The sequence below is a fragment of the Pseudodesulfovibrio senegalensis genome (assembly GCF_008830225.1).
Taxonomy (GTDB): Bacteria; Desulfobacterota; Desulfovibrionia; order Desulfovibrionales; family Desulfovibrionaceae; genus Pseudodesulfovibrio; species Pseudodesulfovibrio senegalensis.
Window position 1 is genome coordinate 513,618 of record NZ_WAIE01000001.1, and the last position, 115,343, is coordinate 628,960.

Below are 115,343 nucleotides of genomic sequence, written 5' to 3' on the forward strand. Positions count from 1 at the left end.
AAATGGTTGATCAGGTGCAGGGTGTCGGCCATGGTCTGGGTGGGGTGGTCGATGTCGCACTGCAGGTTGACCAGTGTGGGCCGCTGCTCCAGCACGCCTTCGGCATGGCCCTGCTGCACGGATTCCGAGACCTCGTGCATGTAGGCGTTGCCCTTGCCGATGAACATGTCGTCGCGGATGCCGATTACGTCCGCCATGAATGAGACCATGTTGGCGGTTTCGCGCACGGTTTCGCCGTGGGCGATCTGGGATTTGCCTTCGTCGAGGTCCTGCACTTCCAGCCCCAGCAGGTTGCATGCGCTGGAAAAGCTGAACCGGGTGCGGGTGGAGTTGTCGCGGAAGATGGAGATTCCCAGCCCGCTGTCGAACACCTTGGTGGAGATGTTCTGCTCGCGCAGGCCGCGCAGAATGTCGGCCACGGCAAAAGTGGCCGCGATTTCGTCATCGCTTTTTTCCCAGGTCAGGAAAAAGTCGTTGGCGAACATGTTTTTGTAGTCCAGCCGGGCCAGGTCCTTGATCATTTCGCGGATACCGCATTTGTCCATTGTTTTTTCTCCTGAAAATTAGGGCACTATGTGCGTTCCGGCGCCATCGTTGATGGCCTTGCCGATGGTTTGGGGGTCGGTGATGATGACTTTTTCGCCGCCCGCGCGGATGAAGTCCAGCGCAGCCTGCACCTTGGGAGCCATGCTGCCGGGGGCAAAGTGTCCTTGGTCCAGATATGCCTGCATTTCGTCCACGCTCACGGTTCCGAGATTCTTCTGTTCCGGGGTGCCGAAGTTCAGGGCCACACTCGGAACGGCCGTGGATATGACCAGCAGCGGCGCGCCCAGCTTCGTGGCCAGCAGGCCTGTGGCAAGGTCCTTGTCGATGACCGCGTCCACGCCCAGCAGTCCCTGGTCCGTGTCGATGACCGGGATGCCGCCGCCCCCGGCCGTGACCACGTGGAAACCGTCTTTCAGCAGCGTCCGCACCGCCGGGGTTTCCACGATGTCCACGGGTTTGGGCGATGGTACCACGCGGCGGAATCCACGGCCAGAATCTTCCTTGAGAATCCAGTCCGGGTGCAGCTTCTTGAGCTCGTCCACTTCCGCGGCCTCGTAGAATTCGCCCACGGGCTTGCTCGGGTCGGCAAAGCCGGGGTCGGCCGGGTCCACCGTGACCTGCGTGACCACGGTGGCGGTTTGGCCGTCCAGTCCCCGGCGGCGCAGTTCGTTGGCCAGCGCCTGCTGGATCTGGTAGCCGATGGCGCCCTGCGTGTCCGCCACGCAGGATACCAGCGGGACCATGTGCAGGCCCGCATACTGGCGCGCCAGCTCGGACCGGAGCATGATGAATCCCACCTGCGGTCCGTTGCCGTGGGTGATGACCACCTGATACCCGGCCGCGATGAGTTCCGCTATGTGGCGGACCGTTTCGGTGACCGCTTCATACTGGTCCTCCACGGACTTGCGGCTGGGGTCGCGTATCAGGGAGTTGCCGCCCATGGCGACCACTGCGAGTTTGCGGGCCATTGACCAACGCCTCCGGGCTTAGTTGTTTTCCACGTACACGGTGGGCAGGGCGGCATATACGGCCGCACAGCGCACCAGATCGGCTTTCCACGTCTTTTCGTTGGGCGCGTGGGCCTGAGCCTCGGCCCCGGGTCCGAAGCCAACGGTGGGGATGTCGAACATGCCGGTGATGGAGACGCCGTTGGTGGAAAATGTCCATTTGTCGATGCGCGGGGCCTTGTCGAACAGGGAACGGTACGATTCGGCCATGGCCTGCACCGCGGGATGGTCTTCGGCCACTACCCAGGACGGGAAATAGCAGTCCGTGGGATAGACGAGGCCGGTGTAGGCCGGGGTGTCGTAGGTGTACATGGAGACTTCGGCCTTGGCCTCGCGGGCGGCGGGCAGGTCGCGGATCTGGCTCAGGGCCAGTTCCTTGTCTTCCCCGGCGGTCAGGCGACGGTCGATGGAAATGGAGCAGCCGTCGGCCACGGCACAGCGCGAGGGCGAGGTGTAGAAAATTTCGGAAACGGTCAGGGAACCCTTGCCGAGGAACTCGTCGTCCTTGAGGCGGGTATGCAGTTCTTCCAACTCGGCCAGTATTTTGCCCATGCGGAAAATGGCGTTGTCGCCGCGTTCCGGTGCCGAGCCGTGGGAGGAAACGCCCTTGACGTCCACGCGGATTTCCATGCGGCCGCGCTGGCCGCGATAGATGCCGCCGTCCGTGGGCTCGGTGGAAACCACGAATTCGGGCTTCAGGCCCAGTTCGCGCACGATGTACTGCCAGCACAGGCCGTCGCAGTCCTCTTCCTGTACAGAACCGACCATGACCACGGTGTAGTCCTTGTCCAGCCCGAGGTCCTTGATGATCTTGGCCGCGTAGACCATGGAGGCCATGCCGCCCTCCTGATCGGATGCGCCGCGTCCGCCGATGCATTCGTCGTTTTCGTAGCCTTCGTAGGGATCGAATTCCCAGTTGTCGCGCTGGCCGATGCCCACGGTGTCCACATGCGCGTCAAAGGCGATGAGCCGTTCGCCCGTGCCGAGGTAGCCGAGGATGTTGCCCATGGGGTCGATCTCGACCTTGTCGAAGCCGACCGTTTCCATTTCCTGCTTGATGCGCAGCACAACGTCCTTTTCCTGGCAGCTTTCGCTGGGAATGCGGATCATGTCGCGCAGAAACGCGGTCATGTCCGGTTCGTATTGTCTGGCAAGTTCGTTGATTTTTTCGAAATCCAGTGCACTCATGGCGAAAATCTCCTTGTTCTATTGGCGTGCGGGGAACCGCATTGTGTGGTCGCTTGTTGCGGCGGGCGATACCGCCGATGTATATTCGGACCCTAAATAGCAGATATAGCAAAGACAAGGCCAATATGCGAAATGGGGTGGATTTGGTGCTTTGGTATGGCTTAACAGACCGATTTTATAAGGACTTATTTGTTTGTTGCCAAAAGCGTAAGATTATCAAAATGATTATTCTATCATAGTGATAATGTGATTTGCGGTATGAGGGAGGGAACGGCCCTTGCGGACCGGGCTACCGCACGGGCGCAACCGTGCGTGTCTCTCTCATTTTGAGAGATGGGGTGTGGTGTGCAAGCGGCAGTGTGATGCGCGGGGGCTGGGCTATCTGTCGAGCAGGCTTGCGGCCAGCGCGTCGCCCTGTTGACCGCCGCCGCCCATGCGGGCCAGTTCCTCGCGTATCTGGTCCTGATCCAGCCTTGTGCAACGGGTGAAGGTCTCGTTGCCTTCCACTTCCTTGACGATGGAAAAATGCCGTTCGGCCCGGCCCGCAAGCTGGGGCCAGTGGGTGATGAGCAGCATCTGCTGGCGGTCGGCCAGCTCCCGGAGCTTGGCGGCCACGCTGTTCAGGGTCAGGCCGCCGATGCCCGCGTCCACTTCGTCGAAGATCAGGGTGGGCAGGTGCTCGCCGCCCTGTCCGCGCCGCAGGCTGACCAGTGCCAGCAAAAAGCGCGAAAGCTCGCCGCCCGAGGCGATCTTGTCCAGCGGCTGCGGGGGCTGGCCCGGGTTGGGAACCCACATGAGCCGGCCCTTGTAGTCCGTGACGCCCGGATGGATCTCCACGGGCCTGAATTCGTATTCCACGCGCACGTGTTCGGAAAAACCGAGGTCGGTCAACTCGGCCTCGATGTGCAGGCAGAGTTCTCGGGCCGCCTTCTTGCGGGCCTTGTTCAGGGCGTCCAGCGCTTCGGAAAGGGTGCGGCAGACTTCGGATTCCCGTTTTTGCAGGCGTTTGCGGTCCAGCGAACAGGCATCCAGAAAGGAAAGATCGTCGCAGATCTGCTGGAAATGGGCCGCAATGTCCCCGAGTCCGCGCCCGAGCTTGCGCTTGAGCTGGGATATCTTGAACAGGCGGCTTTCGATGTCGTCCAGCGTCATGTCGCTGTCGTCTTCCTCAATGTCTTCGGGGTCGCGCCGGAGCCGGGATTCCAGCTCGTGCAGGCGCAGGCGGAATTCCTCCACGGCTGCTCGGTCGTCCTCGAAATCCGGGTAGAGCCGGGCGATGATGTCCATTTCACGCGAGAGCAGGGAGAGCACATCGATGAGATTGGTGTCGCCGTGGATGCAGTCCAGCGCCTTGCGCAGGCATTCTCCGGCGCGTTCGCGGTCCTTGAGCATGCCCTTGCGCTCTTCCAGCGCGTCTTCTTCGCCCGGGACGGGGTTGACCTGCTCGATTTCCCGCTTCTGGAATTCGAGGAATTCGCGCTGTTTGGCAATGTCTTCGCATTTTCTGTCGAGAGCCTCGATCTGCTCCAGTACCGAGCGCAGTTCGGCCATGGCCGCGTCGCGCGCGTCCAGCAGGGAGGAATCCGGCAGGAAGGTATCGAGAATTTCGGACTGAAAGGCCGGGGAGAGCAGCTTTTGCTGGCCGTGCTGGCTGGTGTGGATGATGAGCTTGGGCCGCAGTTCCTTGACCGCGTCCTGCGAGCTGAGTTTGTCGTTGATGAATACGCGGCTGCGCCCGGTTTCCGCGGAGAGCTCGCGGCGGATGATGCAGTCGCCTTCCGGCAGCACGAACAGGGCTTCCACAACGGCCTTTTCCGCGCCGGGGCGCACCAGCTTGCGGTCCATGCGCTGGCCCATGATGAAGTCCACGGCGCGCATGATGAACGATTTCCCTGCCCCGGTCTCGCCGGTCAGGGTGTTCATGCCCGAAGAAAATTCGAGTTCCGCGTCCTCGATCAGGGCGAGGTTTCGTATCCGCAGCAGTTCCAGCATGGTGTGTCCTTGGTGGTCGGAAAAATCGGGCGCGCCCATGCGCGGCCTGAATCGTTATACACGAATGAAAGCCCGGGTAAAAGTCCCGTTTGTTCAGCCCGCAAGGCGTTTGACCTTGTGGCAGACGATGTCGTCGGGCACGCGGTCCGAGGCCTCGGTGCGGTGCACGGCAAAGCCCCGCTTGCGGTAGAATTCGCGGGCCTGCGTGTTGCGGCCATAGGTGCACAGGGTCAGGGTGTCGAACCCGCGTTGCGCGGCCATTTTTTCCGCATGGTCGAGCAGGGCCGAGGCCGCGCCTTTTTTTTGGTGGTCCGGATGGGTCCACAGTTCGGCCACGTAATTATCCGTGAGCTGCATGACCGCGCCGGGCTGGCCGTCCACCTCGGCGATGAAACATTCGTCCCATTTCTTGCGGGCCAGTTTGCCGATGACGTCGCTTTCCAGCACGCCCCGCACATAGGATTCGGGCATGAACGTGGCGTAGCTGGCCATGAACGACGCGTGCCAGACCGCTTCCAGAAGCCGGCTGTCCTGTTCCCTGGCCGGGCGGACCGTGATCACTGTTTCAGCCTCGGGTCCAGAATGTCGCGCAGGGATTCGCCCAGCAGGTTGTAGCCCAGCACGGTGAGCAGGATGGCCATGCCCGGAAAGACCGAGAGCCACCATGCCACGCCCAGCACTTCCTTGCCTTCTGTGAGCATGTTGCCCCAGCTGGCGTCCGGCGGCTGCACGCCCAGCCCCAGAAACGAGAGGGACGATTCCACGAGTATGGCCCCGGCCACGCCCAGCGTTGCCGAAACCAGCACCGGGGCAACGGCGTTGGGCAGGATGTGGTGGAAGATGATGCGCGTTGGTCCGGCCCCGGCCGCCAACGCGGCCTGCACGAAATCGCGCTCGCGCAGGCTGAGGGTTTCCGCGCGCACCAGCCGGGCCACGCCCATCCACGAGGTCAGCCCGATGACGATCATGATGTTGGTCAGGCTCGGCTCCAGAAAGGCGATCACTGCAAGGATCAGGAAAAACGAGGGGAAACAGAGCATCACGTCCACGCCGCGCATGATGATTTCATCCACCACCCGGCCGAAATAGCCGGACACCAGCCCGAGCACCAGCCCGATGGCCGAGGATATGCCCACGGCCACGAAGCCCACCCACAGCGAGACCCGGCCGCCGTAGAGCACGCGGGTGAAGACGTCGCGCCCCAGTGCGTCCGTGCCCATGAGATGCGCGGTGCTGGGCGGCTGGAGCAGCGCGTCCACGTCCAGCGCGGACGGGGAATAGGGCGTGAGCCACGGGGCGAAGATCGACGCCAGCGAGATGACTCCCACCAGCAGCACCCCGAGGATGAGCAGGGCGTTGCGCGAAATGAACGAGGGGCGTTTGAATTTCATGATGTTGTTCACGACTGCCTCCCGCCGGAAAGCCGGATGCGCGGGTCGGCAAGGCCGTAGCCCACGTCCGCCAGCAGGTTGCCCAGCAGGGTGAGGATGGCGCCGAGCACGAGGCTGCCCATGATCAGGGGGTAATCGCGGGCCATGACCGCGCCGTAAAAGAGCTGGCCGAGTCCGGGCAGGGCGAAGATGGATTCTATGATCACCGAGCCGCCGATGAGCGAGGGCACGGAAAGCCCCAGAAGGGTGATGACCGGCATGAGCGCGTTGCGCAGCGCGTGGCGGAACAGCACCACCCGGCTGGAAAGTCCCTTGGCCTTGGCTGTCATGATGTAGTCCTGCCGCAGCACTTCCAGCAGGCTGGAGCGCATGAACCGGGACATGCCCGCCCAGCTGCCCGCCGTGTAGATGAAGATGGGCAGGATCAGGTGTCTGGCGAGGTCCCATGTTTTTTCAAGGGGCGACATGGACGCGAAATTGAGCGAGGTCAGCCCGGAAATGGGCAGTATGGGCCACTGGATGCCGAGCCAGAGCATGAGCAGCAGGGCCAGCCAGAATCCGGGCATGGCAAAGCCGATGAACACGATCACCGTGGTGGTGCGGTCGAACCAGCCGCCCCGCCACCATGCGGCGGCCACCCCCAGCGGCACGGCCACCAGCAGGGTCAGCACCATGCTGGCCACGTTCATGCCGAAGGTCAGGGGCAGGCGTTCCTTGATCTTTTCCCACACCGGGCGGCGGTCGCCGGAAATGGAGTTGCCGAAGTCGAACTTGACGAGCCGCACCAGCCATTGGCCGTATTGCACGTACAGGGGCTGGTCCAGCCCGTAGAGCTTCTCGAACCGGGCGCGCGCGCCGGTGTCGGCCTGCGGATTCAGCGTGGTCACGAGGTCCGTGGGCGAGCCCGGGGCCAGATGAATGACCCAGAAGCTGATGACCGTGATGCCCAGAAAGACCACGGTCACCCACAAAAACTTGATTGCTATTCGTCGGGCTATTTCCACCATGTTCGAAGCAATACGCCAACTTGCGGTCCGAATCAATCACGCGCGCCAAATGGAAACGCCGCGTTTTTTGCTGTTGACATCTCTTGCCCCGTTGGATAAATACCTTCTTCCCAACGCCGTGGGGCTGTAGCTCAGTTGGGAGAGCGCTTGAATGGCATTCAAGAGGTCGTGGGTTCGATTCCCTCCAGCTCCACCACCATATTTCTTAAAAAAAAGGACCGTTTAGCTTAACAGGCTATGCGGTCCTTTTTCTTGGTGGTGAACCGGGTGGCCAACCGTTTTGTTGACTAACTGTTTGAGATCAAAGATAAAGTCAATGTGAGGGCTGCTTATGAAGGTGTATGAGGTGGGAGTGGGGGGTAGCTAGTGCAGATGGAAACTATTTGATGGTGTTCGCTACCTTTTTGAAAATATAGCCACGGACTTGGTCATGTCCTTTTTCCTTCATGTGTATTAAATATAAATTACCACTGAGTAACTGAACCGTGTGGCTGTTTAGCAGTCCTTCAATTTTTTGAAGTGAGATTTCGATATTGCTTTTGTAAAAAGAGATGTTCTTGTTCTTCCCATACGGATTTTGTGAATGCATCAAAGACCCACATCGTTTATATAATTTGACGAAATCATCTTTAGACAATGCCCTACCATCGTATTCCTGCCATTGACTTGCTATTCCAGGTTGGTCGCTTTTTGTCTCTTTTATTGGCTTGGGATAAAAGTCAGGGTTGATATTTTTTAGATCATTTAGAATGAATTTCGCATTGTAGTGATTCTGAAATTTTGCATGCTGCTTCGAGTATTCCTTTTTATTCGCCACCATTGATCCAAGTGCAATTAGCTCAAGTATTTTTCTGATTTGTAAATAGATAGATTCAATGTTTGTCATTGGGTATAATGTCGTGGTGGTTCCTTGGAGAAGAGACCTGATGACTTGGTCTCGGCGCTTTATTTCACTCATTAAATTACAATAGAGCTTTAAATCATTGCCTTCGCTCATAATCATCCCTTTTTGAGAGTTGCCTATTACTTAATCTACATTAATAATTTTTCTGGTTGGTTACAATGTTACGTGTTGGATTTTTTGGACGCTTGCCTTTGGTACCAATAAATATTATCGTGCTGAGTAAGGTATACGGAGGACAAAATGCAAAAAAATACCAGCGTTACGCTTGGCCCACATTTCGAAAACTTTATCAGCAACCAAGTCAAGGAAGGGCGTTTCAATTCCGCCAGCGAAGCTATTCGCGCAGGATTGCGTCTCCTTGAGGAGCGCGAGGCCAAAGTCAAAGCGCTTCAGCTCGCACTCATCGAAGGCGAGAAGAGCGGCATTGCCGATTACTCCCTCGAAAAGCTGTCTGCCGAGTTGGACGGCTAGATGCGATTTCAGCTTACCAACAAGGCGTATGCCGACCTCAAAAGTATAGCTCGTTACACCCAAACGACTTGGGGCGTTGAGCAGCGTAAGGAATATCTCTTGCGGCTTGACCAATCCCTCCATTTGATCGCGGAGAATGTCGGCATCGGTAGGAATTGCGACTACATCCGAGAAGGGTACTTCAGTCATCCTGTGGGCAAACATCTCGTCTTTTATCGCGTTGAGGACGAGACAGTGATAATTGTTAGGGTTCTGCATCAAAGCATGGATGTGGAGCGGCAATTCTAGTCCGAATTCTGGTCAACCATCCGGTCAACCAAACGCATTCAATACACCTCCAACACCACTGATTTTCTGTTGACTTCAAAATAATAAGTCAAAATATTTCAAGTGTTACGCGTCCGTCCTCGTGCATGGCATGCAAGAGGTCGCGGGTTCGACCCCCTCCAGCTCCACCACGAATTGTAAAGGCTTGGAAGGTTTTCCTTCCAAGCCATTCGATAAATGCCCGTTACGTCTATTCGGTGCAGATGGCTTGCATCGTAAGATCGCAGACACCGGCGTCCCCGTTGGCTACGCCCTTCTCTTCAATCTTTATCGAAGAGCCGCTGATCGTCACCGTTGTCTCGTTGAAGAATTCCAATTCATACGGGACCAGCATTCTGCTTCCTTTCCATTTGGCCTGGCCGTTGACAATGTCGGTTTTCTTGCAAGTCTGAGAATCACTGCCTTGCTGGTATTGGAGGCAGAATTTGTATCGATCACCAGCCTTGGTCACAACCACATTGCTGATGGGATAAATGGTACCTCCGTAAAAACCGCACCCCTCCTGTGGGTCCCCCGAACAGGAGTAACTGCCGACATAAGGATCCTCCTGGGCTTGGGCGACTGCAGCAAAAGAAGACAGTGCGATTACAACGAGCAATGCGTAAAATGGTTTCATTTGGTTGCTCCCTTGTCTCGGTTGGAGAAGTGGGTCCACTTTGTTGGACCACTGAGCGGCGTTTTTTGGGTGGACAGTTGTATTGGTCCCTCGGGCGGTTTCAGACATACAGGATGACCGTTTGCACAAGGCTTTTGGTCCTGCCCGGCGTCAGCCCTCCCGTGTGGTCCACTCGTCGCGGATGAAGGTGCGGAGCATGCGGGCGGTTTCGCTCAGGGTTTTCAGATGCGCAAAGGGGTCGCCCTGCATGTTCAGGTATTGCATGACCAGCCCGTCGGCCTTGGGGAAATGGTTCGGGGAGATGCCCGCAAAGATGAATCCGCCGTTGGCGCACGCTTCGGCCACTTCTGCCGCGCCCGGCTGTTCCAGATTCAGGAACAGGTAGATGGTGTCCAGCTTTTCGCGGCAGAGAAAACGGGTGCACTGGAGCGCCCAGTTGATCACGTTGGCCGGGGCGGAGCCGATGTCCTCGGTTTCGAGTATGCCCACGTTGAGGTCCGGGATGCGGTCGAAGTGGAGCAGCGGATCGCCGCCTGGGACCGGGGCCTTCTCCGCCTCGGTCAGGGGAATCCCTGCCCGCCGGTAGAGATCGGCCGTGATCTTTGCGTAGCGTTCTGGCGGGTGGATGCTGCGGGCGTGCGGCGGATGAAGACCCAGCCATTGAAGCATGAGGCTCATCTTGCCCTGCTGGGTGCCGCCGATGCTTTTGAGTTCCACGTTGGGCGGGCACAGGTTCAGGAACAGGCAGCAGTCGTGAAACCCGTTTTCCTCGGCCAGACGTTGGGAAGCCTTGTGTCCAGTGACGGACCGGGCAAAGACCGAAGCAAATCCTTCGTGCCGGGCCAGATCCACCGCCGCTTTCCACAAGGAGCCGCCCACGTTGTTTTTCCGGTATTTGGGCCGGACAAAAAGGACGCCGAGCTCGGTCCGGTTCTTGTGCTCGGGCGAACTCTTGAGTCCGCAGTGTCCCATGATGTCTCCGTCCGGGGTCACGGCCACCAGAGAGCGCAATCGCCCATCCTGATTCATTTCCACAATGTGTTCGGGATAATAGATGAATCCTTCGTAGGAGTGGCCGTAGGTGAGGTAGGCGCACCGGGAAACCTCCAGCTCTTCTCCGGTTCGCAGGGGGCGGATGTCGAAGTCCTTCACCGGGACCTGCGCTCCGGTCTCGCGCGCGTTTTCCATGGCGGACGAACCCAGAATGTCCTGCACCCGGGCCTCCGGCCGGTTTTTGATCAGTTCCGCCTGAATGCCTTCCCGGCCCATGTTGTGGAACGATATCCGGTTCAGGGCCCAGCGGGCCAGATGCAGGCCCAGCCCGTCGAGGGCGGGGTGGGCCGGGTCCTCCTGCGGATCGAATGCCGGGAGATTGCGGACGTCGAAAGGCATGCCCTTGGTGGTCAGCCGGATGAAGAATTCATGGGCGCGCGGGTTGAGGTGGAGGATCACGGGCGGGCAGTCCTGTCCCTCGTTTCCGGCCCGCAGAAAGAACTCCAGAACCTCCTCGGTGGCCAGCCGGATCTTGTTGCTTTCCGCCGCATCAAAACCCACGGCTCGCGCAAGGGCCTCGGTATGCTCGAGCGCCGCTTCGATCCACAGGGGGCTGTTGGGTATCCGCAACGTGGAGCCGTAGGGATGGTCCGCATTACGCATGGTCCACTCCGGCCCAGCGCGCCATGCCCGAGGGCAGTTCGTCCGTTGCCTCGGCCACGTCTTCGGGGGTTACGCCCAGATCGTTGGTCAGCCGTTCCAGCACCGGCGGCGGCGCCCAGTAGCCCAGCTCTTTGACCGAGGCCAAGGCTTCTTCTCTCGGGGTGAGCCCGAAGGAGACCGCCGCGCCCAGTTCCACCATGGACTGGGGCATGAACACCGTGCGCATGGCCCGGAACCGTTCCATCTGCAAATAGTCCTTCACCGGCTCCAGCACACAACTGGTATGCAGCAGGGAATCCTGATTCTCGGGCCGCCGCCATCCCATCTCCGTTTCGATGATGTGCTGGGCGTCCTTCCATGTGCCGTAGGCCTCGTTGGTTTCCAGCCGGGCGATCAGGGGCAGGTGCACGTTCTCGTCGCGGGAGGCTTGTTCCACCAATTCGGTCAGTTCCGCAAATTCGTTGGGCAGGACGTCGCGCACCGCCGCATGGTAGTTGGCCATTTCGTCGGGCCAGCGCACGGGAACCTTCTGGGGCCGGGGAATGGCCCGTGTGGCGAGAAAACGCAGGGTCTGCTCTCTGGGCGTGGGCGGCGTGCCGGACGGACCGGCCGGGGCCACCACGTGGTCCAGCACTGCGGCCTGAATGTCCTCCACTCCGAGAAAGACGTGGGGAATGCCCATGCGCGCGGCCATGGGATAGAACAGGGCAAAGGCCGGACTGGGACACAGGCAGGGCCAGCCGTGGGAGCGCCATTTCGCGGCCATGGCCCGGTGCACGGTGTTCAGGGAAATTGTCCATTGCACGAATTCCACCTCGGGCATGGCCGTGCGCGCCCGGTGGATGTTGGCATAGGCCGCCTCGCTGCAATAGGGCATGTCCCAGAATACGGCCAGAACCCGCAGGCCGAACTTGCGCGCCAGGAGCCAGAGCATGAACGAGGAATCCTTGCCGCCGGTGTAGAGGACCATGGCGTCGAACCGGGAGCCGTGGCTGTTTTCGCCAAGCTGCCTGAGTTCCTGTTCGGTCACGGTGGCAAAGGCGGAATGCCGCTTCGGGGCCGGGAGCTCGTAGCACCGGCACAGGGCGCACACTCCCTCTTCGTCGAATTCGAGGCCGGGCACCACGTAGTCGTTGGTCACGCACCGGGTGCAGGTCTGCATGGTTTCCGGGGTCGGGGCCTGCCGCACCTTGCCGGGCGGGACCAGAATGCCCTGTTCACTGAGCGCCAGGATTTCCGGGGAATCGTCGTTCAGGGCCGCGCCGGACTCCAGCCTGCCGGCCAGTTCTTCGGACACGGGCACAAGCACCTCGTGGTGGCGGGGCGGGTTGCGCACTCCGTAGTATAGCAGGTGGGGGCTGCCGTCCGTGCGGACGAGTTTCCAGCGGTATTGGAGCGTGAGCTCGGACGGTGCGGTCATGATTGCTTGGCCTCCATGAGATTGTAGGAGCCGCACTCGCGGGTGAGCAAATCCGCGTACACGGCCTCGGGAGCGCACACCAACTCTTCGGGGCTGCGCAGTCCGGTCAGGAGCAGGGCTATTTCCAGTGCCACCAGACCGCCGTTGAAGGTGGCGATCCCGGCGCAGTTGCTCAGGTAGGTGCGGCGGCCCTCCATCATGTCCGCCACCAGTGGGCCATAGAGTTTGGGGCCGAGCAGCCGGTCCAGAGGCAGCTTGTGCGCGGGCCACAGTGACTCGTCCGCGGGGGCGTCGTACAGTTCCTCCAGCGTGATCCCGTCGGGGTCCAGGATGAAGATCGCGGTGGCCAGCCCGGAGATGGGCGCGGTGAAGTTGTAGAGTCCTGCCCGGCGCACGCACTGCGCGAACAGGGCCTTGTAGTCGAAGCCCATGTAGTCGATGGCGTCGATGGCCACGTGGGCTCCGGCCATGATTTCGTCCAGCGTTTCGGCCGTGGGCGGCGCGTGGTCGAGCACGGTGAGCCGCATGGCGGGGTTGATTTTTCGCAGTTGCCGGGCCGTGGCTACGGCCTTGTTTTCGCCCAGAGTGGAAACCGTGGCGCCGAACTGGCGGTTCATGTCCGGTTCGTCGAAAATGCCGGGGTCGAAGATGGTCATCTCGCCCACGCCCAGCCCGGCCAGAACAGCGGCCTCGATGCCGCCCACGCCGCCCACGCCCGCCACGACGACCTTGGAGGCGGCCAGCTTTCGCCGGTGTTCATGAGTGAAGGCGGAAATGCCCGCATCGGGCGAAAATGGGGTCGGAGTCATACTCCCTCCGGGTTGTTGTGGACGGGGGTGGGCTCGTCCGTCAGGCAACGGCCATTGCGCACGTCCCGGGCATGGAACCGGGGACCGGCAACGGCCAGCAGCACCGCGCCCAGAAAAAGCAGGACGCCCGCGAACCGGAACATGTCGCGGTAGCCCGAGGCTGCCAGCACGGGCTGCATGATCAGCGGCGAAGCGAACAGGCCGAGGAACTTGCACCCGGCCAGAAAGCCCAGGGCGCGTCCCACGGAGCGGGGCGGGATGATGGTGGCCATGACCACGTTGACGTGGGGCATGGAGATGCCGATGCCGATGCCGACCAGAGCCATGCCCGTCAGGCTCAGCGTCGAGCCGTGGGAAAAGCTGATGGCAAAGAAACCCGCCATCAGGAATCCGCCCCCCATCAGAAAGAGGTTCCACAGCCCCGTGGTACGGGAAATGGTGGCGTAGAATCGCGCCGTGATGCCGGAAACGATGGGCATGATGGTCAGGGCCATGCCCAGGTGTCTGGCCGCATAGTCTCCCTCCTGCTTGAGGAAAAAGGGAATCTGTGTGGGGATGACGTTGAAGGCCGCCATGCCCAGCAGGGCGAACAGGGTGATCAGCAGGAAGCTGCCCACGAACGGCGAAGGCGGCCGTTCGCCGGTGGGCGCGGGCGATGCCTTTGGCGTGGGGGTGAGCAGTGCCAGAGGCAGGGCCACCAGTGCCAGCAGATACAGGGAAAAGCACCAGTGCCAGTGCAGCTCGGCCAGCCAGCCGCTGATGATTAGGGAGAAGATGACGCCCAGCGACGTGCAGGTGGACTGCAGGCCCATCATGCGCCGCCGTTCCATGCTGCCGAAACTTTCCGCAATGAGCGCGGTGTTGGCCGCCAGCAGCCCGCCCAGACTCAGTCCCAGTCCGGCCCGTCCCATCAGGAGCATCCAGAAGGGCTGCTCGATCATGCCGCTGCCGCCGAATACGCCCCAGCCTGCCAGTGCCAGAACAAGGGAGCGGCGGCGGCCCCAGTTGTCGCTGAGCCAGCCGAAGAGCGGCGCGCCGATGGCGGCGAACAGTCCGGAGATGCCCACCAGCCACTTGGTCCAGAATTCGATGCCCGGAATGGCGTGGTAAGTCGCCTTGATCTCGGGCAGGGCCGGGGCAAGGGCCGGGCCGCCCATGGCCGCGAACATGGCGGTGATCAGGAGCAGCGGGCGCAGCAGTGGGGAAAGCTTGTCTTTCATGGCGATTACATGTGTCGGGTTTTCCAGCCCAGCTCGAATGCCGAGTCCGGCGCGGATTTGATGCGGATGAACCGGTGGCCGGGCTTCTGGTCGCAGACCTGTCGAAATTCCGACTGCACCTTGGCGAACTCCCCGGCATAGATGTCGGCCAGTTGGTCCGGGTCGGCCTTGGTCAGAGCCTCGGATTGGGGCAGGGTTATCTCGATGACCGGGTTGCCCTGGTCATCCTCGTCCGCTCGGGCCAGATAGCGGCCATTGAAATAGGCGGACAGGGCCGGGGCTTCGAGCGCCGTTCTGATCTGGTCCAGAGTCATGTTCGCGCCGTAGAAGAAAATGGTCTGGTCGATGCGGCCGTAGAGCGCGGCGAACGGCGTGGGCGTTTCCGGCACGGGCAGCCCCGCGTCGCGGACTGCCTGTTCCGCGTCGAATCCGGTTTCGCGCAGTTCGGCCAGAAGGGTCTCGCGCGGAATGAACCGGATGTGGTCCCCGCTGCGGTAGCGGATGAGCGGGATGCCCTGTATGCGGCTGACCACCAGTTCACCGTCCACCGTCTCGAAGTGCGAATTGTTGGGCGCGCACTGGAAAAGCATGGGGATGGCCGGTTCGCCCAGGATTTTTTCGCACAGGTTGTTTTGGATCAGGATGCGGCGCACCGCAATGGTCAGCGGGTTTTCAAAACCCACGTTGGCGAAATCCGTGGACCCGTACAGGGACCAGACCGAATGCAGGTCCCTGTCCGTGTGGCCGAGGAGCTTCCACATGCGTTCGCGGTAGCGCTCGCTGATGCCTTCTCCGCCCACCATGCAGTGGATGTTCCGGCTCGGCAGGTCGATGCCGCGCTCTGCGGCTTCTTCCAGAACGTTCTTGGCGAAAGGCGGATAGCTCAGCAGCAGTGTCTGCCGGTACATGGGGCTGATCCGTTCCAGAACCTCGATGATGTTGTCGGCGTTGAGCCCCGGCGAGCATACGGCAAGGCCGGGATGGTCGCCGGCCAGAACCCGGAAGGCGTAGGATGTCTGGATTCCCGTGCCCCAGGGGCCGAGGGCCAGCCCGACCACCACCAGAGTGGGCTGGTTTTCCGGGGCCACATAGTGGTGGAAGAGTTTTGCCATGCCTTGGGGGAAATCCTTTTCGTCCTCGTGGCGGCGCGGCCAGAAAAACGGCTCGTGCGAGGTGCCGGAACTGCGCAGCCAGAGGTGGGCACAGCTTGTGTCGCCGTCCAGACACAGGTCTTCCAGCGGATGCTGAAGAATGTAGCTCGCCTTGTCCATGAGCGGAACCTTGGCGAAGTCCTGCGGGCTGTTCACCTCCGGGATGGTTCCCGTCTTTTCCATGAGAAATTTTCGGTAGGCGGGTACCCGTTTCACGGCTTCATTGTATATGGCGACTTCGTTCATGGCGGACTCCCCTGAAAATGGATTCAGACCGTTGCCTCGGCAAAGCGGTCGGTTTCGATCATGGTTTCGTGCATGGCGGTGTTGACCGTGACGCCCGTGATCCGTGTCTCGGCCAGACTGCGGAGCATGCGCTGCTTCGTCTGCTCCCGGGTTTCGTGGTGGGCCACGATCTTGGCGACCAGCGAATCGTACCAGACCGGGATTTCCAGACCCGGGAAAAGGCCGGTGTCCACGCGCACGCCGGGTCCGGACGGCAGGGCCAGTTCGCGCACTGTGCCGGGCGCAGGCATGGCGGTCACGGGGTCTTCCGCGTTGATGCGGCATTCCATGGCATGTCCCTGCGCCGTGATGGTCGATTGGGCCCATGGCAGACCGTCGCCCCGGGCCACGGCCAGTTGCGCGGCCACCAGATCCGTGCCCGTGATCATTTCTGTGACCCCGTGCTCGACCTGAAGGCGCGCGTTCATCTCCATGAAGTGGAAATCCTCGCCGCGGACCAGAAATTCCACGGTCCCGGCCCCCCGGTATTTCAACTCGCGGGCCAGATCCACGGCGGCACGGTGCAGTTTTTTTCGTGTGGCCTCGCCCACGAGCACGGCCGGGGCCTCCTCGATGAGCTTTTGGCGGCGGCGCTGCAGGGAGCAATCCCGCTCGAACAGGTGCACGGCATTGCCGCGTCCGTCGCCCATGATCTGCACTTCCACGTGGCGCATGTTCGTGAGCCGTTTTTCCACATACAGCCGTCCGTCCCCGAAAGCGGCGGCTGCCTCTGCCGAGGCCTCGGCGAACAGGCGGGCCATGGCCTTGTCCGACTCCACCGGCCGGATGCCGATGCCGCCGCCGCCCATGGCGGCCTTGAGCAGCACCGGGTACCCCACGGAACCGGCCATGGCCATGGCTTGTTCTGCGGATTCAACCGCGCCGGGGCTGCCGGGTATCACGGGCACGCCTGCTTCGGATGCGGTCTGCCGGGCTTTGATCTTGTCGCCCATGTGTTCCAGTGTTGCGGCCTTGGGGCCGATGAAAATCACGCCTGCCTCGTCGCAGGCGCGGGCCAGTTCCCCGGATTCGGACAGGAACCCGTAGCCGGGGTGGATGGCGTCGCAGTTGAAGGCGCGTGCCGCGCCCACCACGGACGGAATGTGAAGGTAGCTTTTGAGGGCTGGCGGCGGCCCGATGCATATGGTCTCGTCAGCCTGACGGGCGGCCAGCGAGTCTGCGTCCGCCTCGGAATGGGCGAGGACGGAGGTCACCCCCTGCTCACGGCAGGTGCGGATGACGCGCAGGGCTATTTCCCCCCGGTTGGCGATGAGTACGCGGCGCATGTCCTGTCCCTACCGTGCGTCCGGGCGAAGCAGGAAAAGCGGAGCGTTGAACTGTACGGGCTGCTGGTCGGTCACGAGCACCTCCACGATTTCGCCGCCCGTGTCCGCCGTGATTTCGGTGCGCATTTTCATGGCCTCCGCATACCCCAGCACGGTGCCGGGCTCGACGCGGTCGCCCACCTGTGGCAGGCCCGGACCATCGTCGTTGTCCGGGGCGAGGTAGATACCCACCGTGGGGCTGCGCACGGCGGAAAGGCCGTCCGGGATGTCCGTTTCGCCGCCGGGAGCGGGGTGGCCCGTTGCCGCCGGGGGGGCCATGGCCGGGCCGGAAACCACCCGTGCCGACCGCCGGACAACGCGGATGCGCGTGCCTTTTTCCTCAACCTCCAGTTCGTCCAGGTCTCTGGCCTCGGCCAGATTGATGATCTGTTCTATGGCTTTCGTGTCCATGGGCTTCTCCGGTTGTTATTTCCCGGCCGCGAATCCGGCCAGACAGGGCCGCAGGTCTTCCCAGGAAACCACGGCGTCGATGAGTTCTTCGTCAAGAAATCGTTGCGGGTCCAAGGCTCCGGCGAGCATCTCCCGTGCTGCGTTCCGGGCGGGCTCGGGCATGTCCCGGTCATCGCTGAACCGGGCGATGGCTTCCGGACCGAATACGGAAATGGATGCGCCGGGCAGGGCCCAGAATTTCGCGCCGAATCCGGCTCCGGCCATGGCGTAGAGTCCGGCGGAATACGCCTTGCGCACCACGGCGCAGACCTTGGGAGAGGGGCTGTTCGCAATGGCGGCATAGAGGTCCGCGGCCGCCTGAACGATGCCGTGGTGCTCCACCTGTTCGCCGATCATGAATCCCGGGGTGTCGGCCAGAAATGCCACGGGCATGGCGAACTGGCCGCAGAGCCGGATGAAGCGTGTCATCTTGCGGCACGTCTCGGGAAAGAGCACTCCGCCGCGCACCGTGGAGTCGGACGCCACCACGGCCAGCGGCCGTCCCTGCACGCGGCACAGTCCGGTGATGCATTCCCCGGCATGCTCCGCACCCATCTCAAGCCAGGAGCCGCCGTCGGCCACGCCCTTGATGACAGTGTGCATGGCAAGGGGCGCGTTGAACCCGCATTCGGTCAGCCCCGGACCCAGCGCCGCCAGATCGTTGGCGGGCTGCACGGGCTTGGCCTCGGGAAACGGTTGGCCCGCCCTGTCCGGCCAGTAGGCGAGCCATTGGCGCATCCAGGTCAGCGCCCCGGCCTCGGTCTTTGCCGTGGCATGGGCAATGCCCGTGGTGGCCGCGTGAATCGTGGCGCCGCCAAGGCGCTGGAAATCTGTTTGCTGTCCGGTCATGTGGGTGACCGCGTCCGGACGGCCGATGCACAGGGCCGCGTCCTCGGTCATGATCAGGGCGTCACCCAGAGCCGAGGGAAACGACAGGGCCGCGCCGATGGTATCGAAGATGGCCGTCACCCGGGGGACCACTCCTTCCAGACGGGCAAGCGAGGCATAGGTGCCGCCGATGCCCTGATCCCCGGCCAGCAGGCGCATGGCGTCCCGGGGAATGGGCGTCTTGCCCTTGAGCGTCTTCATGTGCGCGGGGATGTCCAGCAACTGGACCAGAGGCGCCGGATCGTCCGCAATATGTTGCAGAAAGGCCGCCTGCCGCTTGATGCCCTCGTAGGGCGAGGCCTTGACCGGGTTGTCCGTGTCCGTGGCCAGCACGTAAACCGGACGGCCGCCGATGCTGATGGTTCCCAGATGGTATCCGGCACCGTTCACGGGTCGCCATGGTTCGTAGGTGCCGGGGTCTGCCAGATGCAATATTCTGTTCAGGGACGGGGTGTTCATCGGCTGGTTTCCGTATTCGGAGCGGCGTGGCGCGTGAACCGCCGGTCCAGAGCGTTGAAGGTGACATATTCGGGCGCGGCGATCACGTCTGCCGGGGGGCGCATCCCGGTCAGGATCAGGGCGGCCTCGGCGGCTCCCATGCCAGCCTTGAGCGCAAGCCCGGCCGCCGTGCCGCCGCTGGCCGGGATTGGCTGTGGCAGGGCTGCGTACCATGATTCCGGGGTCTTTCCGCCGGGTGCAAAGACCACCATGAGGCTTCCCATGGGCAGGGGATGCGTGGCGATGAGAAATATTTCCATCGTTCGCGCCAGATCGGCCAGGGGAGTCTTGAGGTCCATCCGTTCCGGTTCCAGCGTATCAATGATGATTGCGGCGCCGCCCGCGAATTCCTGCAGTGACTCGGTGGATGCGCCGGCCATGTCGAGCGTGCGCACGCTGGTGTGGGGCGTGGTGTCGCGGATCACGTTCGCAAACGGCTCTTCGGAGCGGCCCAGCAGGTCCGGGCCGGAGCCCGGTTCAGCGTCCGAGTCGTCCGGCACGGTGAGCAGGCGGATTTCCCCCACGCCGAATCGGGCCAGCGTCTGGGCCTCGGTCTGGCACTGGTCGCGCGCTCCGGCCACGATCACCGTGGCGTCTTTGAGGCGGTGCTGTTGTTCGGGAGTGAAGAGACCGATGTTGCGCTGAAAGATTTCAAGGTATTCCACCGGAACCTCCACGTTGAGAAAGGGCGTGGCGAGCTTCGTGTCTCTCCAAAGCCACCGGGACACAAGGGACGTTTTTTTGGGAAAAGATTGTTACATGTCACTATGCAGGTATTTCCCCGGTAACACAAGGGGGTACGACTGCCGGACTGTTGTTCTGAATTGACCGGGGCGCCCCGCACGTTCGTTCCAGAACCAATGGGAATGCCTGTTCTTTTGCGGTTTTTCTGTTCGGCCCGGGTGATGACTTTTGCGGTGGATCGCAACACGGCGTCGGGTCCGCATGAGCCGACATCCATAGTGTGTGTCACGTTTATAAAATTAATAGCAAAAATAGATTCAATATCTTGACTTGGTGTTACCACTTGTTTATCGTGCCATCTCCACAACTTGAGTTGTGAATGCATCCTGCGGGAAGGGTTTTTCTGACCTTAGGGCGAGCGCATATTGACGTTTCGTTCTCCTGTGGTTGCACGTCGACGTCTTTCGCTCCCCCTTCATTTTCCTTCCTTCCTCGTGCGGGGTGCCGAGGAGGTATCATGACAGATTCCATAGCCGTTCAGAAGGCCCGTTCAACCTTCGGTTCGGATGTGAGCGCGCAGGAGATCGTTTCCTGTTCCGGTAACGCGTTCGTCACCCATGTCCGCCTTGAGGGCGGGCGTGTAAACAAGGTTTGGAGCACCGGCCGCATGGTGCGGAACATGAATGTTCTGCTCCGGGGCGAGCTGGACGGGCAGGGCCGCCCGCGCTTCGTCAACCAGCCGCACTGCCTGTGCAACGACGGGCATGCGCTGGCCGCCATCCGGGCCGTGGAGGATCTGGCCGGGGTGGTGCTGCCGCACAGCGCCGTGCTGGTGCGCAGGATTGTCCAATCCCTGCGATGTATTCAGGAGCACCTGCTCCATTTCTATCAATTCCATTTATCCGACTGGGCAAGTCTTGCTGCCGCACTGGCCGCCGATGCCGTGGAAACGGCTCGGCTGAGCACGATGCCGGACGAGGACGCGGATCATTTCCGCATGGTTCGGGAACGGCTCGCCTCGCTGGCAAAGGCCCATCCCGCACCAATGCCCGAGGCCGCGTATCGTGGCGCCGGCGAATTGCATCTGCTGCTGTACGGCCACGCCCTGCGGGCAATCCGCGCGGGCGCGTCGCTCCAAACGGCTCTGGGTTTGCTGGGCTGCGGCCCCAAGGGCTTCAGTGCCTACCGTCTGGGCGGATTGTCGTCCGACCTCGACCTGGACGTGCCGGTCATCGGGCGGTTGCGCGCAGCTCTCGCGGAATGCCGGGATTTCGTTTCTTCGGTCTTTCCCGGTGACGTGGCGCACATTGCCCGCGTGTACGGCCCATGGGCCGAAAAGGGCCGGGGACATGCCTTTCTGACATGGGACGGCGCCGGGCCGGGCAGCCTGATCGTTCCCGGAGCCGATGAGGCCTCATGGCGTGTTCTGCCTTCCGAGGGCGGAGCTGTCCGGGAGGAGTCCGAACCTGATTGGTGCAACGAAGACCGGAGCTGTTACCGTTTGTCCTCGGACTGGAACAGGCCGTCTTTTCGCTGGGAGCGGGATGATTTTTTCTGGCTGTCGGCTCCCCGGCACGGTCGGGATGCTTGCGAAGTCGGTCCGCTGGCACGGGTGCTGGGCGGCTGGCTTCACGGCCGGGACGAGGTGCGGCAGACCATGACCGCGGTCCTCGATGACGGCGGACTATCCCTGGAGGCCATGAATTCCACCATGGGGCGGGTTCTGTCCCGCGCCATTGAGTGCGCGGCCGGGATGCGGTCCGTGTTCGGCTGGCTGGAGGAGTTGGAGGGCGTCTGGCAAGCCGAAGACCGGCATGACGCGGATTTCGTTCTGCCCGCGTCCGGGACCGGTGTCGGCAGGGTGGAAGTGCCCCGGGGCAGCCTTGCGCATACGGTTTGCTGGGACCATGGCCGGATCGTGAACCACGAGTACCTGATTCCGTCGCTGTGGAATTTTTCCCCGCGCGATTCCCGGGGAGCGCCGGGACCGTTGGAAAGCGCACTTGCGGGCGCGTTCGTGGCCGACCCCGACAGCCCCGTGGAGATTCTGCGGACCCTGCATCAGTTGGACCCCTGCAATACCTGCCATGTGATGGTCGAGGACCGGGATACCGGTCGGACCTCCCTGATCACGGCCTGACCCTCTTGTGAACAAAGGAAGCTGAACATGAATCGACAAACCATACGTGAACGCCTTGGGGATCATGCCGGGCAGGAAGCCCTGTTCGCCGAGGCGGACCGGGTGCGCCGGGAGCGGGTGGGCGATACCGCCCAGTTGCGCGGCGTGGTCCATTTCTCCAACTATTGCCGGTGCAACGACCTGTATTGCGGGCTGCTCAAGGACAACGGCCAGTGCAAACGGTTCCGCATGACCGAGGACGAGATCGTGGACACGGCAATGGCCATTGCCGAGGCAGGCCTGCGGACCGTGGTCCTGCAATCGGGCGAGGATCCGTACTACACGCGCTCCATGCTCTGTTCCATTATCGAGCGCATTCTGGACGGTGCGGACGTGGCCATTACTCTGAGCCTGGGCAAGCGTTCCCGCGACGATCTGGCAGCCTTTCGGGACGCCGGGGCCGAGCGGTACCTGATGAAACACGAAACCATGAATCCCGAACTGTACTCGCGCATGCGATCAGGGCTCCGGCTCGAGGATCGGTTGCATGCCATCGACGAACTGCGCGAACTGGGCTTTCAGGTGGGCGTTGGCAACATCGTGGGCCTGCCCGGGCAGACATTGGACGACCTGTGCGAGGATATTCTCTTTTTTCAGGAATTCCAGCCGGACATGATCAACATCGGCCCGTTCATCCCCCATGCGCAGACACCGCTCAGGGACGAGGCGGCCGGAGACATGGAGCTGATGCTCCGGGTTTTCGCCCTGACGCGGATCGTCACGGGCAACACGCACATGGCCGCGGCCAACACCGTGGCCACGCTGGACCCGGACAACGGCCAGTATCGGGCCATGGCCCTGGGCGGGGCCAACGTCATCATGCCCAACTGCAACCCGTTTCTGAAGAGCCGGGAGGACAAGATCGAATATGAATTCCAGATCACCACGCACAAGCGGTACGTTTCCGTGGACGAGGCCAGAAACGTGCTGAAGCGGGCCGGGAGGGTCCCGGGCGAGGACAAGGGACATTCACTCAAAATGCAAGGAGAGCGGCATTGATCAAGGTAGCGATTTACGGCAAGGGCGGCATCGGCAAGTCCACGGTGACTTCCAGCATTTCCGCCGCACTGGGGCTGGAGGGGCACAACGTCATGCAACTGGGCTGCGATCCCAAGACCGATTCCACCATCAACCTGCTCGGGGGCACGCCTCCGCCACCGATCCTGCAATACCTGCAGGAAAACGGGAAACCGGACACGCTGGACGCCATCGTCAAGCGCGGGTTCGGCAACGTGGCCTGCATGGAGGTGGGCGGTCCCACCCCCGGCGTGGGCTGTTTCGGCCGGGGCATGCTCACGGCTTTTGACCTGCTGGACGAGATGGGGGCCTATGAAGCCTACAGGCCGGACGTGGTTTTGTACGACATCATGGCGGACGTGGTCTGCGGCGGCATTGCCGTACCCATGCGCGAGGGCTTTGCGGACAAGGTCTGCATCGTCACCTCGGGCGAAAAAATGGCCCTGCTGGCGGCCCGGAACATCATCACGGCCCTGCGCAATTTCGCGGACCGCAACTATGCGGAACTGGGCGGGCTGATTCTCAACTGCCGGGACATGGACAACGAGGTGGAGCGCGTGGAGGAGTTCGCGCACGAGATGGAGACCTCGGTCATCGGCGTGATCCCCCGCGACACGGCCATCCACCGTTTCGAGGAAGATGGGCGCACCGTCGTGGAGGGTGACCGTTCGCTCGCCACTTCGGAACGTTTCTTTGATCTGGCCCGGACCATCGTCGATTTCGGCGCTGGCCGCAACGCAGCCTGAGCCACCATACGGGAAGGAGATATACATGGAACTGGATCACGCCCGAATCCGGGTGGAAGACCTGAAATCGAAACCGGACTTTCCCTTTGCCCCGCTTGAGGGAGTGGGCCCCAACCTGGCCGGTTGGGGCGTCATAGAAACCTGCCTGCTGCTGCCCGAATCCGTGGCGGTCATGGTCGGGCCTTCGGCCTGCCTGCGCCATTCGGCCTTCATGGCCCACGCGCGCGGATTCACCGAGCGTTTCCACATGCTGTGCCTGTCCGAACTGGACATGTCCATGGGCAACCATCTGGGCAAGCTGGAAAAAGGCGTGGCCGACATCATCGCGCGCCGGGACGAGAAGGTCGTTTTCCTGATCGTGGGCTGCCCGGACTACATTCTGGGCACGGACTTCACCGGGGTCATCAACCGGCTGGAACAATCCACGGGCCGGAAGATCATTCTCGGGGCCATGGCGCCCATCACCATAGGGCTCAAGGAATCGCCGTTCACCTCGGCCTACACCTCGTTCTTCGATTTTCTGAAGGACGAAGAGCGTGTCGTAGACGACGGCGTGGTCAATCTGCTGGGAACGTTCATGCCGCTCTCGGATCAGGGCGAGCTGTACCGGGTTCTCGGTGACGCGGGCATGGACGAGGTCATCCAGATTCCCCTGTGCCCGGACCTGAAGGCCTTTTCGCGCATGGCCCGGGGGAGGGCGTCGGTAGTCATGCATCCGCTGGCCAACGGGTTGAGCGGAAAAATGGAAAGCGAAATGGGCATTCCAACCTGTTTCGCGCCCACATCCTACGGGTTTGCGGCCATCCGTGAGCAGTACGCACGCATTGCCGAAGCCGTGGGTCGCTCTCTTGATATCGACAGGTACGAGCAGGACGCCCGGCAGGCGGCCGAACCCATGTTCGAGGAATTGCGCGGCAAGTCCGTGGCCGTGGGGTGCAGCATCAACGGCAGCCCGTTCGAGCTGGCCTTGGCGCTGCTGGAGAACGGCGTGGACGTGGACACCTTGTTCGCGCGCGGCACCATCAAGCCCTATGAATGGGATCTTGTGGCCCGGCTGCGGGAAATCAGGCCGGAGATCATGGTCTACAACGCTTCCCATCCGGCGCTGTGCGGGCAAATCGAGCCGTTCGACCATGTGGAGGTCGCCTACGGTGTGGACGCGGGCATCTATTGCGCCAACGCGGCCAACGTGCCCCTGTCGCGCTATCAGGAGCAGAAGTACGGCTTCGAGGCCACGCTCTGGATGCTGGAGCAGACCCGCGAGGCACTGGCAAATCCCGTTTCCAACCACGACTGGATCTACGGTCACGACTTCCTCATCTAAGGGACACTCATGAAAGAATATCATCACCTTCTCCCCCTTGCCACGGGCTACTTCGGCGTCAGTTCCGCGCTGTACGATTTCGAGGGGCTCGTGGTCGTCTACGGTCCTGCCGGCGGGGCATGGCACATCAACATCGAGGACGAGCCGCGCTGGTATCGCGGCCCGGCCACCGTTGTGGGTGCCGGGCTTCTGGAAATGGACGTCATTCTGGGCAACGACGACAAGTTCATCGACAACATCGTCGAGACGGCCAAGGGCCTGAACCGGCGTTTTGTGGCTCTGTCCGGCACGCCCATATCCGAGATCATCGGCACGGACCTCAAGGGATTCGTCCGCACTATCGCGGCCCGCACGGACATGCCGGTGTTCATGGTTCCCACGGCCGGTTCCGAGCCGTATCCCGAGGGCGCGTCCAAGGCTTTGCTGGCATTGGCCGACAAGTTCATGGACCCGGACGCTCCCAAACAGACCGACGGCATCAACATTCTCGGGGCCATCCATCTGTCCACGGGCAGGGAGGCCCATATTGAACCGTTGCTCAAGGCCGTGGAGTCCGCCGGTTTCAGGACCGTAAGCGTGTTTTCCGCGCCAATTACCGGGCAGGAAGATCCGCTGGAAGGCGTGCGCCGTGCGCCGGGCGCTGCCTTGAACGCCGTTGTTTCCACCAGCGGAATCGATCTGGCCGAACGCATGCACGCCGATTACGGCATTCCGTTCGTGACTGGCATGCCCGTGGGAATCGCCGGGCGGGACGCCTTTCTGGCCCTGCTGCGCGGTGAGAAAACTGCTCCTGCGCCCGGGCCGCACAAGACCGCTCCGTACAAGCATGCCCTGATCATCGGAGAGCCGACCCTCGGCTACGGGTTGAAGTATTGCCTGAACAATGACTTCGGCATTGCGCGCGCGGACGTGATCTCGGTTACCCCGAGCGAGCCGCTTTTCCGCGAGTCCGAAGGGCGCGCCGGATTGCTGGCCGAACGCGGCGCGGGTGACCGTGACACTGACGGCGAGGCTGAAATCGGTGAACTCATGAACGATCCGTCCGTGGACCTGATCATTGCCGATCCGTGTTATCGCGCGCTGCTTACCGGCTCCGCGAAATTCGTTCCCCTGCCGCATATCGCCATGAGCGCCCGGATTCACTGGGATATGGAATATGAATACGCGCTGGACGAGGGGTATGCGTATCTGGCTTCGCAACTGTTTGAGGACGGGGCTGTCTCGTAGTTAGCAACAAGCGGCCGAGCGCCGCGCCAAGGGAGGAAATCATGTGTCTTGCCGTTCCCGCTGAAGTGCTTTCCATTGAGAACGATATCGCCGTCTGCCGCGTGGACCGCGGGCAGACCACCATCAGGGCATCGCTGATGCTGCTGCCCGAACCGCCGCAGATAGGCGAGTTCCTGATCATCCATGCCGGGTTCGCCCTGAACATCCTTGACCGTGAACAGGCCGAGGAGAGCCTGCGGACCATCAGTCAGGACGCGAACTGTCCCCTGAGTACCGGCACCGAGGGGTAGTTCATGAGCTTCGACATACTGGATCGTTTTGGCGATCCGCAACTGTGCCGGAACGTGCTTGATACACTGGCCCGCGAACTGGATGGCGAGCTGCGTTTCATGGAGGTCTGCGGCACCCATACCGTGTCCATTTTCCAGAGCGGCCTTCGCTCGCTTTTGCCCGAGGGCATCGTGCATCTGAGCGGGCCGGGGTGCCCGGTCTGCGTGACCCACGAGTCCGAGGTCAACGCGTTTCTGGACCTGGCCGGGAAAGACGGCGTGATCCTGACTACGTTCGGCGACCTCATGCGCGTTCCCGGCGATAACGGCCGCAACCTCAAGAAGGCGCAGGCCGACGGTGCGCGGGTCCGGGTGGTCTATTCCCCGTTCGACACCCTCAAGCTGGCCCGGGAGAACCCGGACGATCTGGTGGTCTTCATCGGCGTGGGGTTCGAGACCACGGCCCCCACCATTGCCGGGACCATGAAGATGGCCCGACAGGAGGGCATCCGCAACCTGCGCATCCTCTGTTTCCACAAGACCGTTCCCACGGCTCTGGATGCGTTGCTTTCCGATCAGGACATCGCTTTGGACGGTTTCATCCTGCCCGGGCACGTGTCCGCGGTCATCGGTGTGGAGCCCTATCGGTTCATTCCGCAAACGTTCGGCAAGTCCGCAGTGGTGGCCGGGTTCGAGCCTCTGGACATACTGGAGGCGCTGCTGCGGATGGTGGAATGGAGAAAACGGGGCGAGGCCCGCGTGGACAACACGTATACCCGCATTGTGAGCGAGCACGGCAACAGCCGGGCCATGGATGTCATGTACGAGGTTTTCGAGCCCTGCGACGCCCTGTGGCGCGGGCTGGGGTTGATCCCCGGTTCCGGGCTGGAGATTCGCGACGGGTGGGTCGAATTCGACGCCAAGCGGGAGTTCGACATTGTCATTGAGGAAGGCCCGGCGCTTCCCGGCTGCAAGTGCGGCGAGATTCTCAAGGGCGTTAAGCGGCCCGACCAGTGCCCGCTTTTCGGCAAGGCGTGTACGCCTGCCAATCCGGTCGGCCCGTGCATGGTTTCCACCGAGGGGAGCTGCGCGGCCTACTACAAATACAAGGTGGATTGATCATATGTCCGACAAGGTTCTTCTTGATTACGGCAGTGGCGGGCGCGCTTCGCAGCGTCTTGTTTCCGGGTTGTTTCTGGAACATCTGGGCAACGAGGAGCTCGACCGGCTCAATGACGCGGCCGTGTTTACCCTGTCCGGCCGGACGGCCATGAGTACGGACTCCTTTACCGTGGACCCCATCTTCTTCCCGGGCGGCGACATCGGTTCGCTGGCCGTGCACGGCACGGTCAACGACGTGGCCATGATGGGCGCCATACCGCGTTACATCACCTGCGGCTACATCATCGAGGAAGGGTTGCCCATGGACGATCTGGAACGGATCGTGGCCTCCATGGGCGAGGCTTGCCGGCATGCCGGGGTGCATGTTGTTTCCGGTGACACCAAGGTCGTGCCCCGGGGGGCCGTGGACAAGATATTCATCAACACCACGGGCGTGGGCGAGGTCATCGCGGACCCGGAACCGGGCGGGGACAGGGCGCGTCCCGGTGATGCAGTGCTCATTTCCGGCACCATCGGCGACCATGGCCTGACCGTGCTCGGCACCCGCGAGGGCCTTGATTTCGAGGCCAAGGTGGAGTCGGACTCGGCCGCGCTCAACCATCTGCTGGTCCGGCTGGTGCAAGAGCTGCCCGACGTGCATGTATTGCGCGATCCCACCCGGGGCGGGCTGGCAACGACCCTGAACGAGATAACGGTCAGTTCCAATGTCTGCTGCGAACTGGTGGAAGACGATCTGCCTGTGCGTCCCGAAGTCCGGGGCGGGTGTTCATTGCTCGGTCTGGACCCGCTGTATCTGGCCAACGAGGGCAAGTTCATCTGCGTTGTTCCCGAGGCGGACGCGGAAAAGGCGCTTGCGATCATGCGCGCCGACCCGCTGGGCACGGATGCGCGGCGCATCGGCACCATGACCGACGCCAATCCCGGCAAGGTGGTGCTGGTCACTCGGCTGGGCGGCAAGCGTTTGCTGGGGATGCTTGAAGGGGAACAGCTTCCTCGCATCTGCTAGAAACGGCTTGCGATAGCGGGCCATCTGCACATTTTTTGCTGGGAAGACTTGCCTCCGGCGGGCAAGGGACGCGTCCCTTGCAACCCTTTTCTGCCGTGCCATCCTGCGGATGCCACGGCGGTTGATGCGAAGAATATGTGCTATCTATTTACCAAAACTGCGCCCGGTCCGCGAAAGCGGGCCGGGCGCAGCGTCAAAAAGTTTTGGGGGAGGGGCTTGGGGAAGGCCCTTTTTCAAAAGGGCCCTCCCCAAATCGTCAAAATATCCTTTGAACCGCCGGAAGCATCAGTAGCCGAACGGCCTGAGAACGCGCTCCAGCACACCCTGCAATTTGGAGATGGCCACGCCGTAGTTGGTTATGGGTATGTTGCGGCGGGAACACTCGGCAATGCGCCGCAGCATTCCGGTGCGGTTGAGCATGCACGCCCCGCAGTGGACCACGAGGCTGAACCGTTCCAGATCTTCGGGGAAATCGTGGCCGGAATAGACCTCGAAATTCAGGTCGCGGCCCGTGTAGCGGGTCATCCAGCGCGGAATCTTGACCCGGCCGATATCGTCGGCCACATCGTGGTGCGAACAGGCCTCGCCGATGAGCACGGAATCGCCGTCCTTGAGGTCGTCAATGGCCGAGGCTCCTTGAACCAGACAGTCGAGGTCGCCCTTGTAGCGCGCGAACAGCGTGGAAAACGTGGTCAGGGGAATGTCGTCGGGTACGTCCCCGGCCACGCTCATAACCACCTGCGAATCCGTGACAACCAGTGCGGGCTTGCGGCTGAACCCGTCGAGGGCCGCCTCTATTTCCCGTTCCTTGACCACCGTGCCCATGGCGTCGCAGTCCAGAATTTCGCGCAGCACCTGCACCTGCGGCAGGATCAGGCGTCCCTTGGGCGCGGCAAGGTCGATGGGCACCACGCAGAGCACGGAATCGCCCTCGTTGATCAGGTCGCCCACGATGAGTCGTTCCTGACGGTATTCGGGCGGCACCGAGTCGATGATCAGTTCCTTCAGCCGGGTCACGTTGGTGCCGTCCGCAGCCGACACGTCCAGACAGTCCACGGTCTGGCCGTTCACCTGCACCGGACCCCCCGTGGCGTTGCGAAGGTCCGCCTTGTTCCAGACCAGAATGTAGGGGATGCCCATCTCGCGTACGGTGGCGAGCAGTTTCTGCTCGTAGTCGGTGAGCCCCTCCTCTCCGAGCACGATCACGGCCACGTCGCAGCGGTAGAGAATCTTGCGTGTAGCCTTGACGCGCAACTCGCCCAGCTCGCCCTCGTCGTCCAGCCCGGCGGTGTCGTAAAACGTCACCGGGCCCAGCGGCAGCAGTTCGTAGTGCTTGGCCACAGGGTCGGTGGTGGTGCCCGGCGTGTCCGAAACAATGGCGGTTTCCTGTCCGGTCAGGGCATTGATCAGGGACGATTTGCCCGCGTTGCGGCGTCCGGCAAGGGCGATGACCAGCCTGACGCCTCGTGGTGCCTTAGACATGGTGTCCCCCTGCTGCCTGCTTCATGTTTTTTGGGGCGTGGTTTGCGTTCATGGTTTGTTCAGCTCCTCGAATTCGCCGGGCGTGAACCCCAGCTTGCACAGTTGGCGGGGGGAAAGCAGCCGCTCCACGGCCTCCTGCGAGGCCACGCCCATGTGTATGGCCTGCTGCCGCACGGATCTGCCCGATTCCCGAGCCTCGGCAACGAGGGCCTCCACGTGGTCGTATCCCAGTGCGGGCACCAACACCGTTGCCAGCGCCTTGCTCTGTTCCACGTGTTCGAGGCAGCGTTCCCGGTTGGCCGTGACGCCCTGAATGCAGTGTTCGGAGAGCCCGAGGCAGGATGCGGTGAGCAGGTCCAGCGATTCGGGCATGGCGTGGGCAATGAGCGGCAGCAGGTGGTTGAGTTCCAGCTGTCCCATTGATGCGGCCATGGTTATGGCCTGATCGTTGGCCATGACCCGGATGGCTGCCTGTGTCACGGCTTCGGGCATGACCGGATTGATCTTGCCCGCCATGATGGAGGAACCGCACTGGAGCGGCGGTAGATTGATTTCAGCAAGCCCCGTGTCCGGACCGCTGGAAAGCAGCCGCAGGTCCGAGGCCATTTTCATCAGGTTGGTTGCCAGCGCCTTGAGCATGCCCGAGACTTCCACGAACACGTCCATGTTCTGCGTGGCCTCCACGAGGTTCTCGGCCCGCGACACGGGCAAGCCCGTGATGGCGGCCAGATGTCCGGCCACGGCAAGGACGTAGTCACGCGGTGCGCCCAGCCCGGTGCCGATGGCCGTGCCGCCCAGATTGACCCGCTTGATGCGTTCCCGGCACTTGAAGATGCGCCAGCGGTCACGGGCTATGGCGTCGGCAAAGGCGCTGAAGGTCATGTCCAGCGTCATGGGGACGGCGTCGATGAGTTCGGTGCGAGCCACCTTGACCACGTCGCGCATGTCGCTTTCGCGTTTTTGCAGGGATTCCTGAAGTCGGGAAATGGCGCGTTCGAGCTTGTCCAGCAGGCCCAGCACCGCCACCTTGAGCGCCGTGGGATACACGTCGTTGGTGGACTGGTGCATGTTCACGTCGCGTATGGGGTGAACCAGCTCGCGGTCTCCACGGTCGCCGCCCAGCAATTCGGCCGCCCGCCCGGCAATGACTTCGTTGAAGTTCATGTTGGTGGAGGTTCCGGCTCCGCCCTGAAACGGGTCCACCACGATCTGGTCGGCATGTTCGCCTTGTGCGAGTTCCTCGCAGGCGTCCATCACGGCCTGCCCGAGTTCCTGATCCATGAAACCGAGGCGGGTATTGGCGCGCGCGCAGGCAAGCTTGACCTGGGCGAACGCCCTGATGAAGGCGGGATGCAGCCCATGGCCGGAAAAGGGAAAGTTTCGGACCGCCCGCAGGGTGTGGATGCCCCAGTAAGCGTCCGCGGGGACTTCGAGTTGGCCCAGCCCGTCGTGTTCCGTGCGGGTATCTTCTGTCTCTGGTTGTGACATGATGCCGCCTAGACCAGCAGCGATTTGACCTGCACCCCGTCGATCATGCCGATCTTTCCGGTCAGCGCGCCCACCTCGTCGGTGTCGGCCTCCACGATCAGGTCGATGATGCTCAGCCCACGTTCCTTGAACGGCAGCCCCATGCGCCCCACGATCATTTCCCCGTATTCGCTCAGGATGGTGTTGACCGTGGCGGCCGCCTTGTTCCTGTCCTTGATGATGATGCCGATGATGCCCAGCCGTTTCTGCATCAATGTCTCCTCAGTGTTAAACCTTTTCGAGAGCAAGCAATCCGGCTCCTCAGCGGATTCCTTGCTCTCGGAAGGAGGGGGTGTTTTTCGTGCCGCCCGCAGGCGACACTCGGACCGGGTTGATTCACCCTTGGGGCAGGCTGGCCCTTTCCGCAGGTAGAATCACTCCGGTCGGAGGTGTTCTATGCGCGAAAACCTACGCCAAAGAATAATACGAATCAAGATAAAATTGTATTTAATGCATAATTTTTTTAAATTAGTATTACGAAAGACAGCGATGCACACTGCAGCAAAGAGGGGGGGGGAGGAGTGAAAGTGGAATTCGACCCTAGGATCAGAAGAATCCTCGCCGCAGGTCGATGTGGTCAGGATTTACAAGTTGAACTTGAAGCCCTTGTCCTTGAGGGTGGCCAGCCGTGCGCTGCGATCAACGTAGTGCGTGTGCAGCAGGTGGTGGGACATGTGTCCGCAAGGCCCTTCGTGCAGGAAACCGTTCTTGTGATCATAGATTTTCTTGATCATGGGGTTGTCCTGAGATTTCCTGTATTTGTAGATCTTGGAATTGGCATCGGCGTCGTATACGGATTTCTGGCGCATGCCCACGAAATCCATGGCGCTTGCCACGGCTTCCTTGGTCAGGTTGACACCGAGAACGGCATACCCGGCCATGATGCCGCAGGTTTTCATAAAACCGCGTCTGTTCATTTTCATTGTTCAGTCCTCCTTGGAATTAGGCTGTGACCTTGCGCGCCCGGAAACGCTTGTTGATCTGGGCCACGGTGCTTCTGAACAGCGATGCCCGGATTTCCGGATCCAGAGGCTGGCCGCCGCCGTTTACGCAACCACCGGGGCAGCTCATGATTTCGATGAAGTGGTAGGGCGATTTGCCTGCGCGTACTTCATCGCAGAGCTTGGCCGCGTTGCTCAGGCCACTGGCCACGGCCACCTTGACGGTGCCGAATCCGGGAACCTTGACGTCGGCGGTGTTAATGCCTTCGTGGGTGCGGACCACCTTGATGTCCGGGTTGTCCAGCTTCTTGCCGGAGAGCACTTCGTAGGCAAGGCGCAGGGCCGCTTCCATGACGCCGCCGCTGTTACCGAAGATGGTCGCCGCGCCGGTGGAGTCGCCCAGGGCCGGGTCGGGCTGCTGCGAAGGCAGGCTGTTGAAGCTGATGCCCGCGGTCTTGATCATGTGGGCCAGCTCACGGGTGTTGATGGTGGCATCGATGTCGCGGAAGCCGCTGTCTGCCAGTTCCGGGCGCAGGCCTTCATACTTCTTGGCGATGCAGGGCATGATGGACACGGTGTAGATCTTCTTGGCCTTCGTGTGGGTCTCATGCGCGCCGTAGGTCTTGGCCAGGGGGCCGAGCATGCCGATGGGCGACTTGCAGCTGGACAGGTTGGGCATCAGGTCCGGGTAGAAGGTCTCCGCGAATTTGACCCAGCCCGGGCAGCAGGAAGTGAACTGCGGCAGGGGACGGGCGTTTTTCTTGCCCTGTTCCTTGACGCGCTGGATGAGTTCGGTGCCTTCTTCCATGATGGTCACGTCGGCGGTGAACTCGTTGTCCCAGATGTAGTCGAATCCGAGCTTGCGCAGAGCCGCATGCATCTTGCCGCCCACGTAAGTGCCTGTGGGAGCGCCGAAGCATTCGCCCAATCCGTAGCGCACGGCAGGGGCGGGCATGGAGACCACGATGGTGTCGGGGTCTTTCAGCTTTTCAAAGATTTCGTCTACATAGGAAACGCCTTCGTAGATTGCGCCGTAGGGGCAGTTGACCAGACATTGACCACAGTTCATGCAGGCCGCGGGATCGACAACCGCATGGATGCCGTCGTCGTTGATGGCCTGTATGGCGCCGGTGGCGCATACTTCGTCGCAGCTGCCGCAGGCTTCGCACTTGGCGGGGTCCACCTGGACGAAGAATATTCCGTCCGGGTCGACACCTTTGGGTGCGTTGGCTTGGTACATCACGCCTTCAATCTGTTTCATGGTTCCCTCCTTGTTGGGGTGAATTGAAGACAAGTCCACCGGGGTTACAGCCGGTTGAGACTTTGGTGTGCATCCTGACATCGGATACCCTCCTTCACGCACATCGGAACTGCCGTCAGCATCTCTGTGTACGTTTTTGAATATAGTAACACGATAGCAGTATTATTTTAAAAATCATATTCATGTCAAGCCGGGAGGTTACTTGGGTGTTCATGGGGGGAATGGTCGGCGTGGTGCGCGCCGGCAACAGCTCCGTTGTGCTCAGGCGGCCATCAGGGGGGCTGATTTTCCCTTTTCGAGTTTTTCGCGGAGTATGCAAATGGGATCGGGTGCGTGTCGTGAACTCGTGGTGAAAGTCGCAAAACCGTTCATCGCGAAATCGTCGCCCAGTGGCCCGAAGAACCGGGGCCGTTTCTTTGTTCATGTGTATCGATCTTGTCGGGTATTGTGGATTTCACATTGTTTCAGGTGAGAATGCTTTGACATGTCCCCGGGCGTTATGAACAGTCGATATCACGTGCGATTATTTTCACGGGGATAGTCTTTGACTTGAAATCCAGAGATTGAAATAAGAATGAATGATCAGATAATTGTGTTGTGAGGGGGCGAAAAGATGCATTGCAGGAGATTGCAAAGGGGTATGCCATGAGTCGCGTTCAGGGATTGATTCTTTCGGCCATTGCTTTCGGGGTGATCGGGGCAGCCCTGCTGCTTCCTGTGGACGTGCAGGCATCAGGCGGAATCGATCCCGCAGACCCCATGGTCAGGGTGACTTCCCCGCCGGTGGATTTTGATGTCCAGAAGGTTCTGGCCGCAGTGAGCAAGGACGTGAGCCGGGCCACAGGGATCAAGGAATCGTTCATCACCTACTATTGGCAGACCTTTGATAACATCGTTTACCAAGGAAACGAGACTGACAAGCCGCTGTTTGTCGATCTGTATGTCCCCGGTTTTTTCAGTGACGACGATGTGCACGGCATGATGAACGCCGTGGCCGACGCCATGGTGGATCACGCCAGGGTTGAGCGCAAATGGCTGTTCATCCACACGCATTTCCCGCTTCCGGGGCATGTTTATATTGGTGGCGGCATTACCGATTGGGATACATATCATGGCAAACCGAACACCGCGCCCCGTGACATCGAAGAGCGGGCCTTGAACAGGTTCCAGTTCAATGATGCTTCCTTTGCCTTTCAGTGCCTTTGGCGTTTTGGTGTCATGGCCGCCGGAGGTTCCGACCTTGGCGAACTGTTGACCATCACCAGCCGCATTGAGGATTATGACAAGGAAAGCTGGTACTCATCCTGGGATGCCATGGCAGGCAGGGTGCGGAGCCTCGGTGATGAATTTGCCGCTGGTCTGCATGCCGTGAGTGCAAGGGAGGCATACCTCCGCGCTGCCAATTATTACCGCGCCAGCGAAATTTATCTTTCCAGAGATGATCCTCGCAAGCATATTGCGTGGGAAAACGGACGGAAGAGTTTCCTCAAGGCGGCGACCTTCTCGGACGGTCGCATCGAGCCGGTGCGTATTCCCTATGAAAAGAAGACATTACCCGGTTATTTCGTCAAGGCGGACGACTCCGGCAGCAAGCGTCCCCTGTTGCTTATCCAGACCGGTCTGGACGGTACCGCCGAGGACCTCTATTTCATCATTGGAGTGCATGCCGCCAAGCGTGGGTACAACTGCCTGATCTATGAAGGACCGGGGCAGGGTGAGGTGATTTCCGTTGAGAAGCTGCCGTTCAGGCACGACTGGGAAAAGGTCGTGACTCCGGTGGTGGATTACGCCTTGACCCGTCCGGAAGTTGATCCCGAACGGCTCGCCATCATCGGGTTTTCAATGGGTGGTTATCTTGTTCCCCGCGCCTTGGCCTATGAAAAGCGCATCAAGTGGGGCATTGTGGATGGAGGCGTCTATAGCGTGTTCGAGGGCACCATGACCAAATTCCCGGACGAAGTGCGAAAGGGCGTGGGCAAGTCCCGCAGCAAGAAAGCCGTCAATGCGCTTGTTTACAAGGAGATGGAGGCGCATCCTGATGTGTGCCAGTTTATCAACCAGATGCTTTGGACTTTTGACGCGGACACGCCGTTTGACCTGTTTTCCAGGCTTCGCAAATACGACATGCAGGATGTGATCGGCAAAATCGAGAGCGAAATGCTTGTGCTCAATTCCAGCAATGACCAGATTGCCGGGTCCAACGCGCAGGCCAAGAAATTTTACAACGGCTTGAAATCAAAGAAGACCTATTATGAGTTCAACACGGACCACGGTGCACAGTTTCACTGCCAATCCGGCGCACCGTTCGTGTCTGCTGAACGCATATTCAACTGGCTGGACACCCGTGCCATGCCTCGGTTGCCGTAGGGGGGAAGAAGTGAAACGGACTCTTTTTGTAACGGTTTTCATCGTGACCTCGCTGCTGTGCTGCGGCGCGTGGGCTGGCGAAGACTCCAAGGCGTTTGATGCCCACGCAACCACTTTTCATTATTTTTTCAAGGATGGCGACATGGATTTCCATTTCGGCAACCTTGTGCTCGGGGCCGCCCGGAATGGCGGGGTGGAGATCGGCGAGGCCTTTTATGCCGCGTCCCGCATCAAGGACGGCGATGCCGTCAGCTGGCAAAAGGAATGGCATGAGCTGGCGCGACGGGTGGAGGCGCGAGGCGAAAGCGCGCTCAGGGCGGGGCATGTCGTGAGCGCTCGCACACAATTGATTCGTGCCGCTTACTATTACCGTATTTCGCTGCTCGGCATGCTGCCGGGCAACCCGGAGTTGGAGAAGCGCGGCCTCAAGTGCCGTTCGCTCATGCGGCAGGCCGGACCGTTGTTTGACCCGCCCCTCGAGTATTTTGAGATTCCTTTTGAGAACACGGTCCTTCCCGGTTATTTCCGCAAGGCAGACAATTCGGGCAAGCCGGCAAAGACCCTGTTGATGATCGGCGGCGGGGAAACGTTTATCGAAGATTTGTTCTTTTACATTGAGCCTCAGGCCCATGAGCGCGGCTACAATTTCATGACCGTGGACCTGCCGGGGCAGGGCCTGTTGCCTCATGCCGGCCATGTTTTCCGTACGGATACCAATGTTCCCATGAAGAATGTGGTGGATTACGCCTTGAGCCGTCCGGACGTGGCCCCGGAAAAATTCGCTGCATACGGAATCAGCGGCGGCGGGCTCTTCGTTCCCCAGGCCGCCATGCACGATTCCCGCATCAAGGCCATTGCCATGAGTTCGGCCGTGGTGGATGCCTACCCGCTGTTCGCGGCCATGCCCGCGGCTTCTGCTACCAGGGAGGAAATCGATTCCTGGTCCTCCTTCCACGCTGACATCGTCAAATCCATTTGCTGGCGATACGGCGTGGACAAACCGGCAGGGCTTATTGAAGCAAACAAGGGCAATACATTTGACCCCAGCCAGATCGCGGTCCCGGCCCTGCTTGTCGTGGGCGAGGGGGAATACCGCAGCCAGGAGGTCCGGCGACAGCAGAAGGTTGCCATGGACGGATTCAGCGACACGCGAAGCAGGCTGGTGGTGACACCTTCCGACGAAGGGGCATCCAACCATTGCATCATGGAAAACCGGAGCATTGTCGGGCAGGTCGTGTTCGACTGGCTTGATGAAATTTTCCGTTGACCGAGGTGGGGATGCGATTGCGTGGTTGGTTGTGGGCGTGATTGACGTTTTTTCCCGGGCGGGTGTGCGGCCAAATACACAGACCGTCCGGCGCCTGCCGGCCGTTGACTGGCACCGCTTCTTCTCGGGGCATCATGTCCCCGGTCCCCTTGCGGAATATCTTGGACAGCATCGAGTCCGGCGCGTCCGCCGGTTGTGTGCGGCTGGCTTATTCGCGCCGTTGACCTGTTTCCACGTCGGCTGACAGCTTCCTTGTGCTGAAGTCCATGCGTGGTGAGTACCGTGAACCGGCCCTGTTTCTAGAGCCCGCACCCCATGAGCGGTATCGTGTTCTGGCGGGGCAGGGGAGATTCGGAAAGGAAGACATGGTCTGCCGTGGGAATCCGTATGGTCGGGAGATCACAATGTGTTTGGATGGTGATCGTGTCTTTGCCGATTGCAACGATCATGGGAACGGGTTCCTGTTCGGTCTCGCTGCAGTAGCTTTCGCGATACAGCGGTTTGAACAAATCGGATTCGCCGTTGGGCCGGACCACGGAGAGCTGGCTGAGGGTGGTCGTTACCCGTGCAACGGCGCCGCGGGCGTCAAAGACGAGTGAGTTCATATCGCCGTTCACGCCCAGAGCATCGGAATTAAAGGCCATGATGTCGCCGATGGGCGTGGTTACCGATGTCGGACTGGCCGGTTCCAGCGAACGGAGCATGCCGTTTCGGTCAAAACTGATTCCGATTCGGGCTTTCATGGGGCCGACCGGAGTGACCAGGCTGACGACTTCTCCGGGCCATAAGGTGAGACTGCGTATCGCCTCGTTTTCGTGAAAGCTGATGGCGATGACCTTGGCCGTGATCATGCCCGCCGGGGTTTGCACTGGAGTGGGTTCGGCCAGCGCCGCTTCATCCGATTCTCCCCAGTATCCCGAAAGTTTGCCGTTGAGCGGAAAGACCCGTTTGAGGGTGCCGTTTTCATGAAACGTTACCAATTCGGCCGGTATGTTGCCGACCGGTGTCGGGATGGAGGTCTGCATCTCCAGCGGCACGGTCTTGGGTGTGCCGTTTTCATGATATCGTACCGGGAGCACTTCCTTTTTCCTGAGATCGTCCGTGGTGTGCTGGGGGATCAGGTCGCCATATTTCGTTTGAATCGGCTGCATGGTGTTTCCTTTGTCAGTTGGAGTTGGCAAGTTTGGTGAGTTCTGTTTCGGTCAGCGGACGTTCAAGCTTCCATGACAGGTCCCTGACGGCCCTGACGAGTTTCGGCAGTTGTTTTTCCGGACAGTTGAGGGCGTTTTCACAGAGGGCGGAACGCAGGGCTGCCTGCCCGCTTTTGCCGCCAACGGCAATGATGCGCCGTGTGCCCACGGCCGCCGGGTCGTAGGGTTCGAAAAGCGCCGGAGACTTGCTGAGCGCGTGGGCATGGAGCCCGGATTCACACGCAAAGATATCTTCTCCCGCAATGGGTTTGGTGCGGGGAATCGGCACGTCGGCAGCGTTCGAGACCAGATCGCACAGTTCACGAATATTGTTGACGGCATAGTCATGGGTTCCCTCCTTGAGTGTGAGCCACGCGGCCAATTCCTCGGTGGCCGCAATGCCGGAACGTTCGCCGATCCCCAGCACGCTGGCATCGGCATAGTCCGCTCCGCACTCGAGAGCGGTGACCGCGTTGGCCGTTGCCATGCCGAAATCATCGTGGCAGTGCACGGCCAGATCAATGGTCAGGGCGTTGCGGAAGCGTTTGACGAGCCGGGCCGTTTTTTGTGGCGTGAGCACGCCGAGGGAGTCGGACAGCCTGATACGGCTGGCTCCCATGTCCTGCGCAAGCTGTGCGGCCTTGAGCGCAAAATCCTCGTCAGCGCGGGACACGTCTTCCAGCCCCACGGAGATGTACTCAATGCCCAGCAGGGCCGCCGCCAGCAGGGTGCAGAACAATCGTTCGAGAAGCCCTTCGCGATCGGTTCCGAGGCGGTGTGTCATGTGCAGGTCCGACACCGGCACCCCGATATTGATACGATCTATGTCGAGTTCTCCTGCAGCGCGGACGTCCTTTTCACGGCAGGGCGACCATACGCTGAGACGGGTGCCGGCTGCCTTGGCTCTGGTCTGGGCGATCAGGTGTTTCAGGCCGTCCTGCCCCACCCAGCCGATTTCCAGTTCGTTCACGCCGAGTTCAAGAAGCCCGTCAACGATCCGTTCCCTTGTCTCCTGAACGAAATACGCTCCGAACAACTGCGCGCCTTCTCTCAAGGTCGTGTCGATCAGCATGGTTCGACTCCTTGCGTTTGTTACCTTTCCATCCTTTCCCTGAGCATATTCAATGCCAATGAATATGCGTCTTTCATGTCTTTGAAGTTACTAGATAAATCGACATGCGGCCGCGACTGCCCGCTGCCTACGTTTTTGTAGTCAGCGACAATTTGGTCGTGCGCTCCGGTGGTTGTCTACACTTTTCGTAGGTTGTTTGTATTATGTGTCTTTGAATTAAAACCCTTTTATTTCGGTGATTTATTGTTTCTATCCGTAAATGGCACGCCCTTTGCCTTATGGGGGGTGTCCATCTGAAACCAACCCTTGGAGGAAAACATGAGGAAAGTAGCCATTTACGGAAAAGGCGGAATCGGAAAGTCCACAACCACGCAGAACACCGTTGCCGGATTGGCGGAAATGGGCCGCAAGGTCATGGTGGTCGGCTGTGACCCCAAGGCGGATTCCACCCGTCTGCTGCTTGGTGGCCTGGCCCAGAAGTCCGTGCTCGATACCCTGCGCGAAGAAGGCGAGGACGTGGAGCTCGAAGATATCCGCAAGCCCGGTTTCGGTGGCACATGGTGTGTTGAATCCGGCGGCCCGGAACCCGGTGTCGGCTGTGCGGGCCGCGGTATCATCACCTCCATCAACATGCTCGAATCCCTCGGCGCGTATGAAGAGACCGAAGGGCTGGACTATGCCTTTTATGACGTCCTCGGCGACGTTGTCTGCGGCGGATTCGCCATGCCCATCCGCGACGGCAAGGCGCAGGAAATCTACATTGTCTGTTCCGGCGAGATGATGGCCATGTATGCGGCCAACAACATCTGCAAAGGCATCATGAAATATGCCGAATCCGGCGGCGTCCGTCTGGGCGGCCTCATCTGCAACTCCCGCAACACCGACCGCGAAGCCGACCTCATCCGGGAGTTGGCCAGCAAGCTCGGCACCCAGATGATCTACTTTGTGCCGCGCGACAACGATGTCCAGCGCGCCGAGATCAATCGCAAAACCGTCATTGAGTGGGATGGCTCCGTGAATCAGGCTGACGAATACCGCGGGCTTGCCAAGGCCATTGACGAAAACGAGATGTTCGTCATTCCGACCCCGCTCGAAATCGAGGACCTCGAACAGTTGTTGCTCGATTACGGCATCATGGAAGCCGCCTAGGCTTTTTCCATCAACTCGTGATGCCCCGCGCACGCTGCCGGGGCATCGGGAAAGCGCATATGGACTCCGTATCCTGCCTGCGCCTGGTTCCCGACACCCTCGAAACGGCTGTCGGTGTAATCAAAATACAATAAAATCGAAGTGATAGGAGGGAATGGAAATGATGATCATGGTAAGAGCGATTGTGCGGCCGGAAAAAGCGGATGACGTGTTGGCCGCCCTCATGGACAACGGTTTCCCCGCTGTCACCAAGTATTCCGTGGCCGGTCGCGGCAAACAGCGCGGCATCAAGATCGGCGAAGTCACCTACGACGAGATTCCCAAAACCATGCTCATGAGCGTCGTCAACGCTGCGGACAAGGATTTCGTGGTCAACACCATCATGGACGCGGCCCGTTCCGACAAGGGCGGGGCGTTCGGCGACGGCAAGATATTCGTTACCGATGTGGAGTCCGTCTTCACCATCAGTTCCGGCGTGGAAGATACCGCCGCCGCAAGCGAGGAGGCCGCGTAATGAAGGAAGTCATCGCCGTGGTGCGCATGAACATGATGAACAAGACCAAGGCCGCCCTGACCGAGGCCGGGGTGGATGCCTTCTTTGCCCATGAGGCTCAGGGGCGCGGCAAGGGCTTTGTCAACGCCGCCGTGCTTGAGGGCGCGGAAAGCGGATATGAAGAGGCCGCTGCCGTCCTTGGAGAAAAGGGCAAGCTGTATGCCAAACGCATGGTCACCGTCGTGGTTCCCGACGATCAGGTCGAGGACGTGGTGGAAGCCATCACCGAGGTCAACCGGACCGGCAAACCCGGAGACGGCAAGATCTTTGTTCTTCCCATGGGGGACGCGGTTCGCGTCAGAACCTCTGAAACCGGTACCAAGGCCATTCAGTAGCCGCCGCACAAGGAGACGAAACAATGGCAAAGACGAAAAAGCTGGTGCAGATGGAAGCCGCCGACGTCAAGGATGAACTTCTGGCGAAGTATCCTCCCAAGGTGGCTCGCAAACGCGCCAAGCAGATCATGATCAACGAGGCCACGGAGTCCGAAGCGCCGCCCGAAATTCTGGCGAACGTACGGACCATTCCCGGCATCATCACCATGCGCGGCTGCACCTATGCGGGGTGCAAGGGCGTCATCATGGGCCCCACCCGCGACATCGTGAACATCACCCACGGCCCCATCGGCTGCGGGTTCTATTCCTGGCTTACCCGTCGCAACCAGACCGAGCCCGGCCCGGACGGCGACAACTACATGCCCTACTGTTTCTCCACGGACATGCAGGATCAGGACATCATCTTCGGGGGCGAGAAAAAGCTCGAGGCCGCCATCCAGGAAGCCTACGACCTGCTGCACCCCAAGGGCATCTGCGTGTTCGCCACCTGTCCGGTGGGCCTGATCGGCGACGACATCCACGCCGTGTGCAGGAAGATGAAGGAGAAGTTCGGCGACTGCAACGTGTTTGCATTTTCCTGCGAAGGCTACAAGGGCGTGTCCCAGTCCGCAGGGCACCACATCGCCAACAACCAGGTCTTCTCGCACCTTGTGGGCGAAGATAAGGAACAGCCCGAGGGTGAGTACAAAATCAACCTGCTCGGTGAATACAACATCGGCGGCGACGGTTTCGAGATCGACCGCATTCTCAAGAAGTGCGGCATCACCAACCTGGCCACGTTCTCGGGCAACTCCTCCTATGACCAGTTTGCCCGGGCCCAGCATGCGGACCTCAGCTGCGTCATGTGTCACCGCTCCATCAACTACGTGGCCGACATGCTGGAGACCAAATACGGCATCCCGTGGATCAAGGTGAACTTCATCGGTGCAAAATCCACGGCCAAGTCGCTGCGCAAGATCGGCGAATACTTCGGCGACCCGAAACTCATCGATCGTATCGAGGAGGTGATTGCCGAGGAAATGCCCGCAGTGGAGGAAGCCATCGCCGATGTGCTTCCGCGGACGGAAGGCAAGACCGCCATGATGTTTGTGGGTGGCTCCCGCGCGCACCATTATCAGGACCTGTTCGAGGAAATGGGCATGAAGACCCTGTCGGCAGGCTACGAGTTTGCCCACCGGGACGACTACGAAGGCCGCCATGTCATCCCCAATCTGACCGTGGACGCCGATTCCCGCAACATCGAGGAAATCGAGGTGGAGGCCGACCCCGAACTCTATGAACCGCGCAAGACTCCGGACGAAATCAAGAAACTGGAGGAAGCGGGCTACGAGTTCAAGCACTACGAGGGTCTGAACGCGCAGATGGACAAGGGAACCATCGTCATCGACGACCTCAACCAGTACGAGGCCGAAAAGTTGGTGGAACTGCTCAAGCCCGACGTGTTCTGCGCGGGCATCAAGGAGAAGTATTCCATCCAGAAATGCGGCGTGCCCATGAAGCAGCTGCATAGCTACGACTCCGGCGGCCCCTATGCCGGGTTCAAGGGCGCAGTCAATTTCTACAATGAAATCGATCGTCTGGTGAACTCGAAAGTGTGGTCGTACATGAAGGCCCCCTGGCAGGAAAATCCCGAACTGACGGCAACGTTTGTCTGGGAATAGCAATTTGTTGAAAAGTCCACGCCAGCTGTGTTGCTGCACCGGGGGCGAACCCTCACGTATGCCAGATACGCTTCGGCCTCGCCCCCGGTTTGCGCCCTGCCAGCGCAGCTTTTGAACAAATTGAAGAATAAAGGAATAAAGAAATGGTATTACTCAGACACACACCCGAAGAAGTGGCCGAGCGCAAGGCGCTCATGATCAACCCGGCCAAGACGTGCCAGCCCATCGGCGCCATGTATGCGGCGCTGGGCATCCACGGATGCCTGCCGCATTCGCACGGTTCTCAGGGCTGTTGCGCCTATCACCGGTCCACATTGACCCGGCACTACAAGGAGCCCATTTCCGCGGCCACATCCTCCTTTACCGAAGGTGCGAGCGTGTTCGGCGGGCAGGCCAACCTCGTGCAGGCCATCAACAACATCTTCACGGTCTACGAGCCGGAAGTGATCGCCGTGCACACCACCTGCCTGTCCGAGACCATCGGTGACGACCTGAAGCAGATATTCGACAAGGCCACCAAGTCCGGCAAGGTGCCCGAGGGCAAGACCCTGATCGGCGCGCCCACCCCGTCCTATGTCGGCTCCCACGTCACCGGGTTCTCCAACATGGTCAAGGCCATGGCCCAACTGGCCGAACACGGCAAAAAGAAGTCCGGCAAGGTCAACGTCATCCCCGGCTGGGTGGAGCCCTGCGACATGGCCGAAATCAAACGGATGGCAGTGCTCGTGGGCGTGGACATCACCCTGTTCCCGGATACGTCGGGCGTGCTCGACGGTCCCCTGACCGGCGAATACACCATGTTCCCCAAAGGCGGGGTGACCATCGACGAGCTGAAAAAGGCCGGCAGCGCCATTGGCACGCTGGCTCTCGGCGAATGGTGTTCGGCGGACGCTGCACGCTGGCTGGATTCAAAGTGCAAGGTTCCCTGTTCCATTCTGGACATGCCGTTCGGGCTTGCCGCCACCGACCGTTTCATCGACGTGCTGCGCACCGTGGCCGGTGTTCCGGTGCCGGAATCCGTGGCGTTCGAGCGCGGCCAGCTCGTGGACATGATTTCGGACATGCACCAGTACCTTTACGGCAAGCGTGTGGCCATATGGGGCGACCCGGACCAGCTCATCTCCATGTGCGAGTTCCTGGTCTCTCTCGACATGCAGCCCGTGTACGTGGTCACCGGCACGCCCGGCAAGAAGTTCGAAAAGCGCATCAAGGAGATATGCGACGGCAAGGGTTTTGACGTGAAAGTCAAGGCCAAGGGCGACATGTTCCTGATGCACCAGTGGATCAAGAACGACCCCGTGGATCTGCTCATCGGCAACACCTACGGCAAGTACATTGCCCGCGACGAGGACATCCCGTTGCTGCGGTGGGGTTTCCCCATCCTCGACCGTCAGGGCCACCAGTACTTCCCCACGGTCGGTTACAAGGGCGGCCTCAGGCTTTTGGAAAAAATGCTGGGATTGCTTCTGGACCGCAAGGATCGGGACGACCCCGAAAGGACCTTCGAGCTTGTCCTTTAACACGTGAACCGTGGCTCGGAGCAAGGGACTTCCCTTTGCTCCGGGCTGTCCGGAACGGTTTGAATGACAGTGTTCGAACCCTTCCGGACAGCCCGAAAATGGACCCGAAACCAACCAGAACAAAAGGCGCAGACATGGAAACACCGGCAACCGCATACGCAAACCATCCCTGCTTCGGCATGACCTCCCGCAGGACGGTCGGCCGGATTCACCTGCCCGTGGCCCCGCGCAGCAATGCCCGCATGCGCTTTGCGTCAAGCCGCAAAACGGAGCGGGCCATCATGCCTGCCGATGCCCTGAACATGCTCAGCCGGACAGTTGATGCGGGCAACCCCGTGGACGTGGTGGGCATCACCGGCCCCGGCGACCCCATGGCCGAGCCCGCATACACCATGGAAACCCTGCGCATGGTTCGCGAGGCGTATCCCGACATGGCCCTGTGCCTGACCACACTGGGCATGGGCGCGGATGCCTACGCCGAGGAGTTGGTCGAACTGGGAGTGTCTTATGTCACGGTACTCGTTGATGCGGTTTCCCCGGAGGTGGCCGAGAAGCTCTATGCTTGGGTTCGCCCGGCAACCCGGACCATGCCATTGCCCGAGGCGGTCAAGGTCCTGCTCAACGAACAGACCCGCACCGTGACTGCGTTCAAGCGCATGGGCATTACCGTCAAGATCAATACAACCGTCTATCCCGGCTACAACGCCGGGCACGTGGAAGAGATCGCCGCGGCCATGGGCACGCTCGGTGCGGATATCATGGCGCTGGTTCCGTACCGGCCAGATCAGGATACCGAAGACGGCCCGGCCCGCTGCGGCGCCGAGCTTCTGGCCACGGTGCGCGACCGTGCCGCCAGACACTTGGAACTCATGCCCGCATGGGATGAATGCGGCGTGGACATGGTCGGGCTGCAGAATCCGAAAAAGGACTCCGGGCCGGACATGGCCCTTCCCAGACCCACGAAGGATCGGCCCAACGTGGCCGTGGCCAGTGCCAGCGGCATGGATGTGGACCTGCATCTGGGCCATGCGGCCAAGCTGCTTATTTACGGCCCGCGCGAGGACGGCCTGCCGTGCCTGCTGGAGACCCGTGAAACACCGCATCCGGGTTCGGGGTCGTCGCGCTGGGAGCAGCTCGCCGGGCAGCTCAGCGACTGCTTCGCCCTGCTGACAGCCAACGCAGGGGAGCGGCCCAAAAGGAATTTGAGCCGTCTGGGCGTTTCCGTGCTCGTTACCGACGGCGAGATCGAAGGAACCGTGGACGTGCTCTACGGCGGCGGAAAGAAGAAAAGCGCATGCCGCAGCACGCGGCGCGCATAACGACCAAGGAGAAAGCAATGGCTATCCCGGCAAGAATGATCATCTGTTGTCAGAGTTTCCGCGCAGGCGGCGATCCCAAGGGCATCTGTCACAAGCAGACCGACGGTTTTCTCCAGTACATCGAAGAGGAAATCATCGACCGCGGTCTGGATGCGCTGGTGGTGGCGTCCTCCTGTCTCAAGCAGTGCGAGTCCGGCCCGATTCTGGTGGTCCAGCCCGACAACTGGTGGTTCAAGGGCGTGGATTCCGAAGAGGCCATCGACGAGATTCTGGACGCTTTGGAAGAAGGCGAACCCTGCGCCGATTATCTGGCTGCGTAGGAGAAGGACGACTCCATGCCTGATGCCGTTTCCATATCCGTCCGTCCTGCGGTGCAGGGCGATGTGGGCAGTCTTGCCGACTTGCTTGAGGTCCTGTTTTCGGTGGAGGAGGACTTCTCCATCGACAGGAACCGGCAGGAGCGCGGACTGCAGATGATGCTGGACAACGGCATGGCCCGCGTTCTGGTCGCTGCGGATTCCGATGGGACTGTGGTCGGGATGTGCTCGGGCCAGCTTGTTGTTTCCACGGCGGAAGGCGGTTTGGCCGTCCTTGTGGAGGATGTGGTCGTCAGCAGGGACTGGCGGGGAAAGGGCATCGGTTCAAGGCTCATGCGCGGGATCATGTGCTGGGCACGGGACAATCAGGCCCGGCGCCTGCAACTGCTTGCGGACAGGAACAATGGCCCGGCGTTCGGTTTCTATGCCTCTCTGGGGTGGGAAGCCACGCAACTCGTCTGTCTGCGAAACCGCATTCAACCTTCATGACCCATAGGGGATGATTATGAGTACGACGATACTTGAAGAAAGAAAGGCGCAGATTCACCGCACAGGTGAAGGTGCCATCGACATCGCCTGCAACAGGGAATCTCTGGCAGGGGCTGTCAGTCAGCGGGCCTGCGTGTTTTGCGGTTCGCGCGTGGTGCTCTATCCCATAGCCGACGCCCTGCATCTGGTGCACGGTCCCATCGGCTGTGCGGTCTATACGTGGGATATCCGGGGCGCGCTCTCCAGCGGACCGGAACTGCACCGGTTGTCGTTTTCCACGGATCTGCAGGAAACGGACGTCATCTTCGGCGGCGAGAAAAAGCTCGAAGCCGCGCTGGACGAACTCATTGACCGGCACAATCCCAAGGCCGCGTTCGTCTATTCCACCTGCATCGTGGGTATCATCGGCGACGATCTGGAAGCTGTCTGCCGCAAGATGACCGAAAAGAAGGGCATCCCGGTCCTGCCGGTGCAGTCCGAAGGGTTCAAGGGCAGCAAGCGTGCCGGTTATCTGGCCGCATGCAAGGCCATGTTCCGCCTTGTGGGCACGGAGGACGTCGCCGACGTTTCACCCGTATCGGTCAACATTCTCGGTGATTTCAATCTGGCCGGTGAAATCTGGATCGTGCGCGAATATTTCAGGAAAATGGGCGTGGAAGTGGTCGCTAATATCACGGGCGACGGCCGCGTTCGTGATGTCGGCCGCAGCCATGGCGCGGCGCTCAATCTAGTGCAGTGTTCGGGGGCGACCCTCGACCTCGCCAAGATGATGCAGGAAAAATACGGTACCCCGTATTTGCGCGTTTCCTACCTCGGTATCGAGGACATGGCCGACTCGCTGTATCAGGTGGCCGATTTTTTCAAGGACAAAGATCCCGGTATTGTCGGGCGCACCGAGAAGCTTGTTCGCGACGAACTGCAGACGCTTATGCCGGAGCTGGCCCGCATGCGCAAGGATCTGGAAGGCAAGAAAGTCGCCATGTACGTGGGCGGCTCGTTCAAGGCTTTTTCCCTGGTCAAGGCGTTTCGCCATCTCGGTATGCAGGTGGTCATGGTCGGCTCCCAGACCGGCACCAAGGAAGACTACGCCGAGCTGGAACAGATCACCGATCCGGGCACGGTCATCATCGACGACGCCAACCCGCTCGAACTGTCCCATTTCATCAAGGAAAAGGACGTGGACGTGTTTGTGGGCGGGGTCAAGGAACGGCCCATCGCCTTCAAGCTCGGCGTGGGATTCTGCGACCACAACCATGAACGCAAGGAAGCTCTGGAAGGGTTCGTGGGCATGCTCAACTTTGCCCGGGAAATCCATTCCTCGGTCATGTCCCCCGTCTGGAATTTCGTTCCCCGCCGCGCCAACCGCGTGGCCGAAGCCGAAAAGGAGGCCGCCAATGAGTAGCGCAACCAAGGCCGAACGGCCCAATTACGTCTCCACCACCAACGCCTGCAAGCTGTGTACGCCGCTGGGCGCGTCCCTTGCCTTCCGGGGCGTGGAAGGGGCCATCCCGTTTCTGCATGGGTCGCAGGGATGCGCAACCTACATGCGCCGATATGTCATTTCCCATTTCCGGGAGCCCGTGGACATTGCCTCTTCGGCCCTTGGTGAAAAGAACGCCATCTACGGCGGCGGCCCGAACCTCAAGAAGGGCATCCTCAATGTCATGAAGAAGTATGAGCCAAAGCTCGTGGGCATCGCCACCACCTGCCTGACCGAGACCATCGGCGACGACGTGCCCATGAACATCAGGGAGTTTCGCGACGAGTTCGGCGATCTCGACCTGCCGGAGCTGGTGGAGGTGTCCACGCCCAGCTACAACGGTACCCATGTCGACGGTTGGCACGGCGCGGTCCGCTCAATGGTGGAACAGCTTTGCACGGCCAAGGCGGCCGACGCCCACCGTGTGAACATCCTGCCGAACATGGTTTCCTGCGAGGATGTCCGTCATCTGCAGGACATCTGCCGCGATTTTTCCATTGCCGCCACCATCCTGCCCGACATTTCCGAAACTCTGGATGGCCCCGCGCTCGAGGATTACGTCAAGATTCCTTCCGGCGGAACGCCCCTTGAGGACATACAAGCCATGTCCGGATCGCGTGGCACCATCGAGTTTGGCCGCTGCCTGCCCAAACAGACCGGCGGCACCAGCCTTGAAAAGGCCTTTGGCGTGAAAAATCACCGTATCGGCCTGCCCATTGGATTGCGCGAGTCCGACCGTTTTTTCGAGGCCCTGGAGCAGATATCCGGCAAGGACATGCCCCGCCGCTACGAACTGGAGCGGGGCCGCCTGATCGACGCTTACGTGGACGGCCACAAGTACGTGGCTGGCAAGCGCGCCGTTGTCTACGGCGAGGAAGACCTTGTGGTCGGCCTGACCGCCTTTTTGGCCGAGATCGGGGTGGACGTGGTTCTGGCCGGGACCGGCGCACGCAAGAAAGGGCTGGAGAACGCCATTGCCCATGTCACGGACGGTGTGGCCCGCATGGCCCCGGATGTGCGCGAGGGCGTGGATTTCAACGATATCGCGGAAGAGGCGGAAACGCTCAAACCTGATCTGCTTATCGGCCATTCCAAGGGCTACAAGTACGCCAAGGCATGGAGCGTACCTCTCGTGCGCATCGGCTTTCCCATCCACGACCGTTTCGGAGGCCAGCGCATCCTGCACCTCGGCTACAAGGGCGCGCTCAGCCTTTACGACACCATTGTCAACACCGTCATTGAAAGAAAGCAGTCCGACAGTCCTGTCGGGTACGGATATATCTAGTCCATCAGGAAAACGGGAGATTCGTCATGACCAAGGATATCACCAAGCACCCCTGTTTCAACAAGTCCGAAGCCGGTTCCTGCGGCCGCGTGCATCTGCCCGTGGCTCCCAAGTGCAACATCCAGTGCAACTACTGCAACCGCAAGTACGACTGCGTGAACGAGTCGCGTCCCGGCGTGACCAGCAGCGTGCTCAAGCCGTTTCAGGCTGCGGAATACATGGACAAGGTGCTGGAAAAGGAACCGCGCATCACCGTGGCGGGCATTGCCGGGCCCGGCGACCCGTTTGCCAATCCGGCGGAAACCCTCGAAACCATGCGGCTCCTGAACCGGAAACACCCCCATCTCATTTTCTGCCTGTCCACCAACGGCATGGGAATCCTGCCGTATCTGGACGACATTGCGGAGCTGGGCGTTTCTCACGTGACCATAACCTTGTCCGCAGTGGACCCGGCCATCGGCGCGAAAATCTATTCATGGGTGCGCGACGGCAATGTGGTCTACCGCGGCGAGCAGGGCGCAAAGGTGCTCCTTGAACGCCAGTTGTCGGCCATCAAGGGACTCAAGGAACGCGGCATCGTGGTCAAGGTCAATTCCATCCTCATTCCCGGCGTCAATGAAGACCACCTTGTCGAAGTGGCCCGCGTGGCTTCGGAACTGGGCGCGGATATCCAGAACATCATCCCGCTGAAACCCACGGCGGACACGCCCTTTGCGCACTTGCCCGAACCGGGGCGCGAAACCGTGCTGCCCCTGCGCAAGGAGGCCACAACGTTCATCGAGCAGATGACGCACTGCAAGCGGTGCCGCGCCGATGCCGTGGGACTTCTGGGCGACGATCAGTCGGCATCCCTGTGCGGCACGCTTTCGGCCTGCTCCAAGCTCAAGCCCATTGAGCCGGAAGCGGCGCGCCCCTACGTTGCCGTGGCCACCCGCGAAGGCATGCTCGTCAACCAACATCTGGGCGAGGCCACATCGTTCCAGATATGGGGGGAATCGGACACCGGCGGATTCCGCATGGTCGAGGACCGTCCCGCTCCCAAGGCCGGTTGCGGTCCCCGGCGCTGGGCGGAACTGGCCGCCGCGCTCAAGGACTGCCGGACCGTGCTGGCCGCAGCCATCGGAGAAACGCCCCGAACCGTGCTCAATGAACAGGGCGTGGAAACACAGGTGGTGGACGGGTTCATCAAGGACGCCCTGCGTTTGGTGTACGGCGGCGGCGACCTGAACACCCTCAAGGGCCGCCGCAACGGCATAGGCGGAGCCTGCTGTTCCGGAACAGGTTCCGGCTGCGGGTAGGCGCATTGCTCGATCGAAAAGAAAAGCCCCTGTTCGGAGATGGACAGGGGCTTTTTGTATGCATGGGGGGGCGAGGCCGTAATCAAGGGGGCAATGGGGTCAGCGCTGTTCCTCTTTTATCCGCCGCAGTTTGGCGCGTCCCTCGGCGATCAGGGATTCGAGACCGTGTTTTTTGACCCGGTAGCCCATTTGCCGGGCGGTCAGGCCGAGCGCCTCGGCCGCCCGGTACTGAAGCCAGCCGTTGCGCTCCAGCGCAGCCAGTATTTCGTTGCGTTCGAATTCCTTGAGCGAGCTGAAGCGGGGCTGGGCCTCACGCCTGTCGGCAATTTCAGCCTCGCCCGCGCCCTGTGCGGGCGTGAGGTAGGACTGCAGAAATTCCAGACCCACCGTATCCGAATCCGACATGATGACCAGCCGTTCGATGAGGTTCTGCATCTCCCGCACGTTGCCGGGCCAATCATAGCTGATGAGCGCGTCGAGCGCAGACGGCGTGAAGTGGATGGTGCGTTTGTAGTCCTCGGCCATTTTTCGCAGGAAATGATTGAGCAGCCCGGTGATATCGTCCTTGCGTTCCCTCAGGGCGGGCACGCGCAAAGGAAACACATTGAGTCGGTAGTAGAGGTCCAGCCGGAAATCGCCGTGTTCCACGAGGTCGCCAAGGTCCCGGTTGGTGGCGGCCAGAATACGCACGTCCACCACCTTGGTGCGGTTGGAGCCGAGCCGCTCCAGTTCCTTGTCCTGCAATACGCGCAGGAGCTTGGCCTGAAGGGCCATGGGCAGTTCACCGATTTCGTCCAGAAAGATTGTGCCGCTGTCCGCTTCCTCGAATCGTCCGGGCCGCGCGCTGGCCGCGCCCGTAAACGCGCCTTTTTCATGGCCGAACAGTTCGGACTCCAACAGGTTTTCCGGGATGGAGGCGCAGTTGACCTTGATGAAGGGGTGCCCCTTGCGTTCGGAAAGTTCGTGGATGATCTGTGCGATGAGGGTCTTGCCCACGCCGGATTCGCCCAGAAGCAGCACCGTGGCCTTGGTGGGCGAAACCTTTTCCATCTGCCGCTGCACCTCGACCATGGGTGCGGACTGGCCGACGATGTATGGTCCCTTGGAGTTTTTGGCCACCTGATACTTGAGCGAGGTGTTTTCCCGTTTCAGGACGGCTTCGCGTTCCATGATTTTTTCGTTCAGGGAGATGAACTGTCCGATGAGCGTGGCGACCACCTTGAGGAAGTCGATGTCCTCCTCGAACGCAACCTCGTCGTCGAACAGCCGGTCCACATTGAGCACCCCGATAGGTTCGCCATTCAGGATGATGGGCACACCCACGAAGGAGATCATGCCGCGCTTGACCCGCCGTGACCCGGTCTTGTCCAGAAAGAGCGGCTCCTTGTCTATGTCCGGCACGTAGTACGGCTCGCCGGTCCGGAATATCCGCCCGGTCACGCCTTCGTTCAGGCGGTAGACGCCGCGCCGCTTTTCCTCGGCGGTCAGCCCGTAGGAAGCACTGATGGACAACTGTCCGGTATCGGGATCGTAGAGCGTGACCGTTGCCCGCTGCATGGCAAGCTCTTCGGACATGATGCGCAGCACGGACTCCAGAGCCGACTCCAGATCAATGGCCTGTTCGATGTCCTGGCAGATGGCGAGCAACGCCGAAAGTTTGAGTCCGTGTACCGTGGAGCGCATGTCTGTTCAAAGCAAGCATGGTGCCATGTTTTGATTTTGAAAAAACGCTTTATTGCAAGTAGTTAGGCTGTGGCGGGATTCGTCGAGTTTTACAAAAATGGTAAAAATGCCGTTTTGAATAGACAAATGTGAAATTGCGCGGTGGGGAAAATTTTTTCAAACACGAATCCAATCGGAACGAGTTTAGACATGGTTGTGGGGCAGGGGTGTCCTGTTTGTGCGTGCGCCAGTTCGTAATCGCATGGACGACTCATCCCTCGGACGTGTTTTTCCGCCTGATTCCCTTGTTGGTCCTGTCTGGTAATTTAATTGACTTATTATTGAAAACGATGTTCAATATCAATAAAGTTTCTGTTCGTAAAATTCAGTAACAACTTCATTTACTTCATTATATTGACATGTTCACATTTTGTATGCGCCGGTGCGACGGAACGCGCAAGGTGGACGTCGGGCGGTTCCGTGTGCACGGTTCTGTTCGGCCGGATACGCAAAGAGCCATGAGGGTGCATTTTCATGCTGGTACCAAAAGGGATGCTGGAGCGCATGCAGCTGGCAGGGCAGGAACAACGGTCCAAGGCAGGTCTGCTGGCCGGGCTGTATACTACGCAAACTCTGGGGCTGGCCTTTGTGACCACGGCCGTGCCCGTAATTCTGCGTCAGGCCGGGGCAGGTTTGGACGTCATCAGTCTGGTGTTCGTGCTGGGCATCTGCTGGTCGTTCAAGTTTTTGTGGGCTCCGCTGATCGACCGCTATGGTTCAGGGAGGCTCGGCCATTATCGCGGCTGGATAGTGCTGCTGCAACTGCTGATGATTCTTGCCACCGTGAGTGCGGCCTTTTTCCCTCCGGGCACGCATTTGCAGGCCCTGGCCGTGTTGCTTGTCTTGATCTCGTTTTTTTCCGCCACGCAGGACATTGCGGCCGACGGCCTGTCCGTGACCATACTCAGGCCCGAGGAGCGCGCGCTCGGTTGCAGCATTCAGTCCGCAGGCAACATGCTCGGCTTTCTGATCGGGGGCGGCGTGGTACTGCTGGTCTATCAGTGGCTGGGCTGGAGGGTCTGTCTGTTTGCGCTCGCAGTCGGAATGGCGCTGCCATTATGGGGTATATCCCGCTACCATGAGCCACAATCGTCTGCTGTTGCCAAGGGCGGAAAGTGCGATTTTTCGGTGTTGCTTCGTTTTTTCAAGCGGCCCGGAATCCTCCATTGGATCGCCATCGTGCTGGTGTTCAGGATCAACGGACAGATTTCCTACTGGCTGCTCAGCACCTATCTGGTGGATCTGGGCTGGAGTCTGGAGCGTATCGGTTTCGTGCTCAATATCGTGGGGCTGTTGCTGGGCATGGGCGGTTCGATTTTTGGAGGCGTGCTGGTGGAGCGTTGCGGCCGCAGGACGGCCATGCTGGCGACCCAATTCATGGGGCTTTTGGGAACCGTTGGTTTTATTGTTTTGCTTCAGGGCGCGGCAGAATCGATTTCGCTTGCCGTATACGCCGTACTCGTTTTGAGCATGATCGGGTTCGGGCTTTCTTTCACGGTGGTTTTTACGGTGATCATGGACAAATGCGATCCGGCCTCTGCCGCAACGGATTTTACCCTGCAATGGTCGTTGGGCGGGTTGTCGTCCATGGCTGTTGCCGGGGTGTCCATGGCTTTGGCCGAATATGTGGGATATACGTGGGTGCTTTGCGCCTCCGTGGTCATTGCAATCGGCGCGCTGGCCCTGATCTGGGCCTATGACGGTTTCGAGAAGGTCTGAGCAGGCAATGAAGCGTATGTTGTCCGAGTCCTGAGGCCAAACCCCGCCTGAAACCCGGTTGTTGCCAGAGGTCGTGTCGGGGCAAAACGGACATCCTTCTGTAGCAAATTCCATGTTGACCAATATATGAAATACGAACAGGATAGCCGGGCTTGGGTAGATTCATTTCGGGCAATGCAGAGTCCCTGACGCACCGGATGGGGAACCCCGCCGAAACCGTGGCCAAATATCGGTACATATCACAGGTTTTTCGCAACAAAACATGGATATACACTATTATGCCATAGCAACCCTGTTGCTTTCTGCCGTCATGACTGGAGTCCTGTCGGCCTATTCGTTTCGCAGTTTTCGGACTTCCGGATCGCGGCCGTATGCCTTTCTCATGGCCTGCGTGTCCATTTATTCGCTCGGGTATGCCATGGAGTTGTATAATACAACGCTGCCATGGATTCTCATCGCCTCGAAAATTCAATATTTCGGTATTTCATTCATTCCGATCCTGTGGTTTACGGTTGCCGCCAGCTACGCCGGATACTGGAAGAAGATTCCCAGGACCCTGACGGTTCTGCTGTTCGTGATTCCTGTGACCACGTTGTTTTTTCGTTTGACCAACGATTGGCATCACCTCGTGTACAAGGCGGTGGCCCTCAATGAATCGGGGCCGTTCCCCGTGCTCAGCATAACCCGCGGCATCTGGTATTACGTCAATACGACCTTCGCCTATTGCTGTCTTCTTGCAGGAAATTTCTGTTTTCTGATCATGGCCATCCGGATGGTTGGGCCGTACCGCAAGCAGGCCGTGACCCTGGGCGCCATCTCTCTTGTCCCGTGGATCGGGGACATAATCTACCAGCGCGGGCTTTCCCCGTATGGGCTGGACGTGGCCCCTTTTGCCTTTGCCCTTGTCGGTCCCATGTTGGCCTGGGGGCTGTTTCACCTGCGCATTTTCGATTTCGTTCCCATTGCCCGGGACGTCATTTTCGATTTCATGCACGATCCGGTCATCGTTTTCGACAATGCCGACCGTCTGGTGGATTACAACCGGGCCGCTGTTGCCATGCTCGGGTCGTTGGACCGCCGGTCCATAGGCATTCATGCCGAGCAGGTTTTTGAGGGATACCCCGCTTTGCTGGAAAGCCTGGACGCCGGATTTTCGGACAATCGGGACATTCATCTGGAATACCGTGGAAGCGAGTATGTGTATGAGCTGTCCACCATGCCCATCGTCGCCAATGTACAGCGCCCCATGGGGAGAATCGTGATGCTGCATGACGTCACGGAACAGAGGGGGTTGGTGCGGCGGCTGCACGACATGGCAACCCGCGACGGACTGACCGGGGCGTTCACGCATCGCTATTTCATGGATTTGGCCCAACGGGAGATGGACAGGGCCGGACGCCACGGGCGTCCGTTGACATTCATGCTGGCCGATATTGATTTGTTCAAGCAGGTCAACGACAAATACGGTCACCTGGCCGGCGATGAGGTCCTGCGCAAGGTTGCCGCAATCATTCGGAAGAATCTTCGCTCCAGCGACGTTTTCGGCCGTTACGGAGGGGAGGAGTTCGGCTTGGTCCTGCCCGAGACCCTTCCTGAAGACGGAAAGGCTCTGGCCGATCGCATTCGCGGTGATCTTGCGGAACTTTCAATCCCGTTCGGCGAACAGGATATCACCGTCACTGTCACCGTCAGCTTCGGCGTGTCCGGCTGTCATTTTGAAGACGGTGCTTCCGAGAGCCTTGTTTCTCTTTTCCAGAGGGCCGACAAGATGCTTTACAAAGCCAAGAGAGGCGGCCGGAACCGTGTGGTGCTGGCCGAAGAGAACCCCAAGGCTGAGTCTCGGCTGACCTGATAACGCCGTGCCGCCCGGAAGCGGGCGATGCTGTGCCTGTCCCCCCATTCCCCACGGCTTCGGCATGTGCTTCCTTTTGTCGGCTATGGTGTGCCTTCCGGCTGTTTTGGGGATGCCAGATTCCTGTCCAGCCGTTTCAGTACCGCGAGATAATCCCGGTAACGCGTCAGATAGAAGGAAAGGGGTTTGGTGAAGTCCCGTCCCACAAGTCCGTCCACGAACAGCCGGGCCACCTCCTTGTCTTCCCTGAGAATGAGTTGCGAGGCAAAAAAGATGTCCTTTTCCTCGCTGGTCATTTCCTGAAGCGCCTTTTCCAGAGCCTCGGCAGCGCGAGGCTGATAGTAGCGGATATATAGCAGATCCAGGGCATTGGCGATGACGATGGGCGAGAAGTCCGTGCCCTGTTTGCGGGAGAACGCAATGAATTCTTTTGTGTTTTTCAGCAGCTCAAGCATGTTCCTGTTGGGGTAGAGCACCTCCATGCGGGAAAACGTTTCGAATATTTGCGCGATCTTTTTTGCATAGTCCCAACGGCGTATGGCGATATTTTGGCTTCTGTCGGCCACACCTTCGATCACTGCGGCCACACAGTCCGAGGCGAGTTTGGATATGACGGCGGCCCAAAGCTGCAGGATGGCGTTTACATCGGTGTGCCCCGCAAGGGAGAGGGCGAGCCCGATGGCAAAGTTGAACGCCACGGCGATGGGGATGGAGAACACGCTGCGGAAGAAGTTGCCGAAGGCTGCGCTGCGCGGCAGGCCCCGAAACAGGTTATGGCCCATGATGTATACGCCGTTGGTTATGGCCATGACGGTGTAGAGGGTCAACGGAGCCGTGGTGGTGTCTATGCCCAGACCTTGCTTGAGAAGGAGCGATTTGCACAGCCAGTCCAGCAGGGGCACGGAAAAACCCGTGTACAGCAGGGAGTCGGCCAGCCTGTCCCAACTCACGTATTCATTCCATGGCAGGTATGGGGAGCGGTGGAGCCCGCCGCCGCCCAGTATGGACTGGATTATGTTGCGCACGCCGGTGATGGAAAACCAGATGACCCCGCCCAGATACGCCTGAATCCACCAATCCTTGGTCAGAAAGAACGTGAGAAAGGCCGGGATGAAACCGAAGATTATCTTGAGCAGGTTCAGGGAAAAGGAATTCAGATATCCGAGCGGGATATGGTCGGATTCCGGCGCACGACTGCCATGCAGGCTCAGTCCGTTGCCCTGTTCCGAGCCGAAGCCGCCCAAGGTAGTCAGGTTGCCGTCATCGCCGTCCTCGACCTGAATGTCCGTGATGCGCCACCGGGTTTTAACCGTGCACAAGAGCATGCGCAGCACAGGGATGGTGCTGGCCCTGGCCAGTATCCTCCCGGTGATTCCGGTCCGGGGTGCCGGAGGGATGAATTCCAGCACCTGGGTGGTGCCCACCAGCGCGGGGATGTGTTCGAGAACCGGTCGCCTTTGCAGTTCCTTCCGGGCCGGAGCGGGCAGGGTGTCGCACACGGCCACGCCCATGCCGATGTTGCGCGAGGACTGCCCCGTGGACCCTGTGCCGATTGATGTCTTGAGTCTTTTGTGCCTGTAGTAAGCGCGGAGCGTTTCGAAGTCGTTCAGTATGTGGCGCATGGATTCCGCACGTTCAGCCGCTTCCTGCGTCCCGGAATTTTCCAGCCGGGCGAGTGTGTCGCTGATGATGCGCTTCAGGGCCACTGCGTTGTGCCGATTCAATGCCCGCTGCAATTCGCCGAAGGGCAGTCTGTCTTCGGCCCTTTTATCCGGCATGTCCTTGATATTGAACAACTGCAGATGGTTGATGCGGCCTTTGCACTGGTAAAGGATTTCCAGCACATCCTCCATGCTCAGGTCTTCCAGCATGAGCACGATCCTGCCCGATTCGGATACGTCATGCAGGCGTTCCACCAGTTCTCCGGGCGCAAGGCGCATCAGGGGAGGTAATTCACAAATTTGGGACGGTATATCCGGGTTCAGGATGTCCCGGTTGGCCGACGGATGCAGATAGCGCGCGACAATGGTGTCCGTGTCCAGCGAATTGAGTGATTCCACCTGCATGGCGATGCGGGCCTGATCGTCATAATCCGTGGTGTCGTATTGTGCGGCCAGCCTTTTGGTGTGCTCGCTGAACAGGGGCATGGCCAACTGGTGAATATATTTTCCCAGATGCAGAAGCGACGGTTGTCCGCAACCCATGGCGCTCGCCATGTCCTGTGCGTCGATTGCGGGCAATGCCACGCCGAATTCCTGCTCGATGGATTTGCGGTGTGTAACGTTGAACTCCTCGATTACGGCCATGACGTAATCGGTATGGAGCTGCTGGGCCTCCCTGCCGTCCTGCATCAGCGTCCGGACGGATTCACGGTGGAAGAACGTCTCCAGGTCGTTTTCGTCCTGCAGTCTGCGCGGGGTCCAAGCCATGCGGACGAACCGTCCGCGGAACAGCGCCTTGAATTCAATGCCGATCCGGACTTCCATTTCCAGAATTTCCGCAGCGGCGAACAGCTCCGAGACAACGGCCCTTTCCACGTGGTTGTAGTAGATCACCGAGAGGCTTCGTATGCCTTTCACCCACGCGTCCATGATCAGGTGGGTCGCGGATTTACGGCCCTTGCTGTTGGCGTCGTGCACCCGGTCGTCGAACGCTATCTGATTCCACTCCTCGGGCATTTCCAACAGATGGTACCTGCGTAATTGCTTGCGCAAAAAATGCGGTTTGCCGCAAGCCACCATGCGAAAGTCATGGGCCAGTTTGAGCTGGGTCTCGGGCTGTCCCTTGGCCCGGATGAGTTCCTTGGCGATTTGTATGAGTACTCTGGCCCGGTTCAGGCGCAGACTGCCGATGGAGCTTGCAAAGACCTCGTCGCGCAGGGCGGCCAGCGCCTTGAGGCGTCCCCGCGCCTGATCCGATTTCAGGGAGTTGAGCAGATGGACGATGGCGTAGGCGATGCGCAGTCCCTGCGGCGCTGCCAGTTCCTTGATGCCGTGGGGGCGAAGGTACGGAGTGAGCAGGGTTTTGAATTGGGCGTGGTCGAGCTTGCGGTCGATGACATCGTTGAGAATGTCCAGCAGTCGATAGTCGTTTTTGTCGAAGTAGAGTTTTCGCAGGGGCACGGTTTTCCTCATGAGTCGTCTTGCAATGCAGGCAGTTCGCAGCTTCCCAGAACAGGGCAGAACAGCATGGTCACAGTGGTTCCCTGTCCCGGTTTGCTGGCGATTTCGATTCTTCCGTCATAGTCGGTTATGATTTTGCGGATCATGGCCAGCCCCAGCCCGTAGCCGTCTTCCTTGGTCGAATAGAACGGGCTGAAGACCTTTTCCTGTTCTCGGCTGGTCATGCCCACGCCCGTGTCGGAAACCGAAAGAGCGGCCATGTCGCCCCGCATGTCCAGTTTCAGGCTTATGATACCGCCGTCGGGCATGGCTTCAAAGGCATTTTTTATTATGTTCACGAGGCACTGCTTGAACATGCCGGCGTTCCCCTGCACACAGGGCACCTTGCCGTTGCATTCGGTGGTGAATTCGTAGCCGTGTTTTTCGTAGCCGATGCTCATCAGGTCCACGGTTTCGGTCATGAGCTTGCACAGGTCCACCTCTTCAAGCGTGGACTTGGATGGCTTGGTGAAATTGAGCATGCTGGAAAGAATATGGTCGAGCCTCTTGGTCTCGCTGACCAGGATGGAGACTTTTTCGCGTTCATGCTCGGTGAGGTTGGTTGATTTGAGCAGCGAGTTGGCAAAGCCGCCTATGGCGAACAGGGGGTTGCGGATTTCATGGGCAAGATAGGTGGACATCTCCCCGATGACGGCCAGCCTGTCCCGCTGCTGTTCGTGCCGTTCCTGATAGGTGCGTTCGGTGATGTCCCTGTGCATCATGAGAATATGGGTCATGTTTCCCCTGCTGTCGTAGATGGGGTAGGAGTATATTCGGTAATAGAGCAGGTGCCCGTTCTCATCCAGGCGGGTGAACATGGCCTCGTCCTTGGTGCCGGTGTGCAGCGTGCGGTGAAAGGGACAGGTCGGGTCCAGGCTGGCGCAGAATTGCCGCCCCCCGCGCGATGTGGCGCATTGCCAGCAGAAATGGCCGAGGATTTCTTCCCGGGTTTTCCCCGCTCTTTGCCAGACGCGTTTGTTGGCGTCCTCTATTCTTCCTTCACGGCTCAAGAGCATGATGTCTTCACGGATTTCGTCGATGATGGACTGGAGCAAAACCCGCTGGTTCTCGAAGCTGACGCGGAAGTGGTGCTTGGTGAGCGCCATGTCGTAGAAGCCGCAGAAGAATATGGCTTCCCGGTGGTCGAGCAGCGAGATGGAGTTGTCCAGTTTGGAGCGGATTTCCCCGAGCCTGTCGTCGTCGCCCACCAGCTCCACCACCAGATTCATTTCCGGGTGCGCTTCCAGCATTTGGTCGAATGTGTCATAGACCGGAACGCCGAGGTCCGGGACAGGCATCATGGCCGGGCTCTGTTTCAGCTCGCTGAGGGCCACAAGGCTCAGATCGGGCAGGAAATTGCGGAACGGCTCGCTGTGTATGGTGTCCAGAATCACGGAAAACCCCGCTCCCGAACCCGCGATGCCTATCCTGAAACCGTTTTCCTGACCGTTCCAGATGCATTCCCCGAGATTAGCGAAATTGAAATCAGTGTCGAACATGGTTCAGCCCTTTTGCCATCATGACTCTTCAGACAAGATGTCCCGCATGCCGATGCGCCCTTCGCGCAGAAACTTCTTTTCACCCGCCAGTCGGACCTTCTTGAGCAACTCGCTTACCGATGCGGGTTTGAGCAGGTAGTCGAACGCGCCGAGTTCCATCATGTCCAGCGCGCCGGAAACCGAAGCGTGCCCCGTGAGCACGATGACTTCCGCATCGATGTTGTTGTGCATCATGTGGCGCAGGGTTTCCTTGCCGGACATGCCCGGCATCTTCATGTCCAGCAGGATCACGTCGAATTCGTTGTCGTCGGTGAGCACAAGTGCGTGCTCGCCGTCTTCGGCCCCCTGTGCCTGCATGTCCTTTCCATTCAGTATTCTGACTAAGTTATCGCGAAACCGCTCCTCGTCGTCAACAACAAGTACCCGAATGATCTGTTCCATTTCGTCCTCCGCATGGTTGGTTCATGCCGTGTTCATTGTTGTTCCGGATGCAGGGGCAGGGTTATGGTGAACGTGGCCCCCTGTCCGGACGGACTGCTTACGGAAATTTTTCCGCCCAGCCGCTGCATGGTGGAATAGATGATGGACAGCCCCAGTCCGGTTCCTTCGCCCACCGGCTTGGTGGTGAAAAACGGGTCGAACACCTTGTTGAGATTTTCCTGCGCAATGCCGGGCCCCGTGTCGCTGACGGAAATCCTGATCGTATTGCCTGATGTGCCGGTGGCGACCGTGAGCACGCCGTTGTTTCCCATGGCGTCGATGGCGTTTTCCATGAGGTTGAGCACGGCCTGTTGCAACTGGTTCGCGTCCGTGGTCACACCCGGAAGGGTAGGGTCGAAATCAAAGACGATTTCCATGTTGCGCAGCCGGGCCTCGTTTTCCAGGAATCCTGCTGTCTGGCGGATGAGGCCGTTGATGTCCACGTCCTCCTGCACCGGTTCCATACGCCGCGCAAACCCGAGCATGCGGTGGGTCACGGTGCGCGCCCGCTCCACGTGGCGGTCGATGTCGTCCACGGCCTCGGCCAGTTCATCCACGGCCGGGGAATCGCCCAGTTCGCCGTCCGTGATGATGTCGCGAATCCAGCCCGCGCCCTCGCGGATGATGGTCAGCGGGTTGTTGATCTCGTGGGCCACGCCCGTTGCCAGCTTGCCCAGCGAGGCCATCTTGTTGGCCTGTATGACCGTGGCATCCATGCGCGCCTTTTCCTCTTCGGCCTGCGTGAGCTTTTGCAGCAGCGAGCCTGTGGTCAGGTAGGACGCGCCCAGAATCATGATCATGCCCAGCCCGATGAGCCCGAAGGTGATGGATTGTGTTTTGACCAGCGGTGACATTTCCTCGGTGGGCGAGAGCGTGACCACCAACCGCCAGTTTGTATGCTCCAGCGCGGCAACGCCTGCGAGCATGGAGTCGTTGCCGTCCTTCCAGTGCATGATCGCGATTTCCTGCTTGGGGTCGACCGTGAATTGGGACGTGCGCGAAAGCACCGGGCCGGCAAACCGGGAAGGGGTCTGGAGTATTTGGCTGGCATTGACCAGAAAGGCATCGCCCTTGCGGCCCACCTGCACGTTGCGCACGAGTCTGGTGAACACGTCCGAATCGATGGTGGCCCGCAGCACCCAGCAACGTTCCCCCTGCTGCCTCCGTACGGCGATGATGAAATGCGGGAAATTCCTGAAGCCCATGAACACGTCGCTGATGAACACGCCCTTGAGCATGACCTTGTGGAACCACGGTTCGCGGGCGTAGTTGATCTTGTGCAGGGCGTAGGGGCCCACATATGCCGTATGCTGCCCCGCGCTGTCGATGATGCCCAGATCAATGAACGAGCCGGAATTGGATTGGATGGTCTCAAAGATGCGGGCCAGTTGCCCGGGGTCGGACATGGTCCTGAAATCGTGGGAATAGGCGAGGTTCTTGAGCTGGCTGATGCGTTCGTTCAGGAACATGTCGATGGTGTCGCGCTTGTTGCCGACCACGAGCCTGAGGTTGCCGGTGGTCTTTTCCTGAAGCGTGCTGCTGAACTGGGCATGGATGAAATGGCCCAGCGCGGCAAGGGGAAGAAGCGCAAAGCACAGGGTCACCCCCATGAGCTTGAGGCGCAGGGTCGAGTATTTCTTGTTCAGCCGGGTCATGGGATTTGTTCCCTTTGGCCGCTGGCATGATCCGGTCCTGGAGCAGGGCTGGCGAGAATGTCGCGGATTTCGGACAGCAGGCGCTGCTCATGCCGTTGGGCGTCCTGCGGGGCGTTCATGTCCATGTCCAGTTGCCGGGTATGCATGACGATGTGGCCGAGCACCTTCAGGCCGTTCAGGATTCGTTGCGCGCTTTCATTTTCCATGCGCGCGAACACGGCGTCCCCCTTGGCCGTGGCCAGAAAGCCCTTGCGGCTCAGGATGCCGCGGACCATTTCCGCGCGCATTTTCCGCCTGTCCGGGGAGGCCCCTCCGCCCTTGAATTGCAGGTAGGCGTAATTTTCGTCCGGGAACGGTCCGGCATGGCCTTCCACGGTGCTGAAGTGGAAGCCGTATCGGGACTGCAGGTTGCAGTAATGCGAGCCGATGAGCAGAAAATTGCGTCCGCCCATGTCGTTGGCCGCGCCGGGTGCAAGCCCCGGGGTTGCCGAGGCTTCCATGATCACCGAGAGAAAACCGCCGGGCGTGGGCGGCGGCGGTCCCTGCCATGGCTTTGCGGTCATGCCCTGCCACAGGGCCAGCATGGGCTTTGAGCGGATCTGGTCGAGGGTGACTGTTCTGCCGCGCGAAGGATCCATGCCGCCGCCCATGTCGATGACCCAGTAGCGGGTGGGCACGTCCGTCACCAGCCTGCGTGCGGCATTTCCGGGCAGGCCGTGTGTTGCGTTGACCATTTCGCTGACGCCCATTTCGTGGCAGAAGCGGGTGATGTCGTGCAGTGTTTCGCAGTGGGCCGGGCTGAATTCCGGTGACGCCGCGTCTGTAAGGTTGAGCGGGATGATGTGATTCATGGCCGCGCGCAGGCAGCGCATGACCGGGCTTTTGGCCATGAGCGGCGGCGTGTCCGAGGCCGGGGCGAGCAGATGCGCCCGCGTGCCGGGATATACCGCGCACCGCGAGGCATCCACGGTGACGGAACTGTATTCTTTCAGCTTGTTCACGGCATCGGGCGCGCCAAAGAGCGCGGGCACGTTGAACTCGCGGGCCACGTTGGCCAGATGTCCGGCCGTGCTGCCGTGCTCGGCCACGATGGCTGCTGTTTTGCTCAAGACCACGGCCCATTCCGGGTGCGCCTGGTCCGTGAGCAGCACAGCCCCTTCGGGCATGTCGAGCAGGTCCACCTTGCCGCGCACCACATGGGGCGGACCGGCGGCCGCACCGGGACTGGCGGTTGTCCCGCCTTGGATAACAGCCCCTGTCGATACTTCCTGCTCCCCGGTGCGGTCCTGGGTCCGAATTTCCAGCGGACGACATTGCAGGATGACGATTTTGTCGTCCGTAACAGCCCACTCCACGTCTTGCGGGCTTTTGAAATGTTGTTCCAGCCGCACGCCCGTGCGGGCCAGCAGCAATACGGTTCGTGTTCGCAGGCAGGGTTTTCTGCCGTGTTCGGGCCGGAGCAGTTCCACGCAGGTGCCCTCACCGTTCATGCAGCGGCGCATGGAGCGCTTGTCGGCCGCATGGCTGTGGGCCACGGTCATGGTGCCGGTGTCCACGGACCATGTGTCCGGCGTGCAGGTGCCGTCCACGATGGATGCGGGCAGGCCCGGAACCGCATGGACCTGCAGCAGGGACGGTTCCCGGGCGAGCGGATCGCGGGTATACATGACCCCGCCCACCTCCGCGTCGATCATTTCCATGCAGGCCACGCACATGACGGTCTGGTCGTCCCGTTGGCCGAGATTGCGGCGGTAACTCATGGCCGTGGCTGAAAACGCGCTGGCCACCACTTCGCGGTAGGCGTCCGCAACGCCTTCAGGACCGACGTTGAGAACCGAGCGGTATTGCCCGGCAAAGGACGTTCCGGCCTTATCCTCGTTCAGCGCACTGCTGCGTACTGCATAGCGGCCCGGCGGGCGGGATTCGAGCATGTCGCGCAGTTGGCGATGCAATTTGGGGGGCAGGGGCGTGGCTTGCACCTTTTGGGCGATGCGCGAGGACAGGGTGTAGAGTCCTGCGAGGTCGTCGGCTTCGGCCGTCATGCTCAAGCGCTCGATCTCGTCGCGGAGCCCGTGGTCCATGAATTCGCGGAATGCGTCCGGCGTGAACACGAATCCGTCGGGAACGTACAGGTCCAGTTCCTCGCCTGCCTGCATGAGCGTGGCTGTTTTGGGCCCGGCCAGATCCGGGCGGTGCGCCACGTCCCGCAGTGGAAGAATCATGGGGCCGTGTTCGATAGTGTCGGCCTTGACGTGGATCAGCGCATCAATTCTTTCTGCGATGGCCCGCAGTTGCGGAGAAAGGGCGTCGTATTGCTCCGGGGCCATGGACCGCAGCGCCTTGACCATGCGTCCCACCGAGGCCACGGCGCTTACGCATCCCGAGCGCACGTAGTTCATGTCCACGGGGCGCAGTCCGCTCAGTGCGTCGCCCATGTCGGACATGACATCCAGTGCCGCATGGTTGGCGGAAAGCAGTCGGCGAAAACAATCACAACGCCGGGTCAGGGAATCGAGTCGTTCTCCGTCCCTGTGTTTTGCGTCGCCATGGCCACGGCGAATGAAGTTGCGAATCTTCCCGAGAATGTTCATGGCTTTCCCATTGTTACCGGGTTGCATTCGATGCTCTGGCCGCCTCCGCCACCTTGAAGAAAAGCTCTTCGTGCTGCACCGGCTTGAGCAGGTATTCGTATGCGCCGAGGGCCATGCCGCGCAGTGCGGCTTCGGTGCTGGCGTGTCCGGTGAGCAGGATCACCGGTGTTTTCGGTGATATTTCCAGCGCACGTTCCAGAACTTCGAGGCCGTCCATGCCGGGCATTTTGACATCCAGCACCATGACGTCGAACGGCTGTTTCCGGAGCATGGAAAGGGCTCTCTCTCCGGTCTGTGCTGTGTGCACGTCCACGTTTCTGCGCTTGAAACGGCGCGACGCATAGGTCAGGAAATCCTGTTCGTCATCCACGAGCAGCAGGCGCAGCATGGTCATGTCTTTCTCCTTCATTCATCCCCCGTGTTGTCTTGTGGAGGGGGGCGGCCCTGCCGGAAGAGGCGAGAGGAGACCCGGCAGGGCCGCAACGGGCTTCGGGGTGCAGACCGTTGTTTGTTTTGTCAGGCGGGCAGCATGTCCTTGAGACCCGCGAGAATCGGAGCAAGGCTCCAAATGAAAATCAGCAACAGCAGGGCCGAGCAGACGACCATGGAAAAGGCCTTGAACCAGCTCATTTTACAGGCCTTGTTCAGGCCCACGATCACGAGTACGGCGCGAACCGGCTCCAGAATCATGCCCAGTGCGGGTATCCACGAGACCACCATGACGGCGCCCGAGGCATACGCGTATACGGACATGATTCGCGAAAAATCGGATTTTGTTCCCGGCAGCACGCCTGCCAGCGAAAAGGTGAATATCGCGGCCAGACAGGGCATGAACATGGCGTTGAGCAGAAATACGCCGCCCATGAGCAGGGAGTTTTCAAAAAAGTACGACATGCTGACCGTGGCGTGGAACAATCCGGAGACAAAGAGGAACATCAACGGTTTTCGGATGTTGGCCTCGTCTGCGGTACTGCGGTAGAAAGCCGCGGGCGAGCGGATGATGTTCACCAGCGTGTCGATGTACTGGCGGACCGTGATGGTGCGCGTTTCAGGCGCGGGCTGTGCTGTTGCCGTGGACATGGCTAGCCTCCCGGTGTGGCGGGTGCCACGAACTTCTCATAGATTCCCCACAGCATCATGCCGATGGTCAAGACGAAGAATATGGTCCGTTCCATGCGCCTGCTGATGTAGGTGACGCCCTTTTCGTAGTGGATATGCTTTGCTGTTTTGGCTTCCAGTGGTCTGAACATGGCTCACTCCTTTTTTTGGGGTGTGGGCGGCGACCAAGGCCGCCGCCCGTTGTTTCATGCGTGAGGTCAGAATCCCGGCAATCCACCGAATCCTCGCCAGCCCCAGTACACGGCCGTGATCAGGATCACGACGATGTTGGCCACGAACCACATGGGAATGCCCACGCGCAGGTAGTCCTTGGGCTCCAGATAGCCGGAGGCGTAGACGATGGCGTTGGGCGGGGTTCCGATGATCAGGCAGTAGGCAAAGGACGAGGAGATCGCCGTTGCCATGGCCATGAACGGCAGGAACGTGGTGCCCGGGTGGACGATGCCGGCCATGTTCAGGGTGATGGGACCGACTGCCGCGGCAGCGGGGCCGTCCGCCATGAGGTTGGTGAGTACGGCTGTCAGGCCGTTGGAGGTCAGCATGAGCGGCAGACCTTGGTCCATGCCGAACGGTGCCAGCAGGTTGATCACCGAGTCGGCCAGCCAGTATGCCGCGCCCGTGCTGTCCAGCGTGCGGCCGAAGATGATGGCGCCCGCATAGAGCCACACCACGCCCCAGTCCACCTTTTCATGGTAGTCGCGCCAGTTGACCACGCCTGCCAGCAGGTAGGCCACCGCACCGGCAACCGCGATGACGCCGATGCCGAGGCGTACGGGATAGATGCCCATGTTGAAGAATATCTTTTCCGTGAACCATCCCCAGACCATGACCACGAAGATGATCACGGCCCAGATCTGGTGCTTGTTCCACTTGCCCATCTTGCCGATTTCGCTTTCAAGATGGCGCATTGCCGGAGCCAGGGACTTGATGCGCGGCTTGAAGAGCGTGTTCACGGCTATCCATGTGATGGGGATCATGAGCAGCACGAACGGGAAGCAGTAGGTGACCCACTGGAAGTAGCCGATGTCGAACCCGAACATGTCGGTCAGGTAGGTCATCATGATCACATTTCGTGCGCCGCCCGATGGAGCGCCCGGACCGCCGATGTTGCAGGCCATGGCAATGGCTATCATGAGCATTTTTGCCAGCTCCCTGTCCTCGGGTATCTCCTCGGTAAGGCTGTTCTGGTAGAGCAGCATGCCGATGGGCAGGAACATGGCCGCCAGCGCATGGTCCGAGATGAACGCGGCCAGCGGGGCGATGATTATGAAGAAGATGAGCGTGATCCAGCGGACATTGGGAACGGCCAGCCGCTTGAACATCATCATGCACATGCGTTTGTCTACCCCGGTCTTGACGAACGCGGCCGCGAACATGAGCGAACCCATGATGAACCAACACGCGTCGGACCAGTAGAACATGGCCACCTGCTGGCGGGTGACCACGCCCGTGAACACGAGAATCAGCCCGATGCAGAAGGCCACGCCCGGCAGGGGGATGCATTCGGTCATGAAACAGAAGACAACGAATACGACCATGGCGATGGCGACCTTGATGTGCCAGGCGCCCTTGTCTGCGGCCTGCTTGTCCTTGCCCTGAAGAGAAGCGTAGTTGAGCTTCTTCATGCGCAGGTCGAAGCCCGCTTTCATTATTTCATTGAACTGTTCCGGGGTCAGATTTTTATCCACAAAGGATTTGGCCCGTTCAATGTTGGTGTCGTCAGCCTGAATCTTGTACTTCTTGCACCATTTGGCATTGCGCTTCATGAAGCGGTCTTTGGTGAGCGCACCCATGCGCATGTTGCGTTCCATCATTTGGGCGGCAATCAATTCCCATTGTTCGGTGTCGGAGCTTTTCTTGTGAAAGAGTTCTTCACAGAGAAAACCGACTACCTTCTTGGGACCGATCTGATATTGCGTGCCCACGCGTTTCATGCCGTCGGGCGTGGGCAGAATCAGGATGACGAAAAACAGTACAACCGGTATGATGAAAAGCTTCCAGTTGACATACTTGTCGTAACCAGTCGCCTTCTTTTTACTTTTTGCTTGAGACATTGAGCACCTCTTTTCGTGTTCGTAGTCGGGTGGCGGTCAGCTGTTGGAAATGATGGACGCGATTTCGTAGAACAACTCCTGTTCTCTCACCACGCCGATGATCCTGCCGTTTTCCATGACGGCTACGCGTCTGCGCCGCTCGTTGGACATGGCGTCCGCCGCTTCCATAAGGTTGGTGTCCGCATCGATCTGCGGGGGGCTTGAGGACATGACTTCGGCAACTTCGAGGTGCATGATTTCACGAACCCGGCTGGTGAAGAGTCCTTCCCAGAACATGGTGGAATATTGCAGGGTGTCCGCCGTGGACGGGCGTGGCGCGGAAAGGTATGCGGGCCGCGTTGCACGGATCAGGTCCCGGGGCGAAAGTATGCCCGCGAGTTCCCCGCTTTTGCCGAACACCAGCAGTGAGCGATGCCCCGTGTCCATGAGCCGTTCCGTGGCCTGCAGTGAGCGCTGCATCGTTTCCAGTTCGGCAATGGCTTCGCGTACTGTGCTGTCTTCGGATATGGACGTGTAGCTGTCCACCGGGATCATGATGTCCCGCACCACTTTTTCCCTGCGGGGCGAGCCGCCCCTGCACAACACGGCGTCCTGCACCTTGGCGGCGAGCAGGTCGATGTCGCACGGCTTGGCGAGGTAATCGAACGCGCCTTCTTCCAGAGCCTGCTGCGCGCTGGGCATTGCCCCGTGTCCGGTAAGCATTATCACCGGAAGGTCGGGGTGTGACTTCTTGATTTCCCGAAGGGTTTCGTGACCGTCCATGCCACCCATCTTCATGTCAAGAATGACGACGTCCGGTGCTTCACACAGTTTTTCGAGCGCCAACTCACCACTTTCGGCCACAATGGTCTCGAACCCTTTCCGTTCGAGTATTTTGGACGTGATGGTGCGGAAACGCTCTTCGTCGTCGACCATGAGAATTCGTATTTTCGACATTGCATGCCTCCTCAATTGATGTGCCTCCCGAAGCCGCTGCCTCAGGATTTTTCCTTCTTTTTCATGGATTTCAGGAGAACGTTGTGGCGCTTGACCTTTTCGAACGCCTCTTCCGCCTTTTCGAGCAGTTCCTTCATGCTCAGGGGCTTGATGAGAAAGTCCATTGCGCCAAGCTTGAGCCCTTCCACAGCGTCTTCCATCGTCGCGTGGCCGGTGAGGATGATGACCTCGGCCAGGGGGGAGATACGCTTGATTTCCCGGAGCGTTTTCATGCCGTCGAACCCCGGCATCTTCACGTCCAGAAAAACAACATCCACCCCGTTTTTCTCCACGGTGCCGAGCGCCTGTTTGCCGCTTTGCGCCGTGAACACGCGGATGTTCATCTTTTCGAACAGTTTTTTCGTGGTTTCGAGGAGTCGCTCCTCGTCATCCACCAAAAGAATGGTCATCTGTTCCGTTGTCATGTTGCTCCAGCCTGCTTTCGTTTTTGTTTCCGTTGCCTGGTTGAAAGCATTTTTTTTGCAATTTCGTTTTTTTTCGTCATGGGATAAGCAACGCTTGTGCCATGTGTTTTTAATCAATCTAATCGGATGGTTATTTGCGCAATGCGTGTTTTTTTGCCCGTGTGTTTTCGCGCAAAACAAGGGGTGGAAAAGAAAGGCGGCAATCCTTTCGGATCGCCGCCTGGAGGAGGGAATGGCCGGCTGTCAGCCGACTGTGATTGCCGGAAGGGTGATAGTGAAAACAGTGCCTTGCCCATGTTCGCTGGAAACTTCCATAACGCCGCCCATGGCGTCGATGATGGCATGACAGATGGAAAGCCCCAGTCCGGTGCCTTTGCCCGGCGGCTTGGTGGTAAAAAACGGATTGAATATTTTTTCTATGTTTTCGGGACGAATGCCATTGCCATTGTCCTGAACAAGTATGCGCACCCTCCCGTCTTCCAACGTGTGTGCGGCAACCTTGAGTTGCCCGCCCTCGTTGTCGTGCCGTTCTTCGATTGCCTGTATGGCGTTGTTCATCAGGTTGAGCACGACTTGCTGGAGCTGGCCTGCGTCGAGGCTTACAGAGGGTGTGTCTCCGGGGATGGAACAGCTGAACTCGATACCGGAAACCGCTGCCTTGCGTTTGACCATTTCGCATAATTCCGGAAGGAATTCCGAGAGATTGACCGTGGTCACTTCCGGGCCGGAATGTCGCCCGAATTTGAGTATGGAGCGGGTTATGGCAGCGCAACGGTCGATCTGCCTGCCCAATTGATCCAGCCCGTCCAGTATTGCGGCTTTGCGTTCCCCTGTGATTGGTTCGCCTTTTCCGGCCTCGTCGGCTTCCATTTCCATCAATGCGATTTCGCTTTTCATTATTTGCAGCGGATTGTTGATTTCATGCGCAAAACCTGCGGACATTTCTCCCAGTTCGGCCAGACGTGCCGCGCGCATGAGGTGGGTTTCCATTTCCACCCGGTCGTGCTCCTTGCTGCGCAGCATGTGCACAAGCCTGTTGCTGATGGTGAAGGCAAGAACCAGTATGAAGGCTCCGCCTGCAAGGCTGACCACCGCGATGCACATGGCGGCCCAATCCAGTTCCTGCAGGGCTTCGGCTTCATTCTGCCGCACGACCAACCGCCACATGCCGTTGTTCAGCGGAACCACGGCGCGGATGAATCGTTGCGGATCATCGTTTTTCATCATGTGCATACGTCCGTCCGAAACGGTTTCACCGGATTTTTCCAGCAGGGCTCCGCCGGAACGGCGTGCTGTTTGCAACTCCCCGAGGTTGTTTACGATGTACGCCTCCCCCGTGGTTCCTATGCTGACGCCTTCCACGAGGTCGCCGAACAGGGCCTGGTCCACGGTAGCCCGCAACACCCATTTTCTGCCATGTTGTCGGAGCATTACCGCCACCACGAAATGAGGCTGGTGCCGGTATCCCATATACACATTGCTCACGAAACTGCCGTTGGAACATGTCTCACGGAACCAATGCGCCTGGGCGTAATTTTTCCCGGTCAACTCAAACGGTCCGGCATATGCCAGCTGCACGCCCTGGGCATTGATAAGGCCAAGGTCGATGAATGCCAGGGATGCACGTTGCAGAGTGGAGAGTATCGATTCAAGGCGTTGGGTCGAGGCGAGTTGACCATGGCCAACAGTTGCGAGAATGACGTCCAGGTCTGTCTTGCGTTCGTTGAGGAACGATTCGATGAGGGCCGCATGACTGCCCGCTATTCGTTCGGCGCGTTCCTGTGCTGCACGGCGCATGGATGCTTCGTAGGAATTGTAGCCTATGCCCAGCGCCGCCACAAAGGGGATCAGCGGCACCAGAATCATGATCGCCAGCAATTTTCTGTGCACGTCCTTATACATGTCGGTCTGCATCCGTTTTCTCCATGTTTGTGTGTGCCTTGGCGTATGCCGCCATGCGTGGCGGTTGCGCGTTGTTTCGTGGTCGATTTTTTGCAATGCCTGTACCATGCGCGTTTTCAAATATTGTATGTGGGCTGAAATATCCGTTACCCGTTGACTGCGAGTGTGTTGCGCGATAATTGCGAGGTATGGCGGAAAAACGTTTCGGAGGTCGAAACAGTGGTTGAATCCGATAAAAAAGAAGCGGAAAATCGAAAAACGTTTCGAGAGCGAATGCTGTTCTTTGCAGGTCTCGGTTTGCGGGGGCGACTCATGGCCGCACTCATACCGTCGTTGGTCTGCATTCTGCTTGCAGCCGGCCTGTGCAATTACAGTGTTTCCAGCCATTACATAAATGTGGCGCTGGAGCGTTTTGTCCGTTTGCAGAATCTGGCTGTGGCGCATGAGGTTGAACGCTTTCTTGAACTGGCACGCGAGGATTTGCTGTTTGCAGCGCACGGCCGGCAGACAGAAAGCAGCATGCGCCAGTTTCTTGCGGGCAAGGTCGGCTCCGGTGGAATTCGCTATCTGGATTTTTCCTACATTGCGCCTTCGGGGAATGGTCACATTTGCTTTGTGCGCCATCACGATCGCATCGAGCGGCTTGACAGCAAACGGCTGATGCGGGTGGTTCCCAACCCCCTGTTGCTCCTGAACGACAACCCTCAGCTCGAGTTCGGCCAGGTGTGGGCGTCTCCGGTCATGGAAGTGGAGTACCCATTGTCCGAAACCGGGGTGGAAAACGCCGTGACGCGGCAACAGGTCATCCGGTTTGTCACGCCGTATCACATGGAGGGACAAGCGCACGCTGGGGTACTGATGCTCTCGGTGTGTGCTACCGATTTGCGCGATATCCTGACCCTCTATAATTCCGAGGATTCTCCGCTCTGGGCGTTCCCGCGCAGCAGCGAGTTGCGTTATGACTACATGATAGACCCGGACGGCTGGATGCTTTTTCAGTCGGCTGTTGACGGCTTTGGCAAGGATTCGGTCCCACGGCATTCAAAGCCCGGTGGATTGAGCACGTATCTGGCCCGTTCCGGCTACGAGGGAACGCTTGGACGCCCGGGATTGCGCAATGCGTTTCGGCCCAATTCCGGACACGAGGATTACTGGCGGATGCTGGAGAACGTACGGGAAGGCGAAAGCGGATTGCTGCATATTCGCGATTCCGTTTCCGGTTCCGGAGTCGATGATTTCTTTTTTGCCTATGCACCGGTGTGGTTCAACGGCGGGGCAGGGAATACAAAGGTTCTGTACGGCGGCCTCGTGCGTGTGGACAGGAGCATCCTGCCCATTGTTGCCGGGTATCAGTATCTGGACGTCATGCTGGTGGTCACGGTGCTGGCTATCATGGTCATGGCCCTGCTCATCTACTGGCTCGGGCGCAAGCTGACTTCTCCCATCCGCCGATTGTCCGACCAGTTGAATTCATTGCGCGAAGTGGACAACCTCGAAGAGGTGGATATCCCCTATGGTGGGCGCGACATTGATGAACTCAAGAATTCGGTGAATGCCCTCGTCAGACGGATCAGTCGTCAGATGGAGGAAATTCGTGAAAAGGACGAGGCCATCCTGAACGTGAACCTGCGCGAACCGGCCGACCTTTCCCGGGAGCAGGGGCTTCTTGACGAGGCGCGTCTGAACGTGCTGCCGGACATTATCGGCACGGGAACGCGCATGGCCGAACTCAGGAATGATGTGCTCAAGGCCGCAGGGGTGGACGTGGATGTGCTGGTCACCGGCGAGACCGGCACGGGCAAGCAGCTTGTTGCCGAGGCCATTCACGGCCAGAGCAGGCGTCATGCCGGACCGTTCATTTCCATAAATTGCGGTGCGCTTGATGAAAATCTGTTGCTCGATGCCTTGTTCGGGCACGTCAAGGGAGCCTTTACCGAGGCCCGGGGCGACCGCAACGGCGCATTTCTGGAAGCTGGCGGAGGCACGCTTTTTCTGGATGAAATCCAGTCGGCCTCGCCTCGGGTGCAGCAATCGTTGTTGCGCGCCCTGTCCATCCGCAAGATCAAGCCGCTGGGCAGCGACGTGGAGATTCCCGTGGACGTGCGCATCATTGCCGCAACGAACGTCGATCTTTCCGAAATGATCGAAGAGGGAACGTTCCGGGAGGATTTGTATTACCGGCTCAAGGTCGTATCCATCAATTCGCCTGCCCTGCGAGATCACCCCGAGAACATCCCGCTGCTTGCATTGCACTATCTGCGTCAGGCCGAGCAGTTGACCGGACGCAGCCATCTTGAACTGAGCAGGGGCGCCGTTCGCAAGCTTTCGGGCTACTCGTGGCCCGGCAACATTCGGGAACTTGTGAACAGCATCACCCGTGCCGTGGTCATGGCTGAAACGGACGTGATCGAGGCCGAGGAAATCCGGCTTGAAGGTGCTGTTCAGGATATTCCGGCATCGTTGTCTCTTGAGCCGAGAGCGGAAGAGGGGGACGCGGAGTGTGTGGAGGCAACGGCTCCACGGGAACGGGGAGCTTCGGTGGAAAGGGAATTTTCCTTGAACCCGAGGCAACAGCAGGCCTGGGAAATCATCAGCAAGCGTGGCGGCATATCCCGCAGCGAATATCAGGACATAGTGGGAGGCGATCTGTCCCCCCGGACAGCCAATTACGACCTCAATGAATTCGTCAGCAAGGGCCTGCTGGTCAAGGTCGGCAAGGGGCCCGCAACCCGATATGTGGTGGCGGAAGAGTGACGTTTTAGGAAGAAAGTTAGTCTGTTTTGTCTTGCTACAAAGTTATTGGCGGCGTCATGAGGTTGTTCATGACGCCGCCGTGATTTGGTTTTCGTGTTGCTTTGTTTGGCAAGGGGCCTAATGGCTGCAGCCACCACTGCTTCCTCCGCCTCCCGAGTTGCCTTGCTGTTTTTGTATGTGCTCCCGTTGGAGTCCTTCCCAGTTCTTTTTCGATTTTTTTGCTTCAGCAATTTCCCGTTCAAGCCGGTCTTTTTTCAGTGCGTCATGCATCATGTCCATGGGGTCGGTGGGATTGGCCCGTTTGAGCTTCTCCAGTTCCTCGTTGTTGTCTCTGATGATCCTTTCCTGTTCGACGATTTTGTCCTTGTAGAATTCGCGCATGTGGGTGTCTTTATCCACAAATTCCTCAGTGGTGACCCCTGCCCATTGTTCAGCTTTTGATCTGGGCCTGCCGCCGCCTTCTATCGCGCATCCTGCCAAAAAGACCAACACAAGCAGTGTTATAAGGAAACGTGGCAAAGTATGCATATTCACTCCTTGATCCTGGGTGGTTGTCATTTTTTAGCCGTGGAAGCGAGCAACGAGTCGATGAGTTGCTCGGTGATGTTTCCGGTGGGCTTGAGACCGGCATCCTTCTGGTACGCCCGGATCGCCTTGGCGCTCCCCTTGCCGATGGCCCCGTCTATGCCCATGGAGTAGTAGCCCAGTTTTTTTAGTGATTGCTGGACGAATTTTCTGGTTTCCAATGTGGTCAAATCATATTTCACGCCGGTCTGACGAGCACCAGCTCGCCGTGTCGGCGTGTAGTGCCGATACTTTGAACGTACAGTGAGCACGGCCTTTTGTTTTTCTCGATCCACATAAATGCCGTTCTCCTCGGCGAGACCATAATGGTAGGTGGCCATGGCGGGGTTTTTTTGTACGCCGGGGACGCCCCGGGCGTAAATTCTTCCCAGCATGTAGTGGGCGTCGGCATCATCTTCATCGGCGGCAGCCTTGAGTAGGGACATGCCTCTCCGGGGATCCGGCTGGATACCGTAGAGCCCCGTCACAAGGACGAATCCAAGGTTTCGCATGGCAGGAGGGTATTCCTGAGCCGCGGACATTTCTTCCATATCCCGGAAAGAGGCGATGTTTTTGGGCACGCCGTTGCCTGTCAGGTACATTATGGCGAGTTGGTGTTGCGATTCCGCATCTCCTGCCCTGGCCGCCTTTTGGTAATACACCTGCGCAGCTGCCGGGTCGTGCTCAAGGTAGAGGGCCTTGTCTCCTTCACTGCGGTCATGAATTCGCGTTACGCTTTCAACACATCCGCCTGAAAGGAAAAGAACCATTGCCACAAGAAAAAATGATAAAATTCGATGCATTTGTCCTCCGCATACAATTCCTTCACCGACTTTATTGAATTGGCAAAACCTTACGAGAACGGAACTTATTGTGTTATGATTTTTCATATCAACCTCTTAGAAATGAAACGTTTTCTTCGGAGAAATCTCGGAGGACTCAATGGAGAATGCGCAAAATGTCGTTATTCCCGATAATTACCCGGATGGAGAGAAGTACGGATAAATAAAAAGGTACCTTTGCACTTGACACGTGCCCAGGGGGTGGATAGTTTCATGTATGTAAGAAGGCACCTTGCTAATTGGGTGGATCCAAATGTGAAGGTGCCTTCATAAAACCATAACAAGGAGAAACAGTATGAGACGATATGCAAGGAATCGTGAAGAAATGCAATCGTGCGAACAGAGAATGAGGCCTTGCCGCGGCCGTGCAGAACGTTCAATGGAACGTGGGGCCGGACGGGGCAGAGGGCGTTGCAGGCCTGACCGCCATGGCGGATTCGAAGGGCGAAGCCAGGGTCCGTGTTTTGAAGAGCAGGCTGGTCGGACAAGGCCTGGGAACCGCAGGCGACACGAACGGGGGCGAGATTTCGATTTGGCAGCAGACCGGTTCGACAATTTCCCGGCTCCGTTTGAGCAGGGGATGGAACGTGAAGACGGTGTCCGGTTACATGGCGACATGGATGGCGTTTGCCCTCTCTGCCGCAATCGTTGCCCTTTGAGCGAACCCAAATGCAGCAAGGGCGAAGCGTTTGTTGCTTCGCTTGGTGCGTAACCATCTGGAGGTGAGAAATGAAATCGACTCCATTTGAGAACCCACAAGACAGCCAGGAGCTGGTGTCCCTTTTCCGCCATGCGTCACGACTCATGGCTCGGGCCGATCATGCGTGCCCCCGGGACGGACGCGGTTGGCGCGGCAGAGGTGCGCCCCAGGCGCATCATGCGCAGGGGCGGGTGTTGGCCATTATCCACGACAAGGGTCCAATCAGTCAGGGAGAATTGCTGGAAATGCTCGATATTCGTTCCTCCTCGCTCAGCGAGCTGCTCGGCAAACTGCAGAGCAAGGGGCTTATTGAGCGGGAGCGCAACGAAGCGGACCGGCGCAGCTTCACCATCAGGGCTACAGCCCTTGCCGACGAATTGATGCAGGCACAGGGAGATGCCGATGGTGATGTTTCGAGGCTCATGTTTTCCCTGCTTGACCCCGAAGAACGAGAGATCTTGCACGGGTTACTCCTCAAGGTTGTGCGTTCGATGCAGGGTTCGCTGGACTGCCGGGGCGTGGGGCCGCAGGGGCGCGGGCCCGGGCGCCGTAATGATCGTGAAAATGGACCTCGACGCCGGGGCAGCGGCCCGGGAAGGCGGAGGCGTTAGTCTGCATGATGCGGCATGGGGCGATTGCAGTGCACGTGTCATGCGCCATCGTGCGTCTGCGCGGTCAATGCATTGCCCTGATTTTTGCACTTGACACAATCTTGAAAATGAATTTCATTGTCGCTTATGTTGAAAAACGCAGAATCTGTATTCATGGAATATCTGGCCGAAAATGACCTGAGCATGACGCCGCAGCGCAAGCTGATCGTCGAGACGTTTCTTGAAACCGAGGGGCATTTTTCCGCAGAGGAGTTGGGCCGTCTGGTCAAGGACAAGTCTTCGGACATCGGGCAGGCCACGGTCTACCGCACCTTGAAGCTGCTGGTGGAATCCGGGCTTGCGGACAATGTGGACTTCGGTGACGGCGTCACCCTGTACGAACACGCCTATGGACACCAGCATCACGACCATCTCGTGTGTGTGCAGTGCGGCGCAAAGGTGGAAATTTTCGATTCCGCCATCGAGGATCGGCAGGAAGAGGTCGCTGATTCCTATGGGTTCAAGCTCACGCGGCACCGCATGTATCTTTTCGGTCTGTGCCCCGATTGCCGCACAAACAAGAAGTGACGGCAATCCGTTTTCTCGTTTTCAGGGGGACGGCTTGTGTTTTTGCTGAAGCGCATGTGCTCGGCAACGCCGTTTTTTGACGGGGTGCCTGTTGCGGTTGCCCTGTGTTTCGGAACGTCACCGTGGCGACGGGCGTGGCCATTATTCCATGGCTTCCCTGCGTACTTCATCCAAATCATCCAGAACGGCCAGATAGGCCCGCGCCCGGCTTTTGAACTGCTGTTGTCCGGCCACGCGGGTCAATTCGGTTTTTGCGGTTTTCCAATCCTTGCGTTCCCATGCGCACAGGGCCAGATAAAAGCGCGCTTCCGGCTGGTTTTGCTTGGCGACCAGCTTGCGGAGCACGGTTTCGGCCTTTTTGAAATCGCGTGATTGGTACAGCATTTTCCCTTTTTCCAATTCCACGGAACCCCCCGAACTATGGCGGCTCAGATAGTTGACGGCCTGCTGCATTCTGCCGGCCGAGGCCAGCAGGGCAGCCACCTTGAGTGCCTGATTCCTGTCCGGGGAGTTGCCGTAGGCCCGCTGCAGGGTCTGGGCGGCCATGAGGGGCGCGTTGCGGTAGCGATACAGGGAGGCCAACCGTTCCATATCCTGCTGGGAGGGCTTGGTCAGGCGATGGGCGATTTCCAGCGCGGCCGCGGCTTCGGAATATTCTTCCCGGTCCAGATGCAGCTTGCCCAGCAGCTTCCAGTAGTCGCCTTCCTGCGGATTCGTGTTCAGGTAGCGGATCAGTATTGATTCCGCCTTTGCGGTCTGCCCTGATTCGATGAGGGCGTGGATGGTCAGGCGAATCCATTGCTTTTCTGGCTTTTTGCTCTGGTGCATGAGCCGCAGCAGAACCCGGGCCGCCTCGCCGTACTTTTCGCCGAGGTAGTAAGCGGAACCGGCCTGAAAGAGCAGCTGGTCCTTGCCCGCCTTTTGCAGCGAATAGGCCTTTTCAAGATATTTCCCTGCCTCGGCATACCGTTCCAGTTCGTACAGGGTAATGCCCATGTTCAGGCACAGGCATTCATTGTCCGGGCTGCATTGGTGTCCTTTTCGGAACACTTCAAGGGCCTGCTTTTTTTCGCCTGCTTCGTGCAGGGCGCCGCCCAGCATCACGTAGACCTGCCCGTTGATGGTTTCCTGCGTGGACTTCATGTATTGGCGGATGACGGCGGCGGCATCCATGTACTTCTTGTCGTCCATGAGGATCTGGGCCTTGTACAGTGTCTGCCGTGCCTCGGGCGGCAGCTTTGCCAGCCCGGCAACGGGCAGGAGCAGGCAGAAGGCCAGAACGGCCGCGAATATGCGCATGCGTTTCATCGTGTCAGCTCGAAGTTGAAGGGGAGGAGTACCCATGTGTCCACAGCCTGCCCCTTGTAGCGGCCGGGCCGGAATTTCCAGCGTTTGGCGGCGCTGAGCGCGGCCTTTTCAAACACGTTGGCCGGAGTGGCCGATTCAATGGAAAGATTGGTGGGCACGCCCTTGCTGGTCACCAGCATGCGGACCACCACTTCGCCCTCGACCCTGTTTCTTTTTGCCCCGTATGGGTATTCCGGGGGAATGCTCCGCAGCACCTGCGGCACCTCGTCCACCTCGTCCATGTTGAAGCCGATGCCGCCCAGATCGCCCACGGGCATGGCAATACCGCCCTTGAGGCCGGGATGCATGTCCGCGCTGAAGCTCGGGGTGGCGATGTTCATGCGGGGCTTCACGCTTTTGGGTTTGGCCTTGGACGAAAAGGTTTTGGGCAGGGTCTTGGGTGGCTCGGTTCCCTTGAGCTTTTTGCGCTTCAGCGGTTCCACGGGCTTGTCTTTCTGTGCCTGCGCAATGCGGATGGCACCCTCCACCTCGGTGAAGTCGCCTCTTTGCTGCGAGTCATTCAGGACCAGCACGCCCACATAGATGAGTCCGGCCACCATGACAGCGGCCATGCTGGCGGCGACAAAGTCGCCCGATGGCTTTGCCCTCTGGATCATCACTGTTTCCTTGCCGCGATGCTGATGTTGCGCACGCCCGCCAGTCGGCACTGGTCCAGAACCTGAACGGCCGCGCCGGTCATGCTCTGCTTGTCCGCGACAATGACCACCGAGCCTTCGGGCGTCTCCGCCAGGAATCGTTCCATGTACGCACGCACCGAGCGGATATCCAGCGGTCGGCCTTCCACGAATATCTGGCCTTCGGCGGTGAGCCCGAGGATGACGTTGGCCTTTTCCTTTGTCTCCGCTGTCTGGGCCGAGGGGCGTTCCACGTCCACGCCGGATTCGCGCACAAAGCTCGTGGTGACGATGAAGAAGATGAGCAGGATGAAGACCATGTCGATGAGCGGGGTCATGTTGATCTCGCTCCTGCGTGCGCGTGCGCCGCGCGTGTATCGGATGCTTTTCATGCGGCTATTCCCCGGCCGTTGCAATGCCGTCGGTATGTTCCTGCAATCCGATGCAGAACAGCTCCATGCGGGCCTTGAGTTTTTCCGCCCTGCGGAAAAGCAGGCCGCCGAGCAGCAGTCCGGGCACGGCCACCACGAGTCCGCTCTGGGTGGTCACCAATGCTTCGGAGATGCCGGAAGCAAGGGCGCGGGCGTTGCCTGTTCCGAATTCGGAGATGACGTCGAAGGTGGTGATCATGCCGGTCACGGTTCCCAACAGGCCGAGCAGGGGGGCTATGGCCGCGAGGATCAGGATGGTGCCGATGTAGCGCATGGCCTTGAATTCCTGCCGCATGCGGATGGCCTCCAGCATGTCCCGGTTCAGCTCCGGGTCTTCGCAGCGTTCGTTCATGTATTGCGAAAGGATGTCCCATTGCCATTGGGCCAGACCGGCCTTGCACACGGACGCTTCGCCCCTGAACATCTCAAGGCACTGGCTGGCGCCCCGCTCCCTTTTGCGTTCCCGCAGGAAACGGATGCTTTTGACGATGGCCAGCGTCCACATGAGCAGTGAGAGGAACATGAGCGGTATCATGATTTCGCCGCCCGCCTGAAAATGCTCGACCATGCGTTCAATGAGATTATGCTGCAGCATCAAGCTCCTCCCGCTTTTTGATTTGTCCCTTCTTCATGAGGGCCACGGCAAACCCGGTGCCCTTTTCCTCCATGTCGCCGATGATCGTGTCCACGCGGCGTTCCAGCACGTGGTGCAGGATCATGATGGGCACGGCCACGGCCAGCCCGAGCTGTGTGGTGACCAGCGCTTCGGAGATGCCGCCGGACATCATGCGCGGGTCGCCCGTGCCGTACAGGGTGATGACCTGAAAGGTGTTGATCATGCCCGTGACCGTGCCCAGCAAGCCGAGCAGGGGAGCCACGGCGGCCAGCACGTTCAGGGTGGGCAGAAAGCGTTCCAGCATGGGCAGTTCCTTGAGCAGTCCTTCCTGAAACGCGTTTTCGATGATCTCGCGGGTGTTGCCCATGTATTTGAGCGTGTGTCCGATGATGCGGCAGGTGGGAAAGCGGGATTGCTCGCGGCAGAATTCGCGGCATTGCTTCCATTCGCCCTTGGAGACCATTTGCAATATCTTGTTCATGTTGCGGTCCGAGGTGCCGCGCAGTTTGCTCAATGCGTAGAAGCGCTCAATGACCAGCGCCATGGCCACCACGCCGACCAGAATGATGGGCCAGACCAGCAGGCCGCCAGCGCCGAGCCATTCCCAGACGCCTTTCTGCTCCTGCGCCAGCCGGGCAAAGGCCGCGCCGTTGGAGATGTCCACCGGGAAGACCGTGCCCTTGCCGTCGAAAAAGTCGTTCATGATGCCGGAAAGAGTCCAGCCGGGTTCGCCCTGAACGGCCATGAGCTTGGTGCCTTCGCTGGTGGGGCGGAGGAACCCGAGGGTGCCGTCCTTGAGCCTGTATGCTTCGGTAAAGGTGCCGATGCGCACCAGTTCGCCGTTCTTGTCCATGCCGTCCGTGCCGATGAAATCGCCGGAACGGCGTACCACGGAACCGGACGCGGCCATTTCATCGAGATACAGGGTCAGCAGATTGCGGATGCCTTCAAGGCCCGGGAATTTTTCGGGCTGGAGCACCTGTGCCAGCACTTCGGCGCGTTCCGGATGCTCCGGGGTGGTCAGGCTTTCGTGGAAGTAGTCGCGGGCCTGCTTGGCCGAGGTGCGGATGGTGCCGTCGATGGTCTTGAGTTCATGGGCCTGCGCGGCCAGTTCCTCGTTGAGGGCGGCTTCGCGTTCCAGCAGTTTGTCATACTGGGCCTTGAGCTGGTTGAAACGGCTTTGCTTTTCGCTGATGGAGCGTTTGAGCGTGCCCTTTTCCGAGCCCACCGCCTTTTTTTCCTCGGCGATGATGGCTTTTGTTTTGGCTGCGTTTTGCCCGGCCTCGGCCACCATGATGTTCACGGCCTTGGAGGTGTCGTCCCAGCCTTGCGCCTGTGCCCCGGCAGTGAGGGCCATAAATATGATCAGTGTATGGATCGCATGTTTCATCGGGTGGCTCCTATGGGCAGGTCAAGCAGTTCGACCGCGCGTTTTCTGTCCGCCATGTCTCTGGCCCGGTGCAGGGTCTGGGTGTAGTCCTGCGCCAAAGGCTTCCACGCTCCGGAAGCATGATCCCAGTATCCGGCGCCCGAGCCGTCCGCGGTCTGGTAGAACAGTGCGGTGCGGCCCAGCCGGAAGACCGCGACCTGTGTGGGGACGCCGTCAATGTCCAGTTCCTGCATGGAACTGGAGACGTTGCGGCCATATTCGGTTTCCACCAGCAACGCCTCGAAAACCCGGCGTAGTTTTTCGCTCAGTTCAAGGCGGTAGTCGTCAAGGGATTCGTGCAGAAAGTCGATTCTTCGGGAGCGCTCTTCGGTGAGGAACGGCAGGTCGGACTCCACAAAGCGGGCCAGACTGTCCACCACGGTCTCAAGGAACGGTTCCAGTTCCATCTTGATGCGCCGGGCCTCTTCTTTGCGCCGCTCAAGTTCCGCGATGACTTCTTTTTGCTTTGTTATGTATTTTGAGTACTTGCGGTTTTGAAATTCGAGCCACGCATCCATGGTTTTCATGTCTCTGATCTCGGCGGCGGCGTCTTGCTTCTGGTCCGTCCATTTCAGATATTGTTTTTGGGCCGCAGCCTCCACGGCAACGGCTTTTGCCGCTTGCGCATGGACCTTTCCGGCCGAATCGGCTGCTCCGGCCATGACCGGCACAAACAGCAGAACGGCCATGGCGGTAACGACTGATTTCAACATGTGCGCTCCTTGCAGGGTGCTGGTTTGAACAGTCCAGTATCGTTGGAAAAAAAGATATGAATAAAGCAGATCATGGCAACAGTGCCTCTCCTTGGGCTTCGTCGAAAACGATTGTGAATTTCATTATCAAGACATGTCTTATAGAGCGAGCGCAAGAAGAATGCAAGACCCTTTTGTCCAGAGGGGAATTTCGGAAGGTTATGGTGTTTGCGCCAACGGGGAATGCGTTGGGTAGAGTTATGAGTGAAGAAAGGGAGATGTCGCGGGGCTTCGTTGCACTTGTCGTTTCGGCAGATCGTTTTGGGGTATGCGGGATGGGCCTCTATTCTTCGTCGTCAGGCACGTATGTGAGTTTTCCCCTGGGCCACGGATGCAGGTCGTCGTGCGGACGGGGGTCGCCATTGGCGGCAGCCGCGAGGTTGTCCAGAATTTTCTCACAGTCTTTGCACTCGTCATCGTCAAAATAGTATGAAAGATGACCGAATGCCTGATATGCTTCTGCGCAATCCTTCTGGAGCCGTTTTACTTGGGCTTCCAATTCCCTGATTTTCGCGTTTTCGTTCATATCGGTTTCCTTTTTTTGACGGTTGTTTCTCGTTTTGGTTTGGCGAATGCAAGACTCGAATGATGCCAGCCACCTGAAGGTAATAGAATTGCCCGGTCATGCGGGGTGACGATTGCTACTGCCCGGCAGCCTCATGCGTGATGCCAAGGCGCTGCATCTTGCGGTACAGGGTGCTGGGGTTAATGCCCAGTTCGCGGGCCGTATGGCTGCGGTTGCCGTCGTTGCGCTGCAGGGCGTCGCGGATCAGGGCGCGTTCCATGTCCTTGAGGGAACGCGGAGTGTGGGCATGGTCAAAGGACGTGTCGGTTCGGCGCAGTTCGCGGGGCAGGTGCCGATAGCGGATGCGCTCGCCACGGCAGAGCACGAACGCCTGCTCGATGATGTTTTCCAGCTCGCGGACGTTGCCGGGGTAGTCGTGGGCCAGCAGGCGGGCCATGGCGCGTTCCGAAAGCCCGGTCACGGCCTTGCCCTGCAAATGGTTGAACTTGGTCACCAGATGGTTGACCAGCAGGGGAATGTCGCCCCGGCGCTGCTCCAGCGGCGGCAGCACGAGATGCACCACGCGGATGCGATAATAGAGGTCGTCGCGGAACGTGCCTTTTTTGACCAGTTCGGCCAGGTCCATCTTGGCCGCGGCAATGATGCGCACGTCCACCTTGGTGGGGGTCACCCCGCCCAGCGGCTCGATGTAGCGCTCCTGCAGCACGCGCAGCAGGCGCACCTGCACCACGGGATTGAGGTCGCATATCTCATCCAGAAAGATGGTGCCGCCCCGCGCCAGTTCAAAACGCCCGGGCTTGTCCTGCTTGGCGTCCGTGAACGCCCCGGCCTTGTAGCCGAACAGTTCGGATTCCAGCAGGGTGTCGGGCAGGGCTGCGCAGTTCACGGCCACGAACCGGCCCTTGCGCCGGGGGGAAAGGTTGTGGATGGTGCGGGCGAACAGCTCTTTGCCGGTTCCCGTGGCACCCTGAATGAGCACGGTGCTTTCGCTTTCCGCCACCAGCGGCAGCGTGGCAAAGAGCTTGGTCATGGCCGGACTGCGGCCGATGATGTCCTTGAAGGTGTAGCGCGCCTCCAGCGCCTTGCGCAGTTGCTCCACCTGCGAAAGATCCTGAAAGGTCTCGACCCCGCCGATGACGGTTCCCTTTTCATCCCTGAGCAGGGCGGTGGCGATGCGCACGGGGATGCGTTCGCCCTTGGAGGTGGTGATGTGTGTGGTGGCGTTGACCACCGGGTTCCCGGAACGCAGGGTGCGTTCCATGGCGCAGGAACTGCGGCACAGGTCCGCCCGGATGATTTCGCTGCATTTGCGGCCTTCGGCTTCCTTTCTGGATATTCCGGTGATGCGTTCGGCCGCCGCGTTGAACGAGAGAACGCGGCGTTCAAGGTCCACGGTGAACACTCCCTCGTTGATGGAGTCGAGGATGGTGTCGTAGAGGCGGTTTCGGGACGATGGTTTCACTGGAACGCTCCCGGTTACAATTCTCCCGTACCATATTGTCTATCGGTTGGTCGTGCAGAATGCAAGGCGTACCGGCTTTCTGTCGTGCGTTTTGCAATGCCGGGTCGGCTGTGCCCGTGGGCTGGCCTGTGGTGAGCGAAACAAAACAGGCGGTTAGCGGCACGTGTTCATGGCATGGATGTTGCCCCTTGTGACCATGCTCATGGCCGTGCGCAATGCGAAAAGCGGCTCTGGGGGAGTGCAAACTGGCAAGACGACCTGTTTCGTATCCGAACCAAGGAGGAAATCATGCGAATTGTGCTGTTGGGCTCTTTGCTTCTTGCGGGAGTCTGTGCGCTGGCGGTCGGGAACACCGTGGCCGGGGATAAACCGGACAAGGAGGAATGCTTTGCCACCAGCCTGCACCACACCACCCGGGGCATGGGGCATTGGTACAACGCCGCGGACGGATTCAGCGCGGTGACCGGTGTTCCGTACAAGGACCTCGGGTGCAAGGGCTGCCATGTTTCCTCCTGCAATGACTGTCATCTGGAGAAAACCGAAAACGGGTATGCCTATTCCACGGAAAAGGCGCGCGACTCCAATACCTGCCTCAAATGCCATGCCCGTGAAAAGGCCACGCTGGGCATGGACAAGGCCCGGGGCATCGAGAGCGTGCACATGGGCAGCATGGAATGTGCGGACTGCCATTCGAAACGAGAGGTGCATGGCGACGGAACCTGCTACGACAGCATGCGCGCGCCCGGCGCTCTGGATACCAAGTGTACCAACTGCCATACCGCGGAAGGAGGCGATGCTCCCGCCCTGCCGGGGACCAGGTCTCATACGGTGCACAAGGACCAACTCGACTGCACGGCCTGCCACGTCTCCAACACCATGACCTGTTACAACTGCCACTTTGGCGTGCTCAAGGAAACCGGAAAGAAGTCCGAGAGTTTTGCGGCCAAGGCCAAGGATTTCCTGCTGCTGGTCAAATATGACGGCAAGGTCACCAGCGGAACCCTGCAAACATTGGTGGGGCCGGACAATTACCCGTTCGTGACCTATGTGCCGTACTTCACCCACTCGGTGATGGCCGAGGGCCGGACGTGTGAACAGTGCCACGCCACGGAAGCGGTTTCCCTGCTTGCACAGGGAAAACGGTATGCTCCGGGCACGGTCAAGGACGGCAAGGTCGTTTTCAAGACGGGCGTGATTCCGTTGGCTCCCGAGCTTCTGGATTGGCCCTTCCTTGAAAAGAAACAGGGTAAGTGGACGCCCTTCAAACCGGAAAACAAACCGTTGATACAGCTCGGCGTGTATGCCGAACCGTTTTCGGCAAAAGAGCTGAAAGCCATGAAGAAAAAACAGGTGTTCAAGCCCTGAGTCTCGGGCTTCACCTCCGGCCGGGAAACCGGCAGGCCGTTCACGGGAGCGGCTGCGGGACCATGTGTTTGCATGGTCCCGCTTTTTGTTGCCAACAGGTCGTTTATGGTTGTTTCAACATGTTGATTTGCATTTGATTCCTGTGGGGGCGCACTGTAAGAAGTTGGGCGCACCGTAAAACAGGAGACAAGCAATGAGTGACAATAAAGAAAATTCCCTGGCCGTGATGCCGGTCAGACGCACGGACGGAACCCATGCCCTGCGTCTGTGTCTGGATCAGGGATTGCTGACCCCGGACATGACGCGCCGCGTGGTGGGCATCATGGACAGTTGCCCGGGGGTGACCCTGCGCGCCACCACCGGCCAGCGCATGAATCTGGAAAATGTGCCCGGGGACCGGCTGGACGAGGTGGTGGCCCTGCTGGGTACGGCCATCCCCAAATGCCCGCCGGGCGTGTCGGTATGTTCGGGCGGCGATCTGTGCAAGCTGGGCATGCAGCCCACCCGGAGCATGGCAGACCGCCTGCTGGCCGTGATCAGGGAAAACGGCCCATATCCGTTCAAGGTCAAGTCCGGGGTGTCCGGCTGCGGCATGGCCTGCGGCCTCAGCTTTGTGCGCGATGTCGGTCTGGTGGCCGGTGCAAAAGGCTGGGACGTGTATTTCGGCGGTTGCGCCACAAGCAAGGCCTGCCCCGGTGTGCGCATCGGCAAGGGGCTGAGTGCGGACAAGGCTCTCGAGGTGGTCGGCCGGGCGTTGGTATTTTATCGTGAAAACGGCAAAAAACGTGAACGGACCAGCGGCCTGATGCGGCGTCTGGGCAAGGAAGCACTGCTGTCCGCGCTGGCATGATGCTGGTTGAGATTTTTTGGGGTACTCTTTGCAGGTTTTCAACTCGCCGTCCGTTGATGGCGAAAGGGCTTTTCAGCCGTTTTTTGGGGAGGCTTTGACCTGCGGCCCGCTGATCGTGGGACAAAGGAACCTGACGCGGGAGTTTGCGGGCCGTTGCCCGGGAATGTCATTTCGGCTTTGTTTTATTGCCGGGAATCCTGTCGTTCTTTCATCCTTGCCCCGGCGGTGCCTGCGAGTCCCTGACGTGCGCTTTCAATGGCGTGGGCGAAGTCGCGAATCTGGTCGTTGCCGGACATGATGAATTCATGTTCAACCGGCATGTAGCCGTGAAAGAGGACGTTTGCGGCCAGCTTGATGCGCCGCCATAAACGGGCGGGCCAACACTCCTCCGTGTATATGCCGCGTGGCGAGAATTTGCCGGTCATGTTCAGCGTCAGCTCCGTATCCTCGTTCTTTTCCACGATGAGCGTCAGGTCGTGGTCCGGGTGCATGCAGGTGCATTCGGCCCGGTAAATGACCATGCTTTCGTGTTCATATGATTTCATGATTTTTGATGCTGATAGCATGGTTTTTAGTTCCTGTGGCTTATGTTTGTTGTTTTGAAGCAGGTTGTAAATATAGCCATGGCTATTGTCTAAGGCAAGTGGCGCAGCAAAAAAACGGCCCGGTTTCTTGGAAACCGGGCCGTTTGCATTGTTCGGGGAAGAAAATGCTATTTGATGAACAGCATTTCCTGATAGCTGGGCAGGGCCCAAAGGTCGTCGGCCACAACCATTTCCAGCTCGTCCGCGTACTTGCGAACTTCCAGCATGGCAGGAAGCACCGTGTCCACGCAGTAGCGGGCTTCATCCCGGACATCGTCGAATTCGCCGTTGTCCATGACGGATTCCAGCGCCTCGGTGGCAGCCTGCAGGCCGCGCAGCTTGGCAGTCACGTCGTCGAGGATGCCGGTGGTGGGTTCGATGCCTGCGGTCTTCATGTTGGCGCAGACATTGGCCAGTTCGCCCTGATAACGGATGGCGGCGGGCAGGATGATGGTGCGGGCCATCTTGATGGACTGCTCGGCTTCCGTGGTGATGAGCTGGTTGTACTGCTCATGGTAGATTTCAGTGCGGGATTCCAGTTCGTCCTTGGAAAGCACTTCGTATTTTTCAAACAGCTCGATGACGTCCGGGTCGCTCATGGTCGGCAGGGCGTCGGCAGCGGTCTTGAGGTTGGGCAGACCGCGTTTGGCGGCTTCTTCCTGCCATTCGTCGGAGTAGCCGTCACCGTTGAAGACCACATGACCATGCTTTTTCATGATGTCCTGAATGACCTTCTGGCAGGCTTCACTGAGCTTCGACTCGTCACCCTTGGTGATCTTTTCAATCTCGTCGGCCATGAAGTCCAGGGATTCAGCGAGGATGGTGTTCAGGGCCACCTGTGCTCCGGCGATGGACTGGTTGGAGCCCACGGCGCGGAACTCGAAACGGTTGCCCGTGAAGGCGAAGGGGCTGGTGCGGTTGCGGTCGCCGGCGTCCATGGGCAGCGGGGGTAGGGTGTCGACACCCACTTCGAGGCAGCCCTTGGTCTTGCAGCCGGTGAGGCCGCCTTCCTTGATCTGTTCAAAGATGTCGGCCAGCTGCTCGCCGAGGAAGATGGAGATGATGGCCGGGGGAGCTTCGTTGGCGCCCAGACGGTGGTCGTTGCCGGCCGAGGCGACAACCGCGCGGAGCAGTTTGCCGTATTTTTCAACCGCGCGGATGGTGGCGGCGGTGAAGACCAGGAACTGCATGTTCTTGTGCGGGGTGTCGCCGGGGTTGTAGAGCGATCCCTGCGACGGGGTGGACAGGGAGTAGTTCAGGTGCTTGCCCGAGCCGTTGATGCCCGCAAAGGGCTTTTCGTGCAGCATGCAGGCCATGCCGTTGCGCTTGGCCACGGATTTGAGCACGGTCATGACCATCTGGTTGTGGTCGGTGGCCAGGTTTGCCTGTTCGTAGACCGGGGCGATCTCGAACTGGCCCGGGGCCACTTCGTTGTGGCGGGTCTTGACCGGCACGCCCAGCTTGTAGAGTTCTCGCTCCACTTCCAGCATGAAGGAGAGGACGCGGCGGGGAATGGCGCCGAAATAGTGGTCGTCCAGTTCCTGGCCTTTGGCGGGCTTGGCGCCGAACAGGGTACGGCCGCAGACCATCAGGTCCGGGCGGGCAAAATAGAAGTTGCGGTCAACAAGGAAGTATTCCTGCTCGGGACCGGCGTTGGAGACAACCATTTCGCCGTTGTCGTTGCCGAAGAGCCCGAGCATGCGGGTGGCAGACTTGTTGATGGCCTGATTGGCGCGCAGCAGCGGAGTCTTTTTGTCCAGCGCGTGTCCTTTCCAGGAAACGAACGCCGTGGGAATACACAGGAAGGTCCCGTTGGGGTTTTCCAGAATGTAGGCCGGGTTGGTCACGTCCCACGCGGTGTAGCCGCGTGCTTCGAACGTGGCGCGCAGGCCGCCGGACGGGAAACTGGAGGCATCGGGCTCGCCCTGAATCAGGAGTTTGCCGTCGAATTCCGCAATGGCGCCGCCCTCGCCGTCCGGGGAAAGGAAGCCGTCGTGCTTTTCCGCGGTCAGTCCGGTGAGGGGATAGAACACGTGGGTGTAATGAGTGGCTCCCTTGGAGAGGGCCCATTCCTTCATGGCCGCGGCCACCGGACCGGCAATGGCGGGGTCGAGCTTTTCGCCGGTTTTTTTGGTCTTCATCAAGGATTTGTATACATCCTTGGGAAGCATGTTCTTCATGACCTTGTCGCTGAAGACATTGGAACCGAAGATTTCGGTAGGCGTGGTCTTGGAAAAATCCAGGGGTTCACTGGTGGGGGTGTAGTTGGTGATGGCCTGGATGGCGCTGCGCCGAACCTGATATCCACTCATTGCTGCATCTCCTTGAAGCGCTTTTGTGTTACTCCGGTGTTTTGGCCGGGGTATTGTTGCCTTGTCGTTCGGGTTCTACTAACAAATACCGGGCCAAGAGTGCGTTGTCCTTGTATTCCAGATGATTAGTGGAATGTGCCCGGATTTGTGCTGGTGTTGTTTTACGAAAATGTAATTTCAATAGTGAAAAAAGACTATCGATTTCACAAAAAAAGGAAATTGAAGCTTTTGAAAAAGACCATTTTGCATCGTGCTTGACGGTTTTTCGAATATTGAAGCGTCCGGTTGTGTGTGACGCAGTATGGGTACGCGTTTTTTGCTGCAGGGTCCAGTATGGGGAGTCCCGGAGAGGGAAGAATCATTCCGGGGTATAGAGATTCTTTCGGGTCAGCCCGTGCTTTTTGAGCAGGGCATAGAGCCGTGCGCGCGATAACCCGGAAAGTGTGCAGGCCTGCTGCACGTTGCCGCGCGCGGTCTGGAAAAGGTCACGCAGGTATTTTTGCTCAAGTTCTCCGACGACCTGCTCCCGAAAATCCTTGAACAGCGGAAAGTTGCTCGCATCCAGCGTGGTGTCTGCCGCGGCGGTGTCCGCGTTTGCAGAAAGAGTCTGGCGGGCCATGTGCACCCGGATGTCCATGGGCAAGTGGCGCGGCAGCAGGGTCCGTTCTTCTCCGGACCGTGCAAGTGCGTTTTCCACGGCATTGGAAAGTTCACGCACGTTGCCGGGCCACTGGTATTTTTCCAGCATATCCCGAAAATCCGGAGAACATTCCTTTTCCGTGCCGTTGTCGCGTGCGATGGCCCGTTTGAGGAAATGGTCGGTGAGCAGACGCACGTCGCCCGTGCGTTCCCGCAGGGGAGGGACGCGCACGGATATGGTGCGGATGCGGAAAAGCAGGTCCTGCCGGAAATCCCATGAGGCCACCATGGCGTCGAGGTCGCGGTTGGTGGCGGCGATGAGCCGGAAGTTGCTGGTGACCTCGTGCTCGGAACCCACCGGACGGAAGCGGCGTTCCTGCACCACGCGCAAAAAACTTTTTTGCACGGCAAGAGGCAGTTCCCCGATTTCGTCCAGAAAGAGAGTGCCTCCGTCGGCCTGCCGGATCAATCCGTCCTGACGCCGGTCAGCCCCCGTGAATGCGCCCCGCTCATGCCCGAAGAGGGTGCTTTCCACAAGATTCTCTGGCAGGGCCGCACAATCCACCACCACGAAGGGCATGTCCGACTTTCGGCTGTTCTGGTGTGTTATGCGCGCCAACAGTTCCTTGCCGGTTCCTGTTTCTCCGGTGATGAGCACGTTGGCGTCCGTGTCTGCGGCCTGGGCCAGCATTTCCAGGCAGGTGTTCAGGGCCTTGCTTTGGCCCACGATGGCGTCGCGCTTGAGGTCGCGGGCAGCGATGCGGCTGAGCTTCTGGCGGCGGTATTCGATGGCACGGCTCACAGGCAGCTTGATTTTGCTCAGTGTGGGCGGTTTGGGAATGTAGCTCCACGCCCCGCTGCGGATGGCCAGTTCCGCCCCGTCCGGGTCGCTGGATGCGGAGAGTATGATCACTTCGGGACGGCTGCGGCCGTCTCGGATTTCGGCAAGGCTGTCCAGACCGCTGCCGTCGGGCAGGCCGATGTCCAGAATCACAAGGTCATATTTTCCCTTTCGGGCCATGTCCACGCCCTGCACAAGGTAGTTGGCCACGTCAACCTTGTGCCCCATGTCCGAAATGACCATGGCCAGGGCCTTGCAAAGCTGCACGTCGTCATCAATGATCAGAACCTGCGCCATCAGTAGCCTCCTGCATCATGGTCGGGGATTGCGGCCTGAACCTTGGCCAGAATGTCGGACAGCTCCTCAAAGAGGCAGGGTTTGCGCAGAAACGCCTGCACGCCCAGTGCCTGGGCCTTGCGCGGCGGAAAAAGTTCGGTGTACGCGGTGAGCAGTATTACGGGCAGATCGAAGCGGCTGAGCTTGATTTCCTTGGCCAGCTCCAATCCGTTGAGTTCCGGGGTGGCCACGTCGATCATGACCAGCGAATAATGCTCCGGGTCCTGCCGGAAAAGTGCCAGCGCCTCGTATCCGTTGCGGCTGTGGGTCACGTCGTAACCCAGTTGCAGCAGGTTTTCGCGCAGGCCGCGTACCGTGACCTCGTCGTCGTCCACCAACAGGACGCGGGAGTGCCGATCATTGTCGATGACCTGCTTCTGGGTGGGGCTGACTTCACAGTTGACGCATTTGGGCAGGTACACCTTGAACTCCGTGCCCTTTTTCGGTTCGCTTTCCACCATGACCGTTCCTCCCATGCCCGTGACGATGTTGCGCACCACGGTCAGGCCCAACCCGGTGCCCACGCCCTCCTTTTTGGTGGTGAAGAACGGTTCGAATATTTCCTCCAGATTTTCACGGGGGATTCCCTGGCCGTCGTCGGCCACACTCAAACAGAGGTAATGGCCGGGCCGTAGCATGGGGAAAGAACGGCGAGTGTCGTTGTTCACCTCCATGTCCGAAAGCGTGATCTCCAGCAGCCCGCGGCTGTCGCCCATGGCCTGCGCCGCGTTGGTACAGAGGTTCAGCAGCACCTGGTGCATCTGGGTTGGGTCGGCGCGGATCACGTCTTCCTCTGATTGGTTATTGTAATGGATGTCGATGCCGGTGTTCAGGCTGGCCCGCAGTATCTTGAGACATTCCTTGGCAATGGCGCCTACGCGGAAAGGCAGGGGCTTGTCGGCCTCGCGGCCCCGGCTCAGGCCGAGAATCTGCTCCACAAGCTGTCGCGCCCTGTTGGCGGAGTTGAGTATTTCCTCCAATGATTCGCGGAGTTGGGGAATGTCCTGATGTCGGGCCAGGCTGACCTCGGTGTGCAGGATGATGGGGCCGAGGATGTTGTTGAAGTCGTGAGCGATGCCGCTGGCCAGCGTTCCGATGGCCTCCATTTTCTGGGCCTGACGCAGTTGTTTTTCCAGCAGGGTCATGTCCGTCACGTCGCGCCAGATGGTCACGAAGCCCATGGGCATGAACCGTTTGCCCCGAATACGCACGATGGTCAGTTCGCTTTGGAAGGTGTCGCCGTTTTTTCGGGTGCTGCTGGTGCGTCCGGCCCATGTGTCGCCATGGCGAAGGCTGGAGACAACGTTGCTGAGCAGGTTTTCCTGCTCAAGGCCCTTGAAGAGCATTTCCAGTTTGCGGCCACGCGCCTCCTTCTGGGAGAAGCCGGTCATGTGCTCGAAGGACTGGTTCACGTATTGTATGTGCATCTCCTCATCAAGAATGATGATGGCTTCCATGGCCTGCTGGATGGCCGTTGCCAGCCGGAATCGTTCGGCCTCGGCCTTTTTGGACGCCGTGATGTCCTGCAGGGAAATGACGATGGCGTCCACGTTGCTGTCCGCGTGGATGACCGGCTCGAGCACGGCTTCGAACACGTTGTCGCCGGCGGTTGTGTCCTGGAAATGGCATCCCTTGCCCGTGCCCACCACGGTTGCCAGGTGCCGTTGCCAGCGCAGGGCCATGTCTTGCGGAAAGAGACGAAAGACGCTTCTGCCCACCAGCCTGTTGCGCTCGATGCCCAGCCGTTTGCACATCTGGTCGTTGGCGGCGGTGACCGTTCCGTCGGGGGCCAGCACCATGGTTTGGCTGAAGGTTGCGTTCAGAAGGGTCTTGTGCAGGTTGTCCATGCAATGCGTCCTCGGTATACATATTTCCCTGATTACTACGTCTGTTACTCCTCTTGGAAATTCATGGCAAGCCGTACGCGCAATTTTTTCCAATCCTCCCCAATGATTTGTCTTGGAAAAATGGATGCTCTGCGCGCCTCCAAGGGACTTTTTTTGCATCCATTGCCATGTTTTTATTGAGTATAATCAAAAGAAATTAAAAATCTCGTTACGCAAGACGTTTCTTGTTTTGCAAGGTGATTGTGCGCTTTTTTTCACGCTTTTTTCTTCATCTGCACATGGCTTTTGGATTCAAGAATCTGTTTTTCCTATTTTTTTTATGATGCGGCACGTGCCTTGTAGTGTCTGTGCAGACGCTCGCACAACGTCTTGAAACAGCGGCAGCATGTTCGTCATGCAGGAAGAAAGGGCCGCACGGCGCGGATGAATAGCGGATTCCGGCAACATGGCCGCGGGAACGGTCGTCCGGTGCACCCGGCCCGAACAGGAGGATGAATCAGCATGCCCAACAGAATCGGAGTGTATGTGTGCCATTGCGGCACGAACATCGATCCCAAGGTGAATACGGCGCAGGTGGCCGAGTTTGCTTCGCACCTGCACAACGTGGCCGTGGCCCGGGACTACAAATTCATGTGCTCGGACCCCGGACAGGACATGATCATCAATGATATTCGCGAATTCGGGTTGAACCGGGTGGTGGTGGCCTCCTGTTCTCCACGGCTGCATGAAAAGACCTTTCAGAATGCCTGTCGCCGTGCGGGCATGAATCCGTTCCATTTCCAGATGACCTGCATCCGCGAGCATTGTTCGTGGATCGTGGCCGACCCGGCCGAAGCAACGACCAAGGCCAAGCATCTGGTTGCGGCCGCAGTGAACCGCGTGAATTATCATGAGGAACTGTTTTCACGCGTGGAAAAGGTCCACCCGGACGTCATGGTGGTGGGCGGCGGCATTGCCGGGATTCAGGCTGCGCTGGACGTGGCCAAGTCCGGCCACAAGGTGCATCTGGTGGAGCGTGAGCCGTCCATCGGCGGGCACATGGCCCAGTTCGACAAGACATTTCCCACGCTGGACTGTGCGGCGTGTATATCCACGCCCAAGATGGTGGCCGTTTCCCAGGATCCCAACATCAACCTCATGACCTACAGCGAGGTCACGGACCTGACCGGGTTCGTAGGCAACTATCAGGCCACGGTGACCATGAAGCCCCGCTACGTGGACATGAGCAAGTGCACGGGCTGCGGCCTCTGTACCGAGAAATGTCCCACCAAGGTGCCGAGCCTGTTCGAGGAAGGGCTTGGCATGCGCCGGGCCATCTATCGCAACTCGCCCCAGAGCGTACCCAACAAGCCGGTCATCGACGCTGAGCATTGCCGTCATTTGGGGCTGGGCAAGAAGTGCGGCGTCTGCGAAAAGCTCTGTCCCTCCGGGGCCATCGATTTTTCGCAGAAGGCCGAAGAGATCTCACTGGACGTGGGGTCGGTCATTCTGGCCACCGGGTTCGACACCATGGACCCGACTCCGCTCGGCCAGTACGGGTTCGGCAAGTTCGACAACGTCTACACCGGCCTGCAGTTCGAACGGCTCAACAACGCCGTGGGTCCCACAGGCGGCAAGATTCAGCTCAGGGACGGTAGCGCGCCTGAGAGCGTGGCCATACTGCATTGCGTGGGTAGCCGCGACGCCAACCACCATCCCTACTGCTCGCGGGTCTGCTGCATGTATGCGCTCAAGTACGACCACCTGCTCAAGGACAAGCTGGGCCACGACTGCAAGATTTATAATTTCTACATAGATATGCGTTGTTTCGGCAAGGGATACGAGGAATTTTTCCGCAGGGTGCAGGAAGAGGGCGTGACCTTCATTCGCGGCCGTCCTTCGGAGATCACGGATCAGGCCAAAACCCCGGACGAGGAAGGCAAGCTCGTGGTGGTCAGCGAGGACACGTTGCTGGGCGAAATCGTGCGTGTTCCCGTGGACATGGCCATCCTGTGCACGGCCATGAAGGCGCGTGACGACGTGGCCGAAGTGGCCCGCGTGTTCGGCGTGAGTCAGGGCATGGACGGCTTCTTCCTTGAAGAACACCCCAAGCTCGGCCCGGTGTCCACGGCCACGGACGGCATCTTCCTTGCCGGAACCTGTCAGGGACCCAAGGACATTCCCGACGCGGTTTCCCATGCCTCGGGCGCTGCGGCGCAGGCGTTGGCATTGGCCGCGCGCGGCATCGTGGACATCGCTCCCACCATATCGTGGATCAACCCGGACATCTGCGTGGGCTGCAAGGCCTGCATCGGCCTGTGTGCCTATTCGGCCATCGAGTTCGACGAGCGCCGGCAGGTGTCCGTGGTCAACGCGGCCATGTGCAAGGGCTGTGGCAGTTGCGCCGGGCATTGCCCGAGCGGCGCGGCCCAGATCAGGCATTTCAACGAAAAGCAGATATTCGCGGAACTCGAAGGCGTGCTGGACGAACTGCCCGGCGAGGTGGAACCGGAAACGGCGCCCGTGGGCGATCCCGTGGAAATTCCGGTAGAGGCCCGCGACCGGGAAACAACAGAAGCTCAGGCATGAGATTCGTGCCGCTGGAGGAACTGAAATGAGTACTTTCGAACCTTCCATTGTTGCCTTTGTCTGCAACTGGTGCACCTACACGGCCGCAGACCTGGCAGGGACCGCGCGCATGGTCCAGTATCCCAACGTCCGGCTCATCCGCATGATGTGCACGGGCATGGTGGACCCCAAGTATGTAATCAAGGCCCTGCTTTCCGGGGCGGACGCCGTGCTCATCAGCGGCTGCCATCCGGGCGACTGCCATTACATCAACGGCAACTACAAGGCGCGCAGGCGCGTCAAGCTGCTCAAGGAGATTCTGGCCCGGTTCGGCATGGACGAGCGCAGGCTCAAGCTGACCTGGATCGGCGCCAGTGAAGGCAACGAGTTTGCCGAAACCATCAATGAGCTGGTTGAGGAGATCCGCGAACTCGGTCCCAACGAGATCCGCAGGAGCATAGCGGTTTAAGAACGGTTTTCGTCAAAGGGAGAGAACGATATGGCTTCCATTACCAGTATCAACGTTGCGGACGGCGATCCGGTCAAGGCATTGCAGGGCTTCATGGCCTCGCTGCTGGAAGAGGACGTTGTCGACGCTGTTTTCACTTTGTGGGAACGTCCCGGAGCCGGGGAGATCATGCCCGCGCTCATCACCGACCCGAAAATGACGGAACAGGCTGTTCCGCTTTCACCCGCGTACCCGCTCAACGGTGCGCGCCTGCTGGCGCGGCTGACCCACGGCGAATCACGTGGCAGGGTGGCGGCCTTTTTGCGGCCCTGCGAACTGCGCGCCTTCGTGGAACTCATCAAGCTCAATCAGGCCGGGACGCAGGACCTCATCATGGTGGGGGTGGACTGTTTCGGCGCATACGACAACCGCACCTACCGCGAGCTCGCCAAGGGCAACGACCACAAGGATCTGGCCAACGAATTCGTGCTGGCCGGGGGCAAGGTCTCGGGTGCCGAAGTGGCGCGAGCCTGCAAGGCCTGCGAATATCCGGTTGCCGGGTCCGCGGATCTGGCGGTGGGGCTTGTGGGCGTGGACGTCGGGTCCACCATATTGCTGGCCGCGCAGAGCGCAGCCGGTGAAAGCGTCATCAACCGTCTCGGATTGCAGGACGCCTCGGGCGGGCCGGAACGCGAACAGGCCGTGGAAGCACTGGTCAAGGAACGCGAGGCCTATCGCGACGCCATGTTCGAGGAAACCGCGGCGGCCACGGCGGACCTCAAGAACCTTTCCGCCTATCTGGCCGGATGCGTGAATTGCTACAACTGTCGCGTGGCCTGTCCTGTCTGCTACTGCAAGGAGTGCGTGTTCGTCACCGACGTGTTCGACCACAAGCCGTGGCAGTACATGGGCTGGGCACACAAGGACGGTTCTTTGCGCATGCCCACGGATACCATTTTCTTCCATCTGACGCGCATGGCGCACATGAGCACGGCCTGTGTGGGCTGCGGCCAGTGTTCCAATGCCTGCCCCAACGACATTCCGGTCATGGAGCTGTTCCGGCTGGTCAGCCAGCGCACGCAGGGGGCCTTTGACTACGAACCGGGGCTGGACATGAACGAGCCGCCGCCCCTGAACGTGTTCAAGGAAGATGAATTCACCGAGCTGACCTGCGCCACCTAGGGGGACGTCATGAGAGACAGTTACGGAGCATTGGTGGTTGGAGCCGGGGTCGCCGGCATTCACGCGGCCCTGGATCTTGCCGAAACCGGACACAAGGTTGCCCTGATCGATTCGCGCGCAAACATGGGCGGGCTGCTCAGCCAGCTGGACCATCAGTTTCCGAGCGACCATTGCGGCATGTGCAAGATGCTGCCGCTCACCGAGCGTGATTCGTCCAGCCAGTTCTGTCTGCGCAAGGGGCTTTTCCATCGCAATATCGATCTGCGGCTCATGACCGAGCTGGACTCGCTGCAGGGCGATCCCGGGCAGTTTCATGCCACCATCCGGACACGGTCCACATTCGTGGATCCGCACAAGTGTATCGGGTGCGGGCAGTGCTCCGAGGTCTGCCCGGTGCGTGTGCCCAGCGAGTTCAATGCGGGCCTGACCGAACGGGCGGCCATACATTTGCCCGTTCCCCAGCATGTGCCCAACCATTATGCGGTGGACCTGGATAATTGCGTGCGCTGTCTTGAATGCGTCAAGGCCTGCCCCACCGGAGCCATTGATTTCCGTCTGGACGAGCGCAAGGATTTCCCGGTGCTGGTGGCGGACGCGGATGCTTCCGTTGGCAGGGAACTTGCGGAATGGTTCAAGGAGCGGGAATTTCCCCTGACCCATGCGGCCGACTCCGTTGCCGCGGTCACGCACATGGAATCCCAGCCGGTCAGTCTGGTCATGGTTTCGCTCGGTTTGCCGGACGACGAGGTGCGGCGCATCATTTCCCGCGCCAAGGAACTGGACCCGAACCTGCCCGTGCATCTGGTGCTGGACGAAGGGCAAACCCTTGGCGACGACGACCGCAAGGCCCTCATAGAAATGGGTGCGTCGCGTGACATGTTGCAAAAGCCCTTGCAGCGGGCGGCCATATCCAACTGGCTGGAAAAGCGCTTCATGCGCCAGACCACGGATACGCGGCGCGAATTCGATGTTGGTGCGGTCATTCTGGCCTCCGGGTTTGAATGTTTCAATCCCAAGGATGACCCCGAGGGCATGGCCGGCATGTACATGTACGGCGATCATCCCGGCGTGGTGACCTCCATCGAGTTCGAGCGGCTCATCAGCAGCTCCGGGATGGGCGGGCGCGGCAAGGCGCTGGTGCGCCCCGGCGACGGCAGGCCCGTGAAGAAGATCGCCTGGCTGCAATGCGTGGGTTCCCGCGACGAACGGCGCAAGGCCGGTTTCTGCTCCTCGTTCTGCTGCATGGTTTCCATCAAGGAGGCCCTGCTGGCACGCAGGCGTGCCCGCGAAGCCGGGGCCGACGACCTGGAAACAACGATATTCAGCATGGACATGCGGACCTTTGGCAAGGATTTCCAGCGTTACAGGGATAACGCCGAAGGTGAGGAAGGCGTGCGTTTCGTGAAGATGCGCATCCATTCCCTCGTGCCTGCCGGTGATGAAAGCAACAGCATCCGCGTGCAGTATCCCGGGGATGACCTCAAGCTGGTTTTCGAAGATTTCGACATGGTGGTGCTCGGTGTGGGCGCTCGCCCGCCAAAGAGCATCGACCGCCTTGCCGAGGTCACGGGGATCCGGCTCAATGAGTGGAACTTCTGCGAGACAAAGCCCTACATGCCGTCGCGTACCAGCGAACTGGGCGTCATGGCTGCGGGCGTGTTCGGGGGGCCGCGCGATATTGCCGAATCCGTGATCCTTTCCGGGGCGGCAGCGCTGGAGGCCTCACGCCTTATCAACATTTATGCGCCGCTCAAGGAGCAGGAGCCAGACCCGGAACCTGAATACCGGGATGTTTCCCGCGAACGGCCGCGCATGCTTCTGGCCCTGTGCACATCCTGTCCGCTTCTGGAGCAGGAACTGGATTTCGACGCCCTGACCGAAAAGCTTTCGGCCCTGCCGAGCGTGTGCGCGGTGGCCCGGGTGGGACGAACCTGCAGCGGAGAAGGGTGGGAAGAGATTCACGCCCTTGTGAAGGAACATGAACCCAACAGGATCCTCGTGGGCGCGTGCATGCCGTATGCCTATGTGCCGCGGCTGCGCGAACTCGGGGACGCCACCGGGCTGAACCCCGCGCTTATGGATGTTGCGGATGTCTATACCCCGCTCATGAACTGCAAGGGAGCCTGCGATCCTGACGAGTTGTCCGCCGAAGTTGTCTCCCTCATGGAGATGGCGGCGGTCAAGTTGCTGGATCAGGATCCTTCGCCCTTGCCCCGCCCGCTTCCGGTCTTTCGCGAAGCCCTTGTGGTGGGCGGCGGGCTTGCGGGCATGACCGCGGCCTTGGGCGTTGCCGACCACGGCTACAACGTCTGTCTCGTGGAAGAGAGCGAGGCCTTGGGCGGCATGGCCATGAAGCTGCATTACACCCTTGAGGACGACGACCCGCACGGGTTCATGGAGAACCTTGTGGAGCAGGTCATCAAGCACCCGCACATCCGCGTGTTCACCAATGGACGGGTCACGCTGTCCACCGGACGCGCCGGGCGGTTCATGAGCCTGATTTCGTCGGACGACGGAACCTTCCCGCTGGAACACGGGGCCACGATTCTGGCCACGGGCGGCCGGGAGGCCCGGGTGTACGACTACGGGTTCCGGGTGCACAAGTCTGTGCTCAGCCAGCGCAGGCTGGAAGACCGGCTCGCTTCGGGCGAACTGGACCTTGCCGAACTGGACCGCGGCGTGGCCATGATCCAGTGCTGGCGCTCCCGCGAGGAATCCCGCAATTATTGCAGCCGGGTCTGCTGTGCGCAGGCGCTCAAGAACATCAGGGTGCTCAAGAAGCGCAGGCCGGACCTGCCCGTGTACGTCTTCTACCGGGACATCATGTCCTACGGATTCTCGGAAAAGTATTACACCGAGGCCCGCAAGCTGGGCGCCATCTTCATTCAGTATGATCTGGACAACCGTCCCGAGGTCCGCTTCGAGGACGAGCTGCCCGTGATCACGGCCATGGAGCCGATTCTGAACAGCAAGGTGGAAATCCGGCCGGACCTGCTGGTGCTTTCCGTGGGACTGGAACCCAATGAAACCGACGAAATCCGTGAGATATTCGGAGTGGAAACCAATCAGGACGGCTTCTTCCGCGAGGCCGAATCCAAGTGGCGGCCCGTTGATTTTGCCAAGCAGGGCGTTTTCATGTGCGGGGTGGCCCATTCGCCGGGCAACATGAACGAGACCGTTGCCTCGGCCAAGGCCGCGGCCCAGCGGGCGCTGGGCATACTCACGCGCAAGGCCCTGACCTGCTCCAACACGGTGGCGGGCGTTCGGGAGTCGTTGTGCTCCCTGTGCGGCAAGTGCATCACGGCCTGCCCTTACGATGCCCGAAGCCTCGACATCACCAAGGACAGGATCATTGTCGACGAACTGTTGTGCCAGGGATGCGGCGCGTGTGCCGCGGCCTGTCCCAACAGCGCGAGCTACCTGCGAGGGTTTACCGACAATCAGATCATGTCCGTAATCGACGCGGCCCTGGAAACGGTGGTTTAGCGCAAGGAGAGAGCGTCATGTCGACAGAACTTCACGACTCCGCGTCCGCAAGGGCGGAACTGGACGCCATAGCCGACAACCTGCGGGCCTGCATGCAGTGTGGCACATGTTCGGCATCGTGCCCCAATGTTCACTTCATGGACTTCACGCCGCGGCGCATGTGGCGGCTCATGACCTTGGGGCGCTATGACGAGGTGCTGAACTCCAAGACCTTCTGGAGTTGTTCGGCCTGTTATACCTGCACGTTGCGTTGCCCGCGCGGATTGCCCCTGACCGAGGCCGTGTATGCGCTCAAGCGCTATGCCGCCGGGAACAAGGGGAAGCATTCTGCGTTTTATCGCGCGTTTCTGGACAACGTGCAGCGCAACGGGCGCGTGCAGGAAAGTACGCTCATGGCCCGGTACCTTGCCGAAATGCGCAGCCCGTCCAAGGCGCTCGGGTTTGTGCCCGTGGGGCTGAAGCTCCTGCGCGCAGGCAAGCTGCATCCGCCGGGCAGTGAATACAAGGGCGTGCTCAAGCCCATGTTCGACGCGGAACGGAATATGGAGGATCGGTCATGAAGTATGCCTATTACCCCGGATGTTCATTGCGAGAGAGTGCTCGGGAATATGACGACACCACGCGCATCGTGCTGGAAGCGCTGGGCGCGGAATTGGTGGAGATTCCCGGCTGGACCTGCTGCGGCGCCGCAGCGGTGGAGGCCGTGGACCGGACCATGGCCGTGGCCCTGCCCGCCCGGAACCTCGCGCTGGCAGGTACTCACATTCCCGAGGCCGATGTGTTGGCCCCGTGCAGCGCGTGCTATCTGAACCTGCTCAAGGCCGCACGGCGTATTGATGACGATCATGAACTGCATCGGCATATCGCGGGCCTGCTGCAGGCCGAAGGCCTTGAATTGGCCGGTCCGTACCGGGTGCGCCATCTGTTGGACGTGCTCAATAACGATTTTGCGGATTCCGTGACCGAACATGTGACAACGCCTTTGGAAGGGTTGCGCATCGCCCCGTATTACGGCTGCCAGATATTGCGTCCGTATGCCGTGTTCGACGACCCGGAATGGCCCCGCAGCATGGAGCCGGTCATCACGGCCATGGGTGCGGAAATACACGATTGGGCCATGGGTGCGCACTGTTGCGGCGCGTCGCTCATGGTCACGGACAAGGAAGCGGCGCTTTCGTCGGTGTTCTCCATTCTGGAGGCCGCCGAGGGAGCGGACGTCATAGCAACGGTATGTCCCCTTTGCCAGATGAATCTGGAGATGTACCAGGACGAGGCCTCACGGCTGGGCGGAAGAAGGGTTCATGCGAGCGTCCTCTATCTTCCCCAGCTCATGGGTCTGGCCTTCGGTTTCTCGGGACAGCGCATGCAGCTCGGCAAAAACGTGGCCCTGAGCGGCACCATGGCGAACATGGCCGCGGGCTCGAACCGGGCCGCGGCACCAGCCTGATTCCGGCACAGTGCACGGATGCATGGGCAAACGGACTACCAATGACAAGGAGGGCGCATCATGTTTAAGGACATCATTCTGGCAATCACCCCGTCTGAAATCTGCGAGTGTGCGGCGGACAAGGCCTTTGCCTTTGCCCAGCGCTTCGAATCAAAGCTGTATCTGGTGCACATCTGCGGCATCGAGCACGGCTGGGGCAGCATGGAACATCTGGAAGCCTCGGGCGAGACCGCGCGCATCAAGGACAAGATAATGGCCTATTACGGCGACAAGCTCGAAGGCATCAAGGATTATGAAGTCATCGTGCGTGCCGGGATTCCCCACAACGAAATCCTGCGCCTCGTGCGCCAGAAGAACGCGGATCTCGTGGTCATGGGACCGCATACCAAGAAGTACGTGGAAGAACGTTCGCGCATGTGGGGCATGGCGGGCAGCACCCTTGAACGCGTGAGCCAGCGTTGTCCCTGTCCGGTGATGATCGTCACCCGTCAGGCTCCCTACGGCGAGCAGGTGTTCAACAAGGTGCTGGTGGCCACGGACTTTTCCGATCCTGCCGAATGCGCAGTGAATTATGGTGCCCAGATGGCGCGCCACTACAAGTCCGAACTGGTGGTCTTCCATGCCATGGATCAGGAAGAACTGCCGCAGGAAGAGGTTGAACAGCGGGTGGAAGCGGCCAAGAACCGCATGTCCGTCGAATACGGCCCCCGTCTGGCGGGTATCTCCGCCAGCTCGTTCGAGTGCTGGGAAGGCAAGGCGTCCACCGAGATCCTCAAGACCGCGCGCATTCACAAGGCGGATCTGATCATCATGGCGCACCATACGCGTGAAGTGGATCCGGAAAAGGCGGTGCTCGGTTCCACCGTGGTTCAGGTGGCGCTCAATTCGAGTGCTCCCACCATGAGCGTGAACAAGCATTTCGATCTGCGTTGCGGACTCATGTACGACCAGACCGGCGAAGCCACCGAAGCGGGAAGTGCTGCAGCGCCGGCCGAGTCCTGAACACCTGACACGGGAGCTTGAACATGCAGGCTGTGGCAGAAGTCATTACACCAACGTCATTATCCGAGGACATGCGCACATATCTCGGCAGGTTCGACCTGGCGGCGTGCGTGTCCTGCGGCAGTTGCGCTTCGGGGTGCCCGTCTTCGGGCGCCCCGGGGTTCGAGGACTGGAACACCAGAAAGGTCCTGCGCATGCTCGCCATGGGCATGGTGGACGAGGTGGTGAATTCCGATTTCGTCTGGCTGTGCACCGGTTGCGGCCGGTGCTCCCAGAATTGTCCCATGGGCGTGGATATCGCTCCGCTCATGATGCACATGAAACATTTGCGGGACCGGGACAAGGTCCCGGGCTCCCTGCACAAGGGCGCGCAGAACAATCTTGAGTCCGGGAACAATCTCGCCATCTCGCGTGATGATTACCTGGAAGGCATGCTGGATCTCGGCAACGAACTGGCCGAGGAGGAATGCCCGGGATTTTACGTGCCCGTGGACAAGCAGGATGCTGAGGTCCTGTTCTTTCCGAATTCCAAGGAGGTATACGGCGATTTCGAGGATCAGTTCTGGTGGTGGAAGATATTCTATGCCGCCCGCGAAAACTGGACCGTGCCGTCGGAAGGGTGGGAAGCCGTGGACTGGGCGCTTTTTTCCGGCAACTACGAAGGCACCCGGAAATTGGCGCGCCGCAAGATCGATTTCATGAAACGGTTGAACATCAAGCAGATGATCATGCCTGATTGTGGTGGCGGTTCCTACGGATGCCGTACCGGGCTCAAGTACTGTCTGGAGGAGAATTCGGAAAACGAGGTGGATTTCATCTACCTGTATGAATACCTGATGCGCATCATGAAGGAGGGGCGCATCACCCTGGACAAGAGCGTGCATGCGGGCAAGAGCTTCACGTGGCACGACTCCTGTAAGCACGGCCGCGAACTGTACCGGCATTACGGTGTTGCCTTTTTCGACGAGCCGCGCTGGATTCTGGAACAGTGCGTGGACGACTTCGTGGAGATGACGCCCAATCGCATGAACAGTTATTGCTGCGGCGCGGGCGGGGGCATGTGGCCCATGCCTTTTGACGACCAGTCCGCTCATCATGGCCGCTACAAGGCGGAGCAGATTCAGCGTAGCGGCGCGGACGTTGTGGTGGTCGCCTGTTCCAACTGCCGCGACCAGATCATGAAGCGGCTTCCCAACTACTATCCGGACTACAAGTATGAGGTGAAATACCTGTGGCAGGTCATAGCCGAAGCGCTGGTCATCGACCCGTTGCAGGGCGAGGAGCTTCGCAGGGCCGAAGACGAAGCCAGGGAACAGTGGAAGCGGTTGGAGGTCGAGTTGACAAGCGAATACTGACATCCGACTTGGGGCGCGGTTCGGCCCGAACAACGCCTCGCAGCCATACGGCCCCGGGAAACCGGGGCCTTTTTGGCCTTTAATCATGGCATATCGACGGTTTTTTGATACTCTTCTTTCATGAACTGGTTTTTCGCCAACCTGCATGACCGCAAGCGACGGCTGATGATTCTCGGCATCATCATGGGCGCGCTCGTGGGTATCGTTTCATTGGTCAGCACCTTGGTGCTGGGCTACACCTCGCTGAAAGAACAACAGCAGCTTCTGAGCGATCTGGTCAGCAGCCAGATTACCTATATTGAGAATTTCGACAGGAGGTATATGGATTCTCCCGCCTCCATGCGAGAGAGAACCCCCCTTGCCCATACCATCGATGTGGCGGCCATGGCGCAGTCCCGATACCGTTCCGCAGGCGGGAGCGCGCGGTTTTGCATAGCGAGGAAGAAAGGCGGGAAGATTCGGTTTTTGGTTCGGGACAGCAAACGGGTGGCCTCCGATGATCCCGATGCTGAAAAAAACTTTCGTGCGCAGCAGGACAGACCCATGGCCCGGGCCCTGGAGTCGCAGTTCGGCCGGACGGTAGCCCCCAACGTCTCCGGTAACTGGGCCGTTATGGCCTATGGCCCCATCGTTACCCGCTCCGGGGTGCTGGGCATGGTGGCCTATATTGATCTGTTGGAGTTTCTTCGTCCTTTTGCCGTGGCCGTGGCTGTCTGCTTCGCGGTGGGCGCGCTGCTGGTTGTAGCCAGCCTGTACCTGTTTTTCCGGATAAGCGATCCCGTGTTGCGGGCCTTGCAGGAGAGCGAACGCGAATACCGCGAGCTTGTGGAGGGGGCCAACAACATTATCGTGCGCATTTTGCGCAACGGCACCATCGGGTTGGCCAATCGCTATGCCCATGATTTTTTCGGCATGGACCAGCTGGTGGGAAAATCCGCCCGTGAAATCCTGACGAGCGAAAAGGATGAACGCAGCATTTTCGATTTTTCCGTCGGTCAGAAGGGGCAGGTCGCTGTCGAGGCCTTGGCCGTGCGCAGGGATGGTACCGAAGCGCACATTTCCTGGGCAGTTCGTCCGGTGTTGGATGAAGACGGTTCGGTGTGCGAGTTGCTGTGCATCGGCGTGGACGTTACCCCGCGTTATGTGGCCATGCAGGCCCGCAGGGAAGTGGAAGATCGTTTTCGGGCCATTGCCAAGGCGTCTCCGGTGGGCATCGTCATCACGGACGTGCATGGGAATCTGGTCTATGCCAATGAAAAAATGCACGACATGACGGATTCCTATGCGGCCCAGATGGCCGGCATGGGGTGGATGCGGCACATTCATGACCGGGACCGCGGGGCCATGAAGGAGTTCTGGGTGGGCAACACGGGGCGTGACAGCGCCTCCCGGTTGGAACTGCGCCTGCTTCGGGGAGAAACCGTGGTCTGGGCCCTGGTGCAGCGCGTTTCTCTCAGGAATCGGCAGGGGGAAAAGGTCGGTTATGTGCTCACGTTTACCGATGTTTCGCAAATCAAGGAGGCCGAGGCCCGCCACAAGAGGCTGACAGCCGCCATTGATCAGTCTGCGGAAATTGTCATCATCACGGATGCGTACGGCGTGATCGAATACGTGAACCCGGCGTTTGAACGGGTTACGGGCTTTTCGCGGGAAGAAGCCCTTGGGCAGAATCCGAGTATTCTCAGCAGTGGCGAGCAGTCCGAAGAATTTTATGCGGACATGTGGAACACCATTTTGCGGGGAGACGTCTGGAGCGGCCGATTCGTGAACCGGCGCAAGGATGGCAGCACCTATGAGCAGGAGTCCACAATAGCTCCGGTGCGGGAAGAGGACGGCACCATCGTCAATATCGTTGCCGTTGCGCGCGACGTGACCGAACAACTGGCATTGGAGGCCCAGTTGCGGCAGGCCCAGAAACTGGAGTCCATCGGTGAGCTGGCTGCCGGCATCGCCCATGAAATCAACACGCCGACACAGTATGTGGACAGCAACCTTCATTTTCTTGAAACATCCTTTGCCACGCTCATGAAGATGACACAGGGGTGCATCGAAGTGCTGGAACAAGCGCGTCAATCACCGGATGCCTCTGATGTAGTGGCCTCCCTGAATGAAATTATGGACAAGGACGAGGTAGAGTTCTTGGCCGAAGACGTTCCCGGGGCCTTGAAGGAGTCTCTGGAAGGGGTGCAGCGGGTTGCCGAAATCGTCCGTTCCGTCAAGCAGCTTGCGCATCCCGGTGAATTGAAGATGGCCATGCACGACATGAACGAAATCATTCGCAATGCCGTGACCGTGTCCACCAACGAATGGAAGTATGCCTCGGAAATGCACCTTGATCTTGACGAATCCCTGCCGCCTGTTTTGTGCCTCAAAGGCGAGATGAGTCAGGTGGTCCTGAACCTGATCGTCAATGCGGCCCATGCCGTGGAGGAGAGGCTCGGCTCCAGCCCCGATCCCAAGGGAGACATATTTGTTCGCACCCGGGAGGAGGGGGAGCATATTGTCATCGAAGTGGAGGACACCGGAGTGGGGATGCCGGAGTCTGTGGTTGCACGCGTTTTCGATCCATTTTTCACCACCAAGGACGTGGGCAAGGGAACCGGGCAGGGGTTGGCCATCGCGCATAACGTGGTGGTGCTTGTCCATGGCGGCACCATCGACGTGCAGACCGAACCGGGGCAGGGGAGCACCTTTTGCGTACGCATTCCAATAGAACACCCCGATATGGAAAACGTCAGCTCGGTTTGAGTACCGAGATGGGTTGTACGATGCCGATTTTGTCTTCGAACATGTAGAGCCGATCAATCTTGTTCTTGTCCAGTTCCACGCTCTTGCGCAGGAGCAATGCTCCCTGGCTGGAAAGCACGTCCTTATGCAGGATCATGCCTGTTTCCAAATCATGCAACGACAGGGTCAGTTTTTGGTAGCGGGCCTCCACGCCGAGCATGCCTTCGAGGTAATAGAGCAGCTCCGGGTCGTACTGGTCACTATTTGCCTCCAGTTCCTTGAATGCCTTGCTGGGGACGTCGTTGCGCTGCCTGTGCGTGTCATAATCAAGTGCGATCTTGAGGATTCGTCCGCCTATGGGGATGGCTTCGCCCTTGATGTTGTCCCTGGGGGTCCCGCTGCCGTCAAAGCCCTTGAGTTGATAGGCCACCATGTTTCCTATGGCGGACATTCTGGGCAGTTTTGAAATGAGGCTTTGGCCGATGGAAGGGTGCATTTCGAACATCTGCTTTTCCTCGGGGCTGAAGTCGCCTTTGCCCAGCAGCTTGTCCATGATGCCTGCCGGCAGGATAATGCACCCGATTTGCGAGAGCATGGTTGCCATCTCAAAGCGCCAGACATCGTGGATGTCCAGCTTTCCGCACAGGTAGCCTACGGTTCGCTTGACCCTGTCGGTTCGTGCTGCGGCCTCGGGATTGACCAGCGAAGTTATTTCGCTCATCAGTTCGATGCTGCCCTTGAGAGTCTGTTCCAAAAGGACTCTCTTGGTGGTGATCAGATCATATTGGCGCACTCCTTCCGCAAGATTGGACATGAGCACGTCCGGCGGACAGGGCTTGGCCATGAAGCGGAACACGTGCCCTTCGTTGACGGCCCGCATGGCGTTTTCAAGATCCGCATAGCCCGTGAGCATCATGCGGGTTGTCTCGGGAGAAATTTTCTTGACCTGCATCAGGAAGTCCACCCCGTTGAGCCCGGGCATTTTGTAGTCCGAGAGCACCACGGCATAGGGGGGCCTGCTGTCGGCCATGCCGAGAGCCTTTCGAGGGTCGTCGCATATGTCGACGGAAAAGTCGCTTCGCAACTGTCTTCTGAGAGAGGTGAGTACTCTTTCTTCGTCGTCCACTATCAGGATTCGAGGTTTATCGTTCTGATCGGTCATTCCCCATTGCCCTCCTTGAATCCGCCAATTTCCCTGATTTCCGGCCAGTTGTCCAAGATATGTGTTTCCCAGCGTTCAAGGTCGCCACTGTCACGAAGTGTGTCATAAAGCGGTTCGGATATCATCGCTCCTGTATAGTCGTTGGTAAAGTTGATCCATGCGTGATCAAAGTGGTCCGCCACGGCGATGATCAGGGAAAGCGATATGTCGGGCCTGAGTGTGTCGTGGTGGTGGCCGATGGCCTTGGCTATTTCGGGGTCCATGCCCCACAGGTCCATGACATACATGCCGATTTGCGCATGGTTGACGTTGAACAGCTCCTTCTCCTTTTCATGGATGGGAGTGCCTTTCCCGGATTGCTGGACCACGGCCTCATATTTCGAGTCGAATGAATCGGCCAAAATGAGTTTGCCTATGTCGTGCAGAATGCCGCCTATCCGGCATTGTGCCATGGCATTTCTATCCATTTGTTCGCATTGGGCGATAAGCCGGGCCATGTTACTCACCCGGAAGCTGTGTTCCCACAGAAGCTTGATGGAAAAGGGAGGATTCTTGCGGCTTTGGCCCCAGAAAATGTGTTGCGAGACAATGAGGGCCTTCACGGTTTCCATTCCCAACAGGTTGATGGCCTGAAATATGGAGGTGATAGTGCGCCTGAGACCGAAAAACGGGGAATTGGTCAGCTTGAGCACCGCCGCCACGAGCCCGGGGTCTTGGGATACGATATCAGCCATGCGGTGCATGGAAGGTTCTTTTGCGGACAATTCATCCTCTATTCTCTGGTACACTTCGGGCAGGACCGGAAGGCTGCCCAACCGTGTTGCCAGCTTCTGGGTGTCCGGAGAAGGGTGGTCCTCTCTGGCGGCAAGCGCCTCCTCGATTTCATGTGTCAGTTTTTCGGGGCTGCAGGGCTTGCTCATGAAGCGGTGCGCGTTGCCCATGGTTTCGACCACGTTGTCGACCTCCATGATGCCCGACAGGGCCATACGTATGGTCTGTGGAGAAATTCTCTGTACGTGGTCGAAGAGCTCCTGCCCTGTCATGCCGGGCATGCGGATGTCGGAAACAAGAAGATCCACTTTTTCGGACTTGATCAGTTCCAGTGCTTCCTGGCCCGATCCGGCAAAGGAAAGCTTCCATTCCTTTTTGTAGGGATGCAGGTTGCGCCGAATTCCCGAAATCACTTTCGGGTCGTCATCCACGAATAGAAGGTGCGGTCTGTCGGACATGGGCATCCTTATGCGTTTGTTTGTTATTGAATGCAGCGTAGCATAGTAGTTGGATGATCATGAATACCTGTTTTGCTGTCGTGTTCGATTTATAATCGGCATACCCTTCTTGCCATGAAATTATCGACACGTGACCGGTGTTTGCCGGGCACAATCTTGACATGACAATTCTGTTATGGTTTGTTGTCGAAAACGTTTGCGGTAACGTTTGCAGACGTTTTTTGAGCGTTTTTTCGTAACATTTCATTGCTTCGTTGGGGGAGTGTCTTGGGAGGATTGCAGCGTGTTTGACGAGCAGCCGCACCGGCGTTTCAACGCCCTTACCGGCGAGTGGGTTCTTGTTTCCCCGCATCGGACCAGGCGTCCGTGGCAGGGGCAGCAGGACGAGCCGGACCGGAACGTCATGCCCGAGTACGACGATGGCTGTTATCTGTGCCCCGGAAACGTGCGCGCCAACGGCGAGCAGAATCCCCGATATGCGGATACGTTTGTCTTTGAAAACGATTTTGCCGCATTGTTGCCGTCACCTCTTTCGGAAGCATCTGCCGGCAGTGACGACGACCTGTTTCGGGCCGAGCCCGAATCCGGCGTGTGCCGGGTCATCTGCTATTCTCCCCGGCATGATCTTTCCATGGCCCGCATGACGCGGGAACAGGTGCGCCGCGTGGTAGACCTCTGGACCGGGCAGTACCTCGAATTGGGGGCACGGGACGACATCGGTTACGTGCAGATTTTCGAAAACCGGGGGGCGGTCATGGGATGCTCCAATCCGCATCCGCACGGCCAGATATGGGCCTCGCGCTCCATGCCCACGATCCCGGCCGCCGAGCAACGCCGCCAATCGGAATATCTTGAGGAAAACGGTGAATGTCTTCTGTGCCGCTACGTGAAACGCGAACTGGAGGACGGTCGGCGCATTGTGCTGGAAAATGAATCATTCGTGGTGCTTGTGCCGTTCTGGGCGGTCTGGCCCTACGAGGTCATGGTGCTGCCGCGCAGGCACATGACCGGACTGGACGCCATGGACGATGCCTGTCGCGACGACCTCGCCGATGCCCTTGTGCGTCTGGGCGTGCGTTACGACAACCTTTTCCAGACCTCGTTCCCGTATTCCATGGGCATTCACCAGCGCCCCACTGACGGTCAGGAACATCCCGAATGGCATTTCCATTTTCATTATTATCCGCCGCTGCTGCGCTCGGCCTCGGTGCGCAAGTTCATGGTGGGATACGAGATGCTGGCCATGCCCCAGCGGGACATCACTCCGGAACAGAGCGCGGCCGCATTGCGGGCATTGTCCGAAATCCATTATCTTGACGGGGAGCAGCAATGAAGCAGGATTCCTTTGCCCATATGCGCGAGATCGTTCAGGATGGCCGTGCCGACTCCGTGCTTGCCGACATGTATGGCGGCCCGGATGCGTTGAATGCTCAGCGGGTGCGCTACGCCAAGCTGCTGGTGCGCATGGAGCAGGAGTTCGGGGCCGGGCCGGGGATGCTGCTCAGCGTTCCGGGCAGGACCGAGTTGGGCGGCAACCATACGGACCACAACCATGGCAGGGTGCTGGCTGCGGCCGTGCATCTGGACTGCGTTGCCGCCGTCACGCCGTCCAGCGACATGAAAGTGCGCATCAAGTCCGATGGTTTTGCGGAAACGATTTTCGTGGATCTGGCCGATCTTTCGCCGCAGGGTGCCGAGGTCGGCAAGCCGTCCGCGCTGGTGCGGGGCGTTGCCTCCGGGTTTGTGGAAAACGGCCTGGCCGTGGGTGGGTTCAGCGCCTGCGTCAACAGCAGCATCCCCATGGGGGCGGGCCTGAGTTCCTCGGCCGCGTTTGAACTGCTCATCTGTTCGATTTTCAACCACCTGTACAATTCCGGCACGGTTTCCACACTCAAGGCCGCTTCCATCGCACGCCGGGCCGAAAACGTGCATTTCCAGAAGCCGTGCGGGTTCATGGACCAGATAGCCTGCGCGTTCAAGGGCGTTTCCGAGATCGATTTCAAGGACCCTGAAAGCCCGCTCATCCGGCCCATTGAATGCGATTTGGAGGCAGAAGGGTATCGGCTGGTGGTGGTGGATACCGGTGGCGACCATGCCGACATGACCCCCGAGTATGCCGCCATTGCTTCAGAGATGAAGCTGGCCGCCAACCTTCTCGGACAGGATGCTGCCCGCGGACTTGGTTCGGCAAAGGTCATGGACTCCATCGGCTGGCTGCGTGAAAAGGCCGGGGACAGGGCTGTCTTGCGGTTGATGCATTTCATTGGTGAAAACGATCGCGTGGATTTGCAGGCCGAGGCATTGCGTAGCGGCCGCATGCAGGATTACCTGTCGCTGGTCAACGAATCCGGGGAATCTTCCTGCCGGCTGCTGCAAAATTGTGCCTGCACCAACAATCCGCAGGAGCAGCCCATTCCGCTGGCCCTGGCCATGACCGAACGGATTCTGAAAGGCCGGGGGGCGTGGCGCGTGCATGGCGGTGGTTTTGCCGGGACCATACAGGCCTATGTGCCCCGGGAGTCGTTTGACGAGTATGTGGAATCCATGGAACGGGTGTTCGGTCGCAATTCCGTGGTCGCCCTGCATGTCCGCAAGGTCGGCACGGACGTGGTCTTTCCGGTCGCATAGGGAACGGTTTCGGCAATGGCACAGTTCACCATCAAGGACATCGCCCGCAAGCTGGGCATATCTCCGTCCACGGTCTCCCGTGCGCTGCACGATCACCCGGACATCAGCGACGAGACCAAGAAGCGGGTGGTGGAACTGGCCGCAAAGCACAATTACCAGCCCAACCAGATAGCCAAGAGCCTCCAGAACAGCCGCACCAGCACCATCGGCGTGGTGGTGCCGGAGATCGAGCACCATTTCTTTTCTTCGGCAATCAGCGGTGTCGAGGAAGTGGCCTACAAGGCCGGATACACCATCATGGTCTGCCAGAGTCAGGAACAGATGGTCCGCGAGGCCATGAATATCCGGGCGCTTGTGGCGCATCGCGTGGCGGGAATTGTGGTTTCCGTTTCGCGGGATACCACGGATTTTTCCCATCTGGAGGCGGCCGTGCGGCAGGGCATCCCCCTGGTGCAGTTCGACCGCGTGATCGAGGAGCTCGATACCAGCAAGGTTGTGGTGGATGACTTCAACGGTGCCTATGCGGGCGTGCATCATCTGCTGGAAGCCGGATACACCCGCATAGCCCATCTTGCCGGACGGGAGCATGTGACCATCGGGCGCGAACGTTTCGAGGGGTATCGGCAGGCGTTGCAGGATCACGGATTCCCTGTGGACGAACGTCTGGTGATTCCCGGCGGTTTTCAGGAGCACGACGGCGAGCAGGGCATGAAGCGGCTGCTGGAATTGGACAGCCCTCCGGACGCGGTGTTCGCGGTCAACGATCCCGTGGCCATCGGCGCGTACCGAGTACTGCGCGAACGCGGGCTGCGCATCCCCCGTGACGTGGCCTTGCTGGGCTTTTGCAACAACCCGGAATCCGCGCTGGTGGAACCGCCGCTGAGCACAGTGGCCCAGCCCGCGTGGCAGATGGGCAAGGCCGCGGCCCAATTGTTGTTTCGCCAGTTCGAACAGAAGAATTTTACGCCGCAGACGCAGGTGTTGCGCACGCGGTTGATCGTGCGCCAGTCCACATGAGGCGACGGGTGTAGGTGACGGAGACAGGCATGGATGACGCGGGTTTTGAACGCAGGCCGTGGGGCAGGACCCCGGACGGCACCGAGGTGGAGCTAATCCGGCTTTTCTGCGGTGCCATGCGGCTGGACGTCAGCACCTATGGTGCCACCGTGGTCAGCCTGCGCGTGCCCGATTCCAACGGCAAGCCCGGCGAGGTCGTACTCGGTTATGACTCCTTGCAGGGGTATCTGGACGATCCCTGCTGCTTCGGCTGCGTGGTGGGTCGGGTGGCCAACCGCATTTCCAATGCCCGTTTTGTGCTGAACGGCACGGAGTACGCGGTTGACCGCAACCACGGGCAACATCATTTGCACGGCGGGGCGCGCGGATTTCATCGCCGCGTGTGGCGTGCCGAAGTATCGCAGACCGGGCAGGGCCCTCGCGTGGAGTTGACTCGCCGCAGCCCGGACGGTGAGCAGGGCTTTCCCGGAACAGTGCATGCGCGGGTGGTCTATGCCCTGACGGGGAACAGCCTGCGCATGACGCTGGGTGCCGACGCCGAGGACGATACCGTGGTGAACATGACCAACCATGCGTATTTCAATCTGGAGGGGCCGGGGCGGACGTGTCTGGAACATGAATTGTGGGTCGACTCTGATCGGTTTCTTGATGTAAATGAGGAGTTGATTCCCACGGGCGGGCTGTTTGCCGTGACCGGCACGCCTTTTGATT

At 59.6% G+C, this 115,343-nt stretch carries 97 protein-coding genes and 1 tRNA gene (2 of these 98 cut by a window edge); 44 read left to right on the plus strand and 54 right to left on the minus strand.

The features are described from left to right. From ygeW to F8A88_RS02410, 7 genes are all read right to left on the minus strand, one after another. Positions 1-545 carry the start of a knotted carbamoyltransferase YgeW gene (ygeW, locus tag F8A88_RS02380; protein WP_151149464.1) on the minus strand. It extends 652 nt beyond the left edge of the window, so 545 of the gene's 1,197 nt are visible here — the first part of the coding sequence; the start codon lies at positions 543-545; its stop codon lies beyond the left edge, outside the window. Positions 546-563: 18 nt separating this feature from the next. After that, positions 564-1,514 (minus strand): carbamate kinase, encoded by a 951-nt coding sequence (gene arcC / locus F8A88_RS02385; RefSeq protein ID WP_151149465.1) that lies wholly within the window; start codon positions 1,512-1,514, stop codon positions 564-566. A gap of 18 nt (positions 1,515-1,532) precedes the next feature. Then, positions 1,533-2,741: a YgeY family selenium metabolism-linked hydrolase gene (locus tag F8A88_RS02390; protein ID WP_151149466.1), complete on the minus strand. Its 1,209-nt coding sequence runs from the start codon at positions 2,739-2,741 to the stop codon at positions 1,533-1,535. A gap of 378 nt (positions 2,742-3,119) precedes the next feature. Beyond that, positions 3,120-4,733, minus strand: a complete 1,614-nt coding sequence (locus F8A88_RS02395) for a DNA repair protein RecN (protein ID WP_151149467.1) — start codon at positions 4,731-4,733, stop codon at positions 3,120-3,122. A gap of 93 nt (positions 4,734-4,826) precedes the next feature. After that, positions 4,827-5,294 (minus strand): GNAT family N-acetyltransferase, encoded by a 468-nt coding sequence (locus tag F8A88_RS02400; RefSeq protein WP_161598312.1) that lies wholly within the window; start codon positions 5,292-5,294, stop codon positions 4,827-4,829. Beyond that, positions 5,291-6,124 carry an ABC transporter permease gene (locus F8A88_RS02405; protein WP_151150234.1) on the minus strand — a complete coding sequence of 278 codons (834 nt, stop codon included), beginning with the start codon at positions 6,122-6,124 and terminating at the stop codon, positions 5,291-5,293. Before F8A88_RS02405 ends, F8A88_RS02400 begins: the two co-directional genes overlap by 4 nt. Before the next feature lie 8 nt (positions 6,125-6,132). Beyond that, positions 6,133-7,131, minus strand: a complete 999-nt coding sequence (locus tag F8A88_RS02410; protein ID WP_151149469.1) for an ABC transporter permease — start codon at positions 7,129-7,131, stop codon at positions 6,133-6,135. Between the two features lie 120 nt (positions 7,132-7,251). On the opposite strand from F8A88_RS02410, the gene F8A88_RS02415 reads away from it, so the two are divergent. After that, positions 7,252-7,327 (plus strand) — tRNA-Ala (locus F8A88_RS02415). Between the two features lie 183 nt (positions 7,328-7,510). Here F8A88_RS02415 and F8A88_RS02420 read toward each other — a convergent pair. Then, positions 7,511-8,128, minus strand: coding sequence for a hypothetical protein (locus tag F8A88_RS02420; protein ID WP_151149470.1), 618 nt, complete (start codon positions 8,126-8,128; stop codon positions 7,511-7,513). Positions 8,129-8,275: 147 nt separating this feature from the next. Between F8A88_RS02420 and F8A88_RS02425 the strand changes: the two genes are divergently transcribed. Both F8A88_RS02425 and F8A88_RS16075 read left to right on the plus strand, forming a co-directional pair. Beyond that, positions 8,276-8,506 carry a type II toxin-antitoxin system ParD family antitoxin gene (locus F8A88_RS02425; RefSeq protein WP_151149471.1) on the plus strand — a complete coding sequence of 77 codons (231 nt, stop codon included), beginning with the start codon at positions 8,276-8,278 and terminating at the stop codon, positions 8,504-8,506. Continuing rightward, the gene (locus tag F8A88_RS16075) at positions 8,507-8,794 is read left to right on the plus strand and encodes a type II toxin-antitoxin system RelE/ParE family toxin (RefSeq protein WP_151149472.1); all 288 of its coding nucleotides are present in this window, start codon (positions 8,507-8,509) and stop codon (positions 8,792-8,794) included. Positions 8,795-9,023: 229 nt separating this feature from the next. Here F8A88_RS16075 and F8A88_RS02435 read toward each other — a convergent pair whose 3' ends face one another. The 10 genes from F8A88_RS02435 to F8A88_RS15725 form a co-directional block, all read right to left on the minus strand. Then, complete coding sequence (locus F8A88_RS02435; protein WP_151149473.1) at positions 9,024-9,449, minus strand: hypothetical protein; 426 nt, start codon at positions 9,447-9,449, stop codon at positions 9,024-9,026. A 150-nt stretch (positions 9,450-9,599) separates the two neighbouring features. Further along, positions 9,600-11,105 (minus strand): GNAT family N-acetyltransferase, encoded by a 1,506-nt coding sequence (locus tag F8A88_RS02440; RefSeq protein ID WP_151149474.1) that lies wholly within the window; start codon positions 11,103-11,105, stop codon positions 9,600-9,602. After that, positions 11,098-12,525 carry an adenine nucleotide alpha hydrolase family protein gene (locus F8A88_RS02445; RefSeq protein WP_151149475.1) on the minus strand — a complete coding sequence of 476 codons (1,428 nt, stop codon included), beginning with the start codon at positions 12,523-12,525 and terminating at the stop codon, positions 11,098-11,100. The genes F8A88_RS02440 and F8A88_RS02445 overlap by 8 nt, the downstream gene beginning before the upstream one ends. Then, positions 12,522-13,334, minus strand: a complete 813-nt coding sequence (locus tag F8A88_RS02450) for a ThiF family adenylyltransferase (RefSeq protein WP_151149476.1) — start codon at positions 13,332-13,334, stop codon at positions 12,522-12,524. The genes F8A88_RS02445 and F8A88_RS02450 overlap by 4 nt, the downstream gene beginning before the upstream one ends. Then, a complete protein-coding gene (locus F8A88_RS02455) occupies positions 13,331-14,554 on the minus strand; it encodes an MFS transporter (protein ID WP_151149477.1) in 1,224 nt (407 codons plus the stop codon). Before F8A88_RS02455 ends, F8A88_RS02450 begins: the two co-directional genes overlap by 4 nt. Before the next feature lie 5 nt (positions 14,555-14,559). Beyond that, positions 14,560-15,951: a phenylacetate--CoA ligase family protein gene (locus F8A88_RS02460; protein ID WP_151149478.1), complete on the minus strand. Its 1,392-nt coding sequence runs from the start codon at positions 15,949-15,951 to the stop codon at positions 14,560-14,562. A gap of 23 nt (positions 15,952-15,974) precedes the next feature. After that, complete coding sequence (locus F8A88_RS02465) at positions 15,975-17,276, minus strand: acetyl-CoA carboxylase biotin carboxylase subunit (protein WP_151149479.1); 1,302 nt, start codon at positions 17,274-17,276, stop codon at positions 15,975-15,977. Between the two features lie 9 nt (positions 17,277-17,285). Continuing rightward, entirely contained in the window at positions 17,286-17,726 is a 441-nt protein-coding gene (locus tag F8A88_RS02470) for an acetyl-CoA carboxylase biotin carboxyl carrier protein (RefSeq protein WP_151149480.1), read from the minus strand. Between the two features lie 15 nt (positions 17,727-17,741). After that, positions 17,742-19,112 carry a carboxyl transferase domain-containing protein gene (locus tag F8A88_RS02475; RefSeq protein ID WP_161598313.1) on the minus strand — a complete coding sequence of 457 codons (1,371 nt, stop codon included), beginning with the start codon at positions 19,110-19,112 and terminating at the stop codon, positions 17,742-17,744. Then, positions 19,109-19,816, minus strand: a complete 708-nt coding sequence (locus tag F8A88_RS15725; RefSeq protein WP_161598314.1) for a hypothetical protein — start codon at positions 19,814-19,816, stop codon at positions 19,109-19,111. Before F8A88_RS15725 ends, F8A88_RS02475 begins: the two co-directional genes overlap by 4 nt. A gap of 536 nt (positions 19,817-20,352) precedes the next feature. On the opposite strand from F8A88_RS15725, the gene F8A88_RS02480 reads away from it, so the two are divergent. Genes F8A88_RS02480 through hypE form a run of 8 tightly spaced genes read left to right on the plus strand, consistent with a single transcriptional unit; the run spans position 20,353 to position 28,725 of the window. Then, entirely contained in the window at positions 20,353-21,975 is a 1,623-nt protein-coding gene (locus F8A88_RS02480; RefSeq protein WP_161598315.1) for a nickel-dependent hydrogenase large subunit, read from the plus strand. A gap of 27 nt (positions 21,976-22,002) precedes the next feature. Beyond that, entirely contained in the window at positions 22,003-23,013 is a 1,011-nt protein-coding gene (hydE, locus tag F8A88_RS02485; RefSeq protein WP_151149483.1) for a [FeFe] hydrogenase H-cluster radical SAM maturase HydE, read from the plus strand. After that, positions 23,010-23,777 (plus strand): nucleotide-binding protein, encoded by a 768-nt coding sequence (locus tag F8A88_RS02490; RefSeq protein WP_151149484.1) that lies wholly within the window; start codon positions 23,010-23,012, stop codon positions 23,775-23,777. The genes hydE and F8A88_RS02490 overlap by 4 nt, the downstream gene beginning before the upstream one ends. A gap of 25 nt (positions 23,778-23,802) precedes the next feature. Then, entirely contained in the window at positions 23,803-25,101 is a 1,299-nt protein-coding gene (locus F8A88_RS02495) for a nitrogenase component 1 (RefSeq protein WP_161598316.1), read from the plus strand. Between the two features lie 9 nt (positions 25,102-25,110). Then, entirely contained in the window at positions 25,111-26,328 is a 1,218-nt protein-coding gene (locus F8A88_RS02500; protein ID WP_151149486.1) for a nitrogenase component 1, read from the plus strand. 41 nt (positions 26,329-26,369) lie between these two features. Continuing rightward, the gene (locus F8A88_RS02505) at positions 26,370-26,618 is read left to right on the plus strand and encodes a HypC/HybG/HupF family hydrogenase formation chaperone (protein WP_151149487.1); all 249 of its coding nucleotides are present in this window, start codon (positions 26,370-26,372) and stop codon (positions 26,616-26,618) included. A 3-nt stretch (positions 26,619-26,621) separates the two neighbouring features. Continuing rightward, complete coding sequence (gene hypD / locus F8A88_RS02510) at positions 26,622-27,716, plus strand: hydrogenase formation protein HypD (protein ID WP_151149488.1); 1,095 nt, start codon at positions 26,622-26,624, stop codon at positions 27,714-27,716. A 4-nt stretch (positions 27,717-27,720) separates the two neighbouring features. Continuing rightward, entirely contained in the window at positions 27,721-28,725 is a 1,005-nt protein-coding gene (gene hypE, locus F8A88_RS02515) for a hydrogenase expression/formation protein HypE (protein ID WP_151149489.1), read from the plus strand. Positions 28,726-29,010: 285 nt separating this feature from the next. On the opposite strand, the gene hydF is transcribed toward hypE, so the two are convergent. The 5 genes from hydF to F8A88_RS02540 form a co-directional block, all read right to left on the minus strand. After that, a complete protein-coding gene (gene hydF, locus F8A88_RS02520) occupies positions 29,011-30,207 on the minus strand; it encodes a [FeFe] hydrogenase H-cluster maturation GTPase HydF (protein ID WP_151149490.1) in 1,197 nt (398 codons plus the stop codon). Between the two features lie 48 nt (positions 30,208-30,255). Beyond that, positions 30,256-31,695 (minus strand): aspartate ammonia-lyase, encoded by a 1,440-nt coding sequence (locus F8A88_RS02525; RefSeq protein ID WP_151149491.1) that lies wholly within the window; start codon positions 31,693-31,695, stop codon positions 30,256-30,258. Between the two features lie 8 nt (positions 31,696-31,703). Then, positions 31,704-31,946 carry a TM1266 family iron-only hydrogenase system putative regulator gene (locus F8A88_RS02530; RefSeq protein WP_151149492.1) on the minus strand — a complete coding sequence of 81 codons (243 nt, stop codon included), beginning with the start codon at positions 31,944-31,946 and terminating at the stop codon, positions 31,704-31,706. A 372-nt stretch (positions 31,947-32,318) separates the two neighbouring features. Then, complete coding sequence (locus tag F8A88_RS02535) at positions 32,319-32,657, minus strand: iron hydrogenase small subunit (protein ID WP_151149493.1); 339 nt, start codon at positions 32,655-32,657, stop codon at positions 32,319-32,321. Between the two features lie 19 nt (positions 32,658-32,676). After that, a complete protein-coding gene (locus tag F8A88_RS02540; protein ID WP_206666389.1) occupies positions 32,677-33,936 on the minus strand; it encodes a [FeFe] hydrogenase, group A in 1,260 nt (419 codons plus the stop codon). Between the two features lie 645 nt (positions 33,937-34,581). On the opposite strand from F8A88_RS02540, the gene F8A88_RS02545 reads away from it, so the two are divergent. Beyond that, on the plus strand, positions 34,582-36,303 hold the full coding sequence (locus F8A88_RS02545) for an alpha/beta hydrolase family protein (protein WP_151149495.1): 1,722 nt from the start codon (positions 34,582-34,584) through the stop codon (positions 36,301-36,303). A gap of 10 nt (positions 36,304-36,313) precedes the next feature. Beyond that, positions 36,314-37,570, plus strand: a complete 1,257-nt coding sequence (locus tag F8A88_RS02550; protein ID WP_241667315.1) for an alpha/beta hydrolase — start codon at positions 36,314-36,316, stop codon at positions 37,568-37,570. Positions 37,571-37,869: 299 nt separating this feature from the next. On the opposite strand, the gene F8A88_RS02555 is transcribed toward F8A88_RS02550, so the two are convergent. Next, positions 37,870-38,721 (minus strand): hypothetical protein, encoded by an 852-nt coding sequence (locus tag F8A88_RS02555; protein WP_151149497.1) that lies wholly within the window; start codon positions 38,719-38,721, stop codon positions 37,870-37,872. A gap of 13 nt (positions 38,722-38,734) precedes the next feature. After that, the gene (locus F8A88_RS02560) at positions 38,735-39,832 is read right to left on the minus strand and encodes a LeuA family protein (protein WP_151149498.1); all 1,098 of its coding nucleotides are present in this window, start codon (positions 39,830-39,832) and stop codon (positions 38,735-38,737) included. Positions 39,833-40,150: 318 nt separating this feature from the next. On the opposite strand from F8A88_RS02560, the gene nifH reads away from it, so the two are divergent. From nifH to F8A88_RS02615, 11 genes are all read left to right on the plus strand, one after another. Beyond that, positions 40,151-40,981, plus strand: a complete 831-nt coding sequence (gene nifH / locus F8A88_RS02565; RefSeq protein WP_151149499.1) for a nitrogenase iron protein — start codon at positions 40,151-40,153, stop codon at positions 40,979-40,981. A gap of 160 nt (positions 40,982-41,141) precedes the next feature. Then, positions 41,142-41,495: a P-II family nitrogen regulator gene (locus F8A88_RS02570; RefSeq protein WP_151149500.1), complete on the plus strand. Its 354-nt coding sequence runs from the start codon at positions 41,142-41,144 to the stop codon at positions 41,493-41,495. After that, positions 41,495-41,869: a P-II family nitrogen regulator gene (locus F8A88_RS02575; protein ID WP_151149501.1), complete on the plus strand. Its 375-nt coding sequence runs from the start codon at positions 41,495-41,497 to the stop codon at positions 41,867-41,869. Before F8A88_RS02570 ends, F8A88_RS02575 begins: the two co-directional genes overlap by 1 nt. A gap of 23 nt (positions 41,870-41,892) precedes the next feature. After that, positions 41,893-43,530: a nitrogenase molybdenum-iron protein alpha chain gene (gene nifD / locus F8A88_RS02580; RefSeq protein WP_151149502.1), complete on the plus strand. Its 1,638-nt coding sequence runs from the start codon at positions 41,893-41,895 to the stop codon at positions 43,528-43,530. Between the two features lie 143 nt (positions 43,531-43,673). Further along, positions 43,674-45,050 carry a nitrogenase molybdenum-iron protein subunit beta gene (gene nifK / locus F8A88_RS02585; protein WP_151149503.1) on the plus strand — a complete coding sequence of 459 codons (1,377 nt, stop codon included), beginning with the start codon at positions 43,674-43,676 and terminating at the stop codon, positions 45,048-45,050. 98 nt (positions 45,051-45,148) lie between these two features. After that, entirely contained in the window at positions 45,149-46,369 is a 1,221-nt protein-coding gene (locus F8A88_RS02590) for a radical SAM protein (RefSeq protein ID WP_241667316.1), read from the plus strand. Positions 46,370-46,386: 17 nt separating this feature from the next. Then, positions 46,387-46,689: a (2Fe-2S) ferredoxin domain-containing protein gene (locus F8A88_RS02595; RefSeq protein WP_151149504.1), complete on the plus strand. Its 303-nt coding sequence runs from the start codon at positions 46,387-46,389 to the stop codon at positions 46,687-46,689. Positions 46,690-46,704: 15 nt separating this feature from the next. After that, positions 46,705-47,175, plus strand: a complete 471-nt coding sequence (locus F8A88_RS02600) for a GNAT family N-acetyltransferase (RefSeq protein WP_151149505.1) — start codon at positions 46,705-46,707, stop codon at positions 47,173-47,175. A gap of 16 nt (positions 47,176-47,191) precedes the next feature. Further along, positions 47,192-48,577: a nitrogenase iron-molybdenum cofactor biosynthesis protein NifE gene (gene nifE / locus F8A88_RS02605; protein ID WP_151149506.1), complete on the plus strand. Its 1,386-nt coding sequence runs from the start codon at positions 47,192-47,194 to the stop codon at positions 48,575-48,577. Next, positions 48,570-49,940 carry a nitrogenase component 1 gene (locus tag F8A88_RS02610; RefSeq protein WP_151149507.1) on the plus strand — a complete coding sequence of 457 codons (1,371 nt, stop codon included), beginning with the start codon at positions 48,570-48,572 and terminating at the stop codon, positions 49,938-49,940. The genes nifE and F8A88_RS02610 overlap by 8 nt, the downstream gene beginning before the upstream one ends. Before the next feature lie 26 nt (positions 49,941-49,966). Next, a complete protein-coding gene (locus F8A88_RS02615) occupies positions 49,967-51,238 on the plus strand; it encodes a radical SAM protein (RefSeq protein ID WP_151149508.1) in 1,272 nt (423 codons plus the stop codon). A 99-nt stretch (positions 51,239-51,337) separates the two neighbouring features. Here F8A88_RS02615 and F8A88_RS02620 read toward each other — a convergent pair whose 3' ends face one another. After that, entirely contained in the window at positions 51,338-52,921 is a 1,584-nt protein-coding gene (locus F8A88_RS02620; protein ID WP_151149509.1) for a sigma 54-interacting transcriptional regulator, read from the minus strand. A gap of 513 nt (positions 52,922-53,434) precedes the next feature. Between F8A88_RS02620 and F8A88_RS02625 the strand changes: the two genes are divergently transcribed. Beyond that, entirely contained in the window at positions 53,435-54,679 is a 1,245-nt protein-coding gene (locus F8A88_RS02625; RefSeq protein WP_151149510.1) for an MFS transporter, read from the plus strand. A gap of 262 nt (positions 54,680-54,941) precedes the next feature. Beyond that, the gene (locus F8A88_RS02630; protein WP_151149511.1) at positions 54,942-56,531 is read left to right on the plus strand and encodes a histidine kinase N-terminal 7TM domain-containing diguanylate cyclase; all 1,590 of its coding nucleotides are present in this window, start codon (positions 54,942-54,944) and stop codon (positions 56,529-56,531) included. Positions 56,532-56,614: 83 nt separating this feature from the next. Here F8A88_RS02630 and F8A88_RS02635 read toward each other — a convergent pair whose 3' ends face one another. The 12 genes from F8A88_RS02635 to F8A88_RS15730 all read right to left on the minus strand — a co-directional run bounded on the left by F8A88_RS02635 (position 56,615) and on the right by F8A88_RS15730 (position 72,404). After that, a complete protein-coding gene (locus F8A88_RS02635) occupies positions 56,615-59,653 on the minus strand; it encodes a hypothetical protein (protein WP_151149512.1) in 3,039 nt (1,012 codons plus the stop codon). Between the two features lie 8 nt (positions 59,654-59,661). Next, positions 59,662-61,191: an ATP-binding protein gene (locus F8A88_RS02640; RefSeq protein ID WP_151149513.1), complete on the minus strand. Its 1,530-nt coding sequence runs from the start codon at positions 61,189-61,191 to the stop codon at positions 59,662-59,664. 18 nt (positions 61,192-61,209) lie between these two features. Beyond that, a complete protein-coding gene (locus F8A88_RS02645; RefSeq protein ID WP_151149514.1) occupies positions 61,210-61,632 on the minus strand; it encodes a response regulator in 423 nt (140 codons plus the stop codon). 32 nt (positions 61,633-61,664) lie between these two features. Beyond that, on the minus strand, positions 61,665-63,326 hold the full coding sequence (locus tag F8A88_RS02650; protein ID WP_151149515.1) for a sensor histidine kinase: 1,662 nt from the start codon (positions 63,324-63,326) through the stop codon (positions 61,665-61,667). Then, the gene (locus F8A88_RS02655; RefSeq protein ID WP_161598317.1) at positions 63,323-65,917 is read right to left on the minus strand and encodes a PEP/pyruvate-binding domain-containing protein; all 2,595 of its coding nucleotides are present in this window, start codon (positions 65,915-65,917) and stop codon (positions 63,323-63,325) included. The genes F8A88_RS02650 and F8A88_RS02655 overlap by 4 nt, the downstream gene beginning before the upstream one ends. Before the next feature lie 13 nt (positions 65,918-65,930). Continuing rightward, complete coding sequence (locus F8A88_RS02660; RefSeq protein WP_151149517.1) at positions 65,931-66,311, minus strand: response regulator; 381 nt, start codon at positions 66,309-66,311, stop codon at positions 65,931-65,933. A gap of 122 nt (positions 66,312-66,433) precedes the next feature. Beyond that, the gene (locus F8A88_RS02665) at positions 66,434-66,997 is read right to left on the minus strand and encodes a YIP1 family protein (protein ID WP_151149518.1); all 564 of its coding nucleotides are present in this window, start codon (positions 66,995-66,997) and stop codon (positions 66,434-66,436) included. A gap of 2 nt (positions 66,998-66,999) precedes the next feature. Next, on the minus strand, positions 67,000-67,167 hold the full coding sequence (locus F8A88_RS15835) for a hypothetical protein (protein WP_170283767.1): 168 nt from the start codon (positions 67,165-67,167) through the stop codon (positions 67,000-67,002). Between the two features lie 66 nt (positions 67,168-67,233). After that, a complete protein-coding gene (locus F8A88_RS02670) occupies positions 67,234-69,090 on the minus strand; it encodes an SLC13 family permease (protein ID WP_151149519.1) in 1,857 nt (618 codons plus the stop codon). A gap of 36 nt (positions 69,091-69,126) precedes the next feature. Beyond that, positions 69,127-70,026, minus strand: coding sequence for a CBS domain-containing protein (locus F8A88_RS02675; RefSeq protein WP_151149520.1), 900 nt, complete (start codon positions 70,024-70,026; stop codon positions 69,127-69,129). A gap of 41 nt (positions 70,027-70,067) precedes the next feature. After that, positions 70,068-70,490 carry a response regulator gene (locus F8A88_RS02680; RefSeq protein ID WP_241667317.1) on the minus strand — a complete coding sequence of 141 codons (423 nt, stop codon included), beginning with the start codon at positions 70,488-70,490 and terminating at the stop codon, positions 70,068-70,070. Positions 70,491-70,733: 243 nt separating this feature from the next. After that, positions 70,734-72,404, minus strand: a complete 1,671-nt coding sequence (locus tag F8A88_RS15730; RefSeq protein ID WP_161598318.1) for a sensor histidine kinase — start codon at positions 72,402-72,404, stop codon at positions 70,734-70,736. Positions 72,405-72,704: 300 nt separating this feature from the next. Here F8A88_RS15730 and F8A88_RS02695 point away from each other — a divergent pair, with 300 nt between their 5' ends. After that, a complete protein-coding gene (locus F8A88_RS02695) occupies positions 72,705-75,146 on the plus strand; it encodes a sigma 54-interacting transcriptional regulator (RefSeq protein WP_161598319.1) in 2,442 nt (813 codons plus the stop codon). Between the two features lie 117 nt (positions 75,147-75,263). Here F8A88_RS02695 and F8A88_RS02700 read toward each other — a convergent pair whose 3' ends face one another. Both F8A88_RS02700 and F8A88_RS02705 read right to left on the minus strand, forming a co-directional pair. Continuing rightward, the gene (locus tag F8A88_RS02700) at positions 75,264-75,704 is read right to left on the minus strand and encodes a hypothetical protein (RefSeq protein WP_151149523.1); all 441 of its coding nucleotides are present in this window, start codon (positions 75,702-75,704) and stop codon (positions 75,264-75,266) included. Further along, positions 75,701-76,600: an SEL1-like repeat protein gene (locus F8A88_RS02705; RefSeq protein ID WP_151149524.1), complete on the minus strand. Its 900-nt coding sequence runs from the start codon at positions 76,598-76,600 to the stop codon at positions 75,701-75,703. Before F8A88_RS02705 ends, F8A88_RS02700 begins: the two co-directional genes overlap by 4 nt. 681 nt (positions 76,601-77,281) lie before the next feature. Here F8A88_RS02705 and F8A88_RS02710 point away from each other — a divergent pair. Both F8A88_RS02710 and F8A88_RS02715 read left to right on the plus strand, forming a co-directional pair. Beyond that, complete coding sequence (locus F8A88_RS02710) at positions 77,282-77,863, plus strand: MarR family winged helix-turn-helix transcriptional regulator (RefSeq protein WP_151149525.1); 582 nt, start codon at positions 77,282-77,284, stop codon at positions 77,861-77,863. A 153-nt stretch (positions 77,864-78,016) separates the two neighbouring features. Beyond that, on the plus strand, positions 78,017-78,430 hold the full coding sequence (locus tag F8A88_RS02715; RefSeq protein WP_241667318.1) for a Fur family transcriptional regulator: 414 nt from the start codon (positions 78,017-78,019) through the stop codon (positions 78,428-78,430). A 141-nt stretch (positions 78,431-78,571) separates the two neighbouring features. Here the strand turns inward: F8A88_RS02715 and F8A88_RS02720 are convergent, their stop codons facing one another. From F8A88_RS02720 to F8A88_RS02755, 8 genes are all read right to left on the minus strand, one after another. Continuing rightward, positions 78,572-79,738, minus strand: coding sequence for a tetratricopeptide repeat protein (locus tag F8A88_RS02720; protein ID WP_161598320.1), 1,167 nt, complete (start codon positions 79,736-79,738; stop codon positions 78,572-78,574). After that, positions 79,735-80,394, minus strand: a complete 660-nt coding sequence (locus tag F8A88_RS02725; RefSeq protein ID WP_151149528.1) for an energy transducer TonB — start codon at positions 80,392-80,394, stop codon at positions 79,735-79,737. Before F8A88_RS02725 ends, F8A88_RS02720 begins: the two co-directional genes overlap by 4 nt. Then, positions 80,394-80,804 carry an ExbD/TolR family protein gene (locus F8A88_RS02730; RefSeq protein ID WP_151149529.1) on the minus strand — a complete coding sequence of 137 codons (411 nt, stop codon included), beginning with the start codon at positions 80,802-80,804 and terminating at the stop codon, positions 80,394-80,396. The genes F8A88_RS02725 and F8A88_RS02730 overlap by 1 nt, the downstream gene beginning before the upstream one ends. A gap of 4 nt (positions 80,805-80,808) precedes the next feature. Next, complete coding sequence (locus tag F8A88_RS02735; protein ID WP_151149530.1) at positions 80,809-81,438, minus strand: MotA/TolQ/ExbB proton channel family protein; 630 nt, start codon at positions 81,436-81,438, stop codon at positions 80,809-80,811. After that, positions 81,425-82,849, minus strand: coding sequence for a MotA/TolQ/ExbB proton channel family protein (locus F8A88_RS02740; RefSeq protein WP_151149531.1), 1,425 nt, complete (start codon positions 82,847-82,849; stop codon positions 81,425-81,427). The genes F8A88_RS02735 and F8A88_RS02740 overlap by 14 nt, the downstream gene beginning before the upstream one ends. Further along, entirely contained in the window at positions 82,846-83,601 is a 756-nt protein-coding gene (locus tag F8A88_RS02745) for a DUF3450 domain-containing protein (RefSeq protein ID WP_151149532.1), read from the minus strand. The genes F8A88_RS02740 and F8A88_RS02745 overlap by 4 nt, the downstream gene beginning before the upstream one ends. 322 nt (positions 83,602-83,923) lie before the next feature. Beyond that, positions 83,924-84,166, minus strand: a complete 243-nt coding sequence (locus F8A88_RS02750) for a hypothetical protein (protein ID WP_151149533.1) — start codon at positions 84,164-84,166, stop codon at positions 83,924-83,926. Positions 84,167-84,281: 115 nt separating this feature from the next. Next, positions 84,282-85,628 (minus strand): sigma-54 interaction domain-containing protein, encoded by a 1,347-nt coding sequence (locus F8A88_RS02755; RefSeq protein ID WP_151149534.1) that lies wholly within the window; start codon positions 85,626-85,628, stop codon positions 84,282-84,284. A gap of 288 nt (positions 85,629-85,916) precedes the next feature. On the opposite strand from F8A88_RS02755, the gene F8A88_RS02760 reads away from it, so the two are divergent. Together F8A88_RS02760 and F8A88_RS02765 are read left to right on the plus strand one after the other, a co-directional pair. Continuing rightward, positions 85,917-86,993: a cytochrome c3 family protein gene (locus F8A88_RS02760; RefSeq protein WP_151149535.1), complete on the plus strand. Its 1,077-nt coding sequence runs from the start codon at positions 85,917-85,919 to the stop codon at positions 86,991-86,993. A gap of 193 nt (positions 86,994-87,186) precedes the next feature. Then, positions 87,187-87,843 carry a nitrite/sulfite reductase domain-containing protein gene (locus tag F8A88_RS02765; protein ID WP_151149536.1) on the plus strand — a complete coding sequence of 219 codons (657 nt, stop codon included), beginning with the start codon at positions 87,187-87,189 and terminating at the stop codon, positions 87,841-87,843. 182 nt (positions 87,844-88,025) lie between these two features. On the opposite strand, the gene F8A88_RS02770 is transcribed toward F8A88_RS02765, so the two are convergent. The 4 genes from F8A88_RS02770 to F8A88_RS02785 form a co-directional block, all read right to left on the minus strand. Beyond that, on the minus strand, positions 88,026-88,388 hold the full coding sequence (locus F8A88_RS02770; protein ID WP_151149537.1) for a hypothetical protein: 363 nt from the start codon (positions 88,386-88,388) through the stop codon (positions 88,026-88,028). Between the two features lie 167 nt (positions 88,389-88,555). After that, positions 88,556-90,739 (minus strand): glutamine synthetase III family protein, encoded by a 2,184-nt coding sequence (locus tag F8A88_RS02775; RefSeq protein WP_151149538.1) that lies wholly within the window; start codon positions 90,737-90,739, stop codon positions 88,556-88,558. Between the two features lie 358 nt (positions 90,740-91,097). Further along, complete coding sequence (locus F8A88_RS02780; RefSeq protein WP_151149539.1) at positions 91,098-92,516, minus strand: sigma-54-dependent transcriptional regulator; 1,419 nt, start codon at positions 92,514-92,516, stop codon at positions 91,098-91,100. After that, positions 92,516-94,402, minus strand: a complete 1,887-nt coding sequence (locus F8A88_RS02785) for a hybrid sensor histidine kinase/response regulator (RefSeq protein WP_161598321.1) — start codon at positions 94,400-94,402, stop codon at positions 92,516-92,518. Before F8A88_RS02785 ends, F8A88_RS02780 begins: the two co-directional genes overlap by 1 nt. A 501-nt stretch (positions 94,403-94,903) precedes the next feature. Here F8A88_RS02785 and F8A88_RS02790 point away from each other — a divergent pair. From F8A88_RS02790 to F8A88_RS02830, 9 genes are all read left to right on the plus strand, one after another. Next, positions 94,904-96,970: a CoB--CoM heterodisulfide reductase iron-sulfur subunit A family protein gene (locus F8A88_RS02790; protein ID WP_151149541.1), complete on the plus strand. Its 2,067-nt coding sequence runs from the start codon at positions 94,904-94,906 to the stop codon at positions 96,968-96,970. Positions 96,971-96,995: 25 nt separating this feature from the next. Beyond that, positions 96,996-97,418 (plus strand): hydrogenase iron-sulfur subunit, encoded by a 423-nt coding sequence (locus F8A88_RS02795; protein ID WP_151149542.1) that lies wholly within the window; start codon positions 96,996-96,998, stop codon positions 97,416-97,418. Between the two features lie 30 nt (positions 97,419-97,448). Then, positions 97,449-98,579 (plus strand): 4Fe-4S dicluster domain-containing protein, encoded by a 1,131-nt coding sequence (locus tag F8A88_RS02800; protein WP_151149543.1) that lies wholly within the window; start codon positions 97,449-97,451, stop codon positions 98,577-98,579. A 9-nt stretch (positions 98,580-98,588) separates the two neighbouring features. Then, positions 98,589-102,065 carry an FAD-dependent oxidoreductase gene (locus F8A88_RS02805; protein WP_151149544.1) on the plus strand — a complete coding sequence of 1,159 codons (3,477 nt, stop codon included), beginning with the start codon at positions 98,589-98,591 and terminating at the stop codon, positions 102,063-102,065. Positions 102,066-102,082: 17 nt separating this feature from the next. Next, positions 102,083-102,625 carry a 4Fe-4S dicluster domain-containing protein gene (locus F8A88_RS02810; protein ID WP_151149545.1) on the plus strand — a complete coding sequence of 181 codons (543 nt, stop codon included), beginning with the start codon at positions 102,083-102,085 and terminating at the stop codon, positions 102,623-102,625. Further along, complete coding sequence (locus F8A88_RS02815; protein ID WP_151149546.1) at positions 102,622-103,512, plus strand: CoB--CoM heterodisulfide reductase iron-sulfur subunit B family protein; 891 nt, start codon at positions 102,622-102,624, stop codon at positions 103,510-103,512. The genes F8A88_RS02810 and F8A88_RS02815 overlap by 4 nt, the downstream gene beginning before the upstream one ends. Positions 103,513-103,572: 60 nt before the next feature. Continuing rightward, on the plus strand, positions 103,573-104,514 hold the full coding sequence (locus F8A88_RS02820; RefSeq protein ID WP_151149547.1) for a universal stress protein: 942 nt from the start codon (positions 103,573-103,575) through the stop codon (positions 104,512-104,514). Positions 104,515-104,537: 23 nt separating this feature from the next. Further along, on the plus strand, positions 104,538-105,869 hold the full coding sequence (locus F8A88_RS02825) for a (Fe-S)-binding protein (RefSeq protein ID WP_151149548.1): 1,332 nt from the start codon (positions 104,538-104,540) through the stop codon (positions 105,867-105,869). Between the two features lie 120 nt (positions 105,870-105,989). Beyond that, positions 105,990-108,617 (plus strand): PAS domain-containing sensor histidine kinase, encoded by a 2,628-nt coding sequence (locus F8A88_RS02830; RefSeq protein ID WP_151149549.1) that lies wholly within the window; start codon positions 105,990-105,992, stop codon positions 108,615-108,617. On the opposite strand, the gene F8A88_RS02835 is transcribed toward F8A88_RS02830, so the two are convergent. Further along, complete coding sequence (locus F8A88_RS02835; protein WP_151149550.1) at positions 108,604-109,758, minus strand: HD domain-containing phosphohydrolase; 1,155 nt, start codon at positions 109,756-109,758, stop codon at positions 108,604-108,606. The genes F8A88_RS02830 and F8A88_RS02835 overlap by 14 nt on opposite strands. Then, positions 109,755-110,987, minus strand: coding sequence for a response regulator (locus tag F8A88_RS02840; RefSeq protein ID WP_161598322.1), 1,233 nt, complete (start codon positions 110,985-110,987; stop codon positions 109,755-109,757). The genes F8A88_RS02835 and F8A88_RS02840 overlap by 4 nt, the downstream gene beginning before the upstream one ends. Before the next feature lie 283 nt (positions 110,988-111,270). On the opposite strand from F8A88_RS02840, the gene F8A88_RS02845 reads away from it, so the two are divergent. The 4 genes in view from F8A88_RS02845 to F8A88_RS02860 are tightly spaced (at most 29 nt apart) and all read left to right on the plus strand, a layout consistent with a single transcriptional unit that may run on beyond the window. Next, the gene (locus F8A88_RS02845; protein WP_151149552.1) at positions 111,271-112,320 is read left to right on the plus strand and encodes a UDP-glucose--hexose-1-phosphate uridylyltransferase; all 1,050 of its coding nucleotides are present in this window, start codon (positions 111,271-111,273) and stop codon (positions 112,318-112,320) included. Next, positions 112,317-113,615 carry a galactokinase gene (locus F8A88_RS02850; protein ID WP_241667319.1) on the plus strand — a complete coding sequence of 433 codons (1,299 nt, stop codon included), beginning with the start codon at positions 112,317-112,319 and terminating at the stop codon, positions 113,613-113,615. The genes F8A88_RS02845 and F8A88_RS02850 overlap by 4 nt, the downstream gene beginning before the upstream one ends. A gap of 15 nt (positions 113,616-113,630) precedes the next feature. Continuing rightward, positions 113,631-114,632: a LacI family DNA-binding transcriptional regulator gene (locus F8A88_RS02855; RefSeq protein ID WP_151149553.1), complete on the plus strand. Its 1,002-nt coding sequence runs from the start codon at positions 113,631-113,633 to the stop codon at positions 114,630-114,632. Between the two features lie 29 nt (positions 114,633-114,661). Continuing rightward, positions 114,662-115,343: the 5' portion of an aldose epimerase family protein gene (locus F8A88_RS02860; RefSeq protein WP_151149554.1), read on the plus strand. The gene runs 416 nt beyond the window's last position; the window shows 682 of its 1,098 coding nt (coding positions 1-682); its start codon is at positions 114,662-114,664; its stop codon lies beyond the right edge, outside the window.

Bases quoted from the DNA above. Each gene is read 5' to 3' on its own strand.
- F8A88_RS02545 (WP_151149495.1), top strand. From the start codon at position 34,582: ATGAGTCGCGTTCAGGGATTGATTCTTTCGGCCATTGCTTTCGGGGTG.
- F8A88_RS02715 (WP_241667318.1), top strand. From the start codon at position 78,017: ATGGAATATCTGGCCGAAAATGACCTGAGCATGACGCCGCAGCGCAAG.
- F8A88_RS02525 (WP_151149491.1), bottom strand. From the start codon at position 31,695: ATGTCACAACCAGAGACAGAAGATACCCGCACGGAACACGACGGGCTG.
- F8A88_RS16075 (WP_151149472.1), top strand. From the start codon at position 8,507: ATGCGATTTCAGCTTACCAACAAGGCGTATGCCGACCTCAAAAGTATA.
- F8A88_RS02570 (WP_151149500.1), top strand. From the start codon at position 41,142: ATGATGATCATGGTAAGAGCGATTGTGCGGCCGGAAAAAGCGGATGAC.
- F8A88_RS02420 (WP_151149470.1), bottom strand. From the start codon at position 8,128: ATGAGCGAAGGCAATGATTTAAAGCTCTATTGTAATTTAATGAGTGAA.
- F8A88_RS02770 (WP_151149537.1), bottom strand. From the start codon at position 88,388: ATGAAATCATATGAACACGAAAGCATGGTCATTTACCGGGCCGAATGC.
- F8A88_RS02630 (WP_151149511.1), top strand. From the start codon at position 54,942: ATGGATATACACTATTATGCCATAGCAACCCTGTTGCTTTCTGCCGTC.
- F8A88_RS02795 (WP_151149542.1), top strand. From the start codon at position 96,996: ATGAGTACTTTCGAACCTTCCATTGTTGCCTTTGTCTGCAACTGGTGC.
- F8A88_RS02835 (WP_151149550.1), bottom strand. From the start codon at position 109,758: ATGACCGATCAGAACGATAAACCTCGAATCCTGATAGTGGACGACGAA.
- nifE (WP_151149506.1), top strand. From the start codon at position 47,192: ATGAGTACGACGATACTTGAAGAAAGAAAGGCGCAGATTCACCGCACA.
- F8A88_RS02575 (WP_151149501.1), top strand. From the start codon at position 41,495: ATGAAGGAAGTCATCGCCGTGGTGCGCATGAACATGATGAACAAGACC.
- F8A88_RS02850 (WP_241667319.1), top strand. From the start codon at position 112,317: ATGAAGCAGGATTCCTTTGCCCATATGCGCGAGATCGTTCAGGATGGC.
- F8A88_RS02830 (WP_151149549.1), top strand. From the start codon at position 105,990: ATGAACTGGTTTTTCGCCAACCTGCATGACCGCAAGCGACGGCTGATG.
- F8A88_RS02815 (WP_151149546.1), top strand. From the start codon at position 102,622: ATGAAGTATGCCTATTACCCCGGATGTTCATTGCGAGAGAGTGCTCGG.
- arcC (WP_151149465.1), bottom strand. From the start codon at position 1,514: ATGGCCCGCAAACTCGCAGTGGTCGCCATGGGCGGCAACTCCCTGATA.
- F8A88_RS02805 (WP_151149544.1), top strand. From the start codon at position 98,589: ATGAGAGACAGTTACGGAGCATTGGTGGTTGGAGCCGGGGTCGCCGGC.
- F8A88_RS02840 (WP_161598322.1), bottom strand. From the start codon at position 110,987: ATGTCCGACAGACCGCACCTTCTATTCGTGGATGACGACCCGAAAGTG.
- F8A88_RS02780 (WP_151149539.1), bottom strand. From the start codon at position 92,516: ATGGCGCAGGTTCTGATCATTGATGACGACGTGCAGCTTTGCAAGGCC.
- F8A88_RS02765 (WP_151149536.1), top strand. From the start codon at position 87,187: ATGAGTGACAATAAAGAAAATTCCCTGGCCGTGATGCCGGTCAGACGC.
- F8A88_RS02775 (WP_151149538.1), bottom strand. From the start codon at position 90,739: ATGAGTGGATATCAGGTTCGGCGCAGCGCCATCCAGGCCATCACCAAC.
- F8A88_RS02620 (WP_151149509.1), bottom strand. From the start codon at position 52,921: ATGCGCTCCACGGTACACGGACTCAAACTTTCGGCGTTGCTCGCCATC.
- F8A88_RS02435 (WP_151149473.1), bottom strand. From the start codon at position 9,449: ATGAAACCATTTTACGCATTGCTCGTTGTAATCGCACTGTCTTCTTTT.
- F8A88_RS02820 (WP_151149547.1), top strand. From the start codon at position 103,573: ATGTTTAAGGACATCATTCTGGCAATCACCCCGTCTGAAATCTGCGAG.
- F8A88_RS02700 (WP_151149523.1), bottom strand. From the start codon at position 75,704: ATGACAACCACCCAGGATCAAGGAGTGAATATGCATACTTTGCCACGT.
- F8A88_RS02790 (WP_151149541.1), top strand. From the start codon at position 94,904: ATGCCCAACAGAATCGGAGTGTATGTGTGCCATTGCGGCACGAACATC.
- F8A88_RS02495 (WP_161598316.1), top strand. From the start codon at position 23,803: ATGGAACTGGATCACGCCCGAATCCGGGTGGAAGACCTGAAATCGAAA.
- F8A88_RS02615 (WP_151149508.1), top strand. From the start codon at position 49,967: ATGACCAAGGATATCACCAAGCACCCCTGTTTCAACAAGTCCGAAGCC.
- nifD (WP_151149502.1), top strand. From the start codon at position 41,893: ATGGCAAAGACGAAAAAGCTGGTGCAGATGGAAGCCGCCGACGTCAAG.
- F8A88_RS02660 (WP_151149517.1), bottom strand. From the start codon at position 66,311: ATGACCATGCTGCGCCTGCTGCTCGTGGATGACGAACAGGATTTCCTG.
- F8A88_RS02590 (WP_241667316.1), top strand. From the start codon at position 45,149: ATGGACCCGAAACCAACCAGAACAAAAGGCGCAGACATGGAAACACCG.
- F8A88_RS02505 (WP_151149487.1), top strand. From the start codon at position 26,370: ATGTGTCTTGCCGTTCCCGCTGAAGTGCTTTCCATTGAGAACGATATC.
- F8A88_RS02710 (WP_151149525.1), top strand. From the start codon at position 77,282: ATGAAATCGACTCCATTTGAGAACCCACAAGACAGCCAGGAGCTGGTG.
- F8A88_RS02500 (WP_151149486.1), top strand. From the start codon at position 25,111: ATGAAAGAATATCATCACCTTCTCCCCCTTGCCACGGGCTACTTCGGC.
- F8A88_RS02800 (WP_151149543.1), top strand. From the start codon at position 97,449: ATGGCTTCCATTACCAGTATCAACGTTGCGGACGGCGATCCGGTCAAG.
- F8A88_RS02695 (WP_161598319.1), top strand. From the start codon at position 72,705: ATGGCCGCACTCATACCGTCGTTGGTCTGCATTCTGCTTGCAGCCGGC.
- F8A88_RS02475 (WP_161598313.1), bottom strand. From the start codon at position 19,112: ATGAACACCCCGTCCCTGAACAGAATATTGCATCTGGCAGACCCCGGC.
- F8A88_RS02470 (WP_151149480.1), bottom strand. From the start codon at position 17,726: ATGGACACGAAAGCCATAGAACAGATCATCAATCTGGCCGAGGCCAGA.
- F8A88_RS02410 (WP_151149469.1), bottom strand. From the start codon at position 7,131: ATGGTGGAAATAGCCCGACGAATAGCAATCAAGTTTTTGTGGGTGACC.
- F8A88_RS02730 (WP_151149529.1), bottom strand. From the start codon at position 80,804: ATGAAAAGCATCCGATACACGCGCGGCGCACGCGCACGCAGGAGCGAG.
- F8A88_RS02560 (WP_151149498.1), bottom strand. From the start codon at position 39,832: ATGCTGATCGACACGACCTTGAGAGAAGGCGCGCAGTTGTTCGGAGCG.
- F8A88_RS02810 (WP_151149545.1), top strand. From the start codon at position 102,083: ATGTCGACAGAACTTCACGACTCCGCGTCCGCAAGGGCGGAACTGGAC.
- nifK (WP_151149503.1), top strand. From the start codon at position 43,674: ATGGTATTACTCAGACACACACCCGAAGAAGTGGCCGAGCGCAAGGCG.
- F8A88_RS02670 (WP_151149519.1), bottom strand. From the start codon at position 69,090: ATGTCTCAAGCAAAAAGTAAAAAGAAGGCGACTGGTTACGACAAGTAT.
- F8A88_RS02390 (WP_151149466.1), bottom strand. From the start codon at position 2,741: ATGAGTGCACTGGATTTCGAAAAAATCAACGAACTTGCCAGACAATAC.
- hypE (WP_151149489.1), top strand. From the start codon at position 27,721: ATGTCCGACAAGGTTCTTCTTGATTACGGCAGTGGCGGGCGCGCTTCG.
- F8A88_RS02855 (WP_151149553.1), top strand. From the start codon at position 113,631: ATGGCACAGTTCACCATCAAGGACATCGCCCGCAAGCTGGGCATATCT.
- F8A88_RS02680 (WP_241667317.1), bottom strand. From the start codon at position 70,490: ATGACAACGGAACAGATGACCATTCTTTTGGTGGATGACGAGGAGCGA.
- F8A88_RS02600 (WP_151149505.1), top strand. From the start codon at position 46,705: ATGCCTGATGCCGTTTCCATATCCGTCCGTCCTGCGGTGCAGGGCGAT.
- F8A88_RS02720 (WP_161598320.1), bottom strand. From the start codon at position 79,738: ATGAAACGCATGCGCATATTCGCGGCCGTTCTGGCCTTCTGCCTGCTC.
- F8A88_RS02725 (WP_151149528.1), bottom strand. From the start codon at position 80,394: ATGATCCAGAGGGCAAAGCCATCGGGCGACTTTGTCGCCGCCAGCATG.
- F8A88_RS02480 (WP_161598315.1), top strand. From the start codon at position 20,353: ATGACAGATTCCATAGCCGTTCAGAAGGCCCGTTCAACCTTCGGTTCG.
- F8A88_RS02395 (WP_151149467.1), bottom strand. From the start codon at position 4,733: ATGCTGGAACTGCTGCGGATACGAAACCTCGCCCTGATCGAGGACGCG.
- F8A88_RS15730 (WP_161598318.1), bottom strand. From the start codon at position 72,404: ATGCAGACCGACATGTATAAGGACGTGCACAGAAAATTGCTGGCGATC.
- F8A88_RS02610 (WP_151149507.1), top strand. From the start codon at position 48,570: ATGAGTAGCGCAACCAAGGCCGAACGGCCCAATTACGTCTCCACCACC.
- F8A88_RS02785 (WP_161598321.1), bottom strand. From the start codon at position 94,402: ATGGACAACCTGCACAAGACCCTTCTGAACGCAACCTTCAGCCAAACC.
- F8A88_RS02540 (WP_206666389.1), bottom strand. From the start codon at position 33,936: ATGAAACAGATTGAAGGCGTGATGTACCAAGCCAACGCACCCAAAGGT.
- F8A88_RS02740 (WP_151149531.1), bottom strand. From the start codon at position 82,849: ATGAAACATGCGATCCATACACTGATCATATTTATGGCCCTCACTGCC.
- F8A88_RS02655 (WP_161598317.1), bottom strand. From the start codon at position 65,917: ATGAACATTCTCGGGAAGATTCGCAACTTCATTCGCCGTGGCCATGGC.
- F8A88_RS02735 (WP_151149530.1), bottom strand. From the start codon at position 81,438: ATGCTGCAGCATAATCTCATTGAACGCATGGTCGAGCATTTTCAGGCG.
- F8A88_RS02425 (WP_151149471.1), top strand. From the start codon at position 8,276: ATGCAAAAAAATACCAGCGTTACGCTTGGCCCACATTTCGAAAACTTT.
- F8A88_RS02825 (WP_151149548.1), top strand. From the start codon at position 104,538: ATGCAGGCTGTGGCAGAAGTCATTACACCAACGTCATTATCCGAGGAC.
- F8A88_RS02555 (WP_151149497.1), bottom strand. From the start codon at position 38,721: ATGCAGCCGATTCAAACGAAATATGGCGACCTGATCCCCCAGCACACC.
- hydF (WP_151149490.1), bottom strand. From the start codon at position 30,207: ATGTCTAAGGCACCACGAGGCGTCAGGCTGGTCATCGCCCTTGCCGGA.
- F8A88_RS02595 (WP_151149504.1), top strand. From the start codon at position 46,387: ATGGCTATCCCGGCAAGAATGATCATCTGTTGTCAGAGTTTCCGCGCA.
- F8A88_RS02750 (WP_151149533.1), bottom strand. From the start codon at position 84,166: ATGAACGAAAACGCGAAAATCAGGGAATTGGAAGCCCAAGTAAAACGG.
- F8A88_RS02675 (WP_151149520.1), bottom strand. From the start codon at position 70,026: ATGTCGAAAATACGAATTCTCATGGTCGACGACGAAGAGCGTTTCCGC.
- F8A88_RS02445 (WP_151149475.1), bottom strand. From the start codon at position 12,525: ATGACCGCACCGTCCGAGCTCACGCTCCAATACCGCTGGAAACTCGTC.
- F8A88_RS02705 (WP_151149524.1), bottom strand. From the start codon at position 76,600: ATGAAAAATCATAACACAATAAGTTCCGTTCTCGTAAGGTTTTGCCAA.
- F8A88_RS02455 (WP_151149477.1), bottom strand. From the start codon at position 14,554: ATGAAAGACAAGCTTTCCCCACTGCTGCGCCCGCTGCTCCTGATCACC.
- F8A88_RS02460 (WP_151149478.1), bottom strand. From the start codon at position 15,951: ATGAACGAAGTCGCCATATACAATGAAGCCGTGAAACGGGTACCCGCC.
- hypD (WP_151149488.1), top strand. From the start codon at position 26,622: ATGAGCTTCGACATACTGGATCGTTTTGGCGATCCGCAACTGTGCCGG.
- hydE (WP_151149483.1), top strand. From the start codon at position 22,003: ATGAATCGACAAACCATACGTGAACGCCTTGGGGATCATGCCGGGCAG.
- F8A88_RS02650 (WP_151149515.1), bottom strand. From the start codon at position 63,326: ATGACCCGGCTGAACAAGAAATACTCGACCCTGCGCCTCAAGCTCATG.
- nifH (WP_151149499.1), top strand. From the start codon at position 40,151: ATGAGGAAAGTAGCCATTTACGGAAAAGGCGGAATCGGAAAGTCCACA.
- F8A88_RS02645 (WP_151149514.1), bottom strand. From the start codon at position 61,632: ATGGAACAGATCATTCGGGTACTTGTTGTTGACGACGAGGAGCGGTTT.
- F8A88_RS02760 (WP_151149535.1), top strand. From the start codon at position 85,917: ATGCGAATTGTGCTGTTGGGCTCTTTGCTTCTTGCGGGAGTCTGTGCG.
- F8A88_RS02535 (WP_151149493.1), bottom strand. From the start codon at position 32,657: ATGAAAATGAACAGACGCGGTTTTATGAAAACCTGCGGCATCATGGCC.
- F8A88_RS02665 (WP_151149518.1), bottom strand. From the start codon at position 66,997: ATGTCCACGGCAACAGCACAGCCCGCGCCTGAAACGCGCACCATCACG.
- F8A88_RS02405 (WP_151150234.1), bottom strand. From the start codon at position 6,124: ATGAAATTCAAACGCCCCTCGTTCATTTCGCGCAACGCCCTGCTCATC.
- F8A88_RS02465 (WP_151149479.1), bottom strand. From the start codon at position 17,276: ATGCGCCGCGTACTCATCGCCAACCGGGGGGAAATAGCCCTGCGCGTC.
- F8A88_RS02530 (WP_151149492.1), bottom strand. From the start codon at position 31,946: ATGCAGAAACGGCTGGGCATCATCGGCATCATCATCAAGGACAGGAAC.
- F8A88_RS02745 (WP_151149532.1), bottom strand. From the start codon at position 83,601: ATGTTGAAATCAGTCGTTACCGCCATGGCCGTTCTGCTGTTTGTGCCG.
- F8A88_RS02450 (WP_151149476.1), bottom strand. From the start codon at position 13,334: ATGACTCCGACCCCATTTTCGCCCGATGCGGGCATTTCCGCCTTCACT.
- F8A88_RS02640 (WP_151149513.1), bottom strand. From the start codon at position 61,191: ATGTTCGACACTGATTTCAATTTCGCTAATCTCGGGGAATGCATCTGG.
- F8A88_RS02625 (WP_151149510.1), top strand. From the start codon at position 53,435: ATGCTGGTACCAAAAGGGATGCTGGAGCGCATGCAGCTGGCAGGGCAG.
- F8A88_RS02440 (WP_151149474.1), bottom strand. From the start codon at position 11,105: ATGCGTAATGCGGACCATCCCTACGGCTCCACGTTGCGGATACCCAAC.
- F8A88_RS15835 (WP_170283767.1), bottom strand. From the start codon at position 67,167: ATGTTCAGACCACTGGAAGCCAAAACAGCAAAGCATATCCACTACGAA.